This is a genomic window from Pelomonas sp. BJYL3, from assembly GCF_027257975.1.
Lineage (GTDB): Bacteria > Pseudomonadota > Gammaproteobacteria > Burkholderiales > Burkholderiaceae_C > Roseateles_B > Roseateles_B flavus.
On record NZ_JANZKX010000001.1, the window covers coordinates 674,767 to 789,116 of the forward strand.

94 protein-coding genes, 1 other RNA gene and 1 pseudogene (2 of these 96 only partly in view) are annotated in these 114,350 nt (G+C 68.4%); 43 read left to right on the top strand and 53 right to left on the bottom strand.

Going from position 1 to position 114,350, the window contains the following annotated elements; all coding sequences use genetic code 11:
* Positions 1-290, top strand: the 3' end of a protein-coding gene (locus tag O9Y01_RS03065; RefSeq protein WP_269630010.1) for a DUF642 domain-containing protein. The gene continues 334 nt to the left of window position 1, outside the view; only the last 290 of its 624 coding nucleotides appear in the window; the start codon falls outside the window, past its left edge; the stop codon is at positions 288-290.
* A 143-nt stretch (positions 291-433) separates the two neighbouring features.
* On the opposite strand, the gene O9Y01_RS03070 is transcribed toward O9Y01_RS03065, so the two are convergent.
* Together O9Y01_RS03070 and O9Y01_RS03075 are read right to left on the bottom strand one after the other, a co-directional pair.
* Positions 434-1,921, bottom strand: coding sequence for a carboxypeptidase M32 (locus O9Y01_RS03070; protein WP_269630011.1), 1,488 nt, complete (start codon positions 1,919-1,921; stop codon positions 434-436).
* Between the two features lie 129 nt (positions 1,922-2,050).
* The gene (locus O9Y01_RS03075; protein ID WP_442952701.1) at positions 2,051-2,545 is read right to left on the bottom strand and encodes a YqaA family protein; all 495 of its coding nucleotides are present in this window, start codon (positions 2,543-2,545) and stop codon (positions 2,051-2,053) included.
* Positions 2,546-2,773: 228 nt separating this feature from the next.
* Between O9Y01_RS03075 and O9Y01_RS03080 the strand changes: the two genes are divergently transcribed.
* From O9Y01_RS03080 to purH, 4 genes are all read left to right on the top strand, one after another.
* Positions 2,774-3,514: a substrate-binding periplasmic protein gene (locus tag O9Y01_RS03080; RefSeq protein WP_269630012.1), complete on the top strand. Its 741-nt coding sequence runs from the start codon at positions 2,774-2,776 to the stop codon at positions 3,512-3,514.
* A gap of 176 nt (positions 3,515-3,690) precedes the next feature.
* A complete protein-coding gene (gene dusB, locus O9Y01_RS03085; RefSeq protein WP_269630013.1) occupies positions 3,691-4,773 on the top strand; it encodes a tRNA dihydrouridine synthase DusB in 1,083 nt (360 codons plus the stop codon).
* Entirely contained in the window at positions 4,770-5,003 is a 234-nt protein-coding gene (locus O9Y01_RS03090) for a Fis family transcriptional regulator (RefSeq protein WP_269630014.1), read from the top strand. Before dusB ends, O9Y01_RS03090 begins: the two co-directional genes overlap by 4 nt.
* Positions 5,004-5,050: 47 nt before the next feature.
* The gene (purH, locus tag O9Y01_RS03095; RefSeq protein ID WP_269630015.1) at positions 5,051-6,631 is read left to right on the top strand and encodes a bifunctional phosphoribosylaminoimidazolecarboxamide formyltransferase/IMP cyclohydrolase; all 1,581 of its coding nucleotides are present in this window, start codon (positions 5,051-5,053) and stop codon (positions 6,629-6,631) included.
* Between the two features lie 223 nt (positions 6,632-6,854).
* Here the strand turns inward: purH and O9Y01_RS03100 are convergent, their stop codons facing one another.
* Positions 6,855-8,273: a hypothetical protein gene (locus O9Y01_RS03100; protein WP_269630017.1), complete on the bottom strand. Its 1,419-nt coding sequence runs from the start codon at positions 8,271-8,273 to the stop codon at positions 6,855-6,857.
* Positions 8,251-10,116, bottom strand: a complete 1,866-nt coding sequence (locus O9Y01_RS03105) for a GH3 family domain-containing protein (protein WP_269630018.1) — start codon at positions 10,114-10,116, stop codon at positions 8,251-8,253. The genes O9Y01_RS03100 and O9Y01_RS03105 overlap by 23 nt, the downstream gene beginning before the upstream one ends.
* Positions 10,117-11,371: 1,255 nt before the next feature.
* Here O9Y01_RS03105 and O9Y01_RS03110 point away from each other — a divergent pair.
* The 3 genes from O9Y01_RS03110 to O9Y01_RS03120 all read left to right on the top strand — a co-directional run bounded on the left by O9Y01_RS03110 (position 11,372) and on the right by O9Y01_RS03120 (position 14,679).
* Positions 11,372-12,373: a 3-oxoacyl-ACP synthase III family protein gene (locus tag O9Y01_RS03110; protein WP_269630019.1), complete on the top strand. Its 1,002-nt coding sequence runs from the start codon at positions 11,372-11,374 to the stop codon at positions 12,371-12,373.
* Entirely contained in the window at positions 12,370-13,128 is a 759-nt protein-coding gene (locus tag O9Y01_RS03115) for an SDR family oxidoreductase (protein ID WP_269630020.1), read from the top strand. Before O9Y01_RS03110 ends, O9Y01_RS03115 begins: the two co-directional genes overlap by 4 nt.
* 105 nt (positions 13,129-13,233) lie before the next feature.
* Positions 13,234-14,679 carry a carboxyl transferase domain-containing protein gene (locus O9Y01_RS03120; RefSeq protein ID WP_269630021.1) on the top strand — a complete coding sequence of 482 codons (1,446 nt, stop codon included), beginning with the start codon at positions 13,234-13,236 and terminating at the stop codon, positions 14,677-14,679.
* Here the strand turns inward: O9Y01_RS03120 and O9Y01_RS03125 are convergent.
* Positions 14,665-15,696, bottom strand: coding sequence for a 3-oxoacyl-ACP synthase III family protein (locus tag O9Y01_RS03125; protein ID WP_269630022.1), 1,032 nt, complete (start codon positions 15,694-15,696; stop codon positions 14,665-14,667). The two genes, O9Y01_RS03120 and O9Y01_RS03125, sit on opposite strands and share 15 nt — an antisense overlap.
* Before the next feature lie 250 nt (positions 15,697-15,946).
* Between O9Y01_RS03125 and O9Y01_RS03130 the strand changes: the two genes are divergently transcribed.
* Positions 15,947-17,365, top strand: a complete 1,419-nt coding sequence (locus O9Y01_RS03130) for a coniferyl aldehyde dehydrogenase (protein ID WP_269630023.1) — start codon at positions 15,947-15,949, stop codon at positions 17,363-17,365.
* 132 nt (positions 17,366-17,497) lie between these two features.
* Here the strand turns inward: O9Y01_RS03130 and O9Y01_RS03135 are convergent, their stop codons facing one another.
* The 3 genes from O9Y01_RS03135 to O9Y01_RS03145 all read right to left on the bottom strand — a co-directional run bounded on the left by O9Y01_RS03135 (position 17,498) and on the right by O9Y01_RS03145 (position 20,359).
* Positions 17,498-18,427: a class I SAM-dependent methyltransferase gene (locus O9Y01_RS03135; protein WP_269630024.1), complete on the bottom strand. Its 930-nt coding sequence runs from the start codon at positions 18,425-18,427 to the stop codon at positions 17,498-17,500.
* A 134-nt stretch (positions 18,428-18,561) separates the two neighbouring features.
* Positions 18,562-19,401 carry a class I SAM-dependent methyltransferase gene (locus O9Y01_RS03140; protein ID WP_269630025.1) on the bottom strand — a complete coding sequence of 280 codons (840 nt, stop codon included), beginning with the start codon at positions 19,399-19,401 and terminating at the stop codon, positions 18,562-18,564.
* A gap of 268 nt (positions 19,402-19,669) precedes the next feature.
* A complete protein-coding gene (locus tag O9Y01_RS03145) occupies positions 19,670-20,359 on the bottom strand; it encodes a cupredoxin domain-containing protein (protein ID WP_269630027.1) in 690 nt (229 codons plus the stop codon).
* A 113-nt stretch (positions 20,360-20,472) separates the two neighbouring features.
* Between O9Y01_RS03145 and O9Y01_RS03150 the strand changes: the two genes are divergently transcribed.
* The 6 genes from O9Y01_RS03150 to O9Y01_RS03175 all read left to right on the top strand — a co-directional run bounded on the left by O9Y01_RS03150 (position 20,473) and on the right by O9Y01_RS03175 (position 23,917).
* Positions 20,473-21,102 carry a lysophospholipid acyltransferase family protein gene (locus O9Y01_RS03150; protein ID WP_269630028.1) on the top strand — a complete coding sequence of 210 codons (630 nt, stop codon included), beginning with the start codon at positions 20,473-20,475 and terminating at the stop codon, positions 21,100-21,102.
* Positions 21,099-22,097, top strand: a complete 999-nt coding sequence (locus tag O9Y01_RS03155; RefSeq protein WP_269630029.1) for a phosphatidate cytidylyltransferase — start codon at positions 21,099-21,101, stop codon at positions 22,095-22,097. Before O9Y01_RS03150 ends, O9Y01_RS03155 begins: the two co-directional genes overlap by 4 nt.
* A 100-nt stretch (positions 22,098-22,197) precedes the next feature.
* Positions 22,198-22,746: a crossover junction endodeoxyribonuclease RuvC gene (gene ruvC / locus O9Y01_RS03160; RefSeq protein WP_269630030.1), complete on the top strand. Its 549-nt coding sequence runs from the start codon at positions 22,198-22,200 to the stop codon at positions 22,744-22,746.
* Positions 22,747-22,796: 50 nt separating this feature from the next.
* On the top strand, positions 22,797-23,045 hold the full coding sequence (locus O9Y01_RS03165) for a hypothetical protein (RefSeq protein WP_269630031.1): 249 nt from the start codon (positions 22,797-22,799) through the stop codon (positions 23,043-23,045).
* 8 nt (positions 23,046-23,053) lie between these two features.
* On the top strand, positions 23,054-23,206 hold the full coding sequence (locus O9Y01_RS03170; protein ID WP_269630032.1) for a hypothetical protein: 153 nt from the start codon (positions 23,054-23,056) through the stop codon (positions 23,204-23,206).
* 99 nt (positions 23,207-23,305) lie between these two features.
* Entirely contained in the window at positions 23,306-23,917 is a 612-nt protein-coding gene (locus tag O9Y01_RS03175; RefSeq protein WP_269630033.1) for a LysE family translocator, read from the top strand.
* Positions 23,918-23,937: 20 nt separating this feature from the next.
* Here the strand turns inward: O9Y01_RS03175 and O9Y01_RS03180 are convergent, their stop codons facing one another.
* Entirely contained in the window at positions 23,938-24,342 is a 405-nt protein-coding gene (locus O9Y01_RS03180) for a nuclear transport factor 2 family protein (protein ID WP_269630034.1), read from the bottom strand.
* A gap of 185 nt (positions 24,343-24,527) precedes the next feature.
* Here O9Y01_RS03180 and O9Y01_RS03185 point away from each other — a divergent pair, with 185 nt between their 5' ends.
* The 3 genes from O9Y01_RS03185 (at position 24,528) to O9Y01_RS03195 (ending at position 27,960) form a co-directional block, all read left to right on the top strand.
* Complete coding sequence (locus tag O9Y01_RS03185) at positions 24,528-25,169, top strand: esterase/lipase family protein (protein ID WP_269630035.1); 642 nt, start codon at positions 24,528-24,530, stop codon at positions 25,167-25,169.
* A gap of 83 nt (positions 25,170-25,252) precedes the next feature.
* Positions 25,253-26,689 carry an ATP-dependent RNA helicase DbpA gene (gene dbpA, locus O9Y01_RS03190; protein ID WP_442952702.1) on the top strand — a complete coding sequence of 479 codons (1,437 nt, stop codon included), beginning with the start codon at positions 25,253-25,255 and terminating at the stop codon, positions 26,687-26,689.
* Positions 26,686-27,960 carry a DEAD/DEAH box helicase gene (locus O9Y01_RS03195; protein ID WP_269630036.1) on the top strand — a complete coding sequence of 425 codons (1,275 nt, stop codon included), beginning with the start codon at positions 26,686-26,688 and terminating at the stop codon, positions 27,958-27,960. The genes dbpA and O9Y01_RS03195 overlap by 4 nt, the downstream gene beginning before the upstream one ends.
* Before the next feature lie 103 nt (positions 27,961-28,063).
* On the opposite strand, the gene O9Y01_RS03200 is transcribed toward O9Y01_RS03195, so the two are convergent.
* The gene (locus tag O9Y01_RS03200) at positions 28,064-28,573 is read right to left on the bottom strand and encodes a GNAT family N-acetyltransferase (protein WP_269630037.1); all 510 of its coding nucleotides are present in this window, start codon (positions 28,571-28,573) and stop codon (positions 28,064-28,066) included.
* 154 nt (positions 28,574-28,727) lie between these two features.
* The gene (locus tag O9Y01_RS03205; protein ID WP_269630038.1) at positions 28,728-31,412 is read right to left on the bottom strand and encodes a TonB-dependent receptor plug domain-containing protein; all 2,685 of its coding nucleotides are present in this window, start codon (positions 31,410-31,412) and stop codon (positions 28,728-28,730) included.
* Between the two features lie 297 nt (positions 31,413-31,709).
* On the opposite strand from O9Y01_RS03205, the gene O9Y01_RS03210 reads away from it, so the two are divergent.
* The 4 genes from O9Y01_RS03210 (at position 31,710) to O9Y01_RS03225 (ending at position 36,554) form a co-directional block, all read left to right on the top strand.
* The gene (locus O9Y01_RS03210) at positions 31,710-34,457 is read left to right on the top strand and encodes a M9 family metallopeptidase (protein ID WP_269630039.1); all 2,748 of its coding nucleotides are present in this window, start codon (positions 31,710-31,712) and stop codon (positions 34,455-34,457) included.
* A 132-nt stretch (positions 34,458-34,589) separates the two neighbouring features.
* Complete coding sequence (locus O9Y01_RS03215) at positions 34,590-34,967, top strand: hypothetical protein (RefSeq protein WP_269630040.1); 378 nt, start codon at positions 34,590-34,592, stop codon at positions 34,965-34,967.
* Complete coding sequence (locus O9Y01_RS03220; RefSeq protein WP_269630041.1) at positions 34,964-35,536, top strand: RNA polymerase sigma factor; 573 nt, start codon at positions 34,964-34,966, stop codon at positions 35,534-35,536. The genes O9Y01_RS03215 and O9Y01_RS03220 overlap by 4 nt, the downstream gene beginning before the upstream one ends.
* A gap of 28 nt (positions 35,537-35,564) precedes the next feature.
* Positions 35,565-36,554, top strand: a complete 990-nt coding sequence (locus tag O9Y01_RS03225) for an anti-sigma factor family protein (protein ID WP_269630042.1) — start codon at positions 35,565-35,567, stop codon at positions 36,552-36,554.
* Positions 36,555-36,561: 7 nt separating this feature from the next.
* On the opposite strand, the gene O9Y01_RS03230 is transcribed toward O9Y01_RS03225, so the two are convergent.
* From O9Y01_RS03230 to O9Y01_RS03270, 9 genes are all read right to left on the bottom strand, one after another.
* Positions 36,562-36,792 carry a hypothetical protein gene (locus O9Y01_RS03230; protein WP_269630043.1) on the bottom strand — a complete coding sequence of 77 codons (231 nt, stop codon included), beginning with the start codon at positions 36,790-36,792 and terminating at the stop codon, positions 36,562-36,564.
* Between the two features lie 21 nt (positions 36,793-36,813).
* Entirely contained in the window at positions 36,814-37,359 is a 546-nt protein-coding gene (locus tag O9Y01_RS03235; RefSeq protein ID WP_269630044.1) for a demethoxyubiquinone hydroxylase family protein, read from the bottom strand.
* Between the two features lie 119 nt (positions 37,360-37,478).
* The gene (locus O9Y01_RS03240) at positions 37,479-37,967 is read right to left on the bottom strand and encodes a YcxB family protein (protein WP_269630045.1); all 489 of its coding nucleotides are present in this window, start codon (positions 37,965-37,967) and stop codon (positions 37,479-37,481) included.
* 72 nt (positions 37,968-38,039) lie between these two features.
* Positions 38,040-38,453 (bottom strand): DUF4279 domain-containing protein, encoded by a 414-nt coding sequence (locus O9Y01_RS03245; protein WP_269630046.1) that lies wholly within the window; start codon positions 38,451-38,453, stop codon positions 38,040-38,042.
* 192 nt (positions 38,454-38,645) lie between these two features.
* Positions 38,646-40,343, bottom strand: a complete 1,698-nt coding sequence (locus tag O9Y01_RS03250; RefSeq protein ID WP_269630047.1) for a vWA domain-containing protein — start codon at positions 40,341-40,343, stop codon at positions 38,646-38,648.
* Between the two features lie 146 nt (positions 40,344-40,489).
* Positions 40,490-41,641, bottom strand: coding sequence for an AAA family ATPase (locus O9Y01_RS03255; RefSeq protein ID WP_269630048.1), 1,152 nt, complete (start codon positions 41,639-41,641; stop codon positions 40,490-40,492).
* Positions 41,638-42,543 carry an RNA ligase family protein gene (locus O9Y01_RS03260; RefSeq protein ID WP_269630049.1) on the bottom strand — a complete coding sequence of 302 codons (906 nt, stop codon included), beginning with the start codon at positions 42,541-42,543 and terminating at the stop codon, positions 41,638-41,640. Before O9Y01_RS03260 ends, O9Y01_RS03255 begins: the two co-directional genes overlap by 4 nt.
* A 566-nt stretch (positions 42,544-43,109) precedes the next feature.
* Positions 43,110-45,704: an FG-GAP-like repeat-containing protein gene (locus O9Y01_RS03265; RefSeq protein WP_269630050.1), complete on the bottom strand. Its 2,595-nt coding sequence runs from the start codon at positions 45,702-45,704 to the stop codon at positions 43,110-43,112.
* Positions 45,705-46,102: 398 nt separating this feature from the next.
* Entirely contained in the window at positions 46,103-47,197 is a 1,095-nt protein-coding gene (locus O9Y01_RS03270) for a serine hydrolase domain-containing protein (protein ID WP_269630051.1), read from the bottom strand.
* 175 nt (positions 47,198-47,372) lie between these two features.
* Between O9Y01_RS03270 and O9Y01_RS03275 the strand changes: the two genes are divergently transcribed.
* Positions 47,373-47,687 (top strand): hypothetical protein, encoded by a 315-nt coding sequence (locus O9Y01_RS03275; RefSeq protein WP_269630052.1) that lies wholly within the window; start codon positions 47,373-47,375, stop codon positions 47,685-47,687.
* Between the two features lie 57 nt (positions 47,688-47,744).
* Here O9Y01_RS03275 and O9Y01_RS03280 read toward each other — a convergent pair whose 3' ends face one another.
* Complete coding sequence (locus O9Y01_RS03280) at positions 47,745-48,059, bottom strand: demethoxyubiquinone hydroxylase family protein (RefSeq protein WP_269630053.1); 315 nt, start codon at positions 48,057-48,059, stop codon at positions 47,745-47,747.
* A 266-nt stretch (positions 48,060-48,325) separates the two neighbouring features.
* Between O9Y01_RS03280 and O9Y01_RS03285 the strand changes: the two genes are divergently transcribed.
* Both O9Y01_RS03285 and O9Y01_RS03290 read left to right on the top strand, forming a co-directional pair.
* Positions 48,326-49,279, top strand: coding sequence for a hypothetical protein (locus O9Y01_RS03285; RefSeq protein WP_269630054.1), 954 nt, complete (start codon positions 48,326-48,328; stop codon positions 49,277-49,279).
* Between the two features lie 188 nt (positions 49,280-49,467).
* On the top strand, positions 49,468-50,025 hold the full coding sequence (locus O9Y01_RS03290; RefSeq protein ID WP_269630055.1) for a hypothetical protein: 558 nt from the start codon (positions 49,468-49,470) through the stop codon (positions 50,023-50,025).
* A 535-nt stretch (positions 50,026-50,560) separates the two neighbouring features.
* On the opposite strand, the gene O9Y01_RS03295 is transcribed toward O9Y01_RS03290, so the two are convergent.
* Both O9Y01_RS03295 and O9Y01_RS03300 read right to left on the bottom strand, forming a co-directional pair.
* Positions 50,561-51,064, bottom strand: a complete 504-nt coding sequence (locus O9Y01_RS03295; RefSeq protein WP_269630056.1) for a PEP-CTERM sorting domain-containing protein — start codon at positions 51,062-51,064, stop codon at positions 50,561-50,563.
* A gap of 16 nt (positions 51,065-51,080) precedes the next feature.
* A complete protein-coding gene (locus O9Y01_RS03300) occupies positions 51,081-54,140 on the bottom strand; it encodes an ExeM/NucH family extracellular endonuclease (RefSeq protein WP_269630057.1) in 3,060 nt (1,019 codons plus the stop codon).
* Positions 54,141-54,818: 678 nt separating this feature from the next.
* Here O9Y01_RS03300 and O9Y01_RS03305 point away from each other — a divergent pair.
* Together O9Y01_RS03305 and O9Y01_RS03310 are read left to right on the top strand one after the other, a co-directional pair.
* Positions 54,819-56,570 carry an ABC transporter ATP-binding protein gene (locus O9Y01_RS03305; RefSeq protein WP_269630058.1) on the top strand — a complete coding sequence of 584 codons (1,752 nt, stop codon included), beginning with the start codon at positions 54,819-54,821 and terminating at the stop codon, positions 56,568-56,570.
* The gene (locus O9Y01_RS03310; RefSeq protein WP_269630059.1) at positions 56,560-58,356 is read left to right on the top strand and encodes an ABC transporter ATP-binding protein; all 1,797 of its coding nucleotides are present in this window, start codon (positions 56,560-56,562) and stop codon (positions 58,354-58,356) included. The genes O9Y01_RS03305 and O9Y01_RS03310 overlap by 11 nt, the downstream gene beginning before the upstream one ends.
* Before the next feature lie 36 nt (positions 58,357-58,392).
* On the opposite strand, the gene O9Y01_RS03315 is transcribed toward O9Y01_RS03310, so the two are convergent.
* From O9Y01_RS03315 to mraZ, 18 genes are all read right to left on the bottom strand, one after another.
* The gene (locus O9Y01_RS03315) at positions 58,393-58,578 is read right to left on the bottom strand and encodes a hypothetical protein (protein WP_269630060.1); all 186 of its coding nucleotides are present in this window, start codon (positions 58,576-58,578) and stop codon (positions 58,393-58,395) included.
* Between the two features lie 20 nt (positions 58,579-58,598).
* Complete coding sequence (lpxC, locus tag O9Y01_RS03320) at positions 58,599-59,534, bottom strand: UDP-3-O-acyl-N-acetylglucosamine deacetylase (RefSeq protein ID WP_269630061.1); 936 nt, start codon at positions 59,532-59,534, stop codon at positions 58,599-58,601.
* Positions 59,535-59,551: 17 nt separating this feature from the next.
* Complete coding sequence (locus O9Y01_RS03325) at positions 59,552-61,591, bottom strand: sensor histidine kinase (RefSeq protein ID WP_269630062.1); 2,040 nt, start codon at positions 61,589-61,591, stop codon at positions 59,552-59,554.
* A 294-nt stretch (positions 61,592-61,885) separates the two neighbouring features.
* Positions 61,886-63,118, bottom strand: a complete 1,233-nt coding sequence (gene ftsZ, locus O9Y01_RS03330) for a cell division protein FtsZ (protein ID WP_269630063.1) — start codon at positions 63,116-63,118, stop codon at positions 61,886-61,888.
* A gap of 210 nt (positions 63,119-63,328) precedes the next feature.
* Complete coding sequence (gene ftsA, locus O9Y01_RS03335; RefSeq protein WP_183104868.1) at positions 63,329-64,558, bottom strand: cell division protein FtsA; 1,230 nt, start codon at positions 64,556-64,558, stop codon at positions 63,329-63,331.
* Between the two features lie 8 nt (positions 64,559-64,566).
* Positions 64,567-65,400, bottom strand: coding sequence for a cell division protein FtsQ/DivIB (locus tag O9Y01_RS03340; protein WP_269630064.1), 834 nt, complete (start codon positions 65,398-65,400; stop codon positions 64,567-64,569).
* Positions 65,401-65,427: 27 nt separating this feature from the next.
* Positions 65,428-66,411: a D-alanine--D-alanine ligase gene (locus O9Y01_RS03345; protein WP_269630065.1), complete on the bottom strand. Its 984-nt coding sequence runs from the start codon at positions 66,409-66,411 to the stop codon at positions 65,428-65,430.
* Entirely contained in the window at positions 66,408-67,820 is a 1,413-nt protein-coding gene (murC, locus tag O9Y01_RS03350) for a UDP-N-acetylmuramate--L-alanine ligase (protein WP_269630066.1), read from the bottom strand. The genes O9Y01_RS03345 and murC overlap by 4 nt, the downstream gene beginning before the upstream one ends.
* A 7-nt stretch (positions 67,821-67,827) precedes the next feature.
* Positions 67,828-68,910: an undecaprenyldiphospho-muramoylpentapeptide beta-N-acetylglucosaminyltransferase gene (gene murG / locus O9Y01_RS03355; RefSeq protein WP_269630067.1), complete on the bottom strand. Its 1,083-nt coding sequence runs from the start codon at positions 68,908-68,910 to the stop codon at positions 67,828-67,830.
* Positions 68,911-69,130: 220 nt separating this feature from the next.
* Positions 69,131-70,408 carry a putative lipid II flippase FtsW gene (ftsW, locus tag O9Y01_RS03360; protein ID WP_269630068.1) on the bottom strand — a complete coding sequence of 426 codons (1,278 nt, stop codon included), beginning with the start codon at positions 70,406-70,408 and terminating at the stop codon, positions 69,131-69,133.
* A complete protein-coding gene (gene murD / locus O9Y01_RS03365) occupies positions 70,408-72,291 on the bottom strand; it encodes a UDP-N-acetylmuramoyl-L-alanine--D-glutamate ligase (RefSeq protein ID WP_269630069.1) in 1,884 nt (627 codons plus the stop codon). The genes ftsW and murD overlap by 1 nt, the downstream gene beginning before the upstream one ends.
* A gap of 4 nt (positions 72,292-72,295) precedes the next feature.
* Positions 72,296-73,474 carry a phospho-N-acetylmuramoyl-pentapeptide-transferase gene (gene mraY, locus O9Y01_RS03370; protein ID WP_269630070.1) on the bottom strand — a complete coding sequence of 393 codons (1,179 nt, stop codon included), beginning with the start codon at positions 73,472-73,474 and terminating at the stop codon, positions 72,296-72,298.
* Complete coding sequence (locus O9Y01_RS03375; RefSeq protein WP_269630538.1) at positions 73,464-74,882, bottom strand: UDP-N-acetylmuramoyl-tripeptide--D-alanyl-D-alanine ligase; 1,419 nt, start codon at positions 74,880-74,882, stop codon at positions 73,464-73,466. The genes mraY and O9Y01_RS03375 overlap by 11 nt, the downstream gene beginning before the upstream one ends.
* 14 nt (positions 74,883-74,896) lie before the next feature.
* Positions 74,897-76,408: a UDP-N-acetylmuramoyl-L-alanyl-D-glutamate--2,6-diaminopimelate ligase gene (locus O9Y01_RS03380; protein WP_269630071.1), complete on the bottom strand. Its 1,512-nt coding sequence runs from the start codon at positions 76,406-76,408 to the stop codon at positions 74,897-74,899.
* 3 nt (positions 76,409-76,411) lie between these two features.
* The gene (locus O9Y01_RS03385; RefSeq protein WP_269630072.1) at positions 76,412-78,193 is read right to left on the bottom strand and encodes a peptidoglycan D,D-transpeptidase FtsI family protein; all 1,782 of its coding nucleotides are present in this window, start codon (positions 78,191-78,193) and stop codon (positions 76,412-76,414) included.
* The gene (ftsL, locus tag O9Y01_RS03390; protein ID WP_269630073.1) at positions 78,190-78,492 is read right to left on the bottom strand and encodes a cell division protein FtsL; all 303 of its coding nucleotides are present in this window, start codon (positions 78,490-78,492) and stop codon (positions 78,190-78,192) included. Before ftsL ends, O9Y01_RS03385 begins: the two co-directional genes overlap by 4 nt.
* Complete coding sequence (gene rsmH / locus O9Y01_RS03395) at positions 78,492-79,505, bottom strand: 16S rRNA (cytosine(1402)-N(4))-methyltransferase RsmH (protein WP_269630074.1); 1,014 nt, start codon at positions 79,503-79,505, stop codon at positions 78,492-78,494. The genes ftsL and rsmH overlap by 1 nt, the downstream gene beginning before the upstream one ends.
* 2 nt (positions 79,506-79,507) lie before the next feature.
* Entirely contained in the window at positions 79,508-79,936 is a 429-nt protein-coding gene (gene mraZ / locus O9Y01_RS03400; protein WP_183104855.1) for a division/cell wall cluster transcriptional repressor MraZ, read from the bottom strand.
* Between the two features lie 319 nt (positions 79,937-80,255).
* Between mraZ and O9Y01_RS03405 the strand changes: the two genes are divergently transcribed.
* From O9Y01_RS03405 to O9Y01_RS03455, 11 genes are all read left to right on the top strand, one after another.
* Entirely contained in the window at positions 80,256-81,305 is a 1,050-nt protein-coding gene (locus tag O9Y01_RS03405; protein ID WP_269630075.1) for a LacI family DNA-binding transcriptional regulator, read from the top strand.
* Between the two features lie 203 nt (positions 81,306-81,508).
* Positions 81,509-84,505 (top strand): TonB-dependent receptor, encoded by a 2,997-nt coding sequence (locus tag O9Y01_RS03410; protein WP_269630076.1) that lies wholly within the window; start codon positions 81,509-81,511, stop codon positions 84,503-84,505.
* Positions 84,506-84,587: 82 nt separating this feature from the next.
* Positions 84,588-85,283, top strand: coding sequence for a SapC family protein (locus O9Y01_RS03415; protein WP_269630077.1), 696 nt, complete (start codon positions 84,588-84,590; stop codon positions 85,281-85,283).
* Positions 85,284-85,302: 19 nt separating this feature from the next.
* On the top strand, positions 85,303-86,307 hold the full coding sequence (locus O9Y01_RS03420; RefSeq protein WP_269630078.1) for a cupin-like domain-containing protein: 1,005 nt from the start codon (positions 85,303-85,305) through the stop codon (positions 86,305-86,307).
* Positions 86,308-86,332: 25 nt separating this feature from the next.
* Positions 86,333-87,856: a tryptophan halogenase family protein gene (locus O9Y01_RS03425; RefSeq protein WP_269630079.1), complete on the top strand. Its 1,524-nt coding sequence runs from the start codon at positions 86,333-86,335 to the stop codon at positions 87,854-87,856.
* A gap of 165 nt (positions 87,857-88,021) precedes the next feature.
* Positions 88,022-89,278, top strand: coding sequence for an ABC transporter substrate-binding protein (locus O9Y01_RS03430; RefSeq protein ID WP_269630080.1), 1,257 nt, complete (start codon positions 88,022-88,024; stop codon positions 89,276-89,278).
* The gene (locus O9Y01_RS03435) at positions 89,275-90,195 is read left to right on the top strand and encodes a carbohydrate ABC transporter permease (protein ID WP_269630081.1); all 921 of its coding nucleotides are present in this window, start codon (positions 89,275-89,277) and stop codon (positions 90,193-90,195) included. The genes O9Y01_RS03430 and O9Y01_RS03435 overlap by 4 nt, the downstream gene beginning before the upstream one ends.
* A complete protein-coding gene (locus O9Y01_RS03440) occupies positions 90,195-91,028 on the top strand; it encodes a carbohydrate ABC transporter permease (protein WP_269630082.1) in 834 nt (277 codons plus the stop codon). The genes O9Y01_RS03435 and O9Y01_RS03440 overlap by 1 nt, the downstream gene beginning before the upstream one ends.
* 42 nt (positions 91,029-91,070) lie before the next feature.
* The gene (locus tag O9Y01_RS03445) at positions 91,071-92,408 is read left to right on the top strand and encodes a GH1 family beta-glucosidase (RefSeq protein ID WP_269630083.1); all 1,338 of its coding nucleotides are present in this window, start codon (positions 91,071-91,073) and stop codon (positions 92,406-92,408) included.
* A gap of 1 nt (position 92,409) precedes the next feature.
* The gene (locus O9Y01_RS03450) at positions 92,410-93,468 is read left to right on the top strand and encodes an ABC transporter ATP-binding protein (RefSeq protein WP_269630084.1); all 1,059 of its coding nucleotides are present in this window, start codon (positions 92,410-92,412) and stop codon (positions 93,466-93,468) included.
* A gap of 242 nt (positions 93,469-93,710) precedes the next feature.
* Entirely contained in the window at positions 93,711-94,439 is a 729-nt protein-coding gene (locus O9Y01_RS03455; protein ID WP_269630085.1) for a GGDEF domain-containing protein, read from the top strand.
* A 23-nt stretch (positions 94,440-94,462) separates the two neighbouring features.
* Here the strand turns inward: O9Y01_RS03455 and O9Y01_RS03460 are convergent, their stop codons facing one another.
* On the bottom strand, positions 94,463-95,434 hold the full coding sequence (locus tag O9Y01_RS03460; RefSeq protein ID WP_269630086.1) for a glycoside hydrolase family 16 protein: 972 nt from the start codon (positions 95,432-95,434) through the stop codon (positions 94,463-94,465).
* Positions 95,435-95,675: 241 nt separating this feature from the next.
* Here O9Y01_RS03460 and glk point away from each other — a divergent pair, with 241 nt between their 5' ends.
* From glk to O9Y01_RS03475, 3 genes are all read left to right on the top strand, one after another.
* A complete protein-coding gene (glk, locus tag O9Y01_RS03465; RefSeq protein ID WP_269630087.1) occupies positions 95,676-96,692 on the top strand; it encodes a glucokinase in 1,017 nt (338 codons plus the stop codon).
* Between the two features lie 203 nt (positions 96,693-96,895).
* Positions 96,896-99,190, top strand: coding sequence for an ATP-binding protein (locus O9Y01_RS03470; protein WP_269630088.1), 2,295 nt, complete (start codon positions 96,896-96,898; stop codon positions 99,188-99,190).
* A gap of 60 nt (positions 99,191-99,250) precedes the next feature.
* Positions 99,251-99,973, top strand: a complete 723-nt coding sequence (locus O9Y01_RS03475; protein ID WP_269630089.1) for a substrate-binding periplasmic protein — start codon at positions 99,251-99,253, stop codon at positions 99,971-99,973.
* Between the two features lie 9 nt (positions 99,974-99,982).
* Here O9Y01_RS03475 and O9Y01_RS03480 read toward each other — a convergent pair whose 3' ends face one another.
* Together O9Y01_RS03480 and O9Y01_RS03485 are read right to left on the bottom strand one after the other, a co-directional pair.
* The gene (locus O9Y01_RS03480) at positions 99,983-101,059 is read right to left on the bottom strand and encodes a carbonic anhydrase family protein (RefSeq protein ID WP_269630090.1); all 1,077 of its coding nucleotides are present in this window, start codon (positions 101,057-101,059) and stop codon (positions 99,983-99,985) included.
* A 109-nt stretch (positions 101,060-101,168) separates the two neighbouring features.
* Positions 101,169-102,371 (bottom strand): multidrug effflux MFS transporter, encoded by a 1,203-nt coding sequence (locus tag O9Y01_RS03485; RefSeq protein ID WP_269630091.1) that lies wholly within the window; start codon positions 102,369-102,371, stop codon positions 101,169-101,171.
* Positions 102,372-102,562: 191 nt separating this feature from the next.
* Between O9Y01_RS03485 and O9Y01_RS23160 the strand changes: the two are divergent.
* A pseudogene (locus O9Y01_RS23160) lies at positions 102,563-102,820 on the top strand (Gfo/Idh/MocA family oxidoreductase); the annotation flags it as partial.
* Positions 102,821-103,515: 695 nt separating this feature from the next.
* On the opposite strand, the gene rnpB reads toward O9Y01_RS23160, so the two are convergent.
* An RNA gene (rnpB, locus tag O9Y01_RS03495) (RNase P RNA component class A) lies at positions 103,516-103,861 on the bottom strand.
* A 69-nt stretch (positions 103,862-103,930) separates the two neighbouring features.
* Positions 103,931-106,327, bottom strand: a complete 2,397-nt coding sequence (locus O9Y01_RS03500) for a hypothetical protein (RefSeq protein ID WP_269630093.1) — start codon at positions 106,325-106,327, stop codon at positions 103,931-103,933.
* 200 nt (positions 106,328-106,527) lie between these two features.
* Here O9Y01_RS03500 and cysK point away from each other — a divergent pair, with 200 nt between their 5' ends.
* Positions 106,528-107,442, top strand: a complete 915-nt coding sequence (gene cysK / locus O9Y01_RS03505; protein WP_269630094.1) for a cysteine synthase A — start codon at positions 106,528-106,530, stop codon at positions 107,440-107,442.
* 85 nt (positions 107,443-107,527) lie between these two features.
* On the opposite strand, the gene O9Y01_RS03510 is transcribed toward cysK, so the two are convergent.
* The 7 genes from O9Y01_RS03510 to O9Y01_RS03545 all read right to left on the bottom strand — a co-directional run.
* Positions 107,528-108,517 carry an FHA domain-containing protein gene (locus O9Y01_RS03510; protein WP_269630095.1) on the bottom strand — a complete coding sequence of 330 codons (990 nt, stop codon included), beginning with the start codon at positions 108,515-108,517 and terminating at the stop codon, positions 107,528-107,530.
* The gene (locus O9Y01_RS03515; RefSeq protein ID WP_269630096.1) at positions 108,499-109,866 is read right to left on the bottom strand and encodes a S1 family peptidase; all 1,368 of its coding nucleotides are present in this window, start codon (positions 109,864-109,866) and stop codon (positions 108,499-108,501) included. Before O9Y01_RS03515 ends, O9Y01_RS03510 begins: the two co-directional genes overlap by 19 nt.
* A gap of 31 nt (positions 109,867-109,897) precedes the next feature.
* A complete protein-coding gene (locus O9Y01_RS03520) occupies positions 109,898-110,641 on the bottom strand; it encodes a DUF3025 domain-containing protein (protein WP_442952714.1) in 744 nt (247 codons plus the stop codon).
* Between the two features lie 25 nt (positions 110,642-110,666).
* Entirely contained in the window at positions 110,667-111,713 is a 1,047-nt protein-coding gene (pyrC, locus tag O9Y01_RS03525) for a dihydroorotase (RefSeq protein ID WP_269630098.1), read from the bottom strand.
* Between the two features lie 200 nt (positions 111,714-111,913).
* A complete protein-coding gene (locus tag O9Y01_RS03530; RefSeq protein WP_269630099.1) occupies positions 111,914-112,336 on the bottom strand; it encodes a DUF4826 family protein in 423 nt (140 codons plus the stop codon).
* Between the two features lie 99 nt (positions 112,337-112,435).
* The gene (locus tag O9Y01_RS03535; protein ID WP_269630100.1) at positions 112,436-113,077 is read right to left on the bottom strand and encodes a DUF2625 domain-containing protein; all 642 of its coding nucleotides are present in this window, start codon (positions 113,075-113,077) and stop codon (positions 112,436-112,438) included.
* Between the two features lie 629 nt (positions 113,078-113,706).
* A protein-coding gene (locus O9Y01_RS03545) for an amino acid ABC transporter substrate-binding protein (RefSeq protein ID WP_269630101.1) crosses the window boundary here: on the bottom strand, positions 113,707-114,350 show its 3' portion. The gene runs 253 nt beyond the window's last position; only the last 644 of its 897 coding nucleotides appear in the window; its start codon lies beyond the right edge, outside the window; it ends in the stop codon at positions 113,707-113,709.

The following is a 114,350-nucleotide window of genomic DNA, read 5'->3' on the forward strand; positions in this document are numbered from 1 at the left end:
ACAGCAACGGCATCAGCTGGCAGGTCGCCGCCCTCGATGGCGTGGTCGGCAAGAACACCATCACCAGCTGGACCCAGTTCGAGCAGGACTTCGTGGCCGCCGGCACCAGCACCACCCTGCGCCTGGGCGCCACCGGCGCGTCTGACGGCATGGGCACCTCGCTGGACGCCGTGTCCGTCACCCAGCTGCCCCCGGCCGCCGCCAAGAGCACCGTGCCTGAGCCCGGCAGCCTGGCCCTGCTGGCCATGGCCGCTGGCGCCCTGTTCGTGGCACGCCGCCGCAAGGCCTGAGCCCGGAACGAATTCAAGAAGCGACGTCGTTGAAAAACCGAGCGGGCCCGAGCCCGCCACCCTGCCGCCCCGCGCGGCTGTTCCATTAGAAGAAGCGAGAAGAGGCCCCCCGGGGCCTCTTCTTGTTGGTGGGTGCGACGCCCTCAGCCGAGATAGCGCGCGCGCAGATGGGCCTGGAAGTGGGCCGGGTTCAGCGCCTCGCCGCTGGCACGGCGCACGAGCTCAGGCGTCTCCCAGCGGCTGCCTTCGTTCCAGATGCGGCTGCGCAGCCAGTCGAAGACCAGGCCCAGCTCGCCACGGGCGATGCGGGCGTCGAGGTCCGGCGTCTCGCGGCGCATGGCGGCGAAGAACTGCGCGGCATACATCGCGCCCAGGGTGTAGCAGGGGAAGTAGCCGAAGAGGCCGGCGCCCCAGTGCACGTCCTGCATCGGGCCGTCCTTGAAGTTGCCGCGGGTGTCCAGGCCCAGCAGCTCCTGCATCTTGGCGTCCCACAGCGCGGGGATGTCGTCCACCTCGATCTGGCCCTCGATCAGCGGCCGCTCGATCTCGTAGCGCAGGATCACGTGGGCCGGGTAGGTGACCTCGTCGGCATCGACACGGATATAGCCCGGCTTCACGCGGGTCAGCAGGCGGTTCAGGTTGCCGACCTCGAAGGCGGGCTGATCGCCCAGGTGCTTCTGCAGCAGCGGGCGCAGCAGGCCGGCAAAGCCGGGATGGCTGCCCAGCTGCATCTCGAAGGACAGGCTCTGGCTCTCGTGCAGGCCCATGGAGCGGGCATTGGCGATGGGCAGGCCCAGCCACTCGCGGCGCAGGTTCTGCTCGTAGCGGCCGTGGCCGGTTTCGTGGATGGTGCCCATCAGGCTGGGCAGGAAGTCGTCCTCGCGGTAGCGCGTGGTCATGCGCACGTCCTCGGGCACGCCTCCGCAGAAGGGGTGGGCGCTCTCGTCCAGGCGGCCGGCCTCGAAGTCGAAGCCCATCAGCTGCATGGCGTCATGGCCCAGGGCCTTCTGGGCGGCCTGCGAGAAGGGTGGCACGGGGCGGGTCACGGCCTCGCGCGACTGCTTCTCCAGCACGTCGCGGATCAGGCCGGGCAGCCATTGGCGCAGGTCGCCGAAGACGCGGTCCACCTCGGCCGAGCGCATGCCGGGCTCGTACTGGTCCATGAGGGCGTCGTAGGGGGCAAGACCTGTCACCGCCGAGAGGCAGCGTGCCTCCTCGCGGGCCAGGCGCACGACCTCGCGCAGGTTCTCGGCATAGCCCGCCCAGTCGTTGGCGGGGCGCTGGCTGCGCCAGGCGTGCTCGCAGCGCGAATTGGCCAGGCTCTTGGCCTCGACCAGCGACTGCGGCAGCGCATTGCTGGCGAGCCAGGCGCGCTGCATCTCGCGCAGATTGGCGCGCTCGATCTCGTCCAGCGGCTCCTGCGCGGCGGCTTCCAGCAGGCCCTGGAGCGCGGGCTCTGTGGCCAGCTGGTGCAGCAGGCCGCCCATCTCGGCCAGGGCCAGCGAGCGGGCCTCGTTGCCCTTGGCCGGCATGTTGGCGGACTGGTCCCAGGACGCGATCGACTGGAGATGGGAGAGGCGGTAGATGCGCACGTGGCGGGCGCACAGCGATTCGTAGGCGGTCTTGCTCATGGTCTTGTCTCTTGTCCGAGGGCGCGGCAGCCCTCGTCATTCATGAAAGGGCGTTTCCTCGACGCCCGGCCGGCGGCAGTCAGGCGGCCGGCCACTCGTGGCTGGGATTGTGGCCGCCTTTGAGGCGCATCAAGCGCCCCACTGGCCCGGGAAAACCCACAGCAGCAGGGCCGTCATGCAGAGGTAGCGCAGGAACTTGCCAATGCCCATGTAGAGCAGGCAGGGCCAGAAGGGCAGCTTCAGCCACCCGGCCACCGCACACAGCGGGTCACCCACCACCGGCAGCCAGCTCAGCAGGCAGGCGCGCGGACCGAAGCGCTCCAGCCAGCGCAAGGCCTTGTTGGCAGGGCTGTGGTGGGCGCGCCCCTCGTAGATCCGCTCGGCGCCGTAGCCCATGCCCCAGGTGATGGCACCGCCGATGGTATTGCCTGCCGTGGCCACCAGCACGGCCGGCCAGAACAGCGTCGGCTCCAGCTTGACCAGGGCCAGCACCGCCGGCTCCGACCCCAGCGGCAGCAGCGTGGCCGACACCAGCGCGATCACGAAGATCGCCGGCAGGCCCACCTGCGGCAGGGAGAAAAAAGCCAGCACGGCGGCCAGCGCATCCATCACCGATTGCTCCATGCGGGCCATTATGCGAGGGACGCCACAGTTCCTTGACCTGTCGGGTTGCACCCATGACGGAAGGCATGCACACTCAGTGGTTCAGGGAGCGCACACCTGGATCAGGGTCGGTACGACCTCGTCCGGGCTTGGCCATCAAAGAGGTCACGGGCAATGCTGAATTTCGCGAGGACTGGGTTCGTCTGTCTTGGAGTCCTGGGCTCGGCGCTGGGTCTGGTCCACCCGGCCATGGCACAGGAGGCTTGCAAGCATCTGCTGGCGTCCGGCAATCCGCAGTACCCGCCCTATCTGTGGCGCGCCCCGGAAGACGAAAGCCGGCTTGTCGGCGCCAATGCCGAGATGATGCAGTGGCTGTCCAAGGAGATCGGCATCCCCATCGAGGTGCGCTACGTGGGCCCCTGGGGCCGCGTGCAGGAGGAGGTGCGGGCCGGCAAGGTCGACCTCATCGCCGGCGCCTTCTTCACCGTGCCGCGTACCGAGTACATGGACTACTTCCACCCGCCCTTCCGCGACACGCGCTCGGCGGTCTGGACCAAGGACGGCAGCAAGCTCAAGTACCGCAAGTGGGGCGACCTCCAGGGCCGCCAGGGCGTCACCGTGATCAACAACAGCTTCGGCGAGGAGTTCGACCGCTACGCCCGCGAGAACCTCAAGATCACCCAGGTGGCCAGCCTTGAGCAGGCCATCCAGATCCTGCAGAAGGGCCGCGCCGACTACCTGGTCTACGAGGACAGCCCCGGCGACGCCTTCCTGGCCAAGATGGCCATCACCGACATCAAGCAGCTGGACGGCGCCGTGGCCAAGGAGCCGCTGTACCTGACGCTGTCGCACAAGTCCGCCTGCAACACGCCGGAGCTGCGCGGCAAGCTGGCGCGTGCCGTCTACAAGCTCTCCAGGACCACGCAGATGAACGACTGGATCGGCCAGTCCATCCAGCTCTGGCGCAAGCAGAACGTGCCGGCGCAATGAGGGTGCGGCGGGCGTGAGCGGTGCGGGCCGAGGCGCTCGATGCTCGTGACGCATTGCGCAATCCATCTCGTCCGCACGGGTCAGACGCGGGGGCCTCGTCCGGCCCTGCGACGATCACGGAGGTGGCGGGCGTTATAATCCTGCCTCTTTTTTGAGCAGCCGCCCACCCCCCTCCCATGCCTTCCCTCCTGCCCACCCCGTTGCGGCTAGGCGCCCATGTGCTGCCGAACAATCTGTTCGTGGCGCCCATGGCCGGGGTGACGGACCGCCCTTTTCGCATGCTGTGCAAGCGCCTGGGCGCGGGCTATGCGGTCTCCGAGATGGTGACCTCGCGCAAGGACCTCTGGAACAGCCTCAAGACCTCGCGCCGCGCCAACCACGAGGGCGAGACCGCGCCCATCGCCGTGCAGATCGCCGGCACCGAGGCGCAGATGATGGCCGAGGCCGCCGTCTACAACATCCAGCGCGGCGCCCAGATCATCGACATCAACATGGGCTGCCCCGCCAAGAAGGTCTGCAACAAGTGGGCCGGCTCGGCCCTGATGCAGAACGAGCCACTGGCTGAGGAGATCGTCCGCGCGGTGGTCGAGGCCTGCCGGCCCTTTGACGTCCCCGTGACGCTGAAGATGCGCACCGGCTGGAGCGCCGAGGCGCGCAATGCCCTGGCCCTGGCCCGCATGGCCGAGGACGCCGGCATCGCCATGCTGACCATCCACGGCCGCACCCGCGAGCAGGGCTACAAGGGCCTGGCCGAGTACGACACCCTGCGCAGCGTGAAGGCGGCGGTGGGCATCCCGGTGGTCGCCAACGGTGACATCGACAGCCCCGAGAAGGCCCTGCAGGTGCTGCAGCACACCGGCGCCGACGCGCTGATGGTGGGCCGCGCGGCGCAGGGCCGGCCCTGGATCTTCCGCGAGATCGCCCACTTCCTGGCCACCGGCGAGCAGTTGCCCGCGCCGCGCGTGCTGGAGGCCCGCGACTGGCTGCTGGAGCATCTGCAGGACCACTACAGCCTCTACGGCAGCGACAGCGGCATGCGCAGCGCGCGCAAGCACATCGCCTGGGCCGTGAAGGCCCTGCCTGGCGGGGAAGACTTCCGCCAGGCCATGAACCGGCTGGACAGCTGCGAGGCGCAGGTCCGGGCCCTCTCCGACTGGTTTGCGGCCCTGGCCGACCAGCACGAGCGCCTGCCCTACCTCCCGCCCGCCCTGGACGCGGCCAACGACGACGACGCAGAAGAACAAAGGCTATCGGCATGACGCCCAAACCCATCGACCAGTGCATCCGCGAGAACCTCGAGGTCTATTTCCGTGACCTCGACGGCGAGGTGCCGCACTCCATGCACGACATGCTGATCAAGCTGGTCGAGAAGCCCCTGCTGGAAGTCGTGATGGCCAAGGCCGACGGCAACCAGAGCAAGGCCGCCGAGTGGCTGGGCATCAACCGCAACACCCTGCGCCGCAAGCTCAGCGACCACGAGCTGCTCTGAGCCGCGCCCGATCTGCTCCACCGAATCCCCACCATCCCGAGTCCACCATGACGCAACTGACTGCCCTGATCTCCGTGTCCGACAAGACCGGCATCGTCGACTTCGCCCGCGCCCTGCACGCCCTGAACGTGCGCCTGCTGTCCACCGGTGGCACCGCCAAGCTGCTGGCCGACGCCGGCCTGCCGGTGACCGAGGTCGCCGACCACACCGGCTTCCCCGAGATGCTGGACGGTCGCGTCAAGACCCTGCACCCCAAGATCCACGGCGGCCTGCTGGCCCGCCGCGACGTGCCCGAGCACATGAAGGCCCTGGCCGACCACGGTATCGCCACCATCGACATCCTGGCCGTCAATCTCTACCCCTTTGAAGCCACCGTCGCCAAGGCCGGCTGCACGCTGGAAGACGCCATCGAGAACATCGACATCGGCGGCCCGGCCATGGTGCGCAGCGCCGCCAAGAACTGGAAGGACGTCACCGTGCTGACCGACGCCGGCCAGTACGCGGGCGTGCTGGAGGAGCTCAAGGCCCACGGCAAGACCAGCGACAAGACCCGCTTCGCCTGCAGCGTGGCCGCCTTCAACCGCATCGCCCAGTACGACGCCGCAATCAGCAACTACCTCAGTGCCCGCCAGGACGACGGCAGCCTGGCCGCCTACCCGGCCCAGATGAACAGCACCTTCGTGAAGGTGCAGGACCTGCGCTACGGCGAGAACAGCCACCAGACCGCGGCCCTCTACCGGGACCTGTATCCCGCCCCCGGCTCCATCGTCACGGGCAAGCAGCTGCAGGGCAAGGAGCTGTCCTACAACAACATCGCCGATGCCGATGCCGCCTGGGAGTGCGTCAAGTCCTTCAGCGCCCCGGCCTGCGTGATCGTCAAGCACGCCAACCCCTGCGGCGTGGCCGTGGCCGCGACGCCGGCCGAGGCCTATGCCAAGGCCTTCAAGACCGACCCGACCAGCGCCTTCGGCGGCATCATTGCCTTCAACCGCGAGGTGGATGGCGCAGCGGCCGAGCTGGTGTCCAAGCAGTTCGTCGAGGTGCTGATGGCCCCGGGCTTCACGGCCGAGGCCCGCGAGATCTTCAAGAGCAAGGTCAACGTCCGCCTGATGGAAATCGCCTTGCCCCCGGGCGGCGACACGCCCTGGCTGCAGGGCCGCAACCTGGGCGACAGCAAGCGCATCGGCTCCGGCCTGCTGCTGCAAAGCGCCGACAACCACTTCCTGAAGGCCTCTGACCTGAAGGTGGTCACCACCCTGCAGCCCTCGGCCCAGCAGCTGGAAGACCTCATGTTCGCCTGGACCGTGGCCCAGTACGTCAAGAGCAATGCCATCGTCTTCTGCGGCGGTGGCATGACCCTGGGCGTGGGTGCCGGCCAGATGAGCCGCGTGGACTCCACCAAGATCGCCGCCATCAAGGCCGCCAACGCCAGCCTGGATCTGAAGGGCTCGGTCGTGGCGAGCGACGCCTTCTTCCCCTTCCGCGACGGCCTGGACGTGCTGGCCGATGCCGGCGCCAGCTGCGTGATCCAGCCGGGCGGCTCCATGCGTGATGAGGAAGTGATCGCTGCCGCCAACGAGCGCGGCGTGGCCATGGTCTTCACCGGCGTGCGCCACTTCCGGCACTGAACAGGCACCCCCTACGCGCGTCGCCGGCCTTGCAGGCCGCGCCAGGCCAGAGGCCTGGCCCTTCGGCAGGCATAAACGCCAAGGCGTTGATGGCCGGCCTCAGCCCCCTCGAGGGGGCCATACCGACGGCCCGGCAGAGCCGGATCAGCGGTATGCGCTGGGGACGAGCACTGGCTGCGCCGGCTGCTCTTCCCTATCGCCGCTTGCGAAGGGGATGCCAGGCTCAGGCGGTGAGGAAGGTGATGGCGTCCGTGGCGCCACGGTGCGCGTTGATGACGCCCGTCTCGTTGTTGCTGGGCGAGGTCCGGGCGCAGCTGCCGGCGAACTGGCCGCCAAAGACGAAGGGAGCCCAGATGACGTCGTGCTCCTCGAACGCTCCCGCCGGGTTCCTGGCCAGCAGGCGCTCTGCCACGCAGAGCTCCTGGGCGATGTACTGCCCGGGCCTGGCGAGTGCCTGGTCCACCACCGCCCGCCATGACGCGGCGTCGAGCCGGTTGCCCACGCTCACCTCGCGCCCCTGAAGCCCGTCGATGGGCTTGATGACGAACCCGTCCTGGCGCTGCAGCAGCAGCTCCAGCAGCTCCTGCTCCACCCCCTGATACACGATCGTTCCCGGGCGGACCAGCCGCGTCCAGGGCAGATGCTTGTTGATGAGCTGGCGCTCCTCGTCGCTTGCCTGTGGCGACTGCGCATGCTCGGACAGCAGGCTGAGCCCGGACTTCTGCCCAAGAATGGTAGAGCTGCGGGTATTGAAGATCGGGAAGCGCCCCTGCTGGCTGAGCTGATGAACGAACTCAGGCAGCAGCTGCGGCCGCCCGAACAGCAGCATGGAATCGAGCCGGCCCTGCTTCGTGAAGACCGCCCCCTCCTCCAGCATCAGATCGTCCGCGTGGGTGCAGCAGGTGAAGTCAATCGCCAGCGAGGACTGTGACAGCAGCTGCCGCTTGATTCTCGCGATCATGTCCTCTGCCTCGGCCAGCCGCGCGGGCTGCTCGACGAAGACGCCCACATGGAGCCGCGGATCTGCAAAACCCAGCCGCCGCCGGTACACGGCGCTAACGCGCAGAATGTGCGTCACCATCTCGTTCAGCGGACCGTAGGTGCTGAAGGTCTGGCCACTGCCTTCCATGAAGCGCTTGATCAGGGGCTGGGCCCGGTACATGCCCTCGAAGAGATAGATGCCCCAACCGCCCAGGTTCCCCGACACGTTGAACTCAAGCAGCTTGAAGCCCTCGGCGGTGGACATGAAATCCCCGCGCGCCAGGCAGTAGTCCAGCCCCGTGTCGCCCTCGAACAGCGTCAGCAGGTCCTCGTCGCAGTCGCTCTTGAAGTACTGCGCAAGGCGGACGGGGTCCTGCCTGGCCAGCTCCTGCACCAGCTTCTTGTAAAGCGAGAACAGATCGACGGCCACCTGGCCCCACTCTTGCGACTTCGCATGGCTCAGGAAGAGCGGCAGCATCTGCAGCTCGAAGGGGTAGTTCTGAACATAGACGGGCTGCTGGTCGCGATCGCCCAGCCGGGCCTGCTCCGACTCCTCGTTCTGCAGCGCGTACCGTATGAAGTCCAGGCCGACGGGCGACAGCTTGAAGTGATTCTCGGCCAGGGTTTCGGTCAGCAGTTCAAGCCTCGATTGTTTGTCCATTGCAGGCATCCTCCAGTTTGTATTCTTTAACGACGGGGAACTCTTGATCACCATTGAAGACGTTGGAAAGGTGGATGGGCTTGAACTGACCGCTGAGCAGATTGCTCTTGAATTGGCGGCTGCGGACATAAGCCGCCAGCGCATCGCGATCCACCACTGAGGCCCGCAAGGGCAGCAGGCTGAGGCCGGCGCGTTCCCAGTTGTAGCCCATGGAGATTCGACGCAGCTCGGCCTCGACCTCGCCCAGGAACTCCTGCATGTTGGGCAGGTCGCGGTCCAGCACGAGCCTGTAGAAGCGCTCCTGCGTCGGGAAGAAGATGAAATGATCAAAACGCACCCCCAGCTGGCTGCAGACGGCGCTGGTGACGTCGGTCACATCCTTCTCGGTGATTCTTTCGTTGTTGATCGACACCTGGCGCGCACGCTTCGACAGGAACTCCAGCACCGGCACCTTGCCCTCGAAGCCGCTGATCAGCACCAGGTCTTCCATGTTGTAGCGGTACATGCCGCCCATGGTGCTCACCACCTGGTAGTACGTCTTGCCCTGCTCCAGCGCCCACACCGGCAGGACCTCCGGCCGATCGAGGTCGATCTGGTCCTCGGGGATGAACTCCAGGAAGTGCCCCGTGATGGCGGCGATGCCCCCTTTGGCATTCGCCTGATGCGGGACCGAGAACGTCCCCTCGCTGGCGGAGAAGGGCATTTCGTAAAGATCCTTCTTGCCAAAGTAGCGCTGCAGCTCCATCAGCGAATAGGACATGTTCCCACCGCTCCAGGTGACGAAGATCTGCAGGCGATTGAACAGGACCCCCATCAGCGCAACCGGGCAGGGATCCTCCCCCTGGCGCAGCCGCTCGCTGAAGTCCTCCAGGGCCGCCAGCTTCTCCGGCTGGAGCCGGAAGCGAAGCCCGTGTGTGCGTGACTGGTTCTCGGGACTCAGGCTGAGGCTTTGCTGCCGCAGGTCGGCCGCCAGCTTCCCGCTGTTGGCAAGGATGGACTTGGCAACGTTGATGATCTTCAGCGGCGAAATGGCACCGATTGCCACCAGATCGTCCGCATCAATCATGAAGCGCGCCATGGCGTAGTAGCAATCATGCGGATTGCTCAGCGTGAACACCCAGTACGGAATGAGGAATCGGCGGGTAATGGCCTTGGGCAGGTTCTTGTAGTTGAAGCCACTGACAAAACCTTGCGGCACGCCCGCCGGCGAATGCCCGCCGTCTCCGTTGCCGACCAGGAACTGCACTGAATGGCGCTGGATGACGGGATAGCTCTTTTCCAGCAGATGCATGAAGGCCAGGATGCTCCGACTGACCTCCTTGCGGCTGCTGACGGTAATCGGGATGTACTTGTAATCCCCCGTGCTGCCGGTGGTCATGGCGAAGTAATACGGATCCTCCCTGGTGATGACGTTTCTTTCACCACGGTAGACCCGCTGCAGGTAGTCCAGATACATCGCGCTGGTCCGGATCGGGACCCGGGCCCTGTAGTCCTCGTAGGACTTGATCTCCGCAAAACGATGTTCCCTGCCGAAAGTCGTGTCGCGGTTCTCCTTCAGGATCCTCCGAAGAATCCTTTCCTGAATGGCCCGCGGATCATCCTGGTAGTACCTCAACCTGCCATAGCTGAGGCGCTTGCTCAGGTTCGCGGCCAATTCAACGAGTTTCTTGGAAAGCATCGGTGTCCTTGAGTCATTCATGAACGCCGCCGGCTGGCCACCGCGCCGGCGGCGGCCATCAGCAGAAAACCTGGGGTCGATCGAGGCGCCGGCGATCCCGGCCCGGGGCAGCGCCGCCACCTGGCGCGCCCCGGCTGGGCGGCGCGCACGCGCTGGCGACTCCATGTAACCAGTTATTGCAGCAGCGCCAGGCCTGGCCGTCACCTCGCCAGCGCCCCAGCGTCGTGCGCGACTGTACCGATTCCCAACCGGTCCGCGCCAGGGCCGCGTATCGTCTCAGGTCTTCAAGGCTTGCGACATCAGGCTTTCACGGAAGCCGGGCACACCTTTACTTACAAACACCCCCCGCCCATCCCCCGCCCATCCCCCGCCTTTGCGCAGATCCTCGATGTCATGGGCATCAGCAGCGGCGCCAGCACCGCACCGTGCGGCCTGCACAGGTCTGTCAATCGATGGAAACACCGCCGCCTGCAGCGCCCAGGCAGCTCATCAGCGTGAGTCCGCAGGCACGGTCTACCTCATGGAATGCATGCCCCGGCCAGGCATCCACTGTCTGTTGCCCGCCACTCCTGCCACGCAAAATCACCCCCCTGGCGGGGATGTGCTTGATCTGACATGCAAGTTCCATAGAATCGCCGCGCACTATCAACGGCAGTACTCGATAGCGACAGCTAACCCATTAGGGTCTCACTTCACTTGCCGCACAAGGTCTCTCCTCGAGAGCGTGAGTCGCGGTCACGATGTAGAACATGACGCAGACGACGCCGAGCCCGGAGGGGACATGCATGCACGCGAGGACGCGCGCGCCCATCGCCGCAAGGGCGCCGCTGGCGCCACGCGAGCCGGGCCGCCCTCGGGCCAGGACCGGGCACTTGCGGGGCCCCCTGTGGCGTCCGCCTTTCCTCGCGGGTCGATGTACCGGTTCGCCGTGCAGCAGGGGTTCCCCCGCGGTGAGCTGGCGACAGGGGAGGCACTGATCGGGACATCGCCGTGCCGCCTGGCGGAGCCCCGCGGTCCGGCCCGGCCCTCGCGTCGAGGCGTCTGTGCCCTGGCACCCGGCCCTTGCCCGCCACGGTCTCCGCGGGCCTGAACGCCTCTTGCGCCGTGCCACGCACCAGCCGGGTGCCGGCCCTGCCTTTCGGCGCCACCGGCGTTCGGTCCGCCGCGCCCCAGGTGCCATCCGCCTGCGCGGCCCGGCCGGCGCGATGCCCTGCCAGGGAGACGCCGACCTGGCGCTGAAGCCTGGCAGCCCTCGGGCGCTCGCCTGGCTGATATCGAAGTGACGCGCCCCTGGGGCAGGCCCCGCGCGGGAGGACTCCAGGCACCGGACGACGGCGCGCCGGCCTGGGAAACGACAAGTCGGCGAACGCCGGCCGATAACAGTTGGACGGTGCACAGCACCAAGCTTGGAGGAGGATTGATGTTTGCTTGCCCACATCCGATGGCCATCACGGGGACTGGCTACGCCCTGGGAGACGAGTTCCTCGACAACGCTGCCTTGGCGGAGCGCCATGCGATCCGCATCAAGCCTTCCTTCATCAAGAACTCGATCGGCATCAACAGCCGCTACTTCCTCTCCGAGGGCCGCAGCACCTCGGACATCGCCACGGAGGCCGCGAAGCAGGCCCTCAGCCAGGCCGGTCTCCCGGCCCAGCAGCTCAGCCGGATCATCGTCGCCACGTCGACGCCCGACTACCTGTCCCCGTCGACGGCCTGCGTCGTGCAGCACAAGCTGGGCGCCAGCGGCTTCCCCGCGCACGATGTCTGCGCCGCATGCAGCGGCTTTGTGTATGCGGTGGACCAGGCGCTGCGGTACCTGGCGACCGGCGACGAGCATGTGCTGGTCATCGGCGCCGACGTCCGCTCGCGCACGCTTGACTTCAGCAACCGGCGCACGGCCTTTCTGTACGGGGACGGTGCGGGCGCCGTGGTGATCAGCCGCCTGAAGGACTCAGGTGCCGAAGAAGACAGCGGCTTCCTGGCCAGCTACCTCTATGCCGATGGCGCCGGGCATGATGCGGTCTACGTGCCCTCCGTGGGCACGGCGGCCACAGCCAGCGCGCAGCTGGTCATGCCGGACGGGCAGCGGGTGTCGCACAACGCCAGCGTGGGCGTGCCGGGGCTGGTCAAGGCCGTGCTCAGCCAGGCGAAGCTGCCGCAAAGCGCCATTGACTTCTACCTGTTCCACCAGCCGAACCTGTACCTGCTGCAGTCCGTCTGCGAGGACCTGGCGGTGCCAGCAGACAAGACGCACATCAGCTTCCCGGACATCGGCAACACGGTGGCCGCCTCGATCCCGATTGCGCTGGCCCAGGCCCATGCCAGCAAGAAGCTGCAGCTCGGCGACCGCGTGCTGCTGTGCGCGATGGGCGCGGGATTCACCGGAGGCGCCCAGGTCCTGCGCTGGTCGCTCCCCTCATGAGCGAGCGCCAGGAGCAGGACATGCACACCGACGCCTCACAGGCCTTCACCACCCTGGTCACCGGCGCCAGCGCGGGCATCGGATTCCAGGTGGCGCAGCGGCTGGCCGCCACAGCACCGGGCGCCCTCGTGATCACCGGCCGCAACCAGGCGCGCCTGGACGAGGCCGTCTCAAGCCTGCAGGGCCGCAGCAGCGGACCGGTACGCGGCGTGGCTTGCGACCAGCGCCACAGGGCCTCCATTGACCAGCTGCTGGAGGCCCTGCATGGGCTGCCACCCGTGTTGCAGCTGGTGGCGAACGTGGGCGTGAATCCCGTCCACCAGCAGGGGCCGGGCAGGACGCACAGCACGGACTACGCGCTGTTCGCCGACACGCTGACCACCAATGTGACGCATACCTTCTACTTGCTCTCGCGTCTGCTCCCCGCCATGCGCCAGGCCCGTGCCGGGCGAATCGTTCTGGTGGGTTCCATGGCCTATCGGTACGGCCTGCCGGGACAGGTGAGCTACAACGTGAGCAAAAGCGCGCTCGTCGGTCTGAAGAACACGATCGTCAGCGAGTACGGGGCGGCCGGCATCGGGTGCCACCTCGTCAATCCAGGCATCGTCCTGAATGAGCGCACCGAGCGCCTGCGCAGGCGTCTCCCTGACGCCGAGCAGCCGCTACCCCTGACCGAATCCCAGGTGGCCGAGGCCATCGTCTCACTGCTGGCCGACGCCAACGCCGAGCCCCGGGGCCGGGAGCTGGACCTGTAGCGACGCCAGACCAGACCAGAGCAGCAAGAAGCGGGCCGGCACGGCCTCGGCCCCAGGCCGCCAGGCCCCCAGCAGCACCCAATATCAAACCAAGGGAGGTGTTTCATGATTCCACAGGCTGAAAGGCTTGAGCAGCGCGCCGAGCGCCCTGTTTCCAGCGAAGAAACCGAGTACCACTGGATCTCCGAACGGGTGTCCGACTGCGCCTTCCTCGGGCCGCTCCGGGACCAACTCGGCAGCGTGGTGGAGTTCTTTGTGCCACGCTCGACCGCGCAGGTGCAGCGATCGGCCCTGGACGGGACATGGCTGCTGCGCGCGACCTTTCAGGGTCACGCCATCGCGCTGGTCTGGAGCGACTTCCGCGTCAAGGGCGGCAGCATCGGCAAGGACATCTCGCACCGGTTCTGCGCCTTCCTGCAGGCCCTGTCCGCCTTCAATCTGCCGCTGGTCATCAAGGTCAGCTCCCTGGGTGTCAGGTTCATGGAGGGGCGCACCGTCTTCGAGCCGGCCTTCTCCGTGCTACCCGCCATCGATCGCTATCGGCGGCGCAATCTGGTCATCACGCTCGGGCATGGCAACGTGCTGGGTATCGGCGTGCTCATCTTCGGGCTGGGACACTACCGGCTCACCGTCAGGGAGGACACCTTCGTCAACCTGACCGGCCCCGAGGTGTGCCGCATGGTGTTTGGCAGTGGCGTGAAGTTCGACGACATTGCCGCCGCCGAGCACCAGTTCCGGCGCACGGACCTGATTCACGAGCTGGCGGACGACCTGCCGGGCGGACTGGAGCGCGTCGGGGAGCTGCTGACAGCCTTCCATGGGACGGCAGCGGGACTGAGCCCTCCGTGCCAAGAGGACGCTGCCCCGGACACGGACGACGAGCGGCCGGCCATCGACCGTCTGATCTCTGGCTTCACGGACAGCTACGTCGAGCTGTTTCGCCAGTATGACGACCGCCTGCGGGCCTATATCGCCGTCATCGGGGGCCAGAAGTTCGGGATCCTGGCCAACCCGGTAGGGAACAGCAACAACATGATCCGGGCGCGAAGCCTGGCCCTGTTCTCCGAGGCGCTGACCCTGTTCCAGCAGCTGAAGCTGCCCGTGCTGTCGCTGCTGGACACCCCGGGTGCCGATCCCCGCATGGACGGCAACAACCTGCAGCTGATCGAGCGCATGCTGGGCGTGGCCGAGCAGATCATCCAGTACCCCTACGGCAAGCTCGGCATCGTGGTCGGGCGGGCCTTCGGCGGCGCCTGCGTACTCGGCTTCCCCAAGGTCTTCGGCAGCCAGCACCTCTTCGGCCTGGAAGGGTCGACGATGGGGATCATGCACGAGAAGATCATCAACCAGCTGCTGGCCGGATCCGCCAAGTTGAAAGAGCAGTGGGATGAGGTCGCCCAGACCCAGGCCCCCAATCTGGACGACCTCATCGCCTCGGGCGCCGTGGACGCCGTCATCCGAAAAACGGACATTCGGCGCTATGTGAGCTGTTTCCTCCTCGAGCCCAGCCGCTCCTCCAAGAACATACTGCGGCAGTTATCTCCGCACTAGGCAGAGGCCCGCCCAGGAAACCCCGCCGCCCACGGCGTGAAACACGAGGGGGGCTCCTGGCGCGAAGTCGGCGCCGCCGGCCCCACGTTTCTGCTGCCACCGGTGGTAGTTGATGAATACCGTGGGGCAGCCCATGTTCCCAAAATCGGAGAAATTCGTGGCCACCGCCTCACGGCGGAGGCCGCAGGCTTCTGCGACGGCCGCATTCTTCTTCGCATCGACCTGATGCGCAAAATAATGCTGGACATCGGCGCCGGAGATACCTGCATTTTCCAGAAGCTGCCGCAGGGAACTCACCCAATAACGCCCGATGGCTTCAATGCCCTCGGGTTTCTGGTTGAACGTGAAATAGTAGTCCTCCGGCCTGTATTCCCCAGGACCGGGAGGAAAGGTGGCGTTGACGATCATGCTGCGGGCCAGCGACGCATCCGTTCCATGGACGACGGATTTCAGGGTCCAGTCCTGAGACCGCTCGACGAACAGGGCCACCGCACCGTCGCCGACGGAGGCGCTCATCTGCAGGACGTCCGGATCGCTGAACTTGCTGAGCGTCTCGGCGCACACGATGACGCCTCCCCGTGCACCCGCCTGCATCCAGCCCTGGGCTTGGATCAGGGCCAGCACGCCTGTCGAGCATCCCGACTTCAAATCCCAGCAGCTGGCATTTCGAAACCCGAACTCGCCCGCGAGCAGGGCGCTGGTCGTCGTCACCGGCATGGGATTGGAAATCCCGCAGAGTATGAGGAAATCTGCATCCTCCAGCACCCGCGGGCATTGCCGGACCAGGCGACCCAGCGCATCGCGCGCCAGGTCCAGCGCATTCTTGTCCGGCGGGCAGAGGTGGCGCCGCTCAATTCCCATTTCCTGCACGAGAAACCTGGATACACGGTCAGAGCCTGTGCTGCGGCCAAACCGGCGGAGCAGCTCTGAATTGTCGACCTGCTCCAGTGCCTCGAAGTCACAGGTAGCGATATCAGTTATTGCGAAGCCAACGGCATCCTTGTGATTGATCAGCATTTCCCCAATGCTCCCCCTGAGTGTTTATGTTGCGGACGGTGTATACCACGGTGGCCGGCGCCCCGTTCAATCCCCCGGCCTCCCCACCGGCCTGCGCCCTGCCTGGGCCCCGACTGTCCAGGCAAGGCGGGCGCCGCCCCCCGCGCCCGCCGCTGAAGCCGTGGAACTAGATGGGCATCTCTAGCCAAGGGTCGGCACGCTTGGTGGGGCTGCGCTTTGGCCTTAGCCTCGCGGAAGGAGACCTACCGCGATGGAACATTCCACTCAAGAAACCCTGCAACTGGCCTTTGAGACCCAGCGCGTCGCCTATGCGCGGGAGCCCATGCCCAGCCTGGCGGTGCGCAAGGACCGCCTGCGGCGGCTCATCACCATGACCCGGCTGAACGAGCAGGCGCTGTGCGAGGCCATCGCGCAGGACTTCGGCCATCGTGCGCATCAGGAAACCCAGCTGGCCGAGGTCTTCACCAGCATCACCGGCGCCGAGCACGCCATCAAGCATCTGCGCGGCTGGATGAAGACCCGCCGCATGCCCACGGCCCTGCACTTCATGCCCGGCAGCAATGCCCTGATGCCCCAGCCCCTGGGCGTGGTGGGCATCATCGCGCCCTGGAACTACCCCTACTACCTCACCGCCGGTCCCGCCATCGCCGCGCTGGCCGCCGGCAACCGCGTGATGATCAAGCCCTCCGAGTTGACGCCCGCCACCTCGGCCCTGATGGCCCGTATGGTGGCCGCCCACTTCAGCCCCGAGGAAATGACCGTGCTGACCGGCGACGCCGACCTCGCCCGCGCCTTCTCCGCCCTGCCCTTCGACCACCTTTTCTTCACCGGCTCCACCGCCGTCGGCCGCCACGTGGCCCAGGCCGCGGCGAAGAACCTCACGCCGGTCACGCTCGAGCTGGGCGGCAAGTCGCCCGCCATCTTCGACCGCAGCTGCAAGCTGGAGCTCAGCGCCTCCCGCCTGGCCTACGGCAAGCTGCTCAATGCCGGCCAGACCTGCGTCGCCCCCGACTACGTGCTCGCCCCGCGCGACCTGGTCCGCCCCCTGGCCGAAGCCGTGCTGCGCCACTGGCGCCGCATGGTGCCCACGGTGCACGCCAACCCGGACTACACCAGCATCGCCACGCCCCGCCACCGCGCCCGCCTGCAGCAGTTGCTGGACGACGCCAAGGCCCAGGGCGCCGAGCTCCTGCCCAGCCATCCGCAGGAGCTGGACCCCGGCGCCGGCCGCAAGCTCACCCCTCATGTGGTGCTGGACGCCAAGCCCTCCATGCAGCTGATGCAGGAGGAGATCTTCGGCCCCGTCCTGCCCATCCTGCCCTATGACAGCCTGGACCAGGCCATCGCCCAGGTGAACGCCGGCGATCGCCCGCTGGCCCTCTACTTCTTCGGCGAGGACGCACAGGCGCGCGAGCAGGTGCTCAGCCAGACCCACGCCGGCGGCGTGACCATCAACGACTGCATCTGGCACCTCGGCCAGGAGTCCCAGCCCTTCGGTGGCGTGGGCGCCAGCGGCATGGGGGCCTATCACGGCGAATGGGGCTTCGACACCTTCAGCAAGCTCAAGCCCGTCTTCGTCCAGTCCCGCTTCGCCGGCACCCGGCTGTTCCAGCCGCCCTACGGCGAGACCTTCAAGACCGTCTTCGGCCTGCTGCGCAAGATCGTCTGAGTTCGGGCAGTACGCCCGGTGCGGCGCCAGCAAGGCTTCGCCGTCACGCCCTCGATCGGTCAGCGCAGCGGCCGGGCCCTTGGACAGGCGCTGCCGGACGAGGATGCAAGCCCCATGCCCGCGCCGAATGCGTCAGGCGCGCTTCTCTACCAGCACCTCCCAACCACCGACCAGCTTGTAGGATCGGCCCAAGAGATGCCATGGCGCCTTGAGCGAGTAGGCCGCCAGGGTTTTCAGGAAGTTCTCGCCAAAGCTTGTTTCGACAATCGAAGGCTGGCTCTGCAGCATGCGGAAAGTGCCTTCCGCAACGACGTGGTCAAAAAAAGCTTCCCAGAACTGCTGGCCCAGGTCATGGACATGGCCCGGATAGGTCAGGTCCAGCCTGACCCCGACCCGGGCCGCCAGACGCATCAGCGGCACCATGTAAGGGGTCCGGGCATAGAAGAGACCGCCCTTCTCCACCAGCCTCAGACAGCGATCCAGGACCTCCCGGGGTCTGGGGATGTGTTCGAGCACCGCGCTCGCAATCACGAAGTCATGCGGGCTGCTGACGTTCTCGAGAGCGTCGACCTTGGTGATCGAGATGCGCGCGTCAAGCGGCTGGATGACGGTCCTGTTGTAGTCCACGACGGAGATGTCCACCTTTTCGACACCGTTCCTGAGCAGCTCAAGGGCCACCGCATGGGAGATGGAACCATCCCCACCACCAAAATCCAGCATGGACACCCCGTGACTGCGCCTGTGCCGCAGGTACTTGACGGCAAGGTGCCTGCCGAATCTGGACACGCCATGGAAGGTGATCTTGTGGCTTGCCTCGGCCAGCTGAGGCGACTGGTAATAGGCACCGTAGTACGCGTCCAGCGCGCTGTCCGTAGGCATCCTCGAGGCGCTGGCCGCATGGCAGCGAGCACATTCCAGCAGGAAGACCTCGGGCGCGTCCTGCAGCTTGACAACCGGATTCCGGTCAGCTGATCCGCAGAACGGGCATGCCGGATCAGGCGGTTCCAGCTGCCCGGCATTCAGATGCACCGAATGGTGGAAACCCGTGGCGCTGATTTTCATGTGTTTGTTCCTTTGTCCTTCACTCGGCGAACCACTGCGCTCCCGCAGGCGTCGCGCCGACTTTGACCCTGTCTACGGTGCCGCTGCCAGCCCCGACTCATCGCTGGGTCGCCCAGCCGGCCCCACAGCCCCCGCTAGCGGGCATTGGCGACCAGCAGGCAGCTGCCGCCAAAGACCATGTGACGCCGATGTTCGACATGCCCAAGCTCCCTTGCAAGCAAGGCATCCAGCAATGCGGCGGCTCGCCCCTGGGGCGGGCGATGGTCTTCCGCGGTTTCCGCGGCATCGTTCCTGGAGCGGCCAATCCCGAGCCGATAGGGCAGCGCCCTGAACAGAAAGATCGGCAGCGGGAGGAACCTGAAGAGGTAGCTTGAGTACTCCACGGCGAACCCGGCACGCTGCACCAGGGATGCGATCGACGCCCGGGTGTACCGGCGGAAATGCCCTGCAGCCGCGTCCTCGGCGGACCAGAGCATCCGGTACGCCGGCACTGTCAAGTAAAGTCGCCCACCCAGCTTGACCAGCTCTCGGATCTCCTTAAGGAATTGCAGATCATCTTCAATGTGCTCGATCACGTCGAAGAGGCCCACCGCACCGAGCGTTGATGGTTTGAACCCGGCGCTGCGTGTGGTTGCGCAGATCACCGTCGGTATGCCCCGCCGTTTGGCGTTGACGGCGCCGCACGGGCCCGGCTCGACCAGGGCCGTGTCAAAGCCAGCCTGGTTCAGGCCCCGGCTCACAAAGCCATTGCCGCCACCGATGTCGAAGATCAGCTCACCGCTGCCAGGCGGAAAGTTGCGCACCGCCGCCGCGATGCAAGCATTGCGATGCCTGAACCAGAACGAGGACTCCTCGATCTGAAGGCAGGCCTCATTGCCGCCGGATGGATAGGAGATGGACTCCTGCTGGATGCTGCGCCAAATCCCGTCCGGGCCGAGTGTGAGCTGGTCTGCGAGAGTGGATATGTCAAACACAGGACTTCTGTTCCTAGAAAGCGCCCCAAGCTGGTCGTGCAGTGCAAGCCGGTCGCATGCTTGGAGCCCGCTCGCCGGCGGTCGGCATGACCAAGCCCAGGCAAGCTGGCAGCGCAGGGCCAAAGAGAAGCGAATCTAGCATCCTCCTGCCTGCCAGTGGCTGGCAGATGCCGGCGCTCCCTGCAACTGCCAGTCACGGCTGGCGGCAGGAACCGTATGCGCAGCAAGCGGCGTGCGCGGCGCTCGTCGCTCCGGCGTGCGACCGCGCTCAATAGCCGGGCGGCCGCTCCTCAGCAGCGGGCTTGCGCGCCTTCGCCTCGATGGCCGTGGAGAGCTTCACCAGGCCGCCCGCGCCGCTGACCTGCAGCGCCTGTGGTGCTCCGTCCACCAGCTGGTCCACGTGCCAGACGCGCACCCGGGCCGGGCCCTCGGGCACGCCGGCGAGCAAGACCTGACCCTTGTCGTCGCTGACGGCCGCCCAGGGCGTGTCGCTGACATAGACATGGCCCCGCATGGAGCCGTGCAGGTGGCAGCCCAGCAGATAGGGCCCGGGCTGGCTCAGCTGCTGGGTGGCGGAGGCCAGGGGCTGGCCCTCTCGCTTGGCCGAGAGCTTGAAGCTGAAGCCCTGGGTCGGATCGAGGTAGACGCCACCAGGGCCGCTCAGGCCCCCGCGCACGTGGTGGTTCCACTTGTCCAGGTTGGTGAAGGCCACCTTGGCGCCGGGCGACACCACGCTCACCTGCGGCTGGAAGCGCATCTGCTGCTGGGTGATGGTCTGCTCCAGGCGCGGGGCGGGCCGGGGGCCGGGCTGCTGGGTGTCCAGCAGCACCACGGCCTCGGGCAGGGGCTTGCCGGTGCGGTCCAGCACCTGGATCTGCAGGTCGACCGCCCAGGCGGCCGCCGAGACACTCATGAGGCCGGCCAGCAGCACAGGCCTGGACAAGGGGGAAGAAGGCATCGTCTGGGTCTCCTGAAGGGCGGGGGTGGCAGCACGGCAAGGTGGCGCCTGGGGTTTCCTCTCCATCCTAGGCCCGTCGGGCCCCGCCTCAGCCCCCTAGAATCCCGCCCATCATGTCCATTGCCGACTCCACCGGCCTCTTCCTGGCCTTCCTGGCCCGCCTGATCACGGGCGCCCAGGGCCACTGGAAAGGCTGCCCGCCCATGGCGGAGCAGCGCATCTACTTCGCCAACCACCAGAGCCATTTCGACTGGGTGCTGATCTGGGCCTCGCTGCCGCGTGAACTGCGCGCCGCGACCCGGCCCATCGCCGCGCGCGACTACTGGACCTCCAGCCCGCTCAAGACCTGGCTCACCTCCAATGTCTTCAACGCCATCTACGTCAGCCGCACCCGCAGCACGCCGGACGAAGACCCGCTGGAGCCCCTGGTCGAGGCCCTGTCCAAGGGGGACTCGCTGGTGATCTTCCCCGAGGGCACGCGGTCCAACAAAGGCGAGCCGCAGGTCTTCAAGGCCGGGCTCTACCACCTGGCCGAGCAGTTCCCGCAGGTCAAGCTCATTCCCACCTGGATCGACAACGTGCAGCGTGTCATGCCCAAGGGCGAGGTCGTGCCCGTGCCCATCCTGTGCACCGTCACCTTCGGCGCCCCTCTGCAGATCCGCGAGGGCGAGGACAAGCGCGCCTTCCTGGAGCGCGCCCGTGCCGAGGTCATGGCCCTCAAACCCGGCGGGTGGCGCGAATGAACGGTCTGCGCTGGCTCAAGTCCCTCAACTCCAGCGAGCAGGTGGCCTTCCTGTTCGTCATGCTCTTCGGCGCGCTGATGCTCACCAGCATCGGCAGCTTCCTCTTCTCGCTGAAGAAGCGGGCCGAGGACGAGGATGACAGCGAATGGCACCGCGGCTGGGGCCGCTTCCGCCATGAGCTCAACATGCTGTGGCTCTTCGCCAGCCTGTTCTGGGCGGCCTGGATCTCCGGCCCGGTGGGCGCGACCCTGCTCTTCGGTGTCTTCAGCTTCCTCGCCCTGCGCGAGTTCATCACGCTGATGCACACGCGCCGCGGCGACCACCGCAGCCTCATCCTCGCCTTCTTCGTGATCCTGCCCCTGCAGTACGTGCTGGTGGGCACGCGGCAGTTCGACATCTTCTCGGTGCTGATCCCGGTCTACGCCTTCCTGGCCATTCCGGTGGCCAGCGCGCTGGCGGACGACCCGCGCCGCTTCCTGGAGCGCAATGCCAAGATCCAGTGGGGCATCATGGTCTGCGTGTACGGGCTCTCGCATGCGCCGGCCCTGCTGCTGCTGGACTTTCCCGGCTTCAAGGGCCGCGGCGCCTTCCTGCTCTTCTACCTCGTGATCGTGGCTGCCTGCGGGCAGATCGCCCAGTACCTGGCCGCCAAGCGCCTGCGCCGCCGGCCCCTGGCCCGGCGCATCAGCCGCAGCTTCTCCATGCGCGCCTGGTGGGTGGGCACGCTCACGGCGGCCGTCGTGGGCACCCTGCTGTACTGGATCACGCCCTTCAAGGCCGGCCAGGCCCTGGTGATGTCCTTCATCGCGGCCGGCGCGGGCAGCTTCGGTGCCCTCGTGATGAAGGCGCTGAAGAAGGACGCCGGCGTCGAGTACTGGGGCAACCGCAGCAACATCACCGGCGCCGTGGGACTGCTGGACCGCATCGCCGTGCTGTGCTTTGCCGCGCCGGTGTTCTTCCATTCGGTGCGCTGGTACTTCAAGCTGCCGTTATGACAACCCCCGAACCTGTCACTCCGTGCCAGGCCCCCCGAGGGGGTCAGGAAACTTGGGGCGGCCCGGCGTTTCCTGAGCCCGCGCATTCAAGGACTCAGCGATGAGAATATTGGGCATCGACCCCGGCCTGCAGACCACGGGCTTCGGCGTGATCCACGCCGACGGCCCGCGCCTGAGCTATGTGGCCAGCGGCACCATCAAAACCTCAGGCGTGCCCACGGGCGACCTGCCGGGGAGGCTGAAGATCCTCTATGACGGCATCCGCGAGGTGCAGCAGCGCTACGAGGCGCAGTGCGCGGCGGTGGAGATCGTCTTCGTCAATGTGAACCCACAGTCCACGCTGCTGCTGGGCCAGGCCCGCGGCGCGGCGCTCACGGCCCTGGTGTCCTGCGAGCTGCCGGTGTCCGAGTACACGGCCCTGCAGATGAAGAAGGCCATTGTCGGGCACGGCCATGCCAAGAAGGACCAGGTCCAGGCCATGGTCCAGCGCCTGCTGAACCTGCCCGGCCTGCCGGGCAAGGACGCGGCCGACGCGCTGGGCATCGCCATCATGCATGCCCACGCCCGGGTCTCCTTCGAGGCCATGGGCAAGCACACCGCGCTGCAGCGCAGGCAGCATGCGCAGTTCAAGGGTGGGCGGACGTACTGATCCCTGCCTCCGCCCTTCTCATCCACATCCCATCCCGCCTCCTGCGCTGCATGCAACACGACTTCGAAGCACTGCTCTCTTTCCTCGGGCGACTTCCCGCCATCGATCTGCCCGCAGGCCGCGAGTCCATCGGCTACGGCCAGTTCGAGGACGGCAACTGGTGGGTCAAGTTCTCGCTGGACCTCTCACATCCGCTGGCGTGGCGTCATGTACAGGAGCTGGGGCATGTACTGAACTACATCTCACCCGACAATCGCCTGCCCATGGCCTTCATCCCTGTCTCCCCCCGCCCTACATGAATGGCGGGGTGGACTTCCTGTCCTGGGTGCTTGAATCCAGGCTCCCGACCTTCACACCCCAGGCCTGCGCCCAGGTGCTGGAACACCACCTGCCCTCACCCGTCGAAAGCCTGGAGGAATGGCTGCTGGACGACGAGGACGAGAGCGCAGAAGAGGCCTAGGCTGGCTGAGCCCACGCGGCCCGGCCTGAGGTGCCCGAGCCGCAAGCCCCGCGCCAGCCAGCCCCCTTAGCATGGTCGCTCATTGATCTGGAGCCGCTCATGCTGGGCATCGCCGACTACCCCGCCTTCGTCATCGCCGTGCTGGTGTTCCTCGCCATCCCCGGCCCGGGCAACCTTGCGCTGATCAGCGCCACCGCCGAGGGCGGGGTGCGCGGTGGCATGGCGGCGACGCTGGGCGTGATCCTGGGGGACCAGGTGCTCATGTGGGCCGCCGTCGCGGGCGTGGCGGCCTTGCTCGCGGCCTCGCCCACGGCCTTCAGCGTCGTGCAGTGGGGCGGCGCGCTCTACCTCGGCTGGCTGGGCTGGCAGATGCTGCGGGCGAAGCCGGGCGAGGCGGCCGCCCTGCAGCTCAAGCCCGGTCACTTCCTGCGCCAGGCGATGCTGATCACGCTGCTGAATCCCAAGGCCATCGTCTTCTACATGGCCTTCTTCCCGCTCTTCGTCGACCCCGCGCGGCACCGCGGCCTGCTGACCTTCGCGGTGATGGCCGCCACCATCGCCGCCCTCACCTTCGCCTACGGCCTGGTGGCGGTGCTGCTGGCGCATCGCCTGGGCGAGCGCGTGCGCGGCAGCCCGCGCATGAGCCTGTGGCTGCGGCGCGTTGCGGGGGTCTGTCTGATCGGGTTCGGGGTGCGGCTGCTGAGCCGCTGAAGGGCAGAAGCCCCGCGGCCTCAATGTCGACCGAAGGGGTCGCCGGCAAGTGACTCGGTGTGCATCGCACAGACCCACTGGCCGTCGCGCCGGGTCCAGAGGCTGGTGTCATAGGCCACCAGCCGGATCGTCCGGCCCTCGAGCTCCAGTTCCTCGCGGACCTTGTAGGCCACGGCCATGACGTCCTCGCTGATGGGGCGCAGGCGCAGCTCCTCGATGGAGAAGTCTCTCAGCTCGTAGCTCGCGCCCCGCAGCATCTTCTCCAGCGCTGCCTTGCTCAGCGCTCCGATGCCCTGGGCGCCGACGACCAGGCAGTCCTCGTCGCTCAGCGAGAGGGCCGTGGCCGCGTCTTTCTCCTTGATGGCATTCCAGTACTGTCTCTCCTTGGCCAGCAGTTCCTGCTGGATGGCGTCGGTGTTCGGCATGGCGGGTCTCCCGGGTTCAAACTGCCTGCGCCAGGGCGGCAATCGGCATGCCAGCGGCCCGCCCGCGCACAGACGGAGGCCGGGGCGCGAGCCGCCCGCTCCGGCACAATGCGCCAGCCTTCACCGTCCGCATGTCGAGGCCGCCGGCCCGGCGGTCGCTGGGCGTGGGGCATTCATACGGGCTCATGGCTTCCCAGATCGCATTCATCGACGGCGTCGGCGGCAAGCGCTACATGCGCGGCCGCCTCATCCGCCATTTCCAGAGCAAGGGCCAGCAGGTTCACTGCTTCGACTACGCCCCGTCCCGCCAGTCAGTGGACGAGATACGCGCCCAGCTGCGGGACTTCCTGCGGCAGGTGGCCGCCCAGGGCGAGTTCCATGCCATTGGCTATTCCTTCGGCGGCGTGCTGCTGCGCCTGGCCCTGGCGGACCTGGAGGCCGAGGGCATCCGGCCGGTCAAGGTGGCCCTGCTGGCCTCGCCGCTGACAGCCATGCGGTTGGCCATGCGGCTGCGGCATTGGCGCCTGTACCGCTGGATGTCCGGCGAATGCGGGCAGTTCGCGGCCCAGCAGGCGCTGATGGCGCAGGTGCCGCTGCCTGGGGTGCCCACGGCCTGCGTCTACGGCACCTGGCCCTGGCTGGGTGTCTTCGGCTGCTTCTTCGGCAATCGCATCGGGCACGACGGCATGGTGGCGGTCGACGAGGCCATGGCGCCGCAGCATGGGCATCTCCGGGCATTTCCGGTGGCCGCCAGCCATGCCTTCATTCCCTCCAATGCCCGGGCCCTGGACGCCCTGCATGGCTGGTTCGAGGGTTCGGGACGCTGAGCTTGCGGCACTGCCGCACGGACTGGGAGCGGTGGCCGCGCCGCAGCTTACACGGCCCAGGCCCGCATGACCGACAATCACGCATGACCCGCAGCACCCCCAGCAGCCCGACGGCTGCCCCTTCCACCGGCGCTTCCAGCGCTGCCACCTCCTTCTCCACCCTGCCCCTGCCGCCCGCCATGCAGGCCAATCTGCAGCAGCTGGGCTACCTCGCGATGACGCCCATCCAGGCAGCGAGCCTGCCGCTGGCGCTGGCCGGCAAGGACCTCATCGCCCAGGCCAAGACGGGCAGCGGCAAGACGGCGGCCTTCACCCTGCCCCTGCTGATGAACCTGAACCCGCGGCGCTTCGCGGTGCAGGGCCTGGTGCTGTGCCCCACGCGCGAGCTGGCCGAGCAGGTGACGCAGGAGATCCGCCGCCTGGCCCGCGCCGAGGACAACATCAAGGCCCTGACCCTGTGCGGCGGCGTGCCGGTGCGCAACCAGCTGGCCAGCCTGGCGCATGGCGCGCACATCGTCGTGGGCACGCCGGGCCGCATCCTGGACCACCTGCAGCGCGAGACCCTGGACCTCTCCGCCCTGAACACCCTGGTGCTGGACGAGGCCGACCGCATGCTGGACATGGGCTTCGCCGAGGACATCGCGCAAGTGGTGGCCTGCGCGCCCAAGGCCCGCCAGACCCTGCTGTTCTCGGCCACCTACCCGGATGGCGTGAGCAGCATGGCCTCGCGCTTCATGCGCGATCCGCAGGAGGTGCGGCTGAAGGAGGCCCACGCGGCCACCAAGATCCGCCAGCGCTTCTACGAAGTGACGGAGGCCGAGCGCCTGCACGCCGTGGGCCTGCTGCTCAACCACTTCCGCCCGGCCAGCACCCTGGCCTTCTGCAACACCAAGCAGCAGTGCCGCGACCTGGTGGCCGTGCTGCGCGCCGAAGGCATCGCGGCACTGGAGCTGCACGGCGACCTGGACCAGCGCGACCGCGACCAGGTGCTGGTGCAGTTCGCCAACCGCAGCTGCAGCGTGCTGGTGGCCACGGACGTCGCCGCGCGCGGCCTGGACATCGCGCAGCTGGAGGCCGTGATCAATGTCGACATCACGCCCGACGCCGAGGTCCACACCCACCGCGTGGGCCGCACCGGCCGGGCCGACGGCGAAGGCTGGGCCTTCAGCCTGGCCAGCCTGGACGAGATGGGCGCCGTGGGCCGCATCGAGCATGCGCAGGGTTCGCCCTTCACCTGGCACCCGCTCGCGGAGCTGACACCGGCCGACGATGGCGAGCCCCTGCATCCGCCCATGGTCACGCTGCAGATCCTGGGCGGCCGCAAGGAAAAGATCCGCCCGGGCGACGTGCTGGGCGCGCTGACCAAGGACATGGGCTTCGCCGGCGCCCTGATCGGCAAGATCAATGTCAACGAGTTCTCGACCTATGTGGCGGTGGACCGCAGCATCGCCCAGCAGGCCCTGCAAGCGCTCAATGCGGGCCGGGTCAAGGGCAAGTCGGTGAAGGTGCGCGCGCTGTGAGCACGGCCCCGGACACCGACGCCAGCTTTGCCGCCCTGGGCCTCTCGCCCGCGCTGTTGAAGGCCGCCCGCGAGCTGGGCTTCGAGGCGCCCACGGCAGTGCAGGCCGCGGCCATCCCCGCGGCGCTGGCCGGGCGCGATGTGCTGGCCTCGGCCCAGACGGGCTCGGGCAAGACGGCGGCCTTCGCCTTTCCCGTGCTGCAGCAGGTCGAGCGGCAGAACGGCCAGGCCGCAGCCGGTGCCGCGCGCCACCCGCAGGTGCTGGTGCTGGTGCCCACGCGCGAGCTGGCTGCGCAGGCGGGCGCCCTGCTGCGGGCTGCGGCGCGCTGCCTGGCGGTGTCGGTGCGGGTGTCCATCCTCTACGGCGGCGTGTCCATCAACCCGCAGCTGATGGGCTTGCGCGGCGGCGCGGACATCGTCGTGGCCACGCCAGGCCGGCTGCTGGATGTGGTCGAGCACAACGGCCTCTCGCTTGCGGCCCTGCGCTGCCTGGTGCTGGACGAGGCCGACCGCCTGCTGGACGCCGGCTTCGCCGAAGAGCTCGCCCGCGTGCTGGCCCTGCTGCCGGCGCAACGGCAGAACCTGCTGTTCTCCGCCACCTTCCCGGCTTCGGTGCAGGCGCTGTCCGAGCAGCTGCTGCACGATCCGCTGCGGGTGGAGATCGGGCAAGACCTGACCCTCGACGTGGAGCCGGGTGACCGCAAGCTCACCGAGCGCGCCATCACCGTCGATGCCGCCCGGCGCACGCCCCTGCTGCGTCAGCTGATCGAGCAGGAGCAGTGGCCGCGCGTGCTGGTCTTCGTGGCCACACGCTATGCCTGCGACCACGTGGCCGACAAGCTGCGCCGCGCCGGCCTGGCCGCCGCGGCCTTCCATGGCGATGCCAGCCAGGGCGCGCGCTCGCAGGTGCTGGCAGCCTTCAAGTCCGGCGAGCTGCGCGTGCTGGTGGCCACGGACCTCGGCGCCCGCGGCATCGACATCGCCCAGCTGCCCGTGGTGGTCAACTACGACCTGCCGCGCTCCACGGTGGACTATGTGCACCGCATCGGCCGTACCGCGCGGGCCGGGGCCGAAGGACTGGCCGTGAGCTTTGTCAGTGCCGCCACCGAGGCGCATTTCCGGCTGATCGAGAAACGCCAGGGCCGGCGCGTGGCCCGCGAGCAGCTGGCGGGCTTCGAGCCGACCGAGGAGGCGCCACCGGGCGCCGCCAGCGGCGGGATCAAGGGACGGCGGCCCAGCAAGAAGGACAAGCTGCGGACCGCGGGCGGCTGAATCAGGCCCCGGGCCCGCCCTGCGGCGCCCCCTGCCGCCGGAACACCCAGTCCCCGGGCTCGAAGGTCATCAGCACCGGCGCCAGCGCGGGCGCCACGCGCGCCTAGCCGCAGCGCTCAAGCAGGCGCCAGCTGCGTTCATTGGCCGGCAGCGTCGTCGCCCAGCAGGGCGTGCCGGGGCTCACGCGGGCCAGCTCACCGTGCAGCCAGCGCAAGGCCTCGCCGGCCAGGCCCTGCCCCCATTGCGCGGGTGCGAGCAGGTAGGCCACCTCGGCGATGCCCTCATGCAGCGTGGCCTGCAGCAGCCCGGCGTATGCGCCGCTGTCTTGCCGGCGCAAGGTGTAGTTGAGCCAGCGCTGAGGCGGCTCGTCGGCGGGAGGCCCCGCCAGCGTGCGCCGCAGCCAGTCCTCCACGTCCGCGGGCGCCTGCGGCAGGCCGCCGATGTGCCGGTACACCGCCTCGTGCCACAGCTGCCGGGCCAGCGCCATGATGTCTTCCTCGGCCATCACGGAGACCTGCAGGCGGGCCGTGCGGCCGCCATCCGGCGCGGCCGCACGGTTAGGCAGGGTGTCCGAGGTGAAGGGCTGGATCTGGGCGCTGCGCATGGCGGGCATGCTAACGGCATTTCTGCGCACCCCGTGGACAGCGCCTGCCGCAGCCCTCAAAAAAAAGCCCCGCACGAGGCGGGGCATCAAGGGACTGGCATGCAGGTACCAGAACCGAAGAGCCGCTGATGAGCTCAGCAGCAGAGACAAGGGTTTCGCAGGCTCAGCGCACGGTGTAGCGGGCGGCCAGCTGGATGATGGGGCCGTAGCGGTCGTCGTAGAAGCCGCCGTAGCCGGTGGAGAAGCGCGGCTTGATGTCGAAGATGTTCAGCACCGTCAGGTTGAGCTTGAGGTCCTTCCAGCCGGTGTAGCCCACCGAGAGGTCCCACACCGTGCGGCTGGGCATGCGGCCAGGATCCACGCCGGGCTGCAGCACGGCCGGGCTGCTGACGTTGAGCACGCCGGCATAGGTCAGGCCATTGAGCTGCACACGCCAGGCGCCACGCTCGCCGCCCACGCGCAGGGTGTTGCGCCATTTCTCCTGGCTGTAGCCGCCCACGCGATCCTGCAGATCGCCATCAGGCGTGAAGGCCGACTTGTAGCGCAGGATGGCGTTGTACTCGTTCTCCAGCCAGAAGCGGATGCCGGCCCACTGCTGCTCCAGGCGCAGGGTCCAGTCCACGCCGCCCGTCTCCACACCACCCACGTTCATGTAGGGCAGGGTCAGGTACTTCAGGCGGCCGTTCTTCAGGCCCGGGTAGCGCTGCTCCAGCACGGGGTTGCGCGGGTCCCGGGTGACGAGCTCGGCGTAGCCGGGGATGTCGAACTCGTGGTCGATCAGGTACTGGCCGTCCAGCAGGTTGATGGAGTCCTTCTGCTTCAGGTAGTACAGGTCCACCGTGGTGTTCAGGGCCTTGGACGGATTGAAGGCCAGGCCGGCGCTCCAGATGTCGCTGCGCTCGGGCTTGAGCTGCTCGTTGGGCACATAGGTCAGGCGCGGGTAGTAGGCGCACTGGTTGTAGTCCAGGCCCATGGGCTTGCAGCGGATCCAGTCGCGGATGCCCTCGCCCGGATAGGCGTTGGTCGAGCCCATGTGCATCTGCGGCAGCGAGGGCGCCTTGAAGGCCGTGTTGAAGCCCGCGCGCAGCAGCCAGTCGCTGTTGGGGCGGAAGGCCACGGCGATCTTGGGATTGGTGGTGGTGCCGAAGTCGCTGTAGTGGTCGCTGCGCAGGGCCAGCTGGATCTCGGTGGCCTTGTTGGGCTGCAGGTTGAACTCGACGAAGCCGGAGGCCACCTTGCGGCTGCCGTCCGAGGAGGTGCCGCTCCAGTTCTCGATGTTCTTGGCGGCCAGCTGCGGATCGGCCACCTCCTTCATGCTCTCGTGCATGAACTGCACGCCGGCCGCCATGCCCAGGGGGCCGCCCAGGAAGCGGGTCAGCTCGGGGTTGCTGACCTTGGCGTCCAGGGTGTTGAGCGTGGAGGTGGCCTGCTTGGTGATGTCGGTCAGCAGGGCTTCGGCAGCGGCGCGGCTGTTCACCGGCACGAAGGGGTTGTAGCCGCCTTTGGCCAGCGCGTTCAGCACGGCATCGCGCTTGAGCATGTTGAACTCGGTCTGGTCGCCGCGGCTGCGGCTGAACATGGCGGCCGCCTCCCAGTCCCAGTTGCCAGCCATGCCGCGCACGCCGGCCAGGGCCCGGCTGCTGGTGACCAGGGAGCGCGTGCCGCGCTCGCCAGCCTCGTCCACCGAGCGGTAGGCCTGCAGGGGGCTGTTCTCGTGGACCACGCCCTTGTCATCCACCCAGCGGCCCAGGGCCGGCACATAGGCGGCCATGCCCGGCGTCACACGGTGGTCCACGCCCGACTCCATCGTGGGATAGCCCCCGCGCCAGTCGGTCTTGTTGTGGCCCAGCACCAGCTCGCCGAAGAGGCTGGTGTTGCCGCCCAGGGACTTGCTGCCCATCAGCGAGGCATTGACGCGCTCCAGGGTGGGGCCCAGACGGGCGTCCGCGGCGATGTCGGTGCGGCAGTATTCGTCACCGATGTTGTCCACCTCCACCTGGGCCGCCGGGCAGGCCGGATGCGCCTTGCGGTAGCCCTCGTCGATGCGCTGGATGGAGCCGGGGCTGCGGCCGGTGTCGCGCAGGTCCAGACCGCCGTAGGGGCGCAGGTCGGTGCTACGGGTCAGGCTGTGCTTGCCTGCCAGCGCCGGTTCACGGCGGGAGGCCGCCACCATGGCCAGCAGGTTGTAGCCATCGCGGTCGAAGTCCCCGTGGCCGGCCGTCAGGCTGAACTCGCCGCGGCGCTGGTCGCCCGCCGTGCGTTGGCCCAGCTTGCCGGCCAGTTCGATGCCCTGGTAGTCGGTCTTGGTGACGAAGTTCATCACGCCGGCCACGGCGTCCGAGCCATAGAGGGCCGAGGCGCCGTCGCGCAGGATTTCGACCCGCTCCACCGCCGCCAGCGGGATGGTGTTGAGGTCCACGAAGGGCGTGTCGGTGCCGGCCGCGAAGGCGTAGTTGGCCAGGCGGCGGCCATTGAGCAGCACCAGCACGTTCTGGGCACCCATGTTGCGCAGGCTGGCGCTGGTGGCGCCGGCGGAGAAGGAGTTGCTGTTGTTGCCGTCATCGAAGGCGGTCACCGCGGCCATCTTGGACAGCAGCTCCACGGTCGAGGTGGCCCCGGTGGCCTCGATGTCCGAGCGCTTGTAGACGGCGATGGCGCTGGGGCCCTCGGCCGTGATGCGCTTGATGCTGGAGCCGACGATCTCGACCCGCTGCAAGGTCTGGGGCGGCTTCTCGGCCGGCGCATCCTGGGCGGCGGTCTGCGCCTGGGCCTGGGCGGCGAGCGCGGCCAGGGCGCAGGCAAGCAGGCTCAGCCGGGCCGGTAGCGGACGCTGGAGGTGGCGGTTCATGGAGTCTCCTCGAGGGGGTGTTCTGTGACGCTGAAGGGGTGCCGTCGTGCGGCGAAAGGATTTGTATCCTTCACGAATAATTCTGGCATTTCAGCAATATATTTATCTAAGGACTTGCCCCAGGGCCCAAATTGACCCGAATTGGCACAGATTGGGACACCTGACGCCGCCCGCCTCCCTCGGTCTCGGTGTTTACAGCATGCTACGCATATATTTATGGCATTTTCGCGGAATACATCTTGAAATGTGCGCGGCACGCCCGGCGGCGTGCACAACACCCCCTCAACGGAGACCAAGATGTCCGAAACCTCAAGAAATGCATGGCCCCCGCTACGCCATGCCGCGCCCTGGCTGGCGCTGGCCTTTGGCCTGGGCGCTGTGTCCGGCGCCCAGGCGGCCGACACGGCCAGCCTGCGTGCCCTCCAGGCCCAGCAGGCCTACAGCAGCCAGCCCGGCGAACCCCTGCAGGGTGAGCATGTGGGCAAGAAGGGCCTGCACCCCTCCCAGCTGCCCCTGCGCAACGCGGACAGCCTGGTCCCGCCCCTGCAGCGCGAGAACCACAAGCCAGAGACCAGCAGCGCCCGCCGTCGCAGCCTGGCGGTCAAGACCCTGGCCTCCGGCACGACGGTCTGCACGGGCAATGACTTCGTCGGCAAGAGCGGCAGCACCCTGCTGGGCTTCATCGACAACGCGTCCCTGCGCGACTGCATGTACAAGCTCTACATCGGCTCGGCCGCCCAGTACCGCACGGTGTTCAGCGACGCAAACATCATCACCGTCTCCGACGAGCTGAAGCGCCGCGCCCTGAGCTACAACGGGACCGACAGCAACAAGGCCATGAACCTGCTGTCCTTCCTGCGCACGGCCGGCTACTGGAACTACATGTCGGTACGCGGCGACAGCTGGAACGGCATCCCCGCCGGCAGCACCGCCATGCTGAACTCGGCGCGCGGCGCCCTGACCCAGCTGATGAGCGCCCCGGCCTTCATGAACCAGACCGAGGACAACGCCTACTTCGCCAGCGAAGTCTTCAAGACCGCAGCCTCGGGCTTTGCCGCCAGCATGGCGCCCGTCGCCAAGCGCTGGATCGACCAGACCCAGGCCAGCACCTTCGCCACCGGCTACTGGACCAACGAGACCATCCTGGCCGCGATGAACGTGCTGTTCTACGGCGACGGCCAGGACGACTACGCCGCCGCCGTGGCCAACGACGCCAGCTATGCCCGCTCGCTGGACGCCTTCCTGACCCGCAACCGCGCCCAGGCCGGCACCAGCTATGGCTACCACCTGGCCAATGCCATGGGCGAGATGCTGCGCTTCCTGCGCTATCCGGCCCTGACCAGCACCGTGCGCCCGCTGGGTGTCAACCAGCTCAGCAGCTACAAGGCCAGCGACGACGCCACCATCGACGCCTGGATGCGTGCCGGCACCATGGTCGACAAGTACGACAGCGCCAACTGCGGCAGCTACGGCACCTGCAATGCCTACGACACCGTGGCCCGCATCAAGCTGCCGATCACCTATGCCTGCGGCACGCAGTACGTGATCCGCGCCCAGGCCATGACCAGCCAGCAGCTGGCCGACACCTGCACCAGCATCAGCAACCAGACCGGCTACTTCCATGGCCTGTTCGGCACCAATGCCTCGCAGCCGGTGGCCAACGACACCAATGCCAAGCTGGAGCTGGTGGTCTTCGACAGCTACGCCCAGTACTCGCGCTTCTCGGGCTTCCTGTTCGGCAATGACACCAACAACGGCGGCATCTACCTGGAAGGCGATCCCTCCCAGCCCGGCAACCAGGCCCGCTTCCTGGCCCACCGCGCCGACTGGCTGGCCGGCTTCGAGATCTGGAACCTGAACCACGAGTTCACCCACTACCTCGACGGCCGCTACAACCTGTGGGGCGGCTTCGGTGCCTATCCGCTGGAGCTCAACGGCACCGTCAAGAACTCCTCCGTCTGGTGGATCGAGGGCGTGGCCGAGTACGTGTCCTACAGCTACCGCCGTGCCTACAACGCCGACGCGACCTCGCGCGCCCAGACCGCGCCCGTGGCCCTCAGCGAAGTGATGCGCAACACCTACAGCAGCGGCCAGACCCGGGTCTACAACTGGGGCTACCTCGCCGTGCGCTACATGCTGGAGCGCCAGCCCAGCCAGGACCAGGCCTTCCTGCCCCTGATGCGCAAGGGTGACTACGCCGGCTACAGCAACCGCATCGACGCCATCGGCACCAGCCTGGACGCCGACTTCAAGTCCTGGCTGACCCAGTGCATCGGCAACGGCGACCTCGCCAGCTCCAACTGCACGAGCCGCCGCGCCAACACCCTGCCGTTGCTGAACGCCGACGCCATCGGCGCCTGCAACCTCTCCAGCACCAGCGTCCTGGCCAATGGCTGCAGCCGCGCCCTGAGCGGCACCGGCCCCTTCAGCTTCTCGATGAACGCCAACAGCTGGGAACTGGCCATCTTCCGCCTGTCCAACCTCAAGGGCGGCGCGGACGTCTACGCCAAGGCCACCGGCTGGCCCAGCACGACGGACTACGACTTCAAGGTCGGCGGCAGCAACACCGACCTGCGCCTGCCCCTGCAGACGCGCGGTGCCGGCTATGTCTACGTGATGGTGGTGCCCCGCAGCGACTTCGTCTCCGCCAACCTGCGCGGCATGTTCAGCGACCTGCCCCTGCAGCCCGCCACCCCGGACTGGAGCCAGGGCCCTGTCTGCACCGACACCAGCAGCTATGCGCTCAACACCAACGGCTGCGTGCGCAACGGTCTCACCAGCAGTGGCAGCAACCCCGGCTGGTATGCCGTGCTCGTGCCCACCGGCAAGAGCGCCATCACCGTCAAGACCACGGGCGGCACCGGCAATGCGGACGTCTACCTGAAGCACAACGCCTGGCCGTCCACCTCGGACTATGGCTGCCGCTCGGTCGCAGCCGGCAACACCGAGACCTGCCGCCTCAGCGGCCTGCCCTCGGGCACCTGGGTCTACGTGATGCTGACGCCCGGCTATGGCAACCTGAGCATCGCCGCCACGGCGGACTGATGGGCAGACTGACACAGCGCCTGCGCTGAAGACAGGAAGGGCCGGCACTTGCCGGCCCTTTTCTTTTTTCGAGGGCGATGGAATATTCGGCCTGGCCGCGGTGTTCTACCTTCACCTCAACAGGAGACGCCCATGAAGCACCCTCGCCTCGCCCTGCCCCTGATCGCCACGATCGCCCTGACCCTGGCCGCCTGCGCCAGCGCCCCGCCCTCGCCCGCCCGCGCGCAGGACGGCGCCCTGGTCGGCGCCAATGGCATGACGCTCTACACCTTCGACAAGGACAGCGCTGGCAAGAGCGCCTGCAACGGGCCCTGCGCCGCCAACTGGCCGCCGCTCATGGCCGCGGCCGATGCCAAGGCCGGCGGCGACTGGTCCGTGATCACCCGCGACGACGGCAGCCGCCAGTGGGCCTACAAGAGCAAGCCCCTGTACTACTGGACCAAGGACCAGAAGCCGGGCGACCGCACGGGCGACGGCTTCAACAAGGTCTGGCACCTCGCCACCCCATGACCCTGGACGACACGCTCCCCCACCTGCCCCGGCTGCGGCGCCATGCCCGCCTGCTGACGGGTGATGCCAGCCGCGCCGACGACCTGCTGCAGGACACCCTGGAGCATGCCGCGCGCAAGGCGCATCTGTGGGTGGCGCCGGCGGAGGAGCGTGTCCCCGGGGCGGCCTTGCGGGCCTGGCTGCTGACGCTGATGCACCGGCGCTTTCTCAACCAGTGGCGGGACGAACAGGCCGCCCGCATGGAAAGCCTGGACGAGGCCCATGAGGCTCACGCGGCCCGGGCGCCGCATGAGCTGCACGCCTCGAACTGGCAGCATCGCCCCCACGAGCAGCTCCAGCTCCGCCTGGACCTCGAACGCGGCCTGGCCGCCCTGCCCCCGGCCGCCCGCGAGGTCCTGCTGCTGGTCTGCGTGGAGGAGCTCAGCTACGAAGCCACCGCCCAGGTGCTGGACGTGCCCGTGGGCACGGTGATGTCCCGCCTCTCCCGCGCCCGCGAGCGCCTGCGCGTGCTCATGAGCGAGCCCGCCCGCCCCGCGGCCGGCGCGCCCGCCCTGCGCGTCGTCAAATGAGCCCGGCCCCGCTGCCCCAGGAATCCGCATGAGTGCCCCCCACGATCCCCACGGCCCCGGCAATGTCGGGCAAGACCTGACCCCCACGCCACCGCCCCCGCCTGACGAAGCCAGCCTGCATGCGCTCGTCGATGGCGAGCTGACGTCCGACGAGGCCCAGGCCCTGCGCCGCCAGCTCCAGGACTGGCCCGCCCTGGCGGCCAAGGTGCAGGACTGGCAGGCCCAGCGCGAAGGCTTGCAGGCCCTGCATGCCGACGAACTCCAGCAGCCGGTGCCCGCGCGGCTGCTCGACAGCTGGCGCAAGGCGGCCGCGGAACCTGGCCGCCTGACCGACGACACCACCGCCTCAGGCCGCGGCGCGGCAGCGACCGACGCCGTCAATGCGTCCACCGCCATCCCCTGGTGGGCCCACCGCCAGGCCGCGATGTGGCTGCTGATGGGCAGCGTGGCCGTCTCGGGCGCCGCAGGCAGCGCCCTGGGCTGGCACTGGGGCCAGCACGAGGCCGGCGCCGCGAGCCCCTCGCAGGCCGCACTGCGGCCGTCCGCGACACCGCCCTTCGTGCGCGACGCCGCCATCGCCCACGCCGTCTACCAGGTCGAGCGCCGCCATCCCGTCGAGGTGGCTGCCAGCGAGCAGGACCACCTGATGCAATGGCTCTCCAAACGCCTGGGCCAGCCCCTGCGCGCACCGGACCTGCAGGCCGAGGGCTACCGCCTGATGGGCGGCCGCCTGCTGCCCGCCGGCGAGATGGCCTCAGGCCATACGCTCGCCCGCGCCCAGCTGATGTACGAGAACGGCCAGGGGCAACGCCTGACCCTCTACATAGCCGTCGACGGCAGCCCCGCGGGCCGCGAGGGCGGCACGGCCTTCAGGCGCAGCGAACAGCGCCAGGGGGAGCTGCTCACCCGCAGCATCTACTGGATGGATGGGGCGTTGGCGTATGCGCTCAGTGGGTCGGTGGGGGCGGGGGAGCTCGATCAGTTGAGTCAGAGGGTGTATCGGGAGTTGCAGGGGTGAGGGCGAGCTAGTCGAGCCACTGGGAGTACGGCTGCTTGTCGAACTCCGGGAAGTCTGACCTGTACACCCCCCATCCCATGTACTCGTAGTACTTGCTCATCGCCTCGAAATGGCTGTCGGCATCGACCGTCCACGCGAGTTGGGCATCGGGTTCAAGGAGCGCGCGGGCCGCCTCCCCATGGGGACCTGCGAGGCAAAACGTCTGCCCGTTTGATTCGATCCAGAGTTCATGCAGCATGCCGCCCACCTACCCAGTCTTTCAGAGCGTCATGCCCAGCCAGATAACCGCCTCGGTGGACGAGGTCACGACCGGCTGGAGCAAGCGCAGCCACCACCTCTGCCGCACCGGCAGATGCAGGGCTGATTGGTCGTGATGGTGCTGCTCCTCGGCAATCACCGAACGGATGACGTCTGCAGCCCTTGGGTCGATGTCCCACAAGACTTCGATCTGCTCGTACAGGTGCCGAAGGACGACGCGCTCCACCGCGACCGTAGTGGCGGCCATCGCGGAGCGGCCGAACAGGGCTGTCACGAAACCCAGGACCAGGCCACCGACAGCGCAGAGCCAATAGCTGCGACAAGCCGCGTGCCCGCGCCCGCTGAGCGCGCTCCAGAAGATGTCACGATGGTGCTCCTCATGCGACTTGAAGGCCAGCAGCTCCGGCACCATGGAAGGTGCGGTCAGGCGGGCGACAAAGGCTTGCGCCAAGTAGATGTGAATCGCTCCGTTCTCCCCGGCATGGTTGACCTTGAGGATGCGAGCGCCCAGGTCAGGGTCGGCAGCGGGCGCAGTGGCCGTCTTCATCTGATGCATCCTAGGCGAAAGAGGGCTTTGGTGAACGAGTGCGTCTGGCCGACATCGAATGTCTGGCCATGCCGATCTTCAGTATCAAGACCTGACCCCTGTCTGTCCTGGATGAAGTGTCAACGAACCCTGCCTCCTGAAGCCCGCACGCGCTCGACGATGAACGCCGCAGCCTCGGGCGTCATGTCAGCGAGGGGCAAGGTCAGGAATTGCGACCTTGAAAGCAGGAGCAGCCAGCACGACCGGAGCTGCCACACCTCGGCCACGGCCGACCAGGGCAGCATTGCCGTGCCAGCACCGGATGCCAGCGACAAGGACTCCGCCGAGGCCTCCAGCGTCGCCTGCGGCTCACCCATGGCCCTGAGCCTGCTCAGGGCGTTGCGATGGTGGACAACATACAGTGCGGCCATGAAGGCGATGCCCATGACCATTGCGCTGGCCAGCACGCCCACCAGCCATGAGCGGTCACCGTCCAGGACCAGCTTGACGAGAGCGGCTACCACCACAGCCAGGGCGACGAGGAATCGGAGGCCGATCACACGCCACCAGAAGCCGGCGACGGCTTGGCGAAGGAGGGGTGGGCTGTAGGTGAGGGTGAGGCGGTGCATGGCCTGCCTTTTGATCCGGGTGTGCACGGCGAGCAGGTGCCTGCCGCTGGTGAATGACTTTTGAATGCTGGGTCAGGCGTCAGATGCATCGTGCCCGCAATAGCAGTACAGGTCGAAGTCAACCGACAGGCCCAGGGCCGCGAGACTCGAAATGAGCTTCGCATCCATGTGAAAGCCCGGGTTCTCGTCGGTGTAGTAGCCCACACACTGCAGCCCGCAGTCGAAGCTCGCCACCGCTTCGAGAATGCGATCACGCCTCAGCTCCAGTACATCCAGCAGGGCTTGCAGATGACGGTCTTGATGGACCTCCGTTCTTGGCAGCGGGCTGTGGAACTCCCACCTGCTGAATGCCTGAGGCCTCCCACGGCTGTTCAGCTCGCCCTTGAGCCAGGTGCAGCTGGGTTCGAGCTGAAGAAGATCGGATATCTCCTGAGCGCTGCCCGCGAAGTTGCTAACGAAGAAGTAGGCGTAGGTATCGAATGGCATGCAGTGGCCGCAGGGTCAAGTGGTCGCAGGGTCAGGCCTTTAGTTTCAAGATCAACGGCGGCGGAACTCCACACTTATGGCCTGACCTCGCTGCCGAAAGCCGGATCAATCGAACAGCCTGACCCCGCTGACGAATGCGATCGCCCAGGTCCGGGTCAAGACCTGACCCCCGCCTGACCCGCACCAAGCCGCTCACCGCCTCAGCGCCGCCGACAGCTCCACCATCCGCATGAACTCCGCCCGATGGCCGTAGCGGTCCACGCCACGCGACTCGCGGGCCAGCGTCTGGATCTGCTGCGGTCCGTAGTCACCGATCAGGGTGCTGCCGCGCAGCCACTGGCCCCAGGCGGCCACGGCGACGGCAAAGCGCATCTCCTGCTCGGACTGCTCAATGGCCGGCAGCTGCGCTGGCCGCACCACCGGGAACTGGACCAGCTGGCTCTCGGATTCGCCGGGCTTCTTGTAGCGCAGCTTGATCCACGCCAGCTCCTGGCTCCTGCCCTTGGCCACGCCCTTGCTTCCGCGCGCGCTCTCGCGATTGGCCTTGGACGGCTCCTTCTGATAGCGCAAGGGGTCCACGCTGCCCTTGGCGCCACGCGGCACCCATTCGTACAGCGCGGTCACGGTGTGGCCGGCGCCCACGTCACCGGCATCGACCTTGTCGTCGTTGAACTGCTCGCGCGTCAGGGCATTGAGCTCATAGCCGATCAGGCGGTATTCGTCGACCTGCTCCGGATTGAATTCGATCTGCAGCTTGAGGTCCTGGGCCAGCACGGCCAGGGTCGAGCTCATCTCGTTGACCAGCACCTTGTGCGCCTCCTGCAGCGAGTCCAGGTAGTGGTAGCTGCCATCGCCGGCATCAGCCAGCTTCTTCATCAAGGCCTCGTTGTAGTTGCTGTCGCCCACGCCCAGTGTGGTGAGGCCCACGCCGGCCTTGCGCTGCTCCTCGACCAGGGCCTTGAGCTGTGCCGGGTCCACCACGCCGATGTTGAGGTCGCCATCGGTGGCCAGCAGCACGCGGTTGATGCCGCCGGGAATGTGGCCTTCACGGGCCTGGCCATAGGCCATGCGGATGCCGGCTTCGCCATAGGTGGCGCCGCCCGCAGACAGGCTGTCGATGGCCCGCTGGATCTCGGTCTTGCGGTCCCCCGGGGTGGCCGGCAGCACGAGCTGCGTGCCGTTGGCATAGCTGACGATGCTGAGCCTGTCCTGCGGGCGCAGTTGCTGGACCAGCAGCATCAACGCCGACTTCACCAAGGGCAGCCGGTCCTGCGGGCTCATGGAGCCGGACACGTCGACCAGGAAGACCAGATTGGCCGGCGGCAGGCTGGTCTTGGCCAGGTCTCGGGCCTTGATGGCGATGCGCAGCAGGCCGCGCTCGGCGTGCCAGGGCGAGCGGCTCAGCCGGGCGTCGACCGCAAAGGGCTGCGCCTGCGAGACCGGCGGCTCGGCGTAGTCATAGCCGAAGTAGTTGACCAGCTCCTCCACACGGACCGCGTCCTTGGGCGGCAGCTGGCCCCGGGCGATGAAGCGGCGCACATTGGCGTAGCTGCCGGTGTCGACACTAGCACTGAAGGTGGACACCGGCTGCTCGGCAACGCGGCGCCAGGGGTTGTCGCTGAAGCTGGCGTACTGGGCGGTGTCCCGAGCCGGCGGCACCGGCACGGGCGGGGGCGGGGCCGCGGGCGCGTGGGAATAGCTTGACACCCGCGGGGCCGCCGCAGCCGGTATCTGCACCTCGGGCGGTGGCAAGACCGCGGCGTGCGCGGGCGCGACCACGGGCACCGGCTCGGACGAGGCGGCAGGCTCGCCCGTGGTCGCGCAGGCGGCGAGCACGGCGGCCGTCAGGACGTACAAGGGCAGCAGCGCCCTGCTTCGATACTTGTTCATGTGGATCCCCCTTTTCGGTCGGGTCAGTATAGGCAGCGTCAGCAGTGACGCGGCCTGCCGGAGACAGCCCACGGATCGGCAGCGTCAAGACCTGACCCTGCCGCCCGGCAAGCCCTTCGCGCATGCCGCTGACCCTGGCCTCAGGCCTACCGCTCATCAGACGTCACCTCATAACGTACGTCATGCGCCTCCCATGGAAGGGGCACCTCCCACCGGTGCAACATACGCTCGAGATCCTTTTGCTTGAGCGTGGTATCGCGCCTGGCATTACGCCTGAACAGCGCGACAGCCGGAACTTCGAGGTAGAGCAGCCGTACGTTTGCGTCGTAGGCGAACAGCAGGTCCAGCGTCTTGTTGCGCATCTGCTCGCTCAAGTGCGTCGCGTTCCAAACGAAGGGCTCCTTTCGGCGCAGGAGCGCCTTCGCCTTGTCGATGGCGCGATGGGCTGCCAGTCCATCGTTCTCGCCATGCTTCAGGCCGAGTTCTGCCTTCGCGTCGTCGAACGATACGATTTCGGTGTCCCGAGCGTGGCGAGCCACCCAGCTGTCCTTGCCAGAAGCCGGCAGGCCGCAGAGCACCGTAACCTCGGAGCCCTGCACCTGGAAAAAAGGCGTGTCCAGGTGCACCGCCGCTCCCCTGGCATACATCAGGCGCGTGTGCGCCGAGGCCGCCGCCCGAGGTGTGCCCCAGCAGCCATCCTCGCGTGCAAGTTGCTCGAACAAGGCAATGTCCTCCAGCCGTGCCTGCTGATCGGCGCAGACGCGGCCCCGCATGTCGGCGCGGGCCACGCAGATCAGGTCCGCCAGATCCAGACCCCACGACAGCCGCCGAGCGATGAACTCCGGTGACTCGCCGCGGCGCGAATCGAAGGCGAAGAACGGCACCTGATGCACGGCGATGATGCGGCAGACCGCCTCGCGCAGCTCAAACGGCACCCCCGCGCGCCAGAGCAAGGCCCGCACATCGACCGCCCCTCGGCGCGAGTGGCCGGGCTGGCCGATCTCTCCGGTGACCGGATCAATGAACGTCGTTTCCGGCTTGCACAGGTCGTGCAACAGCGCCGAGAGGAACAGCGTCTCACGCCGCGTTCCGCTGGCAGCCTGGAAATGCTCGCACGACAGCAACGCGTCGAGCACCATGCGCGTATGGACGCCGACATTGCCTTCGGCGTGATAGCGCGGGCTCTGCGGCGTGGCTTCAAGCGCATGCAGCCGCGGAAAGACCTCGCAGCAGCTGGCCCAGTCGTAGCCGGCACCAGCTCCGGCGGGGCAAAGTGAACGGATCATTTCGTAGCTCATGTTCTGCTCCCTCTCAGGGCATCTCTGACGACTGCAGAGGAGTCATGCCAGCCTGCTGTGGCCACTGGCGCGTAGAGATCGGCCTCCGGCGCCAGCCCGTTTGGAATCACCGGTCGCGTGCTGTGATGAGAGCCCGAATCGAGGATGGTCTGGACAAAGTCCGGACGCACCCACTTGTAGCGACCCAGCACCTGCCGCTCGTCTTCGACCTTGATGTACAGGCCCTCGGACAGGTCAGATTTGTCGGTCTGCTGCCAGGCCAGCGGCAGGTCCAGCTCCTGCCGCCGCACGCTTTGCTCGAAGGCATTGCGCCACTGCGCGCTCTTCGCAAGTGACGGCCGCACCAGCGCGCGCAGCGACTTGACGTCACGAGGCATCGCGCCCACCTGCAGGACCGGGACACTGACGACGGGCGAGCCCGCCAGCATGGCGTGACGCCTCGGCGTGCTGAGGAACTCCTGCGCGACGCGGTCATAGATGTCGAACTCGCAGAACCAGTGCGGCAGGCAGTCATAGCTGACCGAATGCTTGGCATACAGCCATTCACCGTACATCACATAGCGGTCTTCCAGCAGCTCGAGCAGCCGCGCTTCATGTGCACAAGCCCAGCGCTTGAACGGAGTGAATTGCCGCTCACGGCCACCGCCGACCAGGTAATGGCCGCGGGATTGCAGCAGAAGCTCGCCTCCGCTGGTGAATGAAACACCGACATTGGCGCCGTCGAGCTTCTCCTCAATGACGGCATGACAGCCAGCCAGGCTGGCGAGGCGGACGTGCTCGTGACCTTCGTCGCCAACTTGCAGGCGCGAGCCTTCGAGGTGCGGAGTCCTGGGGTACTTCAGGATCTCCAGGGATTGGATTGGAGAGCCGGCGGATGGCGTCGACCCGATGTGCGCAGACATGATCGTCTCCTGGTTCGATGGAACGAACCGACGACGGGGCGTGCGCGGTGCTTGGCGGGCTAGGCGTCCGCCGCCTGCATGGCGTGGGCGGGGGAGACGCGGAGAACGGCTGCAGCGGCCGAGTTCATGGTGGGCATGAGACGGATGGCGGTCGACGGCTTAGAGGGCGGCGATGCTGCGGAACACGTTGAACTCCGTGAGGCAAAAAGGTGATCGAAGGACGCGCAGTCTATGCACGCCACCCTGTCGATGCAAGTCAGTGCGTGTCGCCGTGACAACGCCGCTGAGGCTCAATCTGGCAGCGAAGTTGGCGCGGCAAGACGCAGCCACGGGGTCAAGCCACGGGGTCAGATGACGTCTTGAATTTCAAGTTCAACTGCGGCGGGACTTCAAGTTGAAGGCCTGACCCTGCGCCCTGCGCTGTTCACGCAAGGCGGTAGGCTGGCAACCAGCTTAAGGCCTGACCCTGCCGCGTGACCCTGCCGCGTGCCGTTGACTGGCGTAACCCGGACAAGGCCGAAGGCCGCCGGCGTCAGGTCCGGCAAGGAGTGGTCCCGAAAGACCGCCTATCTTGACCCGGACCGACCGCTTGCCTTGCGCCAGCCACGGGTCGCGAAGCCCAGCACACCACTGCCTTCCAGCGGCACCTGCCTCAGCAACGAAGCAGGCCCGATGATGTCCAGCAGACCATCTCGATTGACGTCGGCCAGAGCCAGCGACTGGATGGAAACCGACCGCCCCAGGATCCCATAAAGTTCTTCAGGGGCGAACTGTCCTGATGGCTTCTGAAGATAGAGGCCGACCTGCGACCAGCCCTCGTGCTGCACCACGAGGTCCATGCGCCCGTCTCCGTTGATGTCGCCCGCGACCACGGCGTAGGCCCCGTCCATCGTCGGCAGGGTCGTGAAGCCGGGAAAGCCGCCGTCCGCCGCTTGAAGGAACAGCAGCAGCGAAGCGGGCCGGTTGGCTTGCGTCGTGCCCGCGATGTCCAGGCGGCCGTCCCCGTTGAAGTCGCCCACGGCAATGCCCCACACGCCGTCGCTCAGCCCCGTTCTCAAGTAGCGAGGCGCCGAGAAGCGGCCATCCGGCTGTTGAAGAAGAAGGGCGACCTTCGCTGCGTCCGCCCCCTCGGTCCGGAGTGCCACGACCAGGTCTGGGCGGCCGTCGCCGTTCATGTCGCCAATGGCCACATCACGTCCGGCCACGTCGCCGAGGCCCGGTGTCTGATCCAGCACCAGTGAGCCATCTGGCTTCTGCAGCCAGACGAAGGCCTTGTTCCAGTAGTTCTGGACGCCGACCAGGTCGAGACGGCCATCGCCATTGATGTCGGCGATCCGCAGTACCTGGATCAGCTCATCAAGAAACTGCCGGGGCTCCAAGGTACCGGCGGCTGTCTGGGCAAGCACCAGCACGCCACAATTCCAGCTGCTCACGGCCACGTCGGCGCGTCCGTCACCGTTGAGATCTCCGATGGCCAGACCGGTGATGGGGCAGCGTCGCGTGCTGCTGGAATTGAAGTAGGTGGACAAATCCAGCTTGACCGGGGGAGCCAGCTGACCATCGGCTCGCCCGACGCGGAGATAGACAGCATCCGGATAGCGCTCGGCGCCCAGATCGGCATAGACGATATCGGGGATGCCATCACCCGTCACATCGCCTGCAGCCAGGCTGTTGGCACCGATCGATCCATTGTCTGCGGCCAGGACGCGCTCCGGCTCCCCGAAGCGGCCGGGCGTGGTATCGAAGCCGAAGCGCAGGCTTTGCACCAAGGGGTTGCCAGCCGTGTCGGTCACGCCGGTCACAGCGACTTCATAGTGCCTGCCGCGTGCCAGGGCTCCGAGGGGCTCGATGCTGATGGCATTGGTGACTGCACGCACGGTGGCTGGCACTGCCGCGCCATCGAGGGTCAGCTGCACGTTGGCACCAGTGACGCTCTCGATGGCGGGCATCTCACTGAGGCTGACGCTGATGGAGGTCGTCAGCGACACGTTGATTGCATCGGCCGCCGGCCAGGTCGCGACGATCTGCGGCCGGGCGGCATCAACGACGAAGGAACTCACCATGTCAATCGAGGGGTGGCGTCCGAACAGGTCCTGCACCGCAGTGCTGACGGTGAGAAGGTAGTTGCCACTTGCCAGCGCTTCGGCTGGGGTAAAGCGGACCGAGCGCCCGGATACCTGCAACACGCCAGCCACCGCACGCCCGTCGGGGCCGGTCACGGCAAAGGACGCCGGGGTGATGGTGGCTTCGTCCATCTCCTCATTGAATGTGGCGATCACTCGGGCATTCGCCATGGCCGGACTTCCGGTCGCGGGCTGAACGGACTGCAGCGAGGGGGCGTCGTTCTCGTTGGACCGCGAACCAAAACGGTACTTGATCAGGTTCAGCGTGACCGGGCTGCCGGCCCCCAGGCCCTGCGACGCCTGGGCCTGGCGCACGATACCAACGCCCGGGGCAAACCAGGTGTCTGTGGTGGTGACGAGCTGCTGCTCTGCCTTGCCCGAACTGGGCTGGACCGTCTGCCTGAGCACCTGCTGGTGATGCACCGCATTGGCGAAGGCGCCTGCGGCTGTGGTGATGGTCTCCGTGCCCAGGATGGTCACCTGGGCATGCAGGGCCACCCGGTCGGGGCGACCATCGCCGTCGAAATCCATGCCGGAGTCGATCGTCGTGTCCAGCTGCACATGCGTGTCACCGGCGTAGGCGGGCCATCGCATCACGTAGCTTCCGTCGAACGCACGCTCGATTGCATCGGCGCCCGCAGCGGCGTACTGGCGCAAGCCCGTCGCCGACGACGCGTAGGCCCGGAAGCTGTCAGCCGCCGCAACCGGGTCCTGCCGCCGAAACAGCGTGGCCCCTTGCCCATCCGCCAGCAACTGCGTGCCTGCCACCCGCACGACGACGGACTCGGTGCCCGCCGTGGTGGCGTAGACGGCCACCCCGTTGGCGTCGAGCGGGAAGAGGCCGCTGGCCAAGGTGGCCAGCGGCGTCTTGGTGGTGGGCGAGGGATCGACCTGCCCGCCGCTACTGCCACTGCCACTGCTGCCACCGCCCCCGCCACCGCCGCAGGCAGCAAGCCCGATCAGGAACCCCAGGATCGAAGCTCTGAAGACCCAATGGTTCGTCAGCTGAGCGCCGTGCGCCCTCCGATGCGCATTCATGTGCCGTCCTCCCTGATCGGCCGGCAGCTGCCGCCGATCAACTGGTCTGTTCATTTAAAGCGGCCGGATATTACCTCTGCAGGGAAGGACTCGCATCGGCTTCAGCATGGAATGCCACTCCTTCTCAGCACAATTTGCCAGCAGCGGAGGTCAGCGCAGGGCAAGGAGATTGAAGGCCCCTCCGGCCTTTTGGGGCTTCAGAGTCAAGAGCCACCCCTCCGGTGCCGGCTGGCCACTCCGGTGGCCGACGCCTCTTGGACTGTCCCTGAGGCCCGCGGCAGCCTCAGGGGCACACGTAGCCGCAGGGTCAGGCCGTGAACATCAAGATCAACTGCGGCAGGGCTTCAAACTGAAGGCCTGACCCTGCGCCCTGCTTGACCCTGCGCCCTGCTCGAAGCCTACGGCGCCCTGTAGAACGCGGCGATCCTGGGAATGAAGAGCTCCGGATTCCCTCCCACCAGATTGGTCAGCACGACGACGGCGAGGCCTTCGTCGGGGTAGACCATGAACGCCGCCCGATGGCCGCCAATGCCGGCGACCTGCCGCGGACTGGCGGACAGCACTGGCCAGCCCGCCGCCCAGTCGCCGCGGTCGCCGTTGTTCAGCGTTTCCTGCGTCCACATGGCCTGCAAGCTGTCCTTGCCGAGGAGCCGGCCCTGGGTCAGGGCGATGAGCCAGGCCGCCAGCTCGTCGGCCGTGCTCAGAAGGCCGCCGCCCGCGTGCAGGCTGTAGGGGATGTCGTAGATCCAGCGGGACAGGCGCTGAGCGTCGTTCGGTGCGAGCGTGCGGCGCGGGAAGTAGCTGTAGATCGTGGCCGCCTGCGGCACCGGGTCATAGCTGTCGCCAAAGGTGCTCAGCCGCATCTTCGCCACGGCGAACTGCCCGTCGGCCAGGTACTGCTCATACGGCTTGCGCGCCTGCTTGACGATGATCTGAGCCAGCAGGCCATAGTTGGTCTGGTTGTAGGCAAAGCGCTCGCCGGGCGCCGCAGCGAGGGGCTGGCGCTTGACGGCCTGCCACATGCTCTCCTCGGTGGCGCCCGTGGTCGGACCGGGCTGGTCCACGATCTCGGGCAGGCCCGAGGTATGGGCCAGCAACTGCCGGACGCGGATGCCCTGCCAGGCCTCCGGCAGGTCCTCGAGATAGCGCGACACCGGTGCCTCCAGGTTCACCAGCCCCGCCTCGGCCAGCTGCATCATCGCCACGCCGGTGAAAGCCTTGGTCGCGGAGTTGATCGGGAACAGGGTGCCGGCACTCACGGGCACGCGGTTCTCCACATTGGCCAGGCCATAGCTTTCCGACAGCACGACCCGCCCGTCCTTGACGACGGCCAGCTGCAGCCCCGGGATCCTGCGCTCCTGCATGGTCTGCCGGACCAGCTGCCGCACCTGTGCGTTCGCCTGCTCCAGGGTGCTCTGGGCCCGTCCCAGGCCCGGCATCAGGCCCAGCAGCGCCGCGACGACAAGTGTTGCCTTGAGATGCCTGATTGCCACGGTGCCCTGCCCTGCGAAGCTTCGAACCCGCCGCAATGTAGCTACAGCGGTCGAGGGTGGCGAAAGTTTGCGGGCCCGATGTCGCCGCTGGAGGCAGCATTCATACGGCCGTGCAGTGCATCAGGACGGACCGTCGCGGCGGCCACCCGGGAGGCGGTGCGGCAGAATGCCCGTCATGCGCGATCACCCGGAGTATGACCTTGTCGAGTTCCTGCTTTGCGGGCTCTTCATCGCAGCCTCGGGCGCCAGCCTGGTCTGGGCCGGCGCCTCGTTCTACCGGGGAGAGCCCTTCTCCGCGCTTGAAGGGGCCGGCCTGGGGCTGATGTTCCTGGGGGGTGGTGCGAGCCCCAAGCACTACCTGCTGGACTGTCTGACCTTCCCGCTGTCGTTCATCGAAGGGACGGGCCGGGAGACCCCCACCACGGTTCTTGCGGCCGGAGCGGGGCTTCTTCTTTGGCTGGCGGGCATGGCCGGGAACCACTGGGGCTAGACCTGGCGAAAAAAGGCGCCGCAGAGACCCGGCAGGACCAGGCCTTGAACATCAAGATCAACTGCGGCAGGGCTTCAAACTGAAGGCCTGACCCTGCTCGCTGTGTGACCCTACACGATGTGCAGAGCCCGTAGCTGCGACAAGCCGCTCGCCCGCGCCCGCTGAGCTCCGTCCAGAAGTTCTCACGATGGCGCTCCTCATGCGACTTGAAGGCCAACAGCTCCGGCACCATGGAAGGCGAGGCGAGGTCAGGCGGGCAACGAAGGCTTGCGCCGCGTAGATGTGAATCGCACCGTTCTCGCCCGCGTGGTTGACTTTGAGGATGCGAACGCCCAGGTCGGGATGGGCAGCGGGCGGAGTAGCAATGTTCATCGGATGAATGCATCCTTGGCGATTGAGGGCTTTGCTGAACGCGGGCGCATAGCGGACCACGAGCGATCGGATTCAACAACAGATTGCGCCATTTCAAGCGGCGCCAAGGCTAAAGTCCACCTCGTTTGAACGTTAGCCTTCGTCGCGCGCAGTCAAGTCAGGGCGGCTGCAGGCCACAGTGAGGAGCCGCAGATGGGCTGAAGAAGCTTCCATTCGTTTTAGAAGCCTGATCGTTTTCTCACTTTTTATCCCGAACGCATGAAGCCATGAAGAAGAAATTCGCTATAGCCTGCACGGCAGCCGCGATCGCGGCGGCAGCATGCATGGGATATTTTTACGACCCAGACAGCGACAAATCGGTGGGCATATTTCCGCCGACGCCGGCCTCTGAAGCGACGTCAGCGAAGAGGGATGGCCATGAACCCGCGCGGGCGTCCCTCCCGATATCCGGGAGTGCGTCAGAGGGAAACGGCACCAGGCTGCTGGAAAAAAATACCAGCCGGATCGGGATCGCATCATCCGCGCTCAAGAGTGAAGATCCCTTGTTTGTCCGCGAGCAGCAGGAAATAGTCAGGAACTGCGCTGCACTGAGCCGGCGCGAACAAGATTTGAGGGTCATGGCCTCGGGCGTATTCAATAAATCCCAGGAGCCTGCGTCCCCGTCAGAGAAGGCGCTGGTGATAGACGCCATCAACAATACCCTGGCAGCCTGCAAGGACTTCCTTTCCCTCGGGATCGTGGCGCTCAAGCAATTGAGCGAAAACATCGGGGAGCACGGAAAGTCACTCAATTCCCCCCTATTTTCCGATTCGGAAGACAAGGTTCAGTTGCGCGCGGTCGCTGCTCAGTTGTTGACCTCCAGTTCGCCGCCCTTGATCGAGCTTGGATCCTATAGCTTGATACGAGGCATTGAAGACGATGGCCTGGACGATCCCCCCCCCAAGAGCCGCGAACTCTGGGACCGGGCGATTCTTGTAGCGGGCTGTCGGCTCGGGGGGTATTGCGATGCGAGCTCACTTCAGTCGCAGCGCTTGTGCTGGCAATCGCGCAAATGCGATATGGGAATGCAGGACTACTGGCTGTCGGAGCTTGACGACAAAGAGGCCAGCGAAGTCAAAAGAAAGGCCGATCTGCTTGTGAAGTGGATCAAGGCTTCCAGCGCAAATGGCATTTCCACAATCAAGAAATATGCCGACTTCGAGAAATTGGCCCTGCACTGAAACCGGGCCATCCTCTCGAATTCAATAGATCACCGCGCATCCGAGAAAAGCAAACAAAGTAAAGCGGCCGAGCTGTTACCGCACTTCCGGACTGAGAGATCGGGAGCCGGGTTTCTTTCGCACGACCCATTGAGCGCCGGACTCTCCAGGGCGCGAACGTCAAAACCATAGCAAGGGAGGATAGGAAGATGAAATCAAGGTTCAAATATCTTGGGCCCGTCACTTTATTGGGAACCTGCCTGGTGGCATTCGCCGCCATCATCGGCCCGTATTATGTGGGGGCAGCGAGCCCGAAATGGGGATCGCAGACTTATCAAGATGACGCCAGGTCAGACTACGATGGCGCTGAAGACGTATTTACGGCCCTTGTACAACCCGCGATCACCTCGCCGGCAGCGCGCATCAATGCAATCAAGAATGACTACCTGAGGGTGATCTATTACGACAACAAGATCGCCGACTTCAAGATCACCGGATTCGACTTGCATTTGAATCTTCGATTTGTAAAGCTGCAGCCGTCTGCCGATGCGCCTGCGCCGCCCGGCCGGGTCGCGTCGAAGGCAGTGGAGGGCAAGTGCGGAGCGGGGGCCAGTTTCTTTACGACCCGAACCACGTATGAAACCGGGTATTGGGGATATTCCTGGACTGATCCCGTTGTTCCGGGTCCTCCCCTGCCCATGACTGCCACGCCAAAATGGATCTCGACAGGGCAAGTGACTGAGGTGACGCGCGAGACATGCAAGTAGCTTTCACCTCGACAGGCGGCAGCGCCGAGCAGGGCGTGCGGAACTCGGTCACCCGTGCATTGCTCCACCCCGAGGGCTGCTCTCCGCGATTCAGGACATCGTCCGAGAGGCGCAGCACGAGCACTCTGCCGTCAATGGCCAGGCCGTCGAATCCATGCGAAGACAAGGGCTCGGGTTCCTTCACCGCATCCGCGATGACAACGGCCCATTCACGTACTGTATGAGGCCAGGGGTCAGGCCTTGCCTCTTTCATGCCCCCTCCGCAAGTCAGGGCTTCGACCGGGTGGCAAACCATGAATGCCTCGCCTTGTTCATCGTCGTAGCCCGGCTGGGTGCCGTCCTTCGCAATGCGAAAGATGCCGTTCCCGTTGGACAGTGCGTACTCATGCGGGCATGCATGCTTTCATGCCGCCAGGCTCCATCGAGAGCAGACGGACCTTGCATGGGGAACCTCACCCTTGTTAGGCAAGCGAGGCTGCCTTGCCACGAAAAAGGGCGCCGCAAGCGGCGCCCCTCAGGCAGTCAGCCGAATCGATCAGCCCTTGCGCCGCCTCACCAGCGCCACGCCGCCCAGCGCCAGCAGGCTCAACGCCAGGCTCGCCGGCTCCGGCACGGCCGAGGCCGCGTCCTTCACGGTGTAGGCCCCGCTGCTCTCCACCCCGCCCGTCAGGCTGTAGTGCAGATAGGCATCGCTGCTGTCAAACGAGCCGGAGGTGAAGCTGAGGCTCCAGTCCGGCGTACCGTCCAGGTAGCTGAGGCCGAGGAAGACACCGTCCTGGAAGTCGGCGGTGGCCGTGGCGTTGAGGCCGTGGCTGGCGCCCAGGAAGTCCAGGCCGAAGGTGCTCAGCGCCAGGGACTCGAAGCCCGTGGAGGTCAGTGCGGCGTCGTCGTAGCTGAAGAAGCCGGTGAAGGTCTCGTTCAGCAGCGGGCCGGCGTCGATCAGGCCTTCGAAGGTCTTGCTGACGGGCGCGGCGTGCGCGCCGAGGCTCAGGCCGGCCGCCAGCAGAGCGGCGGTGGCGAGGGTCTTGAGTGTCTTCATGGTGATACTTCCTGGTTCAGAACTTGAAGATGGAGGGCGTCACGGCGCTGCAGGCGAGGCCCTTGAGCAGCACCACCGGCCGGGACTTGGCCGCGCCCACGGCGCCGTCCGGGTCGTAGCCGATCAGGGCGCTGCCCGAGGACGGCGTGCAGGTGATGAAGCCCTGGCCCAGCGGGTCCGCGCTGCTGATGCCCACGTTCTTCAGCAGCTCGGTGAAGACCAGCAGGTCCTCGCCGGGCGTGAAGTCGGTGATGGTGTCAATGCCATCGGCGCCAGTGCGGAAGACAAACTGGTCGCGGCCCTTGCCGCCGGTCAGCGTGTCGCGGCCCAGGCCGCCTTCGATGACGTCGTCGCCGTCGGTGCCGACGATCGTGTCATTGCCCGCGGTGCCGGTGAAGCGCTTGGTCAGGTCCAGGCCCATCACCATGGGGTCGTGGTCCGAGCTCTTGAACGCGGTGGGCGTGTAGTAGTCCGGGCCGCAGCTGGCGCAGGCCGGCTGCTTGAACTCCAGGTTGTAGTCGATGATGGTGGGCTCGTCGGCATTGATGTGCCAGGAGGTCGCGTAGACCACCTTGGGGCTCAGCTCCGCGGTACTGAAGCCGTGGTCCAGGCGGCCGGCCATGGCGTCGAAGACATAGGAGTAGTCCGCCGGATCGAAGCGGCCGACCTGGTCCACGATGCTGCCATCGCTGGTCAGCGCGAGGATGGGGTCTTCCTTGGCATAGGCGTTGAAGTCACCCAGCATCACCACCTGCGGCGTGCCGAAGCTGCTCTTCACCGTGCCCAGGAAGGTCTTCAGGCGCTGGGCCTGCTTGACGCGCGTGGCCGTCCAGCAGCCCTGCAGGCCGTCGTCCACGTCCGGGCCCGAGGAGGGGCAGCTGCCCTTGGACTTGAGGTGGTTGACGATCACCGAGAACTTCTCGCCATTGGCCAGCAGGAAGCCCTGGGCCAGCGGGGGCCGGTTGTTGACGTCGTCCGGGTCCGAGATGGGCACGCCGTTGAGCGTCAGCTTGCCGGGCTTGTAGATCATGGCCACGCGGATGGCATCGTCGCCCGTGCCCTGTGCCGGGGTGGGCACGATGGCATAGGTGCCGGCACCGACCTGCGCATTGAGCGAGTCCACCAGGTGCTGCAGCGCGGTGTTGCCGTTGTTCTGGATCTCCATCAGGCCCACCACATCGGCGTTGAGGCCGGCGAGGTTGGCCACGATCTTGGCGCGCTGGCGCTGGAACTCGGCGAGGCTGTCCGCACCGCGGCAGTTGCTGGCCGAGACCGAGCCACCCAGCGAGCAGCCCTGGCCGGTCTTGCCGTCGAAGGTCTGGCCATTGGTGAAGGTGGTGAAGAAGTTCAGCACGTTGGCGCTGGCGATGCGCACATTGCCGCCGGTCACTTGCGGCGTGGCCGTGCGCGGGTTGGTGCGCGCGAAGTCCGGGGCCGCCAGCGGGTGGATCTTGTAGGATCCGGCGCCGCCGCTGCTGCTGGTGGCCAGGCCGTAGTCGATCACGCCGGTGAGCGTGGCCAGGGTGTCCCCCGCGCGCACCGTGCCGTCCGCGGCCATGAAGGGCGTGGGGTTGGGGTTCTGCAGCGAGGTGCCGTCGTCCAGGATGATGGCGCGGCGCAGGTTGTCGGCCTTCAGCGCGAGGGCGTCGGGGCCGGCGGGCAGCACGTTGGTGGGCGTCAGCAGGCGGCCACCGGCGGCCAGCGTCAGTTGCCCGAAGCGGCCCAGGAAGTAGTTCTGCTGCACGGTCAGCGGGCCGCGCAGGGTCACGACCATGCCTTCATAGGCTTCCAGGCCATCGGCCGGCAGCGTGGCCAGGTCCACCTCCACGGGCGTGACGGCATAGCCGCTGCCCTGCACCACGATGGCCGTGGGCGAGGTCAGCTGGGTCAGGGGGCGAGCCAGGGTGGTGGCATTGCCGGCGGCGCCCACGTTGAACTCCGCCACCTTGGCGTTGAGCTGGATGAGCTGGCCCACGCTCACGGTGGGCGCGGTGCTGGTGAAGACGAAGATGCCGTCCGAGGTCGTGGGGTCGCCATCGCCCACCGGGTCCTGCAGGAAGAAGCCGTTGCTGTTGAGCTTGGTGACCACGCCGCGGGTCGTCACCGTCTGGCCCTCGTAGGGGCTCTTGGCGCCGTTGCCCTGGATCTTGTAGACGGGCACGGGGCCGCTGACATTGACCTTGAAGCTGCAGCTGGCGTGCTGGCCGCCGTCATTGCTCCAGTCCAGGCTCAGGCTGTAGAGGCCGGGCAGCACGCTGCTGTCCACGCGCACCGACTGGCTGGCCGTGCCGCCCACGCTGCCCGCGGCGCTGAAGCCGTTCAGGGTGATGCCGGCGGGCCAGCTGCCCACGATGCTGGCGGCGTTGACGATGCTGTCGGCATCGGCGGCCGTCACGGTCAGGGTGCTGGTGCTGCCCGAGGTGGCGTTGCCGTCCGGGCAGCTGGGGATGATGGGCTGCGCCACGGGCGTGCCGCCGCAGGCCTTGAAGGGGCTGGCGCTGTTGCGCGGCAGGGGTGCGGCGAGGCTGAAGTCGGCGCTGTTGTTGTTGGTGTCGGTGCAGCCCTCGGCCGCGCGGAAGGCGGCGCTGCTGGCGCTCAGCGTGGGCGTGGGCGAGCCCTCGGTGGGCGTGGCGGCGCTGCCGAAGCTGACGATGTCCTCGACCCCGGCCGGGTTCGTGCCGCTCAGGGCCGCCGTGCTGCGCACCAGGGCCACCTTGCCCGCCGTGGCGGACATGGGGATGTTGCCGTTGATGTCGCCCGGCACGTCCACCGTGCCGCCCGCGCCGGCCTGCTGCCTGATCAGCAGGTACTGGCCCGCCTGCAGCTGGGTGCCGGCGGGGATGCCGGTCACCTGCCAGCTGCTGCCGCCCGAGGAGGCGTACTGGACGGACCAGCCGCCGACGTTCACCGCGGTGGCGCCCGCGTTGAAGATCTCGATGTAGTCGTTCTTGTAGGTGGCGCCACTGTTGCCGCCTGCGCCGTAGATCTGGCTGATCACGACGCCGCTGGACGAGGCCAGGGCCGCCGGCGCGGCGAAGGCCGCGGCCAGCAGGAATGCCAAGGGTTTGAGCTTCATGGTTTGCATCTCGTGTGCTGCTAGGGGGTAGACCGTCGTGCACGGGAGAGGCCACCCGGGGCAGCCGGGGATCCGCAAGCCAGGGCGGCAGAGACGCCGCATGAAGACCGCAGGAAAGTGCGCGAAAGGCAGGCGCCGCCTGGAGGCAAACCTTTGCGGTGACCGGGAGTCGCAAAGGTTTGCGCTCTCCTGGCTCTGCCCGCTGGCACGCCCCTGGCTCGTCCGGCCCTTCCTCGATCCTTCCTCAGTCCGTTCCCGTCTTGAAATCCCATGGCTCGCCATGGGTGCCTCTGTGTGGCACGGTTCGCGCCCGGCCCACAACCTCTGCCACGACGCAGGCGCATGCTAGCGAGCGCTTGTGACAAATTCACGTGTCAGGTCTAGCGGGGTCGGGTCTTGCCTGGCCTGCGCCGCGCCTGCCCTGCGTCAAGCTGGGGCAGGCGCGGAGGCCGACAAGTGCCGTGCCCATGGGCATCGCCCGGGAACGCCGCCCGTGGCGCCCCATGCCGGGGCGCCAGCGGCCCGGCGCGCCCTGGGGCAAACCATGTGGAAGCCAGGCAACAGCCCGCGCCCTCGGCCCGGGCTTGGCCGGGCGGTGTCACCTTTGGATGCGTCTGAGCGGCCTTGGCACAATGAGCGGCGCACGCGCTTGCCGGATGCGCTTAAGCTCCGCCCCCCATGACACTCACCCGCCTTCTTTCGGCCTTCGTGGCCCGGCACTGGCGTGCCTATGCCTCGTCCGCCGTGATGCTGGCCAGCATCGCCCTGCTGACCGTCTGGATTCCGCGCCAGGTGGGCCATCTGGTCGACGGCCTGGCCCAGGGCCGGCTGCAGGGCGCGGACCTGCTGATGCAGCTGGGCCTGCTGCTGGCGGCAGGCCTGTCCATCTACCTGCTGCGCGTGGGCTGGCGGCTGCAGCTCTTCGCGGCGGCCTACCGCCTCGGGCGCGAGCTGCGCACCCGGCTCTATGAGCGCATGACCCTGCAGGGCCCGGCCTTCTTCCAGGCCCAGCGCACCGGGGACCTCATGGCCCTGGCCACCAATGACATCGACGCCGTCGAGATGGCCGCCGGCGAGGCCCTGCTCGCCGCCTTCGACGGCAGCCTCACCCTGATCCTGGTGCTCAGCATGATGACCCTGGGCGTGGACTGGCGCCTGGGCCTCGCCGCCCTGGTCCCCTTCCCGCTGATGGCCCTGGCCTTCTGGTTCATCTCCAACCACGTGCACCTGGCCTGGAAAGACTCGCTCGCCCGCTTCTCCAGCCTCAACCAGCATGCCCAGGAGAGCCTGGCCGGCGTGCGCACCCTGCGCGCCCTGGGCCTGATTCCGCGGGCCGGCCGCCAGTTCCATGAGCTGGCCGACCACGCCGGCGAGGCCGCCTTCCGCGCCCAGCGCTGGGAGGCGGCCTACGAGCCCGCGGTGGGCATGGCGCTGACGGCGGCCACCGTGATCGCCCTGGGCCTGGGCGGCTGGCTGGTGGCCCGCCAGGAGCTCAGCATCGGCCAGCTGACCAGCTTCACCATGTACCTGGGCCAGCTGATCTGGCCGATGTTCGCGGCGGGCTGGGTGCTGTCCCTGCTGGAGCGTGGCCGGGCCGCCTGGGGGCGCCTGCAGCCCGTGCTGGACGCCCCGCTGAGCCTGCATGACGGCGGCCGCCTGGCCATGCCCACCGAGGTGCCCCTGCATCTGCAGAGCCTGGGCTTCGGCTATCCCGGCAGCGAGCGCCAGGCGCTGTGCGACATCAGCCTGAGCCTGGCGCCCGGCCGCACCCTGGGCATCGTGGGCCCCACCGGCTCGGGCAAGTCCACCCTGCTGAAGCTGCTGCTGCGGCAGTTCGAGCCGAGCGAGGGTCAGGTCTTGCTGGGCCAGCTGCCCCTGGTGGACGTGCGCCTGGAGGCCCTGCGCCGCGGCCTGGCCTGGGTGCCGCAGGAGCCCTTCCTCTTCTCGGCCTCCATCGCCGAGAACATCGCCCTGGCCCGCCCCGAGGCCGACCGCGAGGCCATCGAGCACGTGGCCCGCCTGGCCGCGGTGCACGAGGACATCGCCGCCCTGCCCCAGGGCTACGAGACCCTGGTGGGCGAGCGCGGCGTGACGCTCTCGGGAGGCCAGCGGCAGCGCGTGGCCATCGCCCGCGCCCTGCTCAGCGAGGCGCCCCTGCTGATGCTGGACGACGCCCTCTCCGCCGTGGACACCGGCACCGAGACGCAGATCCTGTCTCACCTGCGCGAGCTGCGCCAGCAGCATCCCGAGCGCGGCCTGGTGGTGGTGAGCCACCGCCTCAGCGCCGTGATGGAAGCAGACGAGATCGTGGTGCTGAAGGCCGGCCGCATCGTCGAGCGCGGCACCCACGAGGCCCTGCTGGCCCTGGGTGGCTGGTATGCCGCGCAGTGGCGCTATCAACAACTGGAGGCCTCGCTCGATGCAGCCTGAGGACAAGAACAAGGCCCCGAGCCCCTGGCGTGCCGTCGGTCTGCTGCTGGAAGCGGCCCGCCCCGAGAAGCGCAGCCTGCGCTGGGGCGCGCTGTGGCTGCTGATCGCCGCCGGCCTGGAGGCCATTGGCCCGGCCCTGGGCAAGCGCTTCATCGACGAGCACCTGCTGCCGCGCCAGTTCGAGCTGCCCGCCATGGCCGCGCTGCTGGCCGGCCTGCTGCTGTGCGGCTGGACGGCCTCCTGGGTGCGCTACGCCCAGCTGACCCGCATGGCCGGCGTGGCCCGGCGCTCGGTGCTGCGCCTGCGCGACCGCGTCTTCGCCCACGTCATGGGCCTGCCCATGGCTTTCTTCGACCGCTCCATCTCGGGCCAGCTGCTGAGCCGCGTCACCAACGACACCGAGGCCGTCAACCAGCTCTACCGCCAGGTGCTCTACGTGATGCTGGACTCCAGCCTCGTGATCCTGGGCGCCCTGGCCGCCATGGCCTGGCTGGACTGGCACCTGATGCTGATTGTGCTGGCCCTGGTGCCGGCGAGCGTGCTGATCATCTGGCTCTATCAGCGCTGGAGCGCGCCGGCCGTGCAGCGCGCACGCGAGCTGCGCTCCGACATCAACGCCCAGATGGCCGAGAGCCTGGCCGGCATGGCCGTGCTGCAGGCCACCGGCGCGGCCGGGCGCTTTGCCCAGCGCTTCGAGCAGACCAATGGCCGGCACTGGGGGGCCCGCGTGTCCGAGCTGCGCGCCAATGCCTGGCTGCTGCGCCCGGCCCTGGACCTGCTCAACGTGCTGCTGATCATCACGCTCATCTACGGCTTCGGCCAGCGCGAGGCCCTGCATGTGGCCGGCCTGGGCGAGGCCATGGAGGTGGGCCTGCTCTATGCCTTCCTGAGCTACATCTCGCGGGTGGTGGAGCCGCTGATCCAGATCACCATGCAGTTCGGCCAGCTGCAGCAGTCCATGGTGGCCGCCTCACGGGTGCGCGCGCTGCTGCAGGAAGCGGGCGAGGCCAGCCAGCAGCAGGACGGGGCGCACATCACGCGCGGCGAGCTGAGCGTCCAGCGCCTGAGCTTCGCCTACAAGGACACGGCCGAGGGCCAGCCCCTGTGGGTGCTGAAGGACCTCGACCTGCGCTTCCCCGCGGGCAGCTTCACCGGCATCGTCGGCCACACGGGCTCGGGCAAGAGCACCCTGCTGGCCCTGCTGCTGCGCTTCTACCAGGCGCAGCAGGGTCAGGTCTTGATCGACGGCCAGCCCCTGGCCCACATCCCCGACGCCGCCTTCCGCGACGCCGTGGGCCTGGTGCCGCAGGAGCCCTACCTGATGGCGGCCTCGGCGCGCGAGAACATCACCATGGGCCGGGACATCTCCGAGGAGGCCATGGTCCGCGCCGCGCGGCAGGCCCGCATCCACGACTACATCGCCACCCTGCCCCAAGGCTACGACACCCTGCTGGGCGAAGGCGGGGCGCGCGTGTCCACCGGCCAGAAGCAGCTGATCGCCATGGCCCGCGCCCTGGCCGGCGCGCCGCGCGTGCTCTTCCTGGACGAGGCCACGGCCAGCATCGACAGCGCCACCGAGGCCCTCATCTCCGAGGCCCTGCGCGAGCTGCACGGCCAGGTCAGCGTGATCGCCATCGCGCACCGGCTCTCCACCATCCGCGAGGCGGACCAGATCCTGGTGCTCAACCACGGCCGCCTGGCCGAACGCGGCACGCACGACGCGCTGATGACGATCGAGGGCGGGATCTACCAGCGGCTCGTGCAGCTGCAGGCGCTGGAGGAGTGAGCGGCGCGGCCCCTGCGGACGCGCCCGTCATTCCCCTCAGAGCATCACGGCCAGCCGCTCCAGCAGCAGCACGCCGAAGAAGCCGAAGGCCGCGAGAAGGGTCCACTTGACCAGCAGCTGCCCGCGCCGCCGCCACAGCGGCTGGCGGGTGCCGATGTAGAGCGCGAAGCACAGGAGCGCCCCGAGCAGGAGCAGGCCGAAGACGAGGCGGAAGAGCATCATGGCGGCGATCCTTCCTCAGCTCACCACGCCGGCGCCAGCGCCGCAAAGCCCTGGGGCGCCTCGCGCTCGTCTTCGAAGCTGACGATCTCGTAGTTGGCCTCGTCGGCCAGCAGGGCGCGCAGCAGCTGGTTGTTCAGGGCGTGGCCGCCCTTGAACGAGGTGTAGGCGCCCAGCAGCGGGTGGCCGGCGACGTGCATGTCGCCGATGGCGTCGAGGATCTTGTGCTTGACGAATTCGTCGTCGTAGCGGAGGCCGTCGGCGTTGAGCACGCGGTAGTCGTCGACCACGATGGCGTTGTCCATGGCGCCACCCAGGGTCAGGCCGCGGGAGCGCATCAGCTCGATGTCCTTGGTCATGCCGAAGGTGCGGGCGCGGGCGATCTGCTTCTTGTACTGGCCGGAGCCCATGTCGAAGGTGAACTGCTGGCCGGTGGCGGCCACCGCCGGGTTGTCGAACTCGATCTGGAAGGACAGCGTGTAGCCGTGGAAGGGCTCCAGGCGGGCCCACATGAGGCGCTTGCCCTCGCCCTGGCGCACCTCCACGGTCTTCTTCACCCGCAGGAAGCGCTTGGGGGCGTCCTGCAGCTGGATGCCGGCGCTCTGCAGCAGGAAGACGTAGCTGGCGGCGGAGCCGTCAAGGATGGGGACCTCGTCGGCATTGATGTCCACGTAGAGGTTGTCCAGGCCCAGGCCGGCGCAGGCGGAGAGCAGGTGCTCGATGGTCTGCACGCGCGGCGCGCCCGGGTCTCCGCCGGGGCTCACGGTGGTGGCCATGCGGGTGTCGCAGACGGTGCTGGCGCGCACGGGAATGTCCACGGGCGTGTTGAGATCGATGCGGCGAAAGACGATGCCGGTGTCCGGGGCGGCGGGCCGCAGGGTCATCTCGACCTTCTGGCCGCTGTGGATGCCCACGCCGACGGCGCGGGTCAGCGACTTCAGGGTTCTTTGCTTGAGCATCCGCCCATTGTCGGCGATCAGGCGCCGCCCTGCCCGTCCGGGGCCTTGGAGGGCGGCCCCGAAACGCCACCCCCTGAGCAATCCTCCACCTTGCTCACCGGCAGGCGCAGGCTCAGGCGCGTGCCCAGGCCGGGTGAGCTGTCCACATGCAGGGTGCCGCCCAGGCGCTGCACCCGCTTGACCTGGTTGCGCAGGCCGCGGCCCTTGCGCGCCGAGGCCATGTCGAAGCCCTGGCCGTCGTCCTCCACGCGGATCTCGATGCGGTCGCCCAGGTCGCGCGTGGCGATGCGCACCCGCTGGGCACGGGCATGCTTGAGCACGTTGTTGAGCGCCTCCTGCAGCAGGCGCAGCACATGCAGGGCATCCGGCGGCTCCAGCCAGGACAGCGGCGGGAGGTCCTGCACGTCCCACTCCATCACCAGGCCCGAGCCCTGCAGGCGCTTGGCCAGGCGGTAGCGCATGGTGGCCAGCAGGGAGACCAGGTCGTGGCCCACGGGCTCGAGCGAGTCGATCACCAGCCGCAGGTCGTCCACGCATTCGCGCAGCACCTCCACCACCACCGGCTGCTCCATGCGGCCCTGCTCCACCGCCACCATGGCCGATAGCAGCGACGAGCCCAGGCCGTCGTGCATGTCCTGCATGAGGCGCTGGCGCTCCAGCAGCAGGGCCTGCTGGCGCTCGGCCTCGCGCAGCTGCTCGTGCTGGGCCGAGAGCTGGTGGCTCTGCTCCGACAGGCGCAGGGCCAGGTGCTCGTTGGCCTGCTCGACCTGGTTCAGGGCGCCCAGGTAGCGGCTGCGCACCGCATAGAGGAAGCTGGCCACGATGATCAGGGTGCTGAAGGGCATGAGGTAGATGTGCTCGGGCCAGCCCCAGCCAGCGAGCAGGCCCAGGTCATGCACCCCCAGCCCCAGGCCGATGACCAGGGCGATGACGATGGCCCACAGCTCGCGGCTACGCGCCTGCCAGGCCACCCGCAGCATGAAGCCCGTGCCCAGCAGGCCCACGATGCCGTTGGCCAGGTGCTGGGCCACCACGGTGTCGTAGAAGCGGCCCCAGGTCGGCAGGGTCAGCAGGCCCGTGACAACCACGAAGCCCAGGCCGAAGCGCTCGAAGCGCCGGTAGCGCGTGGGCACGAAGCGCAGCGCGAACATGAAGGTCAGCAGCATCACCCAGGACATGGAGGCATGCGTCAGCCACCAGAACCAGTCCAGGGCATTGAGGCTGCGCGGCATGTCCAGGTGGTAGTGCAGATTGCGCACCAGCCAGGCCAGGCTGGCCAGCGTGAAGAGCAGATAGGCGGGCTCCTGGCGGCGGCGCCACCACAGGGTGATCGAGAACAGGGCCAGCACCACCAGGGTCAGGCCGGTGGCCTGTGGCACGCCGATCTGCAGGGCCCAGCGGCGCTCGACCATGGGCTCCAGGTCCTCGCGTGCCCCCAGCCAGGCGGTGGTGACGGTGTAGAAGCCCTTGCGGTGCACGGGCACGGCCAGGACGATCTCCATGTCCTGCCCCTCGTGCAGGGCTGTCAGCGCGCCGGGAATCAGCGCCCACAGGGGCCGCACCCACTGCTCGCGGGCGCCGGCCTGGCTGTCGTAGATCGGGCGCCAGCCGGCCTCGGTGCGCACCAGCACCGCGGTGGCCATGCCCACCACCTTGGGGCTGTAGAGCGCCACGCTGGTCGGCCAGCGGTCATCCGGCGCGCGGTAGCGGAAGCGGTACCAGCGCATCTGGTACTCGGCAGGGCCGGAGAAATCGGTGCTGATGGCGCGCTGGCGGATGTCCGGCAGGCCCACCTGGCGCCAGGCCTGCGCCTCCTCGGGCGGCAGCAGGGCCGCGGGCAGCGCGGCATTGCTGCCGTCGATGCGGCGCAGTGCCGCCCACCAGGCCTTCAGGTCCTCACGGCTCAGCGCGGTGACGGCCAGCTCGGCCGTGCGGGCCTGCTCGCCCGCACGCGTGGCCGGCAGCTCGGGGTGCAGGCGCGGCGGCACCTGGGCCTGGCAGGCCCAGGCGCACAGCAGCAGCGCCACAAGCCCCAGGAAGCGCCATGGGAAATGCAAGAAGGTGTCCGGCCGACGAAGCCGCCCAACAACAGCCATGAATTATTGAATTTGTGGCGGCAGGCTTGCCGCGAAGCGGCTGGAGTCTGCGCCGTGCGACCGAGACTGCCAAGAAGGAGGCCCCGCGCAAGCATGGGGAGCGTCGCGTAAATACGAAGCGCGGCCCAGCACATTTACAAACAAAAACACCCGTGCGCGCCTGAAGGAGGTAAGGCGCGACGGGTGAAGTCAGCAGAGCCCACCGGCGGGCACAAGTCGCCGGGGGGCGGCGGGCCTCAGGGGCCCGCGGGAGACTCAGTCAGCCTGCTTGCGCAGGAAGGCCGGGATCTCGATCTCATCCATGCCGTTGGACGACAGGGCCTCGACCTTGGCGGCCGCGGTGCGGCCGTGACGCCAGACGCTGGGCACGCTCATGCCGCCGAAGTCCTGGGCCACCGATTGCGCGGTGGGCACCGGGGCGCCCATGGCGGGATTGCCCATCATCACGGGGTTGGTCAGCACGGGCATGTTGTCGGTGCCGGTGCGCAGCTGGGTCTGCTGCTGCACCACCTGCAGCGGCTGCTGCTGGGCGGCACGGCGCGACAGGCCGGTGGCGATCACGGTGACGCGCATGGCGTCGCCCAGGCTCTCGTCGTAGGCGGTGCCGTAGATGATGTGAGCGTCTTCGGCCGCATAACGCTTGATGGTGTTCATCGCGTTGCGGGACTCGCTGAGCTTGAAGTTGCTCTTGCCCGCGGCGATCAGCACCAGCACGCCCCGCGCGCCGGAGAGGTCGATGCCCTCCAGCAGCGGGCAGGCCACGGCGGCTTCGGCGGCCTTGGCGGCGCGGTCCGGGCCGGTGGCTTGCGCCGTGCCCATCATGGCCTTGCCGGGCTCGCTCATCACGGTCTTGACGTCTTCGAAGTCGACGTTCACGAGGCCGGGGATGTGGATGATGTCCGAGATGCCGCCCACGGCGTTCTTCAGCACGTCATTGGCGTGCGCGAAGGCCTGGTCCTGGGTGACGTCCTCGCCCAGCACGTCCAGCAGCTTCTCGTTCAGCACGACGATCAGGGAGTCGACGTTGGCTTCCAGTTCGGCCAGGCCGCTGTCCGCGGCCTTGATGCGGCGCGAGCCTTCGAACTCGAAGGGCTTGGTCACCACACCGACCGTCAGGATGCCCATCTCCTTGGCCACGCGGGCGATCACGGGGGCCGCGCCGGTGCCGGTACCACCGCCCATGCCGGCGGTGATGAAGAGCATGTTGGCGCCCGTGATGGCCTCGCGGATGCGGGCCTCGGCCTCCTCCGCGGCAGCCTTGCCGGCTTCGGGCTTGGCGCCTGCGCCCAGGCCCGTGGTGCCCAGCTGCAGCAGCTGGTCGGCCTTGGAACGGTTCAGTGCCTGTGCATCGGTATTGGCGCAAATGAATTCCACGCCTTGCACGCCCTGATCAATCATGTGATCGACCGCGTTGCCGCCGCCGCCACCGACACCAATCACCTTGATTTGGGTGCCCTGATCAAACTCTTCGATCATCTCGATCGCCATAACATACCTCCTTCAGCAATTGTGCAGTTGCCAGCAGAAAAAAACGAGAGGGATCTACCCTTTTTTATGGGTACCCCCCTTGTTTTTTGGGGGTTTGTATCCCTTTACACCACATTCCAGGGCCCTTGCGGGCTCATCCCGGTCCCATATTCACCAACACGTCCTCATCAAACCCGCCCAAACCGGTCCATACCCTTTGGCCGGTGGGTCTCAGAAATTCCCCAGAAACCAGTCCTTGGCACGGCCGAACAGGGTTTTCACCGAGCCCGCCTGCTGTGCCGCCTTCAGGCCGCGGGTGCGCGACAGCCGCGCCTCCTCCAGCAGGCCCATCACCGTGGCGGAGCGCGGGTTGGCCACCATGTCGAACAGGGCGCCGCTATAGGTCGGGTTTCCGCGCCGCACGGGTTTGAGGAAAATGTCCTCGGCCAGTTCGACCATACCCGGCATGACCGCCGAGCCGCCGGTCAGCACAATCCCCGAGGACAGCAGCTCCTCATACCCGGATTCCCGGATGACCTGCTGGACCAGGGAGAAGATTTCCTCGACACGGGGTTCAATGACGCCCGCAAGTGCTTGTTTTGAAAGCATCCGGGGCGCCCGATCGCCCAAACCCGGCACCTCGACCTGGTCGGAAGGGTCGGCCAGCAATTGCTTGGCCACGCCGTGCTCGACCTTGATTTCCTCGGCATCCTTGGTCGGGGTGCGCAGGGCCATCGCAATATCGCTGGTGATCAAATCCCCGGCGATGGGAATCACGGCGGTATGGCGGATGGAGCCGCCGGTGAAGATGGCGACGTCCGTCGTGCCGGCGCCGATATCCACCAGGGCCACGCCCAGGTCGCGCTCGTCCGAGGTCAGGGCGGCCAGGCTGGAGGCGCTGGGGTTGAGCACCAGCTGGTCCACCTCCAGGCCGCAGCGGCGCACGCACTTGACGATGTTCTCGGCGGCACTCTGAGCGCCGGTCACGATATGGACCTTGACCTCCAGGCGCCCGCCGCTCATGCCGATGGGCTCCTTGACCTCATGACCGTCGATCACGAATTCCTGCGGCTCGACCAGCAGCAGGCGCTGGTCGTTGGGGATGTTGATGGCCTTGGCCGTCTCGACCACGCGGGCCACGTCCACCGGCGTGACCTCCTTGTCCCGCACGATGACCATGCCGGTGGAGTTCTGGCCGCGGATGTGGCTGCCGGTGATGCCGGTGAAGACGCGGCTGATCTTGCAGTCCGCCATCATCTCGGCCTCTTTCAGCGCCTGCTGGATGGACTGCACGGTGGCGTCGATGTTCACGACCACGCCGCGCTTCAGACCGTGCGAGGGCGCCACGCCCAGCCCCGCGATGCGCAGCTCGCCATTGCCCATGACCTCGGCCACGACGGCCATGATCTTGGCGGTGCCGATGTCCAAGCCGACGACCAGATCCTTGTATTCCTTGGCCATGTCAGTCCTTAATTTTTCTTTGCGCCGGGTTTGCCCGGCGTCGCTGCGGAAGTCGAGATGCCGCGCAGCCGGACCGCATAGCCATCGATGTGGCGCAGGTCCGCACTGAGCACGGCGGTATGGAAACGGGCGCTGACCTGCGTGATGCTGCTCACGTACTGCGTGTAGCGGGCCAGCACTTCGGCGTCGGTCCCGCGGCCCAGCTCGATGACCGTGCCCTTCTCCAGCGTGGCGCGCCAGGAGCCGCGGCCGGAGAGGTCCAGGCGGCTGATGCTGTCTTCCAGGCGCGCGGTCTGCGCCTGCAGTTGCTGCCACAGCTTGAGCATGTGGGCCGAGCTCTTCTCCGGGCCCGAGAGCACGGGCAGGTCTTCGTCCTCCACATCGCCCAGATTGGCCTGGAAGACCTCGCCGTGGTCGTTGACCAGCAGGCGCTCCACGGTGGCGTCGCTCTCGGCATCGGCACCCTCGGGCTTGGTCTCCCAGTAGGCGGCGGGCTGGTGCTCCTCCAGCGTGACCTGCAGGCGGGCCGGCCACAGGCGCTGCACCGTGGCATGGCGCACCCAGGGCACGGCCTCGAAGGCGGCGCGGGTCTGCTGCAGATTCATGCTGAGGAAGCTGCCGCTCATGCGCGGCAGCGCATTGGCGCGCAGCGAGGCGGCGCTGTTGCGGTTGACGTCGCCCTCCACGGTGATGGCGCGGATGGCGAAGACCGGCTGGCGCACCAGCCACTGCAGGCCCAGGCTGACGGTCGCCAGCAGCACGCCCAGCACCAGCAGCGCCGACACGCCGTTCATCAGGCGGATGTCCGGCGGCAGCGGGGTGTTGAGGGTGGTCGAACGCATGGCGTGTCGGGCGGTCGGGTCAGGGGGTCAGGTCTTGACGGCGGGCAGCTTGCGGTCGGTCCGGGCCTGCGCCAGCAGCCACAGGCACAGCTGCGGGTACTCGATGCCCACGGCCTTGGCTGCCTTGGGCACCAGCGAATGTGAAGTCATGCCCGGGCTGGTGTTCATCTCCAGCAGGAAGGGCTTCATGTCGGACTTGCGCAGCATCAGGTCGGCGCGGCCCCAGCCGCGGCAGCCCAGCAGGCGGTAGGCCTTGAGCACCATCTGCCGGATCTCGGCCTCCAGCGCGGGCGGCAGGGTGCCGAAGCAGTACTGGGTGGTGTCGGTGACGTACTTGTTCTCGAAGTTGTAGTCACCACCCGCGGCGCGGATCTCGACGACGGGCAGCGCCACCGCATCGGCGCCCTGCCCCAGCACGGCGCAGGTCAGCTCGGGCCCTTCGATGCATTCCTCGAACAGCAGCTCGTCGTCAAAGCCCAGGGCCAGCTCGACGGCCTCCTGCATCACCGAGTAGCCCACGGCCTTGGTGATGCCGATGCTGCTGCCCTCGTGCGGCGGCTTGACCACCACGGGCAGGCCCAGCTCGTCGGGGATGCTGCGGATGCGCTCGCGGGTCAGTTCCGCGCGACTCAAGGCCAGGTACTTCGGCGTGGTCAGGCCTTCGGCGGCCCAGACGCGCTTGGTCATGGTCTTGTCCATGGCCACGCCGGAGGCGGTCACGCCCGAGCCGGTGTAGGGGATGCCCAGCCATTCGAGGGCGCCCTGCAGCGAGCCGTCCTCGCCGCCGCGGCCATGCAGGGCGATGAAGGCGCGGTCAAAGCCCTCGTCCTTGAGGGCCTGCAGCGGGCGCTCGGCGGGGTCGAAGGCATGGGCGTCCACGCCCACCGACTGCAGCGCGGCGAGCACGCCCTGGCCGCTCATCAGCGAGACCGGCCGCTCGGCGCTGTGCCCGCCGAAGAGCACGGCCACCTTGCCCAGGGCCTTGGGATCGATGTTCAGGTCCAGGCTCATTCGGCGGCCTCCTTCAGCAATTCAACGGTGCGTGCCGGCACGGCGCCGATGGAGCCTGCGCCCATCACGATCACCACGTCGCCGTCGCAGCTCTCGCTGGCGATGGTGGCGGGCAGCAGGGCCACGTCCGGCACGAAGACCGGCGTGCCGCCCGCGGCCTCCAGCGCGGCGGCCAGGGCTTCGCCGTCGGCACCGGGGATGGGGGCCTCGCCGGCGGCATAGACCTCGGTCAGCAGCACGGCATCGGCCGCGGCGATCACGCGGACGAAGTCGGCGAAGCAGTCGCGGGTGCGGGTGTAGCGGTGCGGCTGGAAGGCCAGCAGCAGGCGGCGGCCGGGGAAGGCACCGCGCGCGGCGGACAGCACGGCGGCCATCTCCACGGGGTGGTGGCCGTAGTCGTCGATCAACGTGAAGCGGCCGCCGTCACCGGCCGGCAGCTCGCCGTAGCGCTGGAAGCGGCGGCCCACGCCGCCGAACTTGGCCAGCGCCGCCACGATGGGCGCGTCCGGCAGCTCCAGCTCGGTGGCCACGGCGATGGCCGCGAGCGCGTTGAGCACATTGTGCTGACCGGCCAGGTTCAGGGTGATGTCCAGGTCCGCCAGCGGGGCGCCGTCGAAGCGGCGCTGCACCGTGAAGCGCATCTGGCCGCCGGCCAGGGCCTGCACATCCACCGCGCGCACCGCGTTGTGCTCGCCCAGGCCGTAGCTGATGATGGGGCGGGACACCAGGGGCATGATGGAGCGCACACCCTCGTCGTCCCCGCACAGGATGGCCGCGCCGTAGAAGGGCATCTTGTGCAGGAAGTCCACGAAGGCCTGCTTGAGCCGCGCGAAGTCATGGCCGTAGGTGTCCATGTGGTCGGCGTCGATGTTGGTGACGACGGCCATCACGGGCAGCAGGTTCAGGAAGGAGGCGTCGGACTCGTCGGCCTCGACCACGATGTAGTCGCCCTGCCCCAGCGCCGAGTTGGCGCCGGCCGAGTTCAGCTTGCCGCCGATCACGAAGGTGGGGTCGACGCCGGCCTCGGCCAGTACCGAGGTCACGAGCGAGGTGGTGGTGGTCTTGCCATGCGTGCCGGCGATGGCGATGCCCTGCTTCAGGCGCATCAGCTCGGCCAGCATCACGGCGCGCTGCACCACGGGGACGCGGGCGGCGCGGGCGGCCAGCACCTCAGGGTTGTCGGCCTTCACGGCGGTGGAGGTGACGATCACCTGCGCCCCGGCGACGTGCGCGGCCGCATGGCCGATGTGCACCTGCAGGCCCAGCTGCGCCAGGCGCTGCGTGGTGGCGCTCTCGCCCTGGTCCGAGCCCGAGACGGTGTAGCCCAGGTTGTGCAGGATCTCGGCGATGCCGCTCATGCCGGCACCACCGATGCCGACGAAGTGAATGTGCTTGATGGCGTGTCTCATGGGAGTCTCAGGCCTGGGCCAGCCTCTCGATTTCATCGGCCACACGCGAGGCCGCTTGGGGCCGGGCCAGGGCCCGGGCATTCGTGGCGAGCTGCAGCAGGCGCTCGCGGCTCAGGGTGGCCAGCAGCTGCTGCAGGCGCTCGGGCGTCAGCTCGCCCTGGGGCAGGTGCAGGGCGGCGTTCTTGTCGGCCATGTAGGCGGCGTTGTCACGCTGGTGCGAGGTGGTCTTGACGACCAGGGGCACGAGGATGGACGGCACGCCGGCCGCGCACAGCTCGCTGACCGTCACTGCGCCGGCGCGGCACAGGATGAGGTCGCAGGCTGCCAGCTCCTGGGCCATGTCGTCGATGAAGGGGCGCACGTCGGCGTCCACCCCCGCGGCCTTGTACGCCGCCTGCACCTGAGCCTGCTGGCCCTGGCCGGTCTGGTGCACGACCAGCGGGCGCTGATCGGCGGGCAGGCGGGCGAGGGCCTGGGGCAGCACATCATTGAGGGCCTTGGCACCCAGCGAGCCGCCCACCACCAGCAGGCGCAGCGGGCCGCTGCGGCCGGCATAGCGCTCGGCCGGCGCGGGCAGGGCCTCGATGGCCGCGCGCACCGGATTGCCGCTGACGAGGGCCTTGTCGCCCAGTTCCTTCGCGGCCTCGCCCTCGAAGCCGAAGGCGATGCGCCGCGCGAAGGGCTTGAGCAGGCGGTTGGACATCAGCGGCGCGGCATCGGCATTGACCAGCACCAGCGGCTTGCGCATGAGCCAGGCCATGAAGCCGCCGGGCACGCAGACGTAGCCGCCCATGCCCAGCACGGCGTCGGCGTCGCGGGTGACGTAGACCATGCGCGACTGCACGAAGGCCTTCACCAGCGTGAAGAGACCGGTGAAGGCGTGCTTCAGGCCTTTGCCGCGCAGGCCGGCGAAGGCCAGGCGGTCCAGGGGGATGCCGGTGGGGGGCACCAGGCGGTTCTCCATGCCCGTCTCGGTGCCGATCCAGCTGACGCTCCAGCCGCGGCGCTTCATCTCCTCGGCCACGGCCAGGCCCGGGATGATGTGGCCGCCGGTACCGGCCGCCATGATGACGAGGTGGCGGGTGCTCATTGGGGCACCCTTCGCACTGCGTGCTGTCCCGCAAGGCGGGAATGAGCCCCTACGGGCGGCCGTGCGGTGATGACTTGGGGCACCCTTCGCACTGCGTGCTGTCCCGCCAGGCGGGAATGAGCCCCTACGGGCGGCCGTGCGGTGATGACTTGGGGCACCCTTCGCACTGCGTGCTGTCCCGCCAGGCGGGAATGAGCCCCTACGGGCGGCCGTGCGGTGCTCATGCCCGCCCTCCTCGCATGAGCTGCCGGTTCTCGATGTCAATGCGAAGCACGATCGCCAGCGCCACGCAGTTCATGAGAATGGCCGAGCCGCCGAAGCTCAGCAGTGGCAGGGTCAGGCCCTTGGTCGGCAGCGCGCCCAGGTTCACGCCCATGTTGATGAAGGACTGCGCGCCCATCCAGATGCCGATGCCCTGCGCGTAAAGCCCCGCGAAGACGCGGTCCAGCGCGATGGCCTGGCGGCCGATGTGGAAGATGCGGCGGGTCAGCCAGAAGAAGCCGAAGATCACGATGGCCACGCCCACGAAGCCCAGCTCCTCGCCGATCACGGCCAGCAGGAAGTCGGTGTGGGCCTCGGGCAGGTAGTGCAGCTTCTCCAGGCTGCCGCCCAGGCCCTGGCCGAAGAACTCGCCGCGGCCGAAGGCGATCAGCGAGTGCGTCAGCTGGTAGGCCTTGCCCTGGGCGTACTTCTCGTCCCAGGGATTGAGGTAGGCGAAGATGCGCTCGCGGCGGAACTCGCTGAAGGTGATCATCAGCACGAAGGCGCCGATCAGCACCGCCACGATCAGGAAGAACATGCGCCCGTTGACGCCGCCCAGGAACAGGATGCCCATGGCGATGGCCGCGATCACCATGAAGGCGCCCATGTCCGGCTCGGCCAGCAGCAGCACGCCGACCACGGCCAGCGAGACAGCCATGGGCCAGACGGCCTGGAAGAAGTTCTCCTTCACGTCCATCTTGCGGACCATGTAGCTGGCCGCGTACATCGCGATGCCCAGCTTGGCCAGCTCCGAGGGCTGGAAGTTCATCACCCCCAGGGGCAGCCAGCGCCGCGCACCGTTGACGCCCTTGCCCACATGCGGGATCAGCACTGCCACCAGCAGCACCAGGGCCGCCACGAAGAGCCAGGGCGCCACCTTCTCCCAGGTGCTCACCGGCAGCTGCACCGTGATCAGCCCGGCCAGCAGGCCCAGGCCGATGGCCACAATGTGGCGCGTGAGGAAGTGCGTGGGCAGGTACTTGGCGAACTTGGGGTTGTCCGGCATCGCGATGGAGGCCGAATAGACCATCAGCAGGCCCAGGGCCATCATGGCGATCACCACCCACAGCAGCGTGATGTCGAAGCCCTGCAGGCGCGTGGGCTGGCCCGCCGAGGTGGACACCCAGTCCCGCACCGGCACGGCGTCGGCCGTGCTGCCCTCGCGGCCGCTTCGTGCACCTCGTGCGAAGAGACCGCGGAGCTTCTCGCCCAGGTTCAGGAGCGCGTCGGCAGCCATCAGGCCAGGCCCTCCTCATTCGCCAGGACCTCGACCGTGGCCACGAAGACCTCGGCGCGGTGGGCGTAGTTGCGGAACATGTCCAGCGAGGCGCAGGCGGGGCTCAGCAGCACGCTGTCCCCGGACTGGGCCTGTTCGAGGCACCAGCGGGTGGCGGCTTCCAGGCTGTCGTGGGTCTGCATGGGCAGGTCCAGGCCGTCCAGCGTGGCGGCCAGCTCGGGCGCGTCGCGGCCGATCAGGGCGATGGCGCGGGCATGCTGGGCCAGGCCCTCGCGCAGGGGCGAGAAGTCCTGCCCCTTGCCGTCGCCACCCAGGATCATCACCAGCTTCGCGGGCGCGCGGTCGGCGCCCAGGCCCTTGATGGCGGCCACGGTGGCGCCGACATTGGTGCCCTTCGAATCGTCATAGAAGTCCACGCCGCGCACCGTGGCCACGTAGGCGACGCGATGCGGCTCGCCGCGGTACTCGCGCAGGCCGTGCAGCATGGGCGCCAGCGCGCAGCCCGCAGCCGAGGCCAGGGCCAGGGCGGCCAGGGCATTGGCAGCGTTGTGGCGGCCGCGCACGCGCAGGGCGTCGGCGGGCATCAGGCGTTGCAGCAGGATTTCTTCCGGCTCATCCTTGCGACGCTTCACGGTGTCGTCGGATTCGCGGGCGCGGACCAGCCAGGCCATGCCGCCCTCCACCACCAGGCCGTAGTCGCCAGGGTTCGTCGGGGCATTGAGGCCGAAGCGCACGACCTCGCGCGAGACCAGCTTCGTCGGCCGTCCGCGGCCCTGCTTGACCGGCACCGGCGCGGGCACCATGGCCTCGACCTCGGGGTCGTCGCGGTTGATCACCATCAGCGCCTGCTGGCCGAAGATGCGGGCCTTGGCGCGGCCGTAGGCGGCCATGTCGCCATGCCAGTCCAGGTGGTCCTGGGTCAGGTTCAGCACGGCGGCGGCGGTGGGTTCGAAGCCCACCACGGTGTCGAGCTGGAAGCTGGACAGCTCCAGCACCCAGACCTCGGGCAGGTGCTCGAAGACCGGCGGCTTCGGCGGGGGCGGCTTGATGGGCAGGGGCTGCTCGTCCAGCAGGGCGGCGACGGCCTCGAGGGTCGTGGGTTCGTCGGCGGGCAGGGTTGCGGTGGCGTCGGCGCTGGCGGTCTCTGCGGCCGTGGCTTCGACAGCCGGCACGGCGTCTTCATCGACGCCAGACTCGGCGGACTCAGCCACGCCTCGGGCGTCCAGCACCTCCTCGCCCTCGCCCTCCTCTGCCACCGGCAGCGCCTCGGCCTCGGGGGCCTCGGCCGGCCACTCGATGGCGGCTTCCAGCGGCAGCGTGTCGTCATCAGCGGCATCGGCCGGCGCCTCGACGGCGGCCGGCGCCGGCTCCAGGTCCATCGCCGCGCCCAGCAGGCCCAGCATGCTGGGGCCGATGTTGCCGGCCACGGCCACACGCTTGCCCGCGCGCTCAGCCAGCAGGGCCGTCATGCAGGTGGTGGTGGTCTTGCCATTGGTGCCAGTGATGGCCAGCACGGCGGGCTCGTAGCGGCGCTCGGCCTTCAGGTCGGCCAGGGCGCGGGCGAAGAGGTCCAGCTCGCCCTGCACCGGGATGCCCGTGGCCTTGGCCAGCGCCAGCAGCGGCACCAAGCGGCCGTCCAGTGGCGACAGCCCCGGGCTCTTCAGCACGAGGTGCACGCCGTTCAGCGCCGACTCCGGCAGCTCGCCATGGAAGAACTCGGCCTTGGGCAGCTGCTCGCGCAGGGCTGCCAGCTGCGGCGGCTGCTCGCGCGAGTCCCAGACCTGGATGCGCGCCGCGCCATGCTTCGCGCCCCAGGCGGCCATGGCCAGCCCGGAGTCTCCCAGACCCAGGATCAGCAGGCTCAGGTCCTTGAGGTGTCGCATGGGCTTATCTGAGCTTCAGGCTGGACAGGCCGATCAGGCACAGCAGCATGGTGATGATCCAGAAGCGCACGACGACCTGCGTCTCCTTCCAGCCCGACTTCTCGAAGTGGTGGTGCAGCGGCGCCATCTTGAAGATGCGCTTGCCCTCGCCAAACTTCTTCTTGGTGTACTTGAACCAGGTCACCTGCAGCATCACCGAGAGCACCTCGGCCACGAAGACGCCGCCCATGATGCCCAGCACGATTTCCTGGCGCGTGATCACGGCCAGCGTGCCCAGGCCGCCACCCAGGGCCAGCGCACCGACGTCACCCATGAAGACCTGGGCCGGGTGGGTGTTGAACCACAGGAAGGCAAGACCTGCCCCCGCCAGCGCACCGCAGAAGATCAGCAGCTCGCCAGCGCCGGGGATGTAGGGCAGCAGCAGGTACTTGGCGTAGACCGAGGAGCCGGTCAGGTAGGCGAAGATGCCCAGGGCCGAGCCCACCAGCACCACGGGCATGATGGCCAGGCCGTCCAGGCCGTCGGTGAAGTTCACCGCATTGCTGGTGCCCACGATGACAAAGTAGGACAGGCCGATGAAGCCGAACACGCCCAGCGGGTAGCTCACCGTCTTGAAGAAGGGCACCATCAGGTCGGCCCGCGGCGGCAGCTCGGTCGAGAAGCCGCTGGAGATCCAGCGGAAGAAGAGCTGGACCACGCCCAGGAAGCTGGTCTCGGACACCGAGAAGGCCAGGTACAGCGCGGCGATCAGGCCGATCAGGGACTGCCAGAAGAATTTCTCGCGGCTCTTCATGCCCTCGGGGTCCTTGTAGACCACCTTGCGCCAGTCATCGACCCAGCCGATGGCACCGAAGCCCATGGTCACCAGCATCACCACCCACACGAAGCGGTTGGACCAGTCGAACCACAGCAGCGTGGAGATGCCGATGCCGATCAGGATCAGCACCCCGCCCATGGTGGGCGTGCCGCTCTTGGCCAGGTGCTGCTGCACCCCGTATTCGCGGATGGGCTGGCCGATCTTCATCTCGGTCAGGCGGCGGATCACCCAGGGGCCGAAGGCCAGGCCGATCAGCAGGGCCGTCATGGCCGACATCACCGCGCGGAAGGTGATGTAGTTGAAGAGGCGCAGGAAACCCCACTCGGGGAACATCCCGGCCAGCCATTGCGCCAGACTAAGCAGCATGAGCGCCCCCTTGGTCCTGCGTGCCGGCCAAGGCCGCCACCACCCGTTCCATGCGCATGAATCTCGATCCCTTGACGAGCACGTTCTTGACTTCCGGTGCGGCGCCCAGCGCCGCGATGAGCTCGTCCACCGTCACGAAGGCACGGCATGCCGTGCCTCCTGACGCCTCATAGGCCGCGGCCGCATGGGCCGCCGCCGGCCCCGCGCACCACAGCGCGGCCAGGCCCCGCTGAGCCGCGTAGGCCCCCACCTCACGGTGGAATTCCGGGCCCTGGTCACCGACCTCGCCCATGTCCCCCAGCACCAGCCAGCTCTCGCCGGGCAGGTCGGCCAGGACCTCGATGCCCGCCCGCACGCTGTCCGGGTTGGCGTTGTAGCTGTCGTCGATCAGGGTCAGGACTTGCCCCGCCCACTGGACGCGGCGGAGCGCCGAGCGGCCCTTGACCGGGCGGAAGGCCTCCAGGCCCTGCACGACGGAGGCCAGCGGCACGCCCGCGGCCAGGCAGCAGGCGCTGGCGGCCAGGGCGTTGCGCACGTTGTGCAGGCCGGCGACCGACAGCACGACGGGGGCATCGCCCGCCGGCGTGTGCAGCTCCAGGGCCCAGTGGCCGGCGTCCACCCATTGCGCGCGGCCCGTCACGTCGGCCGCGCCCTGCAGCGCGAAGCTCAGCTGCGCGCGTGCGCCGGCCAGCTCGTGCCAGACGGGCGCGCAGGCGTCCTCGGCCGGGAACACGGCCACGCCGGTGGCGGCCAAAGCGCGGATCACCTCGCCGTTCTCTCGCGCCACGGCCTCCACGGTGCCCATGAACTCCTGGTGCTCGCGCTGGGCGTTGTTGACCAGGGCCACGGTGGGCTGGGCCATGGCGGCCAGCGGGGCGATCTCGCCGGGGTGGTTCATGCCCAGCTCGATCACGGCGGCGCGGTGCCAGCGGGCCTCGTCCTGGCGCAGGCGCAGCACGGTCAGGGGCACGCCGATCTCGTTGTTCAGATTGCCTTGCGTGGCCAGCGCATCCTCGCCCAGCCAGGCCGTGAGGATGCTGGCGATCATCTGCGTGACCGTGGTCTTGCCATTGCTGCCGGTCACAGCGATCACGGGCAGCTGCAGGCGGGCGCGCCAGGCCTGGGCCAGCAGGCCCAGCGCCGCCTTGGCGTCCGGCACCTCGATGCCGGGCAGGCCGGCGGCCTCCAGGCCGCGTTCGGCCAGGGCCGCGGCGGCGCCGGCCTCGCGGGCCTGGGCGAGGAAGTCATTCGCGTCGAAGCGCTCGCCGCGCAGGGCCACGAAGAGATCGCCGGGCTGCAGGCTGCGGGTGTCGCTGTGCACGCGCTGCAGCGGGGTCGCGCCCTCGCCCACCAGCCGGGCCTGCGGCAGCAGGGGCTGCAGCAGGGCGTGGGCCTGGGCCAGGGTCATGAGGCAGGCAGCGCTCACAGGCCGGCCCTCTCGATCAGGGCGGCGCGGGCCTCCTCCACGTCGGAGAAGGGATGGCGCTGGCCCTGGATTTCCTGGTAGTCCTCATGGCCCTTGCCGGCCACCAGGACCACGTCGGCCGGCGAGGCGCCCAGCACGGCCTCGCGGATGGCCACGCGGCGGTCCACCACGGCGGCATGCGGGGCGCCCGCGGGCAGGCCGGCGACGATGTCGGCCAGGATCCGGGCGGGGTCCTCGGTGCGGGGGTTGTCGCTGGTCACCACAACCTGGCCGGCCAGGCGGGCGGCGATGGCGCCCATCTGCGGGCGCTTGGTCCGGTCGCGGTCACCGCCGCAGCCGAAGACGCACACCAGCTTGCCACCACGGGCCTCGGCCAGCGGCGCCAGCGCGGCCAGCGCCTTCTCCAGGGCATCCGGCGTGTGGGCGTAGTCGACCACCAGCTGCGGCAGCTCGCGCCCATTGCCCACGCGCTGCATGCGGCCGGGCACCGGCGTCACGAGGCCAGCCACCGGCACGAGGGCCTCCAGCGTGTGACCCAGGGCGCGCAGGCCACCGATCACGGCCAGCAGATTGGCCACGTTGTACTCGCCGATCAGGCCGGTCTCGATGAGCTGGTCCGCCGCGCCCTGCTCCTTCAGCGTGAAGGCCAGGCCGCCCGCGCGGTAGTGCAGCGCATGGGCCGAGAGGCGCACGTCGCTGCGGTTCAGGCCGTAGGTCCAGAGCTCCAGCGTGCCCTGCTGCTGCAGCTCGGCGGCCAGCGCGGCGCCCTGCGCATCGTCGACGTTGATCACCGCCGCCTGCAGCCCGCTCCAGCCGAAGAGCTCGCGCTTGGCCTCCCAGTAGGCAGCCATGCTGCCGTGGTAGTCCAGGTGATCCTGCGTGAAGTTGGTGAACAGGGCCACGCGGACCTGCGTGCCGTCCAGGCGGTGTTCCTTGATGCCGATGGACGAGGCCTCGATGGCGCAGGCGCCGAAGCCCTCGTCGCGCAGGCGGGCGAAGGCCTGCTGCAGCATCACGGGGTCAGGTGTTGTCAGGCCGGTGTACTCGATGGCCGCGGCCTGCGCGGTGCCGGGAATGGGCGGCACGCCCACGCCCAGGGTGCCGACCACGCCGCAGCGCTGGCCCAGCAGGGTCAGGGCTTGCGCGGTCCACCAGGCGGTGGAGGTCTTGCCGTTGGTGCCGGTGGTGGCGATCACCGGCAGGGTCTGGCTGGGCTGGCCGTAGTACTGGGCGGCGATGGCGCCGGTGCGGCTCTTGAGGCCGGGCAGCGAGGCCACGCGGGCGTCCACGAAGCCGAAGGCGTCCACGCCCTCGTCCTCCACCAGGCAGGTTGCGGCGCCCGCGGCCAGGGCGGCGGCCACGTAGTTGCGGCCGTCGCGCGCATAGCCGGGCCAGGCGATGAAGGCATCACCGGGCTGGACCAGGCGGCTGTCGGTACGCAGGGCGCCCGTGGTCCATTCCTGGAGCCAGCGGGCGGCAGCTTCGGGGGATTTGAGACGGGTCAGCATGGCTCAGAAGCTCTCTTCCACCGCCTCGAGCTTCTGGCTCGCGACGATCTGTGTTTTGACATCCAGGTCCGGCGCCACGCCCATCAGGCGCAGGGTCTGGGCCACGACCTGGCTGAAGACCGGGGCGGCCACGGCGCCGCCGAAGTAGACGCCGTTGCTAGGCTCGTCCACCATCACCGCGACCACGATGCGCGGCTTGCTGATGGGCGCGATGCCCACGAACCACGAGCGGTACTTGTGGCCGGCATAGCCCTTGCCTTCCTGCTTGTGCGCGGTGCCGGACTTGCCGCCGATGCTGTAGCCCGGGACCATGGCCGCCGGCGCCGTGCCGCCCGGCGCGGCGGCCGTCTGCAGCATGGCGCGCACCTGCTGGGCGACCTCGGGCTTGAAGACGCGCAGGCCGCTGACGGGCTCACTGCTGGCGCGCTTCATGATGGTGACGGGGATCACCTCGCCGTCACGGGCGAAGGTGGTGTAGGCGCGGGCCAGCTGGAACAGCGAGGCCGAGAGGCCGTAGCCATAGCTCATGGTGGCCTGCTCGATGGGCCGCCAGCTCTTGTAGGGCCGCAGCTTGCCGGTCATCGCGCCGGGGAACTCCAGCTGCGGACGCTGGCCCAGGCCGATGGCGGTGAACATCTCGTGCATTTCTCGCGCGGGCATCTGCATGGCGATCTTGGCCGTGCCGACGTTGCTGGACTTCTGGATCACCTGCGCGACGGTGAGGTCGCCATAGGGGTGGACGTCCGTGGGCGACCAGCCGGCGATCATCACGGCGCCGCGGGCGGTGTTGATGACGGTGTCCGGGCGCACGCGGCCGGTCTCCAGGGCCAGGCCGATGGTGAAGGGCTTCATCGTCGAGCCGGGCTCGAAGACATCGGTCAGCGCGCGGTTGCGCAGCTGCTCGCCCAGCAGGTTCTGGCGGTCGCCGGGGTTGTAGCTCGGCCAGTTGGCCAGGGCCAGGACCTCGCCGGTCTGCACGTCCAGCACCACCACCGAGCCGGCCTTGGCGCGGTGCTCGGCCACGGCGTCGCGGATGCGCTGGTAGGCGAAGAACTGCACCTTGGCGTCGATGGAGAGCTGGATGTCGCGGCCATTGCTGGCCGGCACGCGCTCGCCCATGTCCTCGACCACGCGGCCCAGGCGGTCCTTGACCACGGCGCGGCTGCCGTCACGGCCCTGCAGCTCCTTCTGGAAGGCCAGCTCGATGCCTTCCTGGCCCCGCTCTTCCAGGTTGGTGAAGCCCACGATGTGTGCGGCGGACTCGCCTTCCGGGTACTGGCGCTTGTACTCGCGGTCCTGGAAGACGCCCTTGAGGTTCAGGGCCTTGATCTTGGCGGCGGTGTCGTCGTCGGCCTGGCGGCGCAGGAAGACGAAGCGGTTGGACGGGTCCAGGCGCTTGTCGAGTTCCTGCGGGCTGACCTTGAGGATGCGGGCCAGCTCGCGGCGCTTGTCGGGGTCGGTGTCGACGTCCTTGGGGAAAGCCCAGATGGAGGGCACGGCCACGCTGGAGGCCAGCACCTGGCCGCTGCGGTCCTTGATCTGGCCGCGGCTGGCGGGCAGCTCCAGGGTATGGGCGTAGCGGGCCTCGCCCTGGCGCTGGAAGAAGTCCTGGGCGATCAGCTGCACGTAGACGGCGCGCCCCAGCAGGCCGGCGAAGGCCAGGCCCACCAGCGCGACGAGGAAGCGCGAGCGCCAGGGCGGCGTCTTGGCGGCCAGCAGCGGGCTGGTGGCGTAGTTGACGCCGCGCGGGCTCAGGGCATTGCCCGCCGGGCGCTTGGCGCTCATGGCTGGCCTCCGGCGGCGGCGGCGGCGGGCCGGCCGCTCAGCTCGACGGTCTGGGTGATGGCCGGCGAGACGGCGCGCATCTTCAGGCGCTCGCGGGCGACCTGCTCGACGCGCAGGTTCGTGGCCTGCGCATGGCGCTCGGCCAGCAGGCGCTGGTGGTCGGCCTCCAGCTTGCGGCCCTCGTTCTGGGCACGGTCGACCTCGGTGAAGAGACGGCGCGCCTCATAGCTGCTGCGCACCAGGTAGTAGCCCGAAATCATCACCGCAGCCAACAACACCAGCGTGATGCGAGACCACATCAGCGGCCTCCCTTGCGCTTGGCCGGCCTGGGCGGGGCGGCGGGCGCCTCGACCAGCGGCGCATCCGTGCGCTCGGCCACGCGCAGGATGGCGGAGCGCGAGCGCGGGTTGGCCTTCACCTCGGCCTCGCTGGGCTTGATGCGGCCCAGGGCCTTCAGCACCAGGGGCTTGGGCGCGGCGAACATGGCGCGGCGGTCGACCACGTCCTTGCTGTGCTGGGCGATGAAGTTCTTGACGATGCGGTCTTCCAGCGAGTGGAAGCTGATCACCGCCAGGCGGCCGCCCGGACGCAGCAGGCGCAGGGCCGAGTTCAGACCCTGCTCGAGCTCCTCAAGCTCGGCGTTGACGAGTATCCGTAGAGCCTGAAATGTGCGCGTTGCAGGGTCCTGGCCCGGTTCGCGGGTTTTGACCGCACCAGCCACGACTTTGGAAAGCTCGGCGGTTGTTCGAACAGGGCTCCCGCCTTCCCGGCGAGCAACAAGCGCCTTTGCAATCGGGAGAGCAAACCGTTCTTCGCCATAGTCGCGTATCACCTCAGCAATCTGGCGCTCGTCGGCACGGGCCAGGAAATCCGCGGCACTTTCGCCGCGGGTCGTGTCCATGCGCATGTCCAGCGGGCCGTCGAAACGGAAGCTGAAACCGCGCTCGGGGTTGTCGATCTGGGGGCTGGAGACGCCCAGGTCCAGCATCAGGCCGTCGATGGCGTGCACGCCGATGCGCTCCAGCTCGGCCGCCATCTGCGCGAAGGGCGCGTGGCAGATGCAAAAACGCGGGTCCTCGACCCGCGTCTCGCCTGAAGTGGCGGCCGCGATGGCCTCGGGGTCCCGGTCGATGGCAATGAGCCTGCCCTGCGGCCCCAGCCGGCTCAGCAGCAGGCGCGAATGCCCGCCGCGGCCGAAGGTGCCGTCCACATAAATGCCGTCCGGCTGGTGCAGCACGCCCTCGACCGTCTCGTTCAGCAGGACGGTCGTGTGCTTGAAGGGCTCGGGGGTGACGGTAGGCGTGGCGCTCATGATCAGAAGCTGAAGTCCTTGAGCGCATCCGGCAGCTCGGATTGCATGACCTGGGCCTCATGCGCGGCATAGGCCGCGGCGTCCCAGAGCTCGAAGTGGCTGCCCATGCCCAGCAGCATCACGTCCTTCTGGAGGCTGGCGCTGGCACGGAGTTCAGGGGCGATCAGCACGCGGGCGGCGCTGTCGATCTCGACGTCCTGGGCATTGCCCAGGAAGACACGCTTCCAGCCGGCCGCCGACATGGGCAGCGCGGCAATGCGATCGCGGAAGGTTTCCCAGGCCGGGCGGGGGAAGACCATCAGGCAGCCCTCGGGGTGCTTGGTGATGGTCAGCTGGCCATTGCACAGGCCCTGCAGCAGCTCGCGGTGGCGTGTAGGGACGGTCAAGCGCCCCTTGGCGTCCATCGCCAAGGCACTCGCCCCTTGAAACACGTAATTCGCCACAGCGACCCACAATCTGACAATTTCTCCCACTTTACTAACCGACTTTCCCCAGGTCAAGGAAAATCGGAAAAAAGTTCAATGAAATCAATCACTTACAGTTGATTTCAGTGGCGCGGCGCAGAAAAAAAGTCCTTCAAAAATAAGGACTTGCAGATCGCACTAAAAGTGCTGGATGAACTGCGCACCCCCGGTTTGAGGACTTTCCCGCAGTGCCCGCCACGAGGCGCGCGGGGCCTGGCGCGCACGCCGAACGCTGCCCTTACACTCGCGCAAACCTTCACGCAAACGCTTTCATAGCGCTCCGCCCATGGCTCGTACCCCCGCTCCGCCCTCGGCCCGCAAGGCCGGCCCCGTCACGCTCGGCATGGTGGCCGAGGCCAGCGGCGTGTCGCCCAGCACCGTGTCCCGCATCCTCAACGGCACGGCGGTGGTGAGCGCGGAGAAGAAGGCGGCGGTGGACCGCGCCATCGCCGAGCTGGGCTTCGTGCCCAACCCGATCGCGCGCGGCCTGGCGGGCGGGCGCACGATGAGCATCGGGGTGATCACCCAGTTCATCGACAGCCCCTTCTTCGGCGTCGCCATGCGCGGCATCGAGGAGACGCTCAGCGAGGCGCACTACAGCGCCCTCTTCGTCAGCGGCCACTGGGACGTGGAGGTGGAGCAGCGCTGCATCGACACCCTGATGGGCCGCCGCGTGGACGGCATGATCATCCTCAACGGCCGGGTGGGCGACGCTGCGCTGCGCCAGCTGGCCAAGCAGGTGCCCACTGTGGTGACGGGGCGCAGCATCAAGGCGCCCAATGTCTACGCCATGGACTACGACCACCGCGAGGGTGCGCGCCTGGCCACCCAGCACCTGATTGCGCGGGGCCACCGGGACATCGCCCACATCGGCGGTGACCAGAGCCACTCCGACGCCCGCGAGCGCCTGGCCGGCTACCAGGCCGCGCTGGAGGCCGCTGGCATCCCCTTCCGCCCGGCCCTGGTGGAATGCGGCAACTACCTGGAGGAAGGCGGCCGCCAGGCGGCCGAGCGCCTGCTGGCCAGCCCGCAGCGCTTCACCGCCCTCTTTGCCGCCAATGACCAGATGGCCATGGGCGCCGCCGTGGCCCTGCACAAGGCCGGCCTGCGCGTGCCGCAGGACATCTCCCTGGTGGGCTTCGACGACCTGGCCCTGGCCACGCACATGACCCCGCCCCTCACCACGGTGCACCAGGCCAGCCTGGAGCTGGGTCGGCTCACCGCCCAGGCCCTGCTGGAGATGCTGGCCGGCGGCAAGCCCACGCTGAAACTGCCCGAGCCCCGCCTCGTGGAGCGCGACTCTGTGGCCGCCCTGGCCCGCAGCGCCGGGCGCTGAAGGCGCCGCCAGAAATCGGTTTCAGTCCGCCACAGCAGGCCTTCCCGGGCCGCTGTTGCTTTGCTGCAGGGCAGCACGTTCGTATTAGGGTGATGCCTAGGTCACACCGCTTGGTGGCTGGCGCTACTATTTGAAAGCGCTTTCAATGCAGCAGGGTTCGAAGCGCCCCTGTTGCCACACCAAAACCACCAGGAGACAGACCCATGACCCGCAACCCGCGCCGCCGCCACCTCGTGCCCTTGAGCCGGCTGGCCGCCGCCTGCGCCGTTCTCATCGCCCCGACCCTGCAGGCCCAGACGGCCGAGCCTGCCAAGAAGGACGAGGGGGCGCAGCTGGACACCGTCGTGATCACCGGCATCCGCAAGAGCCTGGACAGCTCCCTGGACCTCAAGCGCAAGGCGCAGGGCGTGGTGGACGGCATCGTGGCCGAGGACATCGGCAAGTTCCCGGACACCAACCTGGCCGAGTCCATGCAGCGCATCGCCGGCGTGTCCATCGACCGCGCCAACGGCGAGGGCTCGCGGGTGACGGTGCGTGGCGTGGGCCCCGACTTCAATCTGGTCCTGCTCAACGGCCGCCAGATGCCGGCCGCCAACCTGGCCGACACCACCGCCTCCAACGCCCGCTCCTTCGACTTCGCCAACCTCGCCTCCGAAGGCGTGGCGGCGCTGGAGGTCTACAAGACCGGCCGCTCGGAGAATCCCACCGGCGGCATCGGCGCCACCATCAACATCAAGACCGCCCGGCCGCTGGACAACCCCAAGACCGTGGCCAGCTTCGGCGCGAAGCTCGTCAGCGACGACTCCAACAAGCGCCTGCCCGGCGTGATCGCCGGCTCGCAGACCACGCCGGAGCTCTCGGGCATCTACAGCCAGGTCTTTGCCGACGGCACCTTCGGCATCGCCCTCAGCGGCAGCCTGCAGAAGCGCAACTCCGGCTACAACCAGGCCGGCGTGCCCAATGGCTGGTACAGCAAGCCCGGCAACCTGGCCAATGCCAATGACTGGACGGCCCTGCCCCTGCCCAACGAGCCCGGCGGCAGCAAGATCACCAACCGGCCCAAGCCGACGGATCTGTACGAGGTGCCCCAGAACCTCATGTACAGCATGAACGGCATCGAGCGCACGCGCACCAACGGGCAGCTGGTGCTGCAGTACCGCCCGATGAAGGACCTGACGCTGACGCTGGACAAGACCTACTCCGAGAACAAGATCCACACCAAGCGCAGCGAGCTCTCGGCCTGGTTCAACTTCGCCTACGACAAGACCACCTGGGCGGATGGCCCCATCGCCTCGCCCCTGATCTTCTCGGAGCTCTACACCAACGGCCCGGCCGACGTGGCCATGGGCGGCGCCTACTACGGCACCAGGAACAAGAACGACTCCACCGGCTTCAACGCCGCCTGGCGCGCCTCGGAGCGCCTGAAGCTGGAGCTCGACGCCCACCACTCCGTGGCCACCGCCGGCGCCGACAGCCCCTACGGCACCAACAACGCCCTGGGCGTGTCCATGCAGAACCGCGCCAGCGACCGCGTGGACTTCTCGGGCAAGTTCCCGGTGCTGGGCATCGGCCTCTCCGGCAATCCGGCGGACAGCGCCAGCCTCATGCAGGTCACCGGCTCGTCCTTCCGCAATGCCTACATGCGCAATGCCATCGACCAGGCGCAGATCAAGGGCAAGTACACGCTGTCGGACGCGTCCAACCTGGACTTCGGCGTGGGCCTGACCAAGGTGAACAACCGCACCGCCTTCGCCAACGTGCAGCAGAACGACTGGGGCGGCCACAACAAGCCCAGCGACTACGCCGACACCCTCTGGCAGGCCGACACCATCCAGCAGTACTTCAGCCGCGCCATGGACTCGGCGGACCGCTCGGCCATGGTCAACAACTTCTTCGTCTGGGACTTCAACGCCGTGCGCGACGCCGCGGTGAAGGCCGACGGCAGCGACAAGTGGTTCAAGGCCACCGACAACTTCGACGACGACCGCCGCACGCAGGAGCGCAGCACCAGCGCCTTCGTCCAGTACAGCGCCGACTTCGACTGGGGCGTGCCCATGAGCGCCGCCCTGGGCCTGCGCTACGAGCGCACCAAGGTTGACTCGCAGGCCCTGGTGCCCATCGCCACGGGCATCCAGTGGGTCTCGGCCAACGAGTTCGCCATCCTCAAGGGCGCGCCGGGCTTCACCAGCCTCTCCGGCAAGTACAGCTACCTGCTGCCCAGCATCGACTGGGAAGCCGAGCTGAGCAGCCAGTGGAAGGTGCGCGCCAGCTTCGGCGAGTCCATCGGCCGCCCGGGCTGGGACAAGATCCAGGGCGGGCAGACGCTCACCGAGTACCGCGCCGGTGGCGGCACCGGCAACCAGGGCAATCCGGGCCTGAAGCCGCTGCTGTCCAAGAACTTCGACTTCTCCGCCGAGTACTACTACGCCAAGAGCAGCTACGCCGCGGTCGGCATCTTCCGCAAGAACATCAGCAACTACATCGGCACCAGCGTGGTCCCGATGACGCCCTTCAGCCTGACCTCGCCCATCAACGGCGCGCTGTTCAAGGAGGCGGCTGCTTCTTGCGGCGGGGCGGACCTCACCTGCGTGCGCAACTACCTGCTGAACACCTACAACGGCCGCAATGGCATCGTGAAGACCGGCGTGGACGGCTCGGGCAACGCCCTGGGCACCATCGCCGGTCAGTCGGGCGACCCGATGGCGGTGTTCAACATCAGCGTGCCCACCAACCAGCGCAGCGACCACATCAACGGCCTGGAGCTCAACGTCCAGCACGCCTTCGGCCGCAGCGGCTTCGGGCTGGCCGCCAACTACACCTACGTGCGCTCGGGCCTGAAGTTCAAGGACGACGACCTGCAGGATCAGAACGCGCTGGTGGGCCTCAGCAACTCCGCCAACCTGGTGGGCTTCTACGAGGACGACCGCTACAGCGTGCGCATGGCCTACAACTGGCGCGGCGAGTTCCTCAACAGCACCAATGCGGCGGTGAACGGCGGCTCCGGCCCGTCCTACACCGAGCCCTACGGCCAGTGGGATCTCAGCATCGGCTACAAGTACAGCCCTCACCTGAGCTTCCAGTTCGAGGCGATCAACCTCAACGACGGCGTGATCCGCACGCATGGCCGCACCCGGCTGGAGGTGCAGTCGGTCACGCAGACCGGCCGCCGCTTCATGGTGGGCGCGCGCTACACCTTCTGAGCGCCGCCTGATCAGGGATCCTGCCCTCCCCGGCGGGATCCCTGTCTCCCTACCATCGGCCCACGCCCGCCCTGGAACGCCCATGCGCCCCGCCCTGCTCGACAACATCAGCCACCAGGCCCTGCGCCTGGACCCCGCGCCCTCCCGCGCCTTTGGCGACGACCTGCCGGTGGTGCCCACCGTGCCGGCGGAATTCCGCCTGCTGCAGGCCTGCTTCCCCATCGTCTTCCAGGCCTGCACGGGCGAGCTGCCCTTCCAGCCGGTGGCGCTGATGAGCCTCAGCGGCGCGGGCAATCGCTTCCTCGGCCCGCAGGGCTGGGACGCGCCCCATCTGCCCTGGGCCCTGGCGCGCCAGCCGCTGATGGTGGGCCGGGACGCCACGCAATGGGTGGTCCACATCGACCTGGACAGCCCCCGCCTGAGCGACAGCACGGGCGATCCCCTCTTCCTGCCCCAGGGCGGCCTCTCGCCGCTGCTGGAGCAGCGCATCAGCGTGCTGCAGGCCCTGCATGAGGGGCTGCAGACCCTGCCGGCCTTCATCGCCACCCTGCTGCGCCTGGAGCTGCTGGAGCCCATGGCCCTGGACCTGCCCGTGGCAGGCGGCGGCACCCGGCGCATTGGCGGCTTCCACGTCATCCACGAGGAGCGCCTGGACGCGCTGCCCGGCACCGTGGTGGCCGATCTGCACGAGCGCGGCTACTGGCTGCCGCTGGCCATGGCCGTGGCTTCGCTGTCGCGCTTTGGCGAGCTGATGCGGCGCGAGCAGCACCTGTCCTGAGGGCCCCGAGATGCCGGCGATGCGCGAGCTGCCCTGCACGCCCGGCCAGGTGCCGCCCTCGCTGACGGGCAGCGGCCCGGACGGCGACGCGCCCTGCGTGCTGCGCGGCCTGGTCTCGCACTGGCCCCTGGTGCAGGCCGCGCGCCGCAGCCCGCGCGAGGCCGCCGAGCTGCTGCGCGGCCACTGGCGCGACGCCACCGTGGGCGTCTACCAGATGGCACCAGAGACCGGCGGCCGCATCGCCTACACGCCGGACTTCAAGGGCTTCAACTTCCAGCGCGCCCTGCTGCCCTTCGGCACCGTGCTGGACCAGCTGATGGCCTGCCTGGACGACCCGGCGCCGCCCACCGTCTACATGGGATCCACCACCGTGGACGCCTGCCTGCCCGGCCTGCTGGACGCGCACCCGCTCGCCTTCGAGGCAGCGGAGCCGCCCCTGGTGAGCCTGTGGCTGGGCAACCGCGTCACCGTGCCGTCCCACCAGGACTGGCCCGCCAACATCGCCTGCTGCGTCAGTGGCCGGCGCCGCTTCACGCTCCATCCGCCGGACGCCGTGGGCGATCTCTACATCGGCCCGCTGGACCTCACGCCGGCCGGCCAGCCCATCAGCCTGGTCGACGCCGCCGCGCCGGACCTGCAGCGCTTCCCGCGCTACGCCGCCGCGCAGGCCCGTGCGCAAGCGGTGACCCTCGAGGCGGGCGACGCGATCTACATCCCCAGCCAGTGGTGGCACCAGGTCCAGGCCCTGGACCCCTTCAGCGGCCTGATCAACTACTGGTGGCGCCGCACGCCCGCCTGGCAGGACTCGCCCATGAACGCGCTGTGGCTGGCCCTGGCCACCGTGCGAGAACTGCCGCCCGCCGAACGCGCGGCCTGGCGCGCGCTGTTCGACCACTACGTCTTCGAGGCCGGCGAGCACACCGCCGCCCACCTGCCGCCCGACGCGCGCGGCCTGCTCGGCCCGATGGACGAGACCGCCCACCGGCGCCTGCGCGCCCTGCTGCTCAACAAGCTCAACCGATGAGCCCCCCTTTCCCGAGAGGCCAGCCATGACACCCTTCCACACCACGCAAGCCGTCCGCCGCGTCGTCATCGCCGGAGGCGGCACCGCCGGCTGGATGGTCGCGGCACTGATGGGCAAGCTGCTCGGGAAGCAGCTGCAGATCCGCCTGGTGGAGTCTGAGGAGATCGGCACCGTGGGCGTGGGCGAGGCCACCATCCCCGCCCTGCATGCGTACCACGAGCTGCTGGGCATCAACGAGGCCGAGTTCATGGCCGCCACCCAGGCCACCTTCAAGCTGGGCATCCAGTTCGAGGGCTGGAAGACGCCGGGTGAGTCCTACATCCACGCCTTCGGCCGCACGGGCCAGGACCACTGGAGCGCCGGCTTCCAGCACTTCTGGCTCAAGGGCCGGGCGCAGGGCCTGGCCCGGCCCTATGGCGAGTACTGCCTGGAGCTGCGCGCCGCGGAGGCCCAGCGCTTCGCCCACCTGCCGCGCAACGGCCTGAACTACGCCTACCACCTGGACGCCTCGCGCTACGCCCGCTTCCTGCGCGCGATCGCCGAGAGGCACGGCGTGCAGCGCCTCGAAGGCAAGATCGCTGCCGTGCTGGCCGAGGGACCGGACGGGGCGCTGAGCGCGCTGCGCATGCAGGACGGCAGCCTCGTCGAGGGCGAGCTCTTCATCGACTGCACCGGCTTCCGCTCCCTGCTGCTGGGCGAGACCCTGGGCGTGGCCTACGAGGACTGGACCCACTGGCTGCCCTGCGACCGCGCCGTGGCCGTGCAGACCGCCGCGGTGGGCGAGGCCCCGCCCTACACCCGCTCCATCGCCCATGACTTCGGCTGGCAGTGGCGCATCCCCCTGCAGCACCGCGTGGGCAACGGCCTGGTCTACAGCAGCCGCCTGCTGGCCGATGCCGACGCGCCCGACATGCTGCGCCGCCACGTGGAGGGCGAGCTGCTCATCCAGCCCCGCCTGCTGCGCTTCACGCCCGGGCAGCGCCTGCGCAGCTGGGAGAAGAACTGCATCGCCGTGGGCCTGTCCAGTGGCTTCATCGAGCCGCTGGAGTCCACCAGCATCCACCTGATCCAGCGTGCCGCCATCCGCCTGCTGCAGATGTTCCCGGCCGGCGGCATCCAGGCCTGCGACATCGAGGAGTTCAACCGCCAGTCGCAGAAGGACCTGGAGCACATCCGCGACTTCATCGTGCTGCACTACCACCTCAATGCCCGCCCAGGTTCGGCGCTGTGGACGCACTGCCGCGAGATGGCGGTGCCGGCCAGCCTGCGCCATCGCCTGGAGCTCTTCGCCCAGACGGGCCGCGTGTTCCGCCCTGCCGACGAGCTTTTCGCCGAGAACTCCTGGATCCAGGTCATGCTGGGCCAGGGCCTCACGCCCCAGGCCTGGCACCCGGTGGCCGACCTGATGGGCGAAGCCGAGCTGCGGCAGTTCCTGGGCACCCTCCACGAGCAGGTGGCCCACACGGTGCAGTCCCTGCCGCCGCACGAGGCCTATGTGCGCCGCTTCTGCGCGGCCGCGCAGGCCCGGGCCGAGCAGGCCATGGCCTGAGCCCCTCCGTGATGGCGCCACCGAGGGCCCGCGCCATTGACACAGGCACCCGGCTTCCCTATAGTTTGAAAGCGCTTTCATAGTCGATGCGCGCAGGCGGCATCGAACGCCAGGCGTCACCAGGCGCCCAAGACAAGGACAAGAGACAAAGTGGATGCAAAACGCGTGGATGCGCAAAGACGCGCCGGCCTCGGGCTGGCCCTGGGCCTGTGGGCCGGGGGCGGACGGGCCCAGGCCCCGCTGCGACTGAGCGTCGCGGCCTATCCCAAGCTGGACGCCATCGTCCGCGCCGCCGTGCCGGCCTGGACAGCGCGCCACCCGGGCGTGGAGGTGGAGGTGATCAGCCGCGAGATGAACGACCACCACGCCGCCATGATCACCGCGCTGTCCACCGGCAGCCACCTGCCGGACCTGATGGCGCTGGAGGTGGGGTACGTGGGCCGCTTCGCCCAGGGCCGCGGCCTCTTCGACCTGCGCCAGGCCCCCTGCCAGGCGGAGCGCCTGCGCGAGCGCTTCGTGCCCTACACCTGGGGCCAGGCCGGCAACCGCCGCGGCGAGATCGTCGCCCTGCCCTCGGACATCGGCCCCGGCACCCTGCTCTACCGTCAGGACCTGCTGGCGCGTGCCGGCCTGCAGGCCGAGGACCTCAACGGCAGCTGGGCCGGCTATGTGGCCGCGGGCCGCGAGATCCGCCGCAAGACCGGCGCCTATCTGCTGGCCCATGCGCGGGACATGAAGGACATCCTCATCCGCACCGGCGTGCAGCCCGGCGAGGGCCTCTACTTCAGCGAGGACAACCGCGTGCTGGTCAACGGCCCGCGCTTCCGGCGTGCCTTCGAGCTGGCCCGCCAGGTGCGCGCCGAGGGGCTGGACGCCAAGGTCTACAACTGGTCCAGCGACTGGACCGAGGGCTTCCGCCGCGGCCTGATCGCGACCCAGATGATCGGCGCCTGGCTCGTGGGCTTCATGGGCTCCTGGCTGGCGCCCAAGACCCGCGGCCTGTGGCGCGCCGCCCAGCTGCCCGAGGGCGCCTTCGCGGCCTATGGCGGCAGCTTCTACGCCCTGCCGGCCAAGGGGGACGCGAGCCGCCGTGCCCTGGCCTGGGACTTCATGCAAGACCTGACCCTCAACAAGACCCTGCTGCTGGACGCCTTCCAGACGCACGACATCTTCCCCGCCCTGGTCGACACCTTCGAGGACCCCTTCTTCGACGAGCCGGTGGCCTTCCTGGGCGGCCAGCGCGCCCGGCATCTGTGGCGCGAGGCCGCCCGCCGGATCACGCCCGTGGCCGTGCACCGCCAGGATGCCTTCGCCGACGAAGTCATCAACACCGAGCTGGACAAGGTGCTCACCCGCGGCAAGGACATCGCCAGCGCCCTGGGTGACGCCGAGCGCCTGCTGCAGACGAGGGCCCAGCGATGAAGCGACTGCGCATCCGCCCCGCCGGCGCCCCCTATCTGTTCCTCGCGCCCTTCCTGCTGCTCTTCGCCGTCTTCGGCCTCTTCCCGCTGCTGTTCTCGCTGTGGCTGGCGCTGAACCGCTGGGAGCCCACCAGCGGCCTCGCGGCCATGGAGTGGGTGGGCCTCGACAACTTCGCCTTCGCGCTCAAGGACGCCTGGTTCTGGAAGTCCCTGGGCAACACCGTGTGGCTGGGCGTGGCCAGCGCCGTGCCGCAGCACCTGGTAGCCCTGCCCCTGGCCTGCGGGCTGCAGGCGCTGGGCCAGCGCTGGCGCAATGCACTGATGGGCGCCTACTTCCTGCCCTACATCACCTCGACGGTGGCCATCGCCATCCTGTTCAGCGCCCTGTTCTCGACGGACTACGGCCTGATCAACAGCGGCCTGGCCGCCCTGCGCCAGGTGCCCGGCCTCGGCCTGCTGCTGCCCGCGCAGGCCATCGACTGGCTCAACGACCCGGACCGCCTGCGCCCCGCCATCGCGCTGGTCGTGTTCTGGCGCTACGTGGGCTTCCACACCGTGCTCTACCTCGCCGCGCTGCAGACCATCCCCAAGGACCTGTACGAGGCCGCGACCATGGACGGCGCCGGCCCCTGGCAGCGCTTCCTGCACATCACCCTGCCGGGCCTGCGCAGCATGATGCTCTTCGGCTTCACGCTCTCGGTGGTGGGCAGCCTGCAGCTCTTCGAGGAGCCCTTCGTGCTGACCAACGGCCGGGGCGGCAATGACCAGGCCGGCATGAGCAGCGCGGTCTACCTCTACCGCCTGGCCTTCGACTTCAACGACTTCGGCGCGGCTGCGGCCATGTCCTGGCTGCTGTTCGCGATCCTCGCGGCGGCCACGGCGGCCCTGCACCGCGCCTTCGGCAAGGAGCGTGCGTGATGAGCAGCCGTCCTTCCCTGCAGCGCTCGCGCTGGATGGCCTACGGCCTCGTGGGCTGCGGCGCCCTGCTGATGCTGGCGCCCTTCTACGTGATGTTCGTCTTCGCCACGCAGTCGCGGACCGACATCTTCAGCGTCCCCCCGCCCCTGTGGTTCGGCGACGACCTCTGGGCCAATCTGCGCCTCCTGGGCGAGCGCATCCCCTTCTGGCGCAGCGTGGGCTGGAGCCTCTACGTGGCGCTGATGTCCACGGCGCTGACCCTGCTCTTCTGCGCCATGGGCGGCTATGCCTTCGCGATGTTCGAGTTCCGCTTCAAGCGAGCGCTGTTCGCGCTGGTGCTGGGCACCATGCTGCTGCCCAGCTTCATGAGCATGATTCCCAGCTTCATGGTGATGGACCTGCTGGGCTGGATCGACGAACCGCGCGCCCTGTACCTGCCCGGTGCGGCCAACGCCTTCGGCATCTTCCTGATGCGCCAGTACGTGCGCAGTGCCGTGCCCCGGGAGCTGGTCGAGGCCGCACGCATGGACGGCTGCGGCGAGTTCGGGCTCTTCGTGCGCATCGTGCTGCCGCTGCTCAAGCCGGCCCTGGGCACGCTGGGGCTCATCAGCTTCATCGGCAGCTGGAACAACTTCGTGGGCCCGCTGATCGTGCTGCGCAGCCCCGAGCACTTCACCCTGCCCCTGGCCCTGCGCCTGCTGCAGAACCCGGTGGACACCGAATGGGGCGCCCTCATCGCCGGCGCCGCCGTGGCCACGCTGCCCCTCATCGCCCTCTTCATGCTGGCCTCACGCCAACTGATCGCCGGCCTGACCGCTGGCGCCGTCAAGTGAGCCGGAACCCACTCAATCCCGCCATCTCCTGCTGAACTTCCCATGAGCGACCCGACCACTGCCCTGCCCTTCCCGCGCGATTTCGTCTGGGGGGTTTCCACCAGCGCCTTCCAGATCGAGGGCGCCGCCGATGCCGACGGCAAGGGCCCCAGCATCTGGGACACCTTCTGCCGCCAGCCCGGCGCCATCGCCGATGGCAGCGACGGCCGCGTGGCCTGCGAGCACTACCAGCGCTGGGCCGAAGACCTGGACCTGATCCAGAGCCTGGGCGTCAACGCCTACCGTTTCAGCGTCTGCTGGCCCCGCGTCCAGCCCACGGGTCAGGGCGCCTGGAACGAGGCCGGCCTGGCCTTCTACGACCGCCTGGTGGACGGCATGCTGGCCCGCGGCCTGCAGCCCCACCTGACGCTCAACCACTGGGACCTGCCCCAGGGCCTGCAGGACCGCGGCGGCTGGGGGAACCGCGAGACGGTGGACCGCTTCGTGGACTACGCCCTGGGCATCCAGCGCCGGCTGGGCGACCGCCTGGCCTCGCTGTGCACGCACAACGAGCCCTGGGTCGTGGCGGTGCTGGGCCACCATAACGGTGTCTTCGCGCCAGGGCTCAAGGACGAGGCCCTGGCCCTGCAGGTCTCCCACCACCTGCTGCTCAGCCATGGCCGCGCCCTGAAGGCCCTGCGTGCCGAGGGCGCGAAGGAGAAGCTGGGCATCGTGCTCAACCTCGCCCCCACCCACCCGGCCACGCCCTCCGCCGCTGACAAGGCCCGGGCCGTGCTGGAGGACGGCCGCCTGCTGCGCTGGTACATGGACCCGCTGTGCCAGGGCCGCTACCCGCTGGACATCTGGCTGGACCTGGGCGAGAAGGCCCCCAAGGTGCACGAGGGCGACCTGGCCGAGATCCGCCAGCCGCTGGACTTCCTGGGCGTCAACTACTACTCCCGCTCCGTGCAGAGCGCCGACAAGCCCTGGGATCCCAAGGCCGCCGGCAAGGAGGTCAGCGAGATGGGCTGGGAGGTCTACCCCGAGGGCCTGACCGAGCTGCTGCTGCGCCTGCACCGCGACTACCCGCAGGTGCCCAGCCTCTGGGTGACCGAGAACGGCGGCGCCTTCCCCGACCCCTGGGTGGACGGTCGCGTGCAGGACGAGGCCCGCACCCGCTACCTGCAGCGCCACATCGCCGCCGTGCATGCCGCAAAGCAGGAGGGCGTGCCGGTGGATGCCTACATGGTCTGGAGCCTGCTGGACAATTTCGAGTGGTCCTCCGGCTATGCCAAGCGCTTCGGCATCGTGCACGTGGACTACGAGACGCAGCAGCGCACGCTCAAGGACAGCGCCCGCTGGTACCGCCAGTTCCTGGCCGCGCAAGCCAAGGGGGCCTGAGGTGGCACGACTGAGCCTGCAAGGCATCCACAAGCGCTACGGCGAGCAGGACGTCATCCGCGGCATCGACCTGGACATCGAGGACGGCGAGTTCCTCGTCTTCGTCGGCCCTTCCGGCTGCGGCAAGAGCACGACGCTGCGCATGATCGCGGGCCTGGAGGACATCTCCGAGGGCACGCTGCTGATCGACGGCCAGCGCGCCAACGAGCTGCCGCCGGCCGAACGCGGCGCGGCCATGGTGTTCCAGAGCTACGCCCTGTACCCGCACATGAGCGTGGCCGAGAACATGGGCTTCGCCCTCAAGATGGCCGGCGTGCCCAAGGCCGAGCGCGAGGCCCAGGTCCGCAGGACCGCCGAGACGCTGAAGCTCACCGCCCTGCTGGACCGCCGCCCGGGCCAGCTCTCGGGCGGCCAGCGCCAGCGCGTGGCCATCGGCCGAGCCATCGTGCGCAAGCCCAAGGTCTTCCTCTTCGACGAGCCGCTGTCCAACCTGGACGCGGCCCTGCGCCTGGAGATGCGCATCGAGCTGGCCCGCCTGCACCGCCAGCTCGGCGCGACCATGGTCTACGTGACCCACGACCAGACCGAGGCCATGACCCTGGGCGACCGCATCGCCGTGTTCCACCAGGGCCGCATCGAGCAGCTGGGCACGCCGCTGGCGCTGTACGAGGACCCGGCCACCGAGTTCGTCGCCGGCTTCATCGGCTCGCCCGCGATCAATCTCGTGGACCGCCCGGCCTCGAGTGCCAGCCCAGCGCACCTGGCCCTGTGGTCGAACTGGACCGCAGCCCTGCCCGGCTCTGCCCAGCGCCTGGGCGTGCGTCCGGAGCACCTCCAGCTGGCCCCTGCCGGCGAGGGCGTGCCCGCCCAGCTGGACTTCGCGGAGCACCTGGGCGACACCCACCTGCTCTACGCCCGCGTCGAGGGCCTGGAGAAGGCCTTGACGCTGAAGGTCAACGGCGCCGTGCCGGCCCTGCAGCCCGGCGAGCGCATCGGCCTGGCCGCGTCGACGGCGCGGGTGCTGGGGTTTGATGCGCAGGGGCAGCGGGTGCGGAGCTGACGCGGGTCGGCCGCGCCTGCGCGGCCAGGGGCGCGGGATCCAGCCACAGGCAGGCGCCAGCGCCGCGTGCCCCTGCGCCAGGCAGGGCGCCTCGCCGTGCGCGTCTCCATGACTCAGGAGAAGAGCGTATGCTTCCAGGCAGGCTGTCGTGGTGCCGGCGCAGGAAAGGCCGGCATGCAGCCCCTGGAGCGCAGGCGGCGTGTCCGGTCCGTTTCAATCCCGCCAATCAAGGAGAGGGACTCATGACCGCCTCCGACGGCATCGAGGCCAGGCAGCGCCGCCTGGCTGAACTGCGCCAGGAGATTGCAGAGGCCGAGGCCACCTTGTTCGCCTTGCAGGAGACGATCCGGGCTGAACGCGGCGATGCCGGGCAAGAGGCCATACGTGGCATGGTCGCCGAGAACCAAAGGCTGACGGCCGCCAACCAGGTCGCCCATCAGGCCACCGCGACGGCCTATGCGGCACTCGAGATGGCCGTCCATGCCTCGCGCACCGACTCGCTGACCGGCCTGCTGAACCGTGTGGCGCTGTGGGACCGCCTGGAGCACGATCTCCATCTGGCGCGACGTCACGGCGCCATGCTCGCCGTGTGTTTTGTCGACGTCGACAACTTCAAGCACGTCAATGACACCCTGGGGCACGCCATCGGCGACAAGCTGCTGCAGGGCATTGCCCGGACCCTGGTCGGGGCCGTTCGCGCCAGCGACACGGTCTGCCGGCTCGGCGGCGATGAGTTCGTGGTGTTCGCGCCAATCAGCACCCGCGAGGACGGCATCCAGCTGGGCATGAAGATCACCGACGCCGTCAGCCAGCTTCAGCTGCAAGTCCCCTGCGCGCTGACGGCTTCCGTGAGCGTGGGCGTCAGCACCTATCCCCAGGATGGCGACACCGTCAGCGCCCTGCTCGCCAAGGCGGATGACGCGATGTACCTCATCAAGAAGGCAAGGACGGGCACGGCCTCCGGGACCTAGCTGCGCGGCACCGGCTGCCCCGCTCAGGGCTGCCGCTGATAGACCCGCACATGCTCGATCTCGTAGCTCAGCGGGAAGATGGTGTCGTCCACCGTGCCGCCGAGGTCCCCGCCGATGGCGAGGTTGAGGATGAGGAACTGCGGCGCATCGAAGGGCCATTGGGCCGGGCCGGTGCCGAGATTGTCGTAGCGGGCATGCTCGACGCCGTCGACACCGAAGCGCAGGCCCTGGGGCGTCCACAGCATCTGGTAGTCATGGAAGGCGCTGCAGGCGGTGGGCACTTGCACGGCGCCGCCCTTGCCATTGCCGCCGGACCCGCTGCTGGTGTGCACAGTGCTGAAGACATTCGCCGGCTCGCGGCCGACCTGCTCCATGATGTCCAGCTCGCCCTGCGCGGGCCAGCTGCCCTGCGCGCCCAGCATCCAGATGGCGGGCCAGCTGCCGCGGCCGCAGGGCAGCCTGGCGCGAACCTCGAAGAAGCCGTAGGTCCACTGGGCCTTGCCGGCGGTGAGCAGGCGGGCGGAGCTGTAGCGCTGGCCGCCCCAGTCGGGCTGGTCGGAACGGCTTTCCAGGCGCGCAGTGATCACCAGGCGGCCGCCGCGGACCTCGCTGTTCTCCAGCCGCGCGGCGCTGTAGTACTGCAGCTCGTGATTGAACCAGCCCTGGGCATTGCGGCCGGTGTCATAGGACCAGCGCCGGGGATCGGGCAGGCCGGGCTGATCGAACTCGTCGGACCAGACCAGCACATGGTCGGCGGGACGGGTCAGCGCAGGGGGTGCAGGTGCAGGTGCGGGGGCAGGTGCAGGTGCGGAGGCAGGCGTGGGCGTGGCCGCCGGTGCGCCGCCGCCGCCACAGGCGGCCAGGGCCAGGCCGGCCACGGCGGGCCAGCGCCTCAGGGGCAGCAGAAAGCCGGGGCGCGGAAGCACCCTCGCGGGCGCCGAGGGGGCAGTCGGGGTGGAAAGCTGGGTGGAAGGCTGGGTGGAAGGCGGGGCCATGGGCAGTCTCCAGCCGGCCGCAAGGCGCCCCGGCGCGGCTGGGCACGGGCAGGCCCTGCGCGGCGACCGGTAGGCATCGGGGCCGGTGAATTGATATGAAAGCGGTTTCATTATCTCGACCGCAGGCCGAACGGCGTTGAGTGGAAACACCGAGCCGCGCTCCCACATCTCCCCTTGTGGTTTGAAAGCGGTTTCAAGCACAATCCGGACATTCCATCCCGAACCGCACCAGGAGACCCCCATGAGCCAGGCCCATCCGCTGCAGGCCCCCGCGACCCAGGCCCCCTTTCCGCGCCTGCTGGGCGACATCGGCGGCACCCACGCGCGCTTCGCCTGGATGGACCGGCCGGGCGCGCCCCTGAGCCATGTCCAGACCTACCGCTGCGCCGAGCACCCCACCCTGGGCGACGCCATCCGGCACTACCTGCACGACCAGGCCCCCTCTCGGCCGGCCGCCTGCGCGCTGGGCATCGCCAACCCGGTGACGGGCGACGAGGTGCGCATGACCAACCACCACTGGGCCTTCTCCATCCAGGCCCTGCGCCAGCAGCTGGCCCTGCAGCGCCTGGAGGTCATCAACGACTTCACGGCGCTGGCCCTGTCCCTGCCCAGCCTGGAGGGCACTGCCCTGCAGGACCTGGGCGGCGTGCGCCCCTCTGCCGAATGCCTGGCACAGCCGCGGGCGCCGCTGGCCCTGCTGGGGGCCGGCACGGGGCTGGGGGTGTCCGGGCTGCTGCCCTCGGCCCAGGGCCCCGTGCCCCTGGCCGGAGAGGGCGGCCACGCCACCCTCAGCGCCATGGACGACGAGGAGTCCGCCGTGCTGGCCCTGCTGCGCGCCAGCTTCGGTCATGTCTCGGCCGAGCGGGCGCTGTCCGGCCCAGGGCTGCTCAACCTCTACCGGGCCAGCGCGCAACTGCTGGGCCTCGCCGCCGACCCGCAGCTGCAGCCCGAGCAGGTGCTGCCGCGCGCCCGCGCGGGCGATCCGGTGTGCCAGCGGGCCGTGGACCTGTTCTGCCGCTTACTGGGCAGCACCGCCGGCAATCTGGCCCTGACCCTGGGGGCCACCGGCGGGGTCTATATCGGCGGGGGGATCGCGCCGCGCATGCTGCCTGAGCTGCGCGCCTCGCGCTTCCGGGAACGCTTCGAGGGCAAGGGCCGCCTGCAGCCCCTGCTGGCGCCCATCCCCTGCTTCGTGATCGACAGCCCCACCTCGCCCGCTTTGCTGGGGGCCGCCCGGGCCCTGGACCGCGTCCACTGAAGCCGGCCTCGCCAAACCCGGCCCGGCGCGACATTTGCCACGCCGGATTTGACACAAACAAGACAGCACACCCCTCTGGATCAGCCAGAGCCTCCGCGAAGCCGTGCACAATCCCCGCAGGTGGCTGGCACCGACCTTGCAGAGGCGGCAGCAGTCCCCCGGCGCGCCCTGCGCCGGACCCCTGACGGTCCTGGAGTCTTTGTTTGAGTCGCAAGCGCACCAGTTCGCTCTTCGTGGCCCTTGCCATTGGGGTCAGCACCGGCCTCCTGCTGCCGGCGCTGAGCGTTGGCGGCCTGCTGATCGGTCTGCGCGAACCCCAGGTGGCCCAGCAGAACCTGGAGCGTGACCTGCAGACCAAGCTGGACGTGCTGGCCAGCAGCCTGCCCGAGCTGCTGTGGAACCTGGACCAGGTGGCCGCCCGCGAGGTGGCCGCGGCCATCATGAAGTCCCCGGACGTCGTCCGCGTGGCCGTCAGCGACGCCTCCCAGGGCCTGCCCTTCATCGAGATGCGCCACCCCGAGCGCCAGCTGGGCCAGCTGATCAAGGGCGAGCGCGACATCTTCCGCGGCAGCACCCGCATCGGCCATCTGCAGATCGAGATCGACGACCACCTGGCCGCCGCCGCCCTCAGCCGCCAGCGCTGGCTCTACGCCGCCACGGTGGGCGGGCAGCTGCTGATCTCGGTGGCCCTGGTGCTGCTGGCCCTGAACTCGCGCGTGATGCGGCCGCTGCGCTCACTGGGCCGCTTCGCCAACGACATGGCACAGGGCCGTTTCAGCACGGAGCTGGAGGGCGGGCGCAATGACGAGATCGGCCGCCTGGGCAAGCATCTGCAGGACATGCGCGATGCCCTGCAGCACCAGTTCGACGCGCAGCGCCAGCTGATCGAGCGCCTGCGCGGCATGGCCGAGACGGTGCCCGGCGTGGTCTACCAGCTGCGCCGCAGCCCCGAGGGCCGTTTCAGCTTCGCCTACGTCAGCGAGGCGGTGAAGGACTACTTCCGCGTGCCCGCCCAGCTGCTGCTGAGCGAGGCCGAGGCGCTGTTCGAGCGCATCCATCCCGAGGACCGCGAGGCCGTGCGTGAGGCCCTGGCCTCCTCGGCCCGCCACCTGAGCCCCTGGCAGCAGGAGTTCCGCACCGACAACGCCGACGGCAGCGAGCGCTGGCTGTACGGCAACGCCATCGCCCAGCTGGAGGATGGCGGCTCGGTGCTGTGGCACGGCTTCCTGACCGACATCTCCCGCCAGCGCCGCGACGCCCTGGAGCTGGACCGCTACCGCCATCACCTGGAGGAGCTGGTCGAGGCCCGCACGCAGGCCCTGGCCACCGCCACCCAGGCCGCGGAGGCGGCCAACCTGGCCAAGAGCGCCTTCCTGGCGAACATGAGCCACGAGATCCGCACGCCGATGAACGCCATCATCGGCCTGACCTACCTCGCCCGCCGCGACAGCACGGAGCCCGCCCAGCAGGACCGGCTCAAGAAGGTGGCGGACGCCGCCGAGCACCTGCTCAGCGTGATCAACAACGTGCTGGACATCTCCAAGATCGAGGCCGGCAAGCTGCACCTGGAGTCCGGCATCTTCTCGGTCAACCAGCTGCTGGACAACATCGCCAGCATGATGGCGCAGCGGGCCGCGGAGAAGCAGCTGCAGGTGCAGCAGGACGTGCCGGACGAGCTGCAGAACCGCGTGCTGATGGGCGACGCCCAGCGCATCACCGAGATCCTGATCAACTTCGCCGGCAATGCCATCAAGTTCACCGACCAGGGCTTTGTGCGCCTCAGCGCCCATGTGCTGGGCGAGACGCCGCAGCAGCTGCGCCTGCGCTTCGAGGTGCGGGACAGCGGCATCGGCATCAGCGAGGAAGCCCAGGCACGACTGTTCCAGGACTTCGAGCAGGCCGACAGCTCCACCACCCGGCGCTATGGCGGCACGGGCCTGGGCCTGGCCATCTCTCGCCGCCTGGCGCGGCTGATGGGCGGCGAGGTGGGCGTGCAGAGCGCACCCGGCGAAGGCAGCCTGTTCTGGCTGGAGCTGGAGCTGCCCCTGTCAGACCAGCCCCTGGCCGCGGCCGGCCTGCAGCGAGGCCAGGCCGCGCGCGAGCTGCTGACGCCCTTCCAGGGCCGGCGCGTGCTGCTGGCCGAGGACAATGTCGTCAACCAGGAAGTGGCCGTGGCCCTGCTGCAGAGCGCGGGGCTGGAGGTGGACGTGGCCAACGACGGCGTCGAGGCCTGCGAGATGGTGCAGCGGGGCGACTACGGCCTGGTGCTGATGGACGTGCAGATGCCCGCCATGGACGGCCTGGACGCCACCCGCGCCATCCGTGCCACCGAGAAGGGCCGCCAGCTGCCCATCCTCGCCATGACGGCCAATGCCTTTGCCGAGGAACGCCAGCGCTGCCTGGATGCCGGCATGAACGACCACGTGGCCAAGCCGGTGGTGGCAGAGCAACTCTTCCTGACCCTGCGCCGCTGGCTCCATGCCGGCACTGGCCACTGAGGGCGGCCGGCGCTACAGTCGTCTCGCAGGGCTGCCTGGCGCGGCCCTCGGGAGGGGCCCATGAAGGTCTGGATGTTCTGCCTCTGGCTGCTGGCAGGCTGCGGCGCCAGCGCGCAAGCGCAGCAGCGCCTGATCCTCACCACCGAGGAGTACCCGCCCTACAACATGAGCGACGCCCAGGGGCGCGTCACCGGCCTGGCCACCGACATCGTGCGCAGCCTGCTGGACAGTGCAGGCATCGAGTACGAGATCGCCGTCTATCCCTGGGCACGCGCCATCGCCATGGCCCGGACCCAGGTCAACACCTGCGTGTACTCGATGTCACGCACCCCGGAACGCGAGGAGCTTTACCGCTGGATCGGCCCGCTGGTGACCAATGACTGGACCCTCTTCGCGCGCAGCGGCGCGAGCCGGCCCGGCCATCTGGAGGAGGTGCAGAACATGCGCATCGGCAGCTACCAGGGCGATGCCATCGTCAGCTATCTGCAGACCCGCGGCTACACGGTCGAGGCCGCGCCCAGCGATGACGCCAACCCGCGCAAGCTGCTGGCCGGCCGCATCGACTACTGGGCCACGGGGCGCCTGATCGGCCTGTACCGGCTCAGGCAGCAGGGCATCGGCAATATCGAACCGGTGCTGAACTTCAACCGCACCGAGATGTACCTGGCCTGCCACAAGCAGCTGCCGGAAGAGACCGTCAGGCTGCTGAACGGCCAGCTGCAGACCCTGCATCAGAAGGGCGTGATCAAGGGCATCCACGCCCGTTTCGGCTACGCGCAGTGAGCACGGTCTTCACTGCGACTCCTTGATCAGCCGCCCCGAACCCGGCTGCACCGGCCGGGCGTTCATGGGGTAGAGCCGGCCGAAGATGTTGAGCTGGTTCGCCGACAGCTGCACCGGCTGGCGCATCACCATCCACAGCACGCCCTCCGAGCACGGCGGCGTGGTGAGCGAGCCCATGTAGGTGTAGTAGCCGCGGTCCTCGGGCAGCAGCTGGTTGAGGTCCATCTGGCCCGGCGCGGGCAGGGGCTCGCCCTTCTCCAGCGGGAGGTTGTTCCAGACGGTCTGCACCAGGGGCTGATCACGCCCCCGCTCCAGCAGCACGGCGACCACGGCCAGGCGGCCGTCCGCGTCCTTGTGCACGAGGTGGGCCACCATGTCGAACTGGCGACCGTTGATGCGCTCCTCGCTGGGCCGGTGGAAGTGGAACTGCAGCAGCTCGTAGCGGCGCCCCATCACCTGCAGGCTGTTGCCGGGCGCGATGTTCACCTGGATGGTGTGGCCGTTGTCCAGCACCGCGAAGCCGCTGGGCTGGTAGTCGAACTGGATCTTCTCCAGATCCACGCGAATGCCGTCGCGGATGTCGATGGGGCTCTGGCGCTTGCCACTGGCACAGAGCCGGTACTCGGGCTTGAGCTCGCCCCAGTGCTCGGGGCCGCCCTCGCCCTCGTAGGCCCAGTGCAGCTCGCCGCCATGGCCTTTGGGCTCGGCACGCTTGCCAGCCCGGGACTCGGCCTTGGCCTCGGACCGGGCCTCCGCCTTGGCCGACGGCGCAGGGGCGGGATCCGGCCGGGTGGCCAGGCGCTCCGCCAGGCGCTGGCGCAGGACGCCCAGGTTCTCGGCCGCGCCCTCCTCCTTGCCGGCATCCCTGACTGGGGTGGCGGACTTGTCGGATGACTGCTTGTCGGACTTCTCCGTCCTTTCGGCCTTCTCGACCTTGGGCTCGCTCTTCTCCGTGGGCGTCGAGCGCGCCTGCGCCGGCCGCGGCCAGGCCAGGCACAGGGCGGCCACCATCAGCCAGCTCAGGCAGGCCAGCGTCGGGCGCTGAAGGGACGGCAGAAACGGGGCGACAAGGGATCGGTGGTGCATGGAAGGCTCCTGAGCATGCGCGGCCGCACCCGTGGACGGGCCGGCTCGGCATGCACCTGCTTCTACATCGGCCGGATGACGGCAGTCTTGAGCGCCCGGCCCCGGCGGTTCAGACCTCGCGCTTGACCCAAAGCCAGGCCACGAGGCCGATGGCCATCATGCCTGCGGAAGCCAGGGCCAGGCCCAGGGTGGAATGCATGACCAGGGGCACCAGCACGCCGGCCACCAGGCCGTTGGCCGCGCTGCTGATGCAGGCCTGCAGCGAGGAGGCCATGCCGCGGCGCTCGGGCACCTGGTCCAGCACCATCAGCGTCACCACCGGCACCATGAGGGCCCAGCCCAGAGCGAAGACGCCGATCACCGGCAGCGCCCACCAGGCGCTGGGCGGCAGGGCCAGGTTCAGCGCCACGTTCAGCACGGCCATGGCCAGCATGATGGAGAAGCCACGGCGGATCTGGGCCCGGGGCTTGATCTTGCCCGCCAGGCGACCGCTGAACCAGGCGCCGCCCATGATGCCGCCGATGCTGAACAGGAAGAACAGGAAGAACTGCGTGGGCGCCAGGTGCAGGTGCTCGCCCAGGAAGACCGGGGCGGCCAGCACGTAGAGGAACATGCCGTTGAAGGGGATGCCGCTGGCGAGGGTCAGCAGCAGGAACTTGCGGCTGCCGCAGAGCTGCCCGTAGCCGCGCATCAGGTCACGCGGGTGGAAGGGCTGGGCCAGGTCCTTGTGCAGGGTCTCGGGCAGCAGGCGCCAGTTGGCCACGAACAGGGCCGTGCCCACCAGCACCAGGAACCAGAAGATCGAGTGCCAGTCGGCATGCACGAAGAGAAAGCCGCCCACCATGGGCGCCACCGCGGGCGCCACGCCGAAGAACAGCGTCACCTGGGACATCACCCGCTGTGCCTCGGAGGGCGGGAACATGTCGCGGATGATGGCCCGCGAGACCACCACGCCCGCGCCGGCCGACATGCCCTGCACCGTGCGGAAGAAGATCAGCTGGCCGATGCTGGCCGACAGCGCGCAGCCCAGCGAGGCCAGCGCGAAGATGGCCGTGCCCACAAGGACCACCGGACGGCGGCCGAAGCTGTCGGACAGTGCCCCATGAAACAGGTTCATCAGCGCAAAGCCCAGCAGGTAGCTGGACAGGGTCTGCTGCATCTGCACCGGGGTGGCATCCAGGGCCTGCGCGATGCCGGCGAAGGCCGGCAGGTAGGTGTCGATGGAGAAGGGGCCTACGGTGCCCAGGCAGGCCAGCAGGACGGCCAATGTCCAGCGCGGACCGCGCCAGAGGGTGCCGGCATCAGGATTCATCGGGAGTGTGCGTTGTGCGCCGGTCCCGGGCGCCAGGCCCGGGCGGCAGGAGGAAGGGAGCGAATCAGTGTAGCGGCCGGCGCCGGAACGCGCTGGCACAGGGCCTAAACTCCGGCGCGCTTGCGTGAATCCTCAACATGCCCGAACCCTACGCCATTGGCCTCATCGGACTGGGAGTCATGGGCCAGCGAATGCTGGACCGGCTCCACAGCAACCCCCGCTTCCATCCCCAGTGCGCCTGGGACCCGGACCCGCAGGCGCGGGCGGCCCTGCGCGGCCGGCATCCGCAGCTGCTGATCCCCGAAGAGCCCGAGCAGCTGCTGGGCCATGCCGGGCTGCGCGGCGTCTACATCGCCAGCCCGCCGGCCTCGCACCTGCACTGGGCCGAGCGGGCCTTCGAGCACGGGCTGCCGGTGCTGTGCGAGAAGCCCCTGGCCGTCGATGCCGAGGCCGCGGCCCGCACCCTGCAGCGCCAGCGCCAGGGTCAGCATCGGGCGGCCGTCAACTTCTCGCTGGCGTCCAGCAGCGGCCTGGCGCAGCTGCAGTCCTGCTTCGGCGCGGCCTCGCGCCATCCCATGGGCGAGCTGGAGTCGGTGCAGCTGACCCTGCGCTTCGCCAGCTGGCCCCGCCCCTGGCAGCGCGACGCAGGCGCCTGGCTGGCGGGCCGCGCGGAGGGCGGTTTCTGCCGCGAGGTGCTGTCCCATTTCATCTTCGTGCTGCAGCGGGTGCTGGGCGCTGCCGAGGTGGTGCACAGCGAGCTGCTGTACCCCGCCCAGGCCGACGCGGCCGAGATCGGCCTGCGCGCCCGGCTGTTCGCGGCCGGCGTGCCCATCGACATCGACGCCGCCGTGCTGGGCCAGGAGGCTGATGTCAACGAGATGCGCTGGCGCGCCCGCGGCGGCGAGGTCTGGCTGAGCAACTGGTTCCGGCGCATCCGCCTGCGCAAGGACGAGGACTGGCGCGAGCTCGGTGAGCGCGACCTGCGCCCCGACCTCACCGAGGCCGACCTGCTGGAGCACTGGAGCGCCCTGCTGGACGGCCGTTCGCACGCCCTGCCCGGCTTTGCCGAGGCCCTGGCCGTGCAGCAGACCGTCGAGGCCCTGCTGAGCCAGGGGCACCCCGGTGCGCCCTTGCCTTCGAATATGGGTGAAGCAGATCGATAGGCCGGATTCTGTGCAAGACCTGACCCTTGCGGGCCCGGTCCCGTGACCGCCATTCCTCTGGGCCGGACATCACTGCCCGGCTCGGTGCCACCTACCCGCCAGCTCTGCGAGCCGCATCATCGCTGGCCTACTTGGTGTTGCTGCGCGTAGAGATTGCCCGTTTCACCCAGTCAGGCCTCCCGAGGAAGGCCCTCCTGACTCGTCTCTGTTGCTCTGATCCTCGGCTTTCGCCGGGCAGCCGTTAGCTGCTACGCCGCTCTGTGCAGTCCGGACCTTCCTCCAGTGCCGTGTTTCCACGCTCGCACCAGCGGCGGTCTGATCTGCTTCACGGGCCGCATTATCCCAGAAGCGGCACCGGCTCCCGCGAAGCCGGACCGGGGCACAGGTGGCGAGGCCTCAGCTGCGCGGCACGATGGCGTACCGCGGGTCGTGGTTGAAGTAGTAGGTGCTGCGGGACCACGGCCCCACCACGGCCCAGGCCGCCGCCTGGTCGGGGTTGCCGTTGGACGTGGCGATGGCCGCCGCCGCGATGGCGCCATAGCCTTCCACCGTGACCTGGTAGGTGCCCGGCGTGCCACCGCCCGGGAAGCCGCTGCTGCTCTCGGCCGGCATGCTCGGGGGCGTCGAGCCCTCGGCCAGGAAGGACCAGGTGCCGTAGAGCTCGTCCAGGTTCTGGTAGTAGCTGCCGTCCTTCTTGTTCTGCGGGAAGACGTAGTCGGCCAGGTGGCGCGGATGGGCGGACTTGGCGATGGTCGTGGCCTGCTTGCCCACCCAGTTCGCGAGGGGCAGCGCGGCGCTGCAGCCCAGCTCGACCGCGTGGTTGACCGACATCGTGATGAAGTTCTGCATCCAGGGCGCCGTGGAGGCGCCGCCCCAGTCGTCCGGCGGCACGCCGACGGAGCTGATGAACTGGTCGCGCGTGTAGCCGCCATTGCCCTCCCAGAAGGCCAGGCCGTTGGGGCGCGGCTGGGCGGGGCCGTTGGAATACCAGGCCATGTAGTTGGCATTCCAGCTGACGCGGATCGGGTGGCTGTCCAGGGAGCTGCTGATGGCATAGAGGCCGTAGCGCTGGGCCAGAGCCTCGTTGAGGCTCTGCTCGAGCAGGGAGCGCTCCGGGCTGCCGTCCAGGGCCGCCCACCAGGCGCGGGCGCGATTGCGGAACTGCCAGCCCCAGCCCCGCACCTGGACGCCGTTGAGGATCATGGACTTGTTTGACGAGCCGCTGCCCACGGAGTTGAAGGACAGGCCGGGGTTCACCACGAACAGGGACCAGGCCCCCAGCTGCATCAGCTTTTCCTGCCAGAAGGCCTGGCCGCTGCTGAGGTACATCCACCAGAAGGTGCCGGGCGTGTGTGCGACGTCATGCTGCCAGCCGTCGCGGCTCATGTTCAGTGTGCCATCCACCTTGAAGCGGTCGGCCACGGCGGCCTGGCTCCAGTAGTTGTTGTTGTCATGGAGGAAGACGGTGGGCCGAGAGAGCTTGGAGAGGATGCGCCCCTGCCCCGAGGTGGTGCCGATGATGGTCTTGGCGCTGTCCCCCTCACGGAAGAAGAAGGCCCAGGAGCCCGCCATCTCGGCCTGGCGCTCGCAGATGGCCTGCATGGATGCCGCGCCGGAGTAGAGGGAGACGCAGTCCCACTTGGGCATCAGGCCCAGATCCTGGCGGCCGCCGACGCTGGACATGGCGATCTGCCAATAGCCCTTCGCGCCCAGGCCCTGAGGCCGCGTGGCCCAGTCGCTGGCATAGCTGGCGACCGAGCCGGAGTGGATGACGATGCTGCTGTCGTAGTTGGGCAGTGCCCGGGTCTTGGCGAGGTAGGCCACGCCGTGCTTGATGTTGGCACGGGGCAGCTCGCGGCCGCCCCAGTAGGCCCGCGACTGCCAGGTGCCTGCGTAGAGGTTCACGCTGGTCTGCGTCAGGCGCGCGACCGGGCTGGCCTTGCCGGTGGTGAAGCTGAGGGTGGTCGTGGTCTCGTCCTTCAGCCGGGTGACGTCGGCCACCTCAACGATGTGGCGCACGTGGTACTTGCCGATGGTGGGCCAGAACTGCACATGGAACATGGGACGGATGGCCCGCGTGGCATTGCTGCCGATGTCGAAGGCCTTGGTCTTGTGGTCACACAGCAGCACCGTGGTGCACAGGGGGCCCTGCGTCCAGTAGCGGCTCTGCACGCCGCCGGCCGCCGTCTCGGCGGCCAGGCCGGCGTCGGTCTGGGCGGCCAGCATGGCGCGGGCGGAGACCGTCGTGGGCGAGGTGTCCGTCTGGCCGAAGGTGATGCTGATGGTCGCGTCGAAGTCGAAGTTCGCCAGCATGTCGGCCAAGGGCAGAGGCGTCACCGTGGGCCGGGGCTGGTTGCCGAAGCTCAGTACGCGCTCGGTGGTGCCCAGGGTGGGCAGCACCACGGAGATCACCGCGAACTTGACCGAGCCGTCGGCGTGGCGGGACTTGACGTCCGCCTGCGAGGCCACGATCACACCGTCCAGGAACACGCTCGGGGTGTCGGCGATCTCGCCTGCCGCGAAGGGCCGGCCGAACTGCAGCGGGTAGTTGGTCTCGCTGCCCGTGGGCAGGCTCACGCGCAGCTGGTTGTCGGGGCTCACGGGCGACCCACCGTCCGTGGGCGTGCCGCTGGTGGGCGTGGTGTTGGGCGTGGTGCTGGGGCTGGTGGCCGCCATCGCGCTGCCCCCGCCTCCGCAGGCGGTGAGATGCATGCCGCCCAGTACGCTCAGTGCCGAGCCCAGCAAGAACTTGCGGCGCACCACCACCGTCACGTGTCCCTTCGAATCTTTCATTGTGTGCCCCTCTCAAAGACCATGAGCCTGAAACGCCCGGACGGAACGCTTCAGGCCCGCATTGTCAGCCTGCCTAGCCTTGCAGGGGGTAAGCACCTGTCCAAATAAGTGGCATCCCCTGGCTCTCTTACCCGCAGTTACTTAGACGATGTGGTCATAAGCCGCGGCGCTACCATTGGTGGCCTTGCACAGGAGCGACCATGCCTTTCGACAATGTTCTGGCCACCATCGGCAACACCCCGCACATCCGCGTCAACCGTCTGTTCGGCAATGCCCAGGTCTGGGTGAAGTCCGAGCGGAGCAATCCGGGCGGCTCCATCAAGGACCGCATCGCCCTCTCCATGGTCGAGGACGCCGAGGCCCGGGGCCTGCTCAAACCCGGGGCCACCATCATCGAGCCGACCTCCGGCAACACGGGCGTGGGCCTGGCCATGGTCGCCGCGGTCAAGGGCTACAAGCTCGTGCTGGTGATGCCCGACAGCATGTCCATCGAGCGCCGCCGCCTGATGCTGGCCTATGGCGCCACCTTCGACCTCACCCCGCGCGAGAAGGGCATGAAGGGCGCCATCGCCCGTGCCGAGGAACTGGTGGCCAGCACGCCCGGCGCGTGGATGCCGCAGCAGTTCAAGAACCCCGCCAATGTGGCCGTCCATGTGAACACCACCGCCCAGGAGATCCTGCGTGACTTCCCCGGCGGCCTGGACGTGCTGATCACCGGCGTGGGCACCGGCGGCCACATCAGCGGCACCGCGCAGGTGCTCAAGAAGGCCTGGCCGCAGCTGAAGGTCTTCGCCGTGGAGCCGGCCCAGTCGCCCGTGATCAGCGGCGGCGCGCCCAGCCCCCACCCCATCCAGGGCATCGGCGCCGGCTTCATCCCCGACAACCTGCACACCCAGCTGCTGGACGGCGTGATCCAGGTCGAGGCCGAGGAATCGCGCGAGTTCGCGCGCCGCTCGGCCCGCGAGGAAGGCCTGCTGGTGGGCATCTCCAGCGGTGCCACCCTGGCCGCCATCGCGAAGAAGCTGCCCGAGCTGCCCGCCGGCTCGCGCGTGCTGGGCTTCAACTACGACACCGGCGAGCGCTACCTCTCCGTCGACGGCTTCCTGCCGGCCTGAGCCCGCAAGGCTGCCGCGCGATCCGGCCAGCCGCCATGAGAAAGGCCCCTCGGCGAGGGGCCTTTGTTCGTCGGTCAGTGCCGGCTCATTCCTCCATGCCGTCCTGGCTGGGCAGGTCGTTGTCGCGTGAGGCCTGGCGCTTCAGCTGCGCCTCCAGGGGCGCCAGCGACTCCACCAGGGCATCCACCGGCTTGGGCGAGGCCAGGCGCATCACCGGCGGCGGCAGCACGCTCAGGTAGGCCGGGCCGAACCAGTGCTGCTGCTCCCAGCGCTTGCCGACCATCAGACCCATGCTGACCACCAGCAGGCTGGCCAGGCCCACGGCCAGCATGCGCCGCGCCCGCGGCCAGACCAGGGCGGCGTGCCACCACAGCAGGGCCGCCAGGCCCAGCGGGAACACCAGCGCCTCCACCACCATCAGCCGCGGCCACGAGAAGGCATAGGCGATCACCGGCAGGCCCATGCCCAGCAGGTGCAGGCCCACCAGCACCAGCAGCACCCGCCGCAGATGCGGCAGGAAGGCGAACCAGCGGTGGAACAGCATGCTCACCAGGGCCCACAGGCCCGACCAGGCCAGCACCAGCGCGAAGGGCGCCAGCAGGGCCGGGGCGTACTGGATCCAGGGCGTGCCGGGGTCCGAGCCCAGCCACTGGTCCAGCCACAGCAGCAGGGCCCACAGCAGGGCAAGACCTGGCACCAGCAGATGGCGCAGGCGGCCGCGCGCGAACTCCGGATGGGCCAGCGGCTTCTCCGGCGCCAGCGCCGTGCGCGTGCTGCGCAGGCGCAGCCGGGTGTTGCCCAGCTGCCAGACCACATCGTCAGGCAGCTCGCGGGACTCGCCCGGCAGCAGGCGCTGGCGGCCCAGCCAGCCGCCGTTGAGGCTCTCCAGCAGGTGCAGCTGCAGGCCGGCCTCGTCCCAGCTCAGCTCGGCGTGCTCGCCCGCCACATGGGCGTCGTCCAGCACCAGCTCGCAGGCCGGCGAACGGCCGATGCGCAGGGGCCAGGCCTGCACCTTGTGGACCGAGCGCACCTGGCCGTCGCGGTCCAGGACTTCGATCACTGCGGCCTGGTCCATGCGAAGCCTTTCAGGTAGTGACGGGTGAGGGTCTGGGCGTTGGCGAAGCTGACGCCCTTGGCGTCGAAGCGGCCCAGCGCGCCTTCGGTGTTGGCGTCGACCGTGGTGACCAGCACGCTGAGGTCGTGCAGGCCCGGCAGCTTGCGGTAGGCCCGCAGGCAGACCACGGCGCGCAGGGGCAGGCCCTGCTGCTCGACGAAGTCCTCGCGGCAGTAGGGGGCGGTGCGGTCGCGGTCATCGCGGCCCAGGCGCTCGTTGCGGAAGCTGTTGCCGTACTGGCGCGCAAAGCGCAGCGAGCCCAGCTTGCTGCCGTCGTAGGCCTCGTGGGCCATGTCCAGGTAGCCGGTCTGCATGCCGCCGTTGATGAAGATGGCGTGCTCCATGCGGCACTGCGAGCGCTGGAACTCCAGGCCCTTGGTGTCCGCCCCCGTGCCCCGGCCCCAGCAGCGCATGTACTGCTCCTGCGGCACCGGCAGCTGGTAGCGGGCATGGCCGGCATCGCGCCAGGGCTGCTTGACGAAGGCCTGCACGAGCTCGTCCTGGTAGGCCATCAGCTGCGCGGTGAGCTGGGGCCAGACGGGCTTGTCCAGGGGCTTGGCGTCACGGCTGCGCTGGAGCAGGTCGGCGGCGAACTGCCCCGGCACCAGGAAGCTCATCTGCTGAGCGAAGAACATCGCCGAGACATTGACGCCCACCACGCGGCCGTCTTCGTCGACGACGGGGCCGCCGCTCATGCCCGAGTTGATGGAGCCGGAGTAGTAGATCAGCGGATCGAAGCTGCGCTCGACCAGGCCGTTGTAGGTGCCCTCCACCACGGCAAAGGCCACGTCATGCGGATTGCCCATGGAGTAGATGCGGTCGCCCTTGGACAGGGGCTGCTCCAGCGGGCGGAAGCGCAGCACGCCCTCGGGTTTGAAGTCCTTGATGCGCAGCAGGGCGAGGTCGCGGCGGACGTCGATGTCCAGCAGTTCGATGGCACCGCCCTCGCCTTCCGTCGTGGCGTAGCGCAGGCGGTAGCGGTCGGGCTCCAGCGCGAACTGGCTGACCACGTGGTAGTTGGTGATCACATGGCCCTGCTCGCTGACCACGAAGCCCGAGCCCACCGAGGCCTGGCTGTCCTGGCTCTTGAGCAGGGTGCGGATCTGCATCAGCTGGCCGCGGGCGCGCTCGTACACACGGCGCGCCACGGCCGAGACGGGCGCGGGCTTCTTCGCCTCCTCCTGCGGGGCGGAGGCGGCCGGGCGGGCGCCCGTCTGGGACCAGGCCGCCGGGGCCGCCCCGAGGCTGAGGACCAGCGCCAGGGCCAGGCCCCAGGCGGGGCGATGGCGGCGTTTGGGAAGTGGATTCAAAGGGACTCCCTTGCTTGACTTTGCCGCGATGCTAGCTGCATTGCGGCTCCGGTGACGGACGAAACACCCGTACATCGCCGTAGAAGCCGGCCTCCTCGTTGGCCGGCCACCAGCCCGGCACGCCCAGCACGGGCAGCGGGGCAAAGGGCTTGCCGGCCCAGGCGGCGGCGTCCAGGCCCTGCGGGTCCTGCAGCAGCACATGGGCGCAGATGGGGGTGCGCGGCTGCATCAGCTTCTCCATCAAGGCATGGCCGATCAGGTGCAGCCGGGCCTGGGCCCAGAGCGGACGCCGCTCGATGAACAGGCGCCGCCAGTCCCGCGCCTGCAAGGCCTCGCACAGGGCTGGCGGCGCCTCGAGCCAGGCACCGTTCTCGTCGAACAGTGTCAGGGCATCGCGCAGGGGGCCGCGCCGCCCCTCGTCCTGCGGCGCCTCCAGGCCCTGCTGGTGCAGCGCGTTCAGGCGCGCCTTGAGCGCGGGCCAGCGCAGCCAGACGAGGCCATTGAGCGCGTCATGCCAGTGCTCGCGGGTAGGCACGGCGGCCTCCAGCGCGATGAAGGCCTCGTAGCCCGGACCGCCATCCAGCGCGGCCTGCGGCACGAAGCGCAAGGCCTGACCCCGCAGGCGCGGCCGCTCGGCGTCCGGCATGGCGTCGACCAGGACATTGAGCGCCTGCGCCACCGTCAGCCCCGCATGCAGACGCTGCTGCAGGGCGAGCCCGGCGGCGCGGTAGTCCGCCAGCCAGGGCGCGGTCCAGTCCGGGGCGGGCCCAGGCAGCGCGGGCTCGCTCAGCGCCGGCTCCTCAGACCAGCTGCCAGGCCAGCGCCTCGCCACCGCGCAGCGGCTTGAGCAGCGCATCGCCGAAGGGCACGCTCTCGGGCAGGGTCCAGGCCTGCTTGCGCAGGGTGATGGTGCCGCCGTTGCGCGGCAGGCCGTAGAAGGCCGGGCCGTTGAAGCTGGCGAAGGCCTCGAACTTGTCCAGCGCGCCCATGGCCTCGAAGGCATCGAGGTAGAGCTCCAGCGCCGAGAGCGCCGTGAAGCAGCCGGCGCCGCAGACCGAGTTCTCCTTCATCTGCGAGGCGTGCGGCGCGCTGTCGGTGCCCAGGAAGAACTTGGGGCTGCCCGAGGTGGCGGCCTTGATGAGGGCCTGGCGGTGCTCCTCGCGCTTCAGCACGGGCAGGCAGTAGTAGTGCGGGCGCAGGCCGCCGGTGAAGATGGCGTTGCGGTTGTAGAGCAGGTGCTGCGGCGTGAGCGTGGCGGCCACGTGCTCGTCGCTGGCCATCACGTAGGCGGCGGCTTCCTTGGTGGTGATGTGCTCGAAGACGATCTTGAGCTCGGGGAAGTCCTTGCGCAGCGGCGTCATGACGCGGTCGATGAAGACGGCCTCGCGGTCGAAGACGTCGATGTCCGGATCGGTCACCTCGCCGTGCACCAGAAAGCGGATGCCCTCGCGCTGCATGGCCTCCAGGGTCTTGTAGCACTTGCGCAGGTCGGTCACGCCGGCGTCGCTGTTGGTCGTGGCGCCGGCCGGGTAGAGCTTCAGCGCCACCACGCCTGCGGCCTTGGCCGCGGCGATCTCCTCGGGCGGTGTGTTGTCCGTCAGGTAGAGCGTCATCAGCGGCTCGAAGCTCAGGCCCGCAGGCACGGCGGCCAGAATGCGCTGGCGGTAGTCCGCGGCCTGCGCGGCGGTGGTCACCGGCGGGCGCAGATTCGGCATGATGATCGCGCGGCCGAACTGGCGGGCCGTGTAGGGCACCACGCTCTGCATGGCGGCGCCGTCGCGCACGTGCAGATGCCAGTCGTCGGGGCGGGTGATGGTGAGTTCGGTGAGGGGGGCGGGGGTGCTCATGGGGGCGTATTGTCCCAAAAGCGCGGAGGTCAGTGGCTTGCCGAGGCGCGGGGCGCGGGGCGGGCGGTCAGGCCGCAGATTCTAGGTCCCGAGGCAGTTGGTCTTGAAATTTGAGGCCGGCCCCTGCTGCCCTCTTTATCAAGATCGACCAAGCAACCGGAGCGTGGACAACCCGAGTCGAGCGTTCTGCTAGACCGGACCTACAGGTCCTTCCAAAGGCCGTCGTCTTCGTGCCAAGCGGCCAGGATACCCGCTCGGGACTCCAGGAGCTCGCCGAGCGTCTCGAGACTCGCGCCATCACCGAAACGTACACCGGCCGGTTGCCTTCCCGCCTTTAGTGATGGGACATAGGTTCGCCAGCGCTCAAGCAGCAACTTCAAGGCGTCCCGCGGATGGCAGTTCCCGTCTTCCGAGACATAGTCGGTCGGGCAGTCCCCAGAGAACGCCCACCAGCCCACCTTTCCGGGGACGCGCTGAGATTCAACTGCCCAGATTGCAAAGTATGGAGGAACGTCGAACGCCGGCCATCCCACATTCGGCGACGCAAGGCCCTGCCCCTCCAGGTAGTCCTTCACACGCCTGCGCTCTCCGGTCACCCACTGTTCATACTCGGTGTCGTTCAAATCCGCTCCCTCTCCACTGTGCGGCCTAACGTTCGACGTAAGGGGCGGCCTGCGCCATGGCGCAAGACGTCCCCTTGACGGAGGGGTTAGGCGGCTGGTTCATTGCGCTTCACCCCTTGGGTCGACGTTGAACGCAAACTGCTCGGCCACTCTGACCAGTCTGCGAGAGCTTGACTGGACGGAACCCTGCTCGGTCCATAGGAAGGGGTAGAAGGTGAAGCACTCGTCACCTCCAGCACTTTTCACTTCAACTTCCCACCCTGGCCATCGCAAGCCTTCGTAGAAGACGGTCAACTTCTCGCTCACGGCCCAACGGAGGAATTCGGAGTAACCGAGGCCCAAAGGCTCCCATTTCAAAGTGTCCGGCGCCCAGTAGTACATAGAGCCGCGATCTTCGCCGAAGGCTCCACCATTGATGGAAAAGAACCCACCAATCGCATCGTCCGCCACAAGTAGATGGCCATTGGATCGGCCGGTGTTCCATTCGACAATGTTCCGCCGTAGCTTTGGGTTGCCGGAGCCGAGAACTCGCAGCCAGCCGTTGTCAATCAGGATTCCGCCAGTCTCGTAGGCGATTGCTCCCATTGGTGACCGGGTCGTCACCTGCAACCCGAGCAACACATCACCGCGTGATTCCGACGGCTCAAGGACCTCAAACTTCTGGGCAGCTTGCGAAAGCCATTGGTGAACCAGTGGCAACGCTGGCTCGACGCTATCGATCAGTTCCTCGAGTGTCCGCATAGACGCCTAACTATTGGTTTATCCAGCACGTTGTGCTGCAGAACTCAGCGGCTTGCCGCATAACCAACCGCGACTGCGCGCTTGCAAGTCCTTGATCGGCATCCACAATCAGTCGATGGACTGGTGCTCCCTACAGCATTAGATTCTCGCGCAAACCGGCACCTCCCAGGCCGGTGACTGTGCCAGTAGCTTCCGGAGCATGCAACGGTGGGTTTTCACTTCAGCGGGGAAGCATGCATGCCCAGTCCAACGTGCGAAATGCCGACTCGCGAAACGCTGCGTCCCGGCTCAGCACACCGCCTGCTCCCATTGACGGCTCCTCGGCTGCCGGACCCGTTGCGCGAGCGGATCCGCTATCTGCACTACAGCCGCAGCACCAAGGACATACGAGCCGTGCGGGAACTGCTGGGCCACTCCGATGTGGCTAGCACCACACTCAACATTCATGCGCTTAACGTAGGCGGCGGCGCTGTGCGAAGCACCTTGGACTCGCTGCCCAAGCCTGACGGTCCGCGAAGCGTCCATTGGTGAACGAAGGCAACCAGCCCAAAACCGCCTCCACCCCCTCAACCCACCAACAAAAAAGGCGGCCCCTGCGGACCGCCCTTCCGATCAGATCACCGACCCGATCACTTCTTGACCGCGTACTCTTCCATCGGCTTGTCATTCGGGTTCGCCCAGGCGTTCTTGGTGGCCTCGTTGAGCGGCATGCCGATCTTGGCGCCTGCGGGCGGGATGGGCTGCAGGAACCACTTGTCGTAGGTCTTGGCCAGTTCGCCGGACTTGATCATGGCCTTGATGCTGTCGTCCACGGCCTTCTTGAAGGCGGGGTCGTCCTTGCGCATCATGATGCCGATGGGCTCGACGGAAAGCACCTCGCCGACGATCTTGTAGTCGGCCGGGGTCTTGGAGGTGGCGATGTTCTTGGCCAGGATGGAGCCGTCCATCACGAAGGCGTCGGCGCGGCCGGATTCCAGCAGCAGGAAGCTGTCGGCGTGGTCCTTGCCGAAGACCTCCTTGAAGTCCACGCCGGTGGCGCGCTCATGCTTGCGCAGGGTCTGGACCGAGGTGGTGCCGGTGGTGGTGGCCACATGCTTGCCATTGAGCTGCGCAATGGAGGTGATGCCCGAGTTGGCCTTCACCGCGATGCGCACTTCTTCCACGTAGGTCGTCACCGCGAAGGCCACGTCCTTCTGGCGCGTGGCATTGTTGGTGGTGGAGCCGCACTCGATGTCCACATTGCCGTTCTGCACCAGGGGGATGCGGTTCTGCG

Bases quoted from the DNA above. Each gene is read 5' to 3' on its own strand.
- O9Y01_RS03070 (WP_269630011.1), bottom strand. From the start codon at position 1,921: ATGAGCAAGACCGCCTACGAATCGCTGTGCGCCCGCCACGTGCGCATC.
- O9Y01_RS03075 (WP_442952701.1), bottom strand. From the start codon at position 2,545: ATGGAGCAATCGGTGATGGATGCGCTGGCCGCCGTGCTGGCTTTTTTC.
- O9Y01_RS03080 (WP_269630012.1), top strand. From the start codon at position 2,774: ATGGCACAGGAGGCTTGCAAGCATCTGCTGGCGTCCGGCAATCCGCAG.
- dusB (WP_269630013.1), top strand. From the start codon at position 3,691: ATGCCTTCCCTCCTGCCCACCCCGTTGCGGCTAGGCGCCCATGTGCTG.
- O9Y01_RS03090 (WP_269630014.1), top strand. From the start codon at position 4,770: ATGACGCCCAAACCCATCGACCAGTGCATCCGCGAGAACCTCGAGGTC.
- purH (WP_269630015.1), top strand. From the start codon at position 5,051: ATGACGCAACTGACTGCCCTGATCTCCGTGTCCGACAAGACCGGCATC.
- O9Y01_RS03100 (WP_269630017.1), bottom strand. From the start codon at position 8,273: ATGGACAAACAATCGAGGCTTGAACTGCTGACCGAAACCCTGGCCGAG.
- O9Y01_RS03105 (WP_269630018.1), bottom strand. From the start codon at position 10,116: ATGGAGTCGCCAGCGCGTGCGCGCCGCCCAGCCGGGGCGCGCCAGGTG.
- O9Y01_RS03110 (WP_269630019.1), top strand. From the start codon at position 11,372: ATGTTTGCTTGCCCACATCCGATGGCCATCACGGGGACTGGCTACGCC.
- O9Y01_RS03115 (WP_269630020.1), top strand. From the start codon at position 12,370: ATGAGCGAGCGCCAGGAGCAGGACATGCACACCGACGCCTCACAGGCC.
- O9Y01_RS03120 (WP_269630021.1), top strand. From the start codon at position 13,234: ATGATTCCACAGGCTGAAAGGCTTGAGCAGCGCGCCGAGCGCCCTGTT.
- O9Y01_RS03125 (WP_269630022.1), bottom strand. From the start codon at position 15,696: ATGCTGATCAATCACAAGGATGCCGTTGGCTTCGCAATAACTGATATC.
- O9Y01_RS03130 (WP_269630023.1), top strand. From the start codon at position 15,947: ATGGAACATTCCACTCAAGAAACCCTGCAACTGGCCTTTGAGACCCAG.
- O9Y01_RS03135 (WP_269630024.1), bottom strand. From the start codon at position 18,427: ATGAAAATCAGCGCCACGGGTTTCCACCATTCGGTGCATCTGAATGCC.
- O9Y01_RS03145 (WP_269630027.1), bottom strand. From the start codon at position 20,359: ATGCCTTCTTCCCCCTTGTCCAGGCCTGTGCTGCTGGCCGGCCTCATG.
- O9Y01_RS03150 (WP_269630028.1), top strand. From the start codon at position 20,473: ATGTCCATTGCCGACTCCACCGGCCTCTTCCTGGCCTTCCTGGCCCGC.
- O9Y01_RS03155 (WP_269630029.1), top strand. From the start codon at position 21,099: ATGAACGGTCTGCGCTGGCTCAAGTCCCTCAACTCCAGCGAGCAGGTG.
- ruvC (WP_269630030.1), top strand. From the start codon at position 22,198: ATGAGAATATTGGGCATCGACCCCGGCCTGCAGACCACGGGCTTCGGC.
- O9Y01_RS03165 (WP_269630031.1), top strand. From the start codon at position 22,797: ATGCAACACGACTTCGAAGCACTGCTCTCTTTCCTCGGGCGACTTCCC.
- O9Y01_RS03175 (WP_269630033.1), top strand. From the start codon at position 23,306: ATGCTGGGCATCGCCGACTACCCCGCCTTCGTCATCGCCGTGCTGGTG.
- O9Y01_RS03180 (WP_269630034.1), bottom strand. From the start codon at position 24,342: ATGCCGAACACCGACGCCATCCAGCAGGAACTGCTGGCCAAGGAGAGA.
- O9Y01_RS03185 (WP_269630035.1), top strand. From the start codon at position 24,528: ATGGCTTCCCAGATCGCATTCATCGACGGCGTCGGCGGCAAGCGCTAC.
- dbpA (WP_442952702.1), top strand. From the start codon at position 25,253: ATGACCCGCAGCACCCCCAGCAGCCCGACGGCTGCCCCTTCCACCGGC.
- O9Y01_RS03200 (WP_269630037.1), bottom strand. From the start codon at position 28,573: ATGCCCGCCATGCGCAGCGCCCAGATCCAGCCCTTCACCTCGGACACC.
- O9Y01_RS03205 (WP_269630038.1), bottom strand. From the start codon at position 31,412: ATGAACCGCCACCTCCAGCGTCCGCTACCGGCCCGGCTGAGCCTGCTT.
- O9Y01_RS03210 (WP_269630039.1), top strand. From the start codon at position 31,710: ATGTCCGAAACCTCAAGAAATGCATGGCCCCCGCTACGCCATGCCGCG.
- O9Y01_RS03215 (WP_269630040.1), top strand. From the start codon at position 34,590: ATGAAGCACCCTCGCCTCGCCCTGCCCCTGATCGCCACGATCGCCCTG.
- O9Y01_RS03220 (WP_269630041.1), top strand. From the start codon at position 34,964: ATGACCCTGGACGACACGCTCCCCCACCTGCCCCGGCTGCGGCGCCAT.
- O9Y01_RS03225 (WP_269630042.1), top strand. From the start codon at position 35,565: ATGAGTGCCCCCCACGATCCCCACGGCCCCGGCAATGTCGGGCAAGAC.
- O9Y01_RS03230 (WP_269630043.1), bottom strand. From the start codon at position 36,792: ATGCTGCATGAACTCTGGATCGAATCAAACGGGCAGACGTTTTGCCTC.
- O9Y01_RS03235 (WP_269630044.1), bottom strand. From the start codon at position 37,359: ATGAAGACGGCCACTGCGCCCGCTGCCGACCCTGACCTGGGCGCTCGC.
- O9Y01_RS03240 (WP_269630045.1), bottom strand. From the start codon at position 37,967: ATGCACCGCCTCACCCTCACCTACAGCCCACCCCTCCTTCGCCAAGCC.
- O9Y01_RS03245 (WP_269630046.1), bottom strand. From the start codon at position 38,453: ATGCCATTCGATACCTACGCCTACTTCTTCGTTAGCAACTTCGCGGGC.
- O9Y01_RS03250 (WP_269630047.1), bottom strand. From the start codon at position 40,343: ATGAACAAGTATCGAAGCAGGGCGCTGCTGCCCTTGTACGTCCTGACG.
- O9Y01_RS03255 (WP_269630048.1), bottom strand. From the start codon at position 41,641: ATGAGCTACGAAATGATCCGTTCACTTTGCCCCGCCGGAGCTGGTGCC.
- O9Y01_RS03260 (WP_269630049.1), bottom strand. From the start codon at position 42,543: ATGTCTGCGCACATCGGGTCGACGCCATCCGCCGGCTCTCCAATCCAA.
- O9Y01_RS03265 (WP_269630050.1), bottom strand. From the start codon at position 45,704: ATGAATGCGCATCGGAGGGCGCACGGCGCTCAGCTGACGAACCATTGG.
- O9Y01_RS03275 (WP_269630052.1), top strand. From the start codon at position 47,373: ATGCGCGATCACCCGGAGTATGACCTTGTCGAGTTCCTGCTTTGCGGG.
- O9Y01_RS03280 (WP_269630053.1), bottom strand. From the start codon at position 48,059: ATGAACATTGCTACTCCGCCCGCTGCCCATCCCGACCTGGGCGTTCGC.
- O9Y01_RS03285 (WP_269630054.1), top strand. From the start codon at position 48,326: ATGAAGAAGAAATTCGCTATAGCCTGCACGGCAGCCGCGATCGCGGCG.
- O9Y01_RS03290 (WP_269630055.1), top strand. From the start codon at position 49,468: ATGAAATCAAGGTTCAAATATCTTGGGCCCGTCACTTTATTGGGAACC.
- O9Y01_RS03295 (WP_269630056.1), bottom strand. From the start codon at position 51,064: ATGAAGACACTCAAGACCCTCGCCACCGCCGCTCTGCTGGCGGCCGGC.
- O9Y01_RS03300 (WP_269630057.1), bottom strand. From the start codon at position 54,140: ATGAAGCTCAAACCCTTGGCATTCCTGCTGGCCGCGGCCTTCGCCGCG.
- O9Y01_RS03305 (WP_269630058.1), top strand. From the start codon at position 54,819: ATGACACTCACCCGCCTTCTTTCGGCCTTCGTGGCCCGGCACTGGCGT.
- O9Y01_RS03310 (WP_269630059.1), top strand. From the start codon at position 56,560: ATGCAGCCTGAGGACAAGAACAAGGCCCCGAGCCCCTGGCGTGCCGTC.
- O9Y01_RS03315 (WP_269630060.1), bottom strand. From the start codon at position 58,578: ATGATGCTCTTCCGCCTCGTCTTCGGCCTGCTCCTGCTCGGGGCGCTC.
- lpxC (WP_269630061.1), bottom strand. From the start codon at position 59,534: ATGCTCAAGCAAAGAACCCTGAAGTCGCTGACCCGCGCCGTCGGCGTG.
- ftsZ (WP_269630063.1), bottom strand. From the start codon at position 63,118: ATGGCGATCGAGATGATCGAAGAGTTTGATCAGGGCACCCAAATCAAG.
- ftsA (WP_183104868.1), bottom strand. From the start codon at position 64,558: ATGGCCAAGGAATACAAGGATCTGGTCGTCGGCTTGGACATCGGCACC.
- O9Y01_RS03340 (WP_269630064.1), bottom strand. From the start codon at position 65,400: ATGCGTTCGACCACCCTCAACACCCCGCTGCCGCCGGACATCCGCCTG.
- O9Y01_RS03345 (WP_269630065.1), bottom strand. From the start codon at position 66,411: ATGAGCCTGGACCTGAACATCGATCCCAAGGCCCTGGGCAAGGTGGCC.
- murC (WP_269630066.1), bottom strand. From the start codon at position 67,820: ATGAGACACGCCATCAAGCACATTCACTTCGTCGGCATCGGTGGTGCC.
- murG (WP_269630067.1), bottom strand. From the start codon at position 68,910: ATGAGCACCCGCCACCTCGTCATCATGGCGGCCGGTACCGGCGGCCAC.
- ftsW (WP_269630068.1), bottom strand. From the start codon at position 70,408: ATGGCTGCCGACGCGCTCCTGAACCTGGGCGAGAAGCTCCGCGGTCTC.
- murD (WP_269630069.1), bottom strand. From the start codon at position 72,291: ATGCGACACCTCAAGGACCTGAGCCTGCTGATCCTGGGTCTGGGAGAC.
- mraY (WP_269630070.1), bottom strand. From the start codon at position 73,474: ATGCTGCTTAGTCTGGCGCAATGGCTGGCCGGGATGTTCCCCGAGTGG.
- O9Y01_RS03375 (WP_269630538.1), bottom strand. From the start codon at position 74,882: ATGACCCTGGCCCAGGCCCACGCCCTGCTGCAGCCCCTGCTGCCGCAG.
- O9Y01_RS03380 (WP_269630071.1), bottom strand. From the start codon at position 76,408: ATGCTGACCCGTCTCAAATCCCCCGAAGCTGCCGCCCGCTGGCTCCAG.
- O9Y01_RS03385 (WP_269630072.1), bottom strand. From the start codon at position 78,193: ATGAGCGCCAAGCGCCCGGCGGGCAATGCCCTGAGCCCGCGCGGCGTC.
- ftsL (WP_269630073.1), bottom strand. From the start codon at position 78,492: ATGTGGTCTCGCATCACGCTGGTGTTGTTGGCTGCGGTGATGATTTCG.
- rsmH (WP_269630074.1), bottom strand. From the start codon at position 79,505: ATGAGCGCCACGCCTACCGTCACCCCCGAGCCCTTCAAGCACACGACC.
- O9Y01_RS03405 (WP_269630075.1), top strand. From the start codon at position 80,256: ATGGCTCGTACCCCCGCTCCGCCCTCGGCCCGCAAGGCCGGCCCCGTC.
- O9Y01_RS03410 (WP_269630076.1), top strand. From the start codon at position 81,509: ATGACCCGCAACCCGCGCCGCCGCCACCTCGTGCCCTTGAGCCGGCTG.
- O9Y01_RS03415 (WP_269630077.1), top strand. From the start codon at position 84,588: ATGCGCCCCGCCCTGCTCGACAACATCAGCCACCAGGCCCTGCGCCTG.
- O9Y01_RS03420 (WP_269630078.1), top strand. From the start codon at position 85,303: ATGCGCGAGCTGCCCTGCACGCCCGGCCAGGTGCCGCCCTCGCTGACG.
- O9Y01_RS03425 (WP_269630079.1), top strand. From the start codon at position 86,333: ATGACACCCTTCCACACCACGCAAGCCGTCCGCCGCGTCGTCATCGCC.
- O9Y01_RS03435 (WP_269630081.1), top strand. From the start codon at position 89,275: ATGAAGCGACTGCGCATCCGCCCCGCCGGCGCCCCCTATCTGTTCCTC.
- O9Y01_RS03440 (WP_269630082.1), top strand. From the start codon at position 90,195: ATGAGCAGCCGTCCTTCCCTGCAGCGCTCGCGCTGGATGGCCTACGGC.
- O9Y01_RS03445 (WP_269630083.1), top strand. From the start codon at position 91,071: ATGAGCGACCCGACCACTGCCCTGCCCTTCCCGCGCGATTTCGTCTGG.
- O9Y01_RS03455 (WP_269630085.1), top strand. From the start codon at position 93,711: ATGACCGCCTCCGACGGCATCGAGGCCAGGCAGCGCCGCCTGGCTGAA.
- O9Y01_RS03460 (WP_269630086.1), bottom strand. From the start codon at position 95,434: ATGGCCCCGCCTTCCACCCAGCCTTCCACCCAGCTTTCCACCCCGACT.
- glk (WP_269630087.1), top strand. From the start codon at position 95,676: ATGAGCCAGGCCCATCCGCTGCAGGCCCCCGCGACCCAGGCCCCCTTT.
- O9Y01_RS03475 (WP_269630089.1), top strand. From the start codon at position 99,251: ATGAAGGTCTGGATGTTCTGCCTCTGGCTGCTGGCAGGCTGCGGCGCC.
- O9Y01_RS03480 (WP_269630090.1), bottom strand. From the start codon at position 101,059: ATGCACCACCGATCCCTTGTCGCCCCGTTTCTGCCGTCCCTTCAGCGC.
- O9Y01_RS03485 (WP_269630091.1), bottom strand. From the start codon at position 102,371: ATGAATCCTGATGCCGGCACCCTCTGGCGCGGTCCGCGCTGGACATTG.
- O9Y01_RS03500 (WP_269630093.1), bottom strand. From the start codon at position 106,327: ATGAAAGATTCGAAGGGACACGTGACGGTGGTGGTGCGCCGCAAGTTC.
- cysK (WP_269630094.1), top strand. From the start codon at position 106,528: ATGCCTTTCGACAATGTTCTGGCCACCATCGGCAACACCCCGCACATC.
- O9Y01_RS03510 (WP_269630095.1), bottom strand. From the start codon at position 108,517: ATGGACCAGGCCGCAGTGATCGAAGTCCTGGACCGCGACGGCCAGGTG.
- pyrC (WP_269630098.1), bottom strand. From the start codon at position 111,713: ATGAGCACCCCCGCCCCCCTCACCGAACTCACCATCACCCGCCCCGAC.
- O9Y01_RS03535 (WP_269630100.1), bottom strand. From the start codon at position 113,077: ATGCGGACACTCGAGGAACTGATCGATAGCGTCGAGCCAGCGTTGCCA.